General features: G+C 53.7%; 122 protein-coding genes and 2 pseudogenes (2 of these 124 cut by a window edge). 49 read left to right on the top strand and 75 right to left on the bottom strand.

The window, feature by feature from the left end:
* The 4 genes in view from ynfE to dmsD are tightly spaced (at most 44 nt apart) and all read left to right on the top strand, a layout consistent with a single transcriptional unit that may run on beyond the window.
* A protein-coding gene (gene ynfE / locus VPX56_RS10805) for a selenate/tellurate reductase subunit YnfE (RefSeq protein ID WP_326471687.1) crosses the window boundary here: on the top strand, window positions 1-718 show its 3' portion. Its footprint begins 1,721 nt before the window's first position; only the last 718 of its 2,439 coding nucleotides appear in the window; the start codon falls outside the window, past its left edge; it ends in the stop codon at window positions 716-718.
* A gap of 10 nt (window positions 719-728) precedes the next feature.
* Complete coding sequence (locus tag VPX56_RS10800; protein ID WP_326471685.1) at window positions 729-1,346, top strand: DMSO/selenate family reductase complex B subunit; 618 nt, start codon at window positions 729-731, stop codon at window positions 1,344-1,346.
* 1 nt (window position 1,347) lies between these two features.
* The gene (locus VPX56_RS10795; protein ID WP_326471683.1) at window positions 1,348-2,202 is read left to right on the top strand and encodes a dimethyl sulfoxide reductase anchor subunit family protein; all 855 of its coding nucleotides are present in this window, start codon (window positions 1,348-1,350) and stop codon (window positions 2,200-2,202) included.
* Window positions 2,203-2,246: 44 nt separating this feature from the next.
* Window positions 2,247-2,861 (top strand): Tat proofreading chaperone DmsD, encoded by a 615-nt coding sequence (gene dmsD, locus VPX56_RS10790; RefSeq protein ID WP_326471681.1) that lies wholly within the window; start codon window positions 2,247-2,249, stop codon window positions 2,859-2,861.
* A gap of 55 nt (window positions 2,862-2,916) precedes the next feature.
* On the opposite strand, the gene VPX56_RS10785 is transcribed toward dmsD, so the two are convergent.
* Window positions 2,917-3,753, bottom strand: a complete 837-nt coding sequence (locus VPX56_RS10785) for a MipA/OmpV family protein (RefSeq protein ID WP_326471679.1) — start codon at window positions 3,751-3,753, stop codon at window positions 2,917-2,919.
* Between the two features lie 204 nt (window positions 3,754-3,957).
* Here VPX56_RS10785 and VPX56_RS10780 point away from each other — a divergent pair, with 204 nt between their 5' ends.
* The 3 genes from VPX56_RS10780 to VPX56_RS10770 all read left to right on the top strand — a co-directional run bounded on the left by VPX56_RS10780 (window position 3,958) and on the right by VPX56_RS10770 (window position 6,640).
* Entirely contained in the window at window positions 3,958-4,635 is a 678-nt protein-coding gene (locus VPX56_RS10780; protein WP_131635807.1) for a response regulator, read from the top strand.
* Window positions 4,635-6,023, top strand: a complete 1,389-nt coding sequence (locus VPX56_RS10775; protein ID WP_326471675.1) for a sensor histidine kinase — start codon at window positions 4,635-4,637, stop codon at window positions 6,021-6,023. The genes VPX56_RS10780 and VPX56_RS10775 overlap by 1 nt, the downstream gene beginning before the upstream one ends.
* A 137-nt stretch (window positions 6,024-6,160) precedes the next feature.
* Window positions 6,161-6,640, top strand: coding sequence for an efflux pump transcriptional repressor OqxR (locus VPX56_RS10770; RefSeq protein ID WP_131635805.1), 480 nt, complete (start codon window positions 6,161-6,163; stop codon window positions 6,638-6,640).
* A 65-nt stretch (window positions 6,641-6,705) separates the two neighbouring features.
* Here the strand turns inward: VPX56_RS10770 and oqxB are convergent, their stop codons facing one another.
* Window positions 6,706-9,858, bottom strand: coding sequence for a multidrug efflux RND transporter permease subunit OqxB (gene oqxB, locus VPX56_RS10765; protein ID WP_326471673.1), 3,153 nt, complete (start codon window positions 9,856-9,858; stop codon window positions 6,706-6,708).
* Window positions 9,859-9,881: 23 nt separating this feature from the next.
* Window positions 9,882-11,057 (bottom strand): multidrug efflux RND transporter periplasmic adaptor subunit OqxA, encoded by a 1,176-nt coding sequence (locus VPX56_RS10760; RefSeq protein ID WP_326471671.1) that lies wholly within the window; start codon window positions 11,055-11,057, stop codon window positions 9,882-9,884.
* A 333-nt stretch (window positions 11,058-11,390) separates the two neighbouring features.
* Here VPX56_RS10760 and VPX56_RS10755 point away from each other — a divergent pair, with 333 nt between their 5' ends.
* Complete coding sequence (locus tag VPX56_RS10755) at window positions 11,391-11,759, top strand: helix-turn-helix domain-containing protein (protein ID WP_326471669.1); 369 nt, start codon at window positions 11,391-11,393, stop codon at window positions 11,757-11,759.
* A 10-nt stretch (window positions 11,760-11,769) separates the two neighbouring features.
* On the opposite strand, the gene VPX56_RS10750 is transcribed toward VPX56_RS10755, so the two are convergent.
* Entirely contained in the window at window positions 11,770-12,207 is a 438-nt protein-coding gene (locus VPX56_RS10750; protein ID WP_326471667.1) for a VOC family protein, read from the bottom strand.
* A 384-nt stretch (window positions 12,208-12,591) separates the two neighbouring features.
* Between VPX56_RS10750 and cspE the strand changes: the two genes are divergently transcribed.
* Entirely contained in the window at window positions 12,592-12,804 is a 213-nt protein-coding gene (gene cspE / locus VPX56_RS10745) for a transcription antiterminator/RNA stability regulator CspE (RefSeq protein WP_010430585.1), read from the top strand.
* 209 nt (window positions 12,805-13,013) lie between these two features.
* Entirely contained in the window at window positions 13,014-13,172 is a 159-nt protein-coding gene (locus VPX56_RS10740; RefSeq protein WP_242673428.1) for a YnfU family zinc-binding protein, read from the top strand.
* A 43-nt stretch (window positions 13,173-13,215) separates the two neighbouring features.
* Here VPX56_RS10740 and VPX56_RS10735 read toward each other — a convergent pair whose 3' ends face one another.
* Window positions 13,216-14,100, bottom strand: a complete 885-nt coding sequence (locus VPX56_RS10735) for a LysR family transcriptional regulator (protein ID WP_326471664.1) — start codon at window positions 14,098-14,100, stop codon at window positions 13,216-13,218.
* A 111-nt stretch (window positions 14,101-14,211) separates the two neighbouring features.
* Here VPX56_RS10735 and VPX56_RS10730 point away from each other — a divergent pair, with 111 nt between their 5' ends.
* The 9 genes from VPX56_RS10730 to clcB all read left to right on the top strand — a co-directional run bounded on the left by VPX56_RS10730 (window position 14,212) and on the right by clcB (window position 23,324).
* A complete protein-coding gene (locus VPX56_RS10730) occupies window positions 14,212-15,339 on the top strand; it encodes an alpha/beta hydrolase (RefSeq protein ID WP_326471662.1) in 1,128 nt (375 codons plus the stop codon).
* A 49-nt stretch (window positions 15,340-15,388) separates the two neighbouring features.
* A complete protein-coding gene (locus tag VPX56_RS10725) occupies window positions 15,389-16,585 on the top strand; it encodes an MFS transporter (protein ID WP_326471660.1) in 1,197 nt (398 codons plus the stop codon).
* A 72-nt stretch (window positions 16,586-16,657) separates the two neighbouring features.
* Window positions 16,658-17,281 carry a glutathione S-transferase family protein gene (locus VPX56_RS10720; RefSeq protein ID WP_326471658.1) on the top strand — a complete coding sequence of 208 codons (624 nt, stop codon included), beginning with the start codon at window positions 16,658-16,660 and terminating at the stop codon, window positions 17,279-17,281.
* 145 nt (window positions 17,282-17,426) lie between these two features.
* Window positions 17,427-18,164 (top strand): YoaK family protein, encoded by a 738-nt coding sequence (locus VPX56_RS10715; RefSeq protein ID WP_326472025.1) that lies wholly within the window; start codon window positions 17,427-17,429, stop codon window positions 18,162-18,164.
* 313 nt (window positions 18,165-18,477) lie between these two features.
* Window positions 18,478-19,188 carry an osmoprotectant ABC transporter permease OsmY gene (gene osmY / locus VPX56_RS10710; RefSeq protein ID WP_326471656.1) on the top strand — a complete coding sequence of 237 codons (711 nt, stop codon included), beginning with the start codon at window positions 18,478-18,480 and terminating at the stop codon, window positions 19,186-19,188.
* Between the two features lie 18 nt (window positions 19,189-19,206).
* Complete coding sequence (gene osmX / locus VPX56_RS10705; protein WP_326471654.1) at window positions 19,207-20,106, top strand: osmoprotectant ABC transporter substrate-binding protein OsmX; 900 nt, start codon at window positions 19,207-19,209, stop codon at window positions 20,104-20,106.
* An 8-nt stretch (window positions 20,107-20,114) separates the two neighbouring features.
* Complete coding sequence (gene osmW, locus VPX56_RS10700; RefSeq protein ID WP_326471652.1) at window positions 20,115-20,762, top strand: osmoprotectant ABC transporter permease OsmW; 648 nt, start codon at window positions 20,115-20,117, stop codon at window positions 20,760-20,762.
* Window positions 20,762-21,910: an osmoprotectant ABC transporter ATP-binding protein OsmV gene (gene osmV / locus VPX56_RS10695; protein WP_131635792.1), complete on the top strand. Its 1,149-nt coding sequence runs from the start codon at window positions 20,762-20,764 to the stop codon at window positions 21,908-21,910. The genes osmW and osmV overlap by 1 nt, the downstream gene beginning before the upstream one ends.
* 103 nt (window positions 21,911-22,013) lie before the next feature.
* Window positions 22,014-23,324, top strand: coding sequence for a voltage-gated ClC-type chloride channel ClcB (gene clcB, locus VPX56_RS10690; RefSeq protein WP_131635791.1), 1,311 nt, complete (start codon window positions 22,014-22,016; stop codon window positions 23,322-23,324).
* Here clcB and bioD read toward each other — a convergent pair.
* The 3 genes from bioD to VPX56_RS10675 form a co-directional block, all read right to left on the bottom strand.
* Window positions 23,259-23,954, bottom strand: coding sequence for a dethiobiotin synthase (gene bioD, locus VPX56_RS10685; RefSeq protein ID WP_131635790.1), 696 nt, complete (start codon window positions 23,952-23,954; stop codon window positions 23,259-23,261). The two genes, clcB and bioD, sit on opposite strands and share 66 nt — an antisense overlap.
* Window positions 23,955-24,083: 129 nt before the next feature.
* The gene (mlc, locus tag VPX56_RS10680) at window positions 24,084-25,304 is read right to left on the bottom strand and encodes a sugar metabolism global transcriptional regulator Mlc (protein WP_131635789.1); all 1,221 of its coding nucleotides are present in this window, start codon (window positions 25,302-25,304) and stop codon (window positions 24,084-24,086) included.
* Window positions 25,305-25,425: 121 nt separating this feature from the next.
* Window positions 25,426-26,331, bottom strand: coding sequence for a LysR family transcriptional regulator (locus VPX56_RS10675; protein ID WP_326471646.1), 906 nt, complete (start codon window positions 26,329-26,331; stop codon window positions 25,426-25,428).
* Between the two features lie 121 nt (window positions 26,332-26,452).
* Between VPX56_RS10675 and VPX56_RS10670 the strand changes: the two genes are divergently transcribed.
* The 5 genes from VPX56_RS10670 (at window position 26,453) to VPX56_RS10655 (ending at window position 30,886) form a co-directional block, all read left to right on the top strand.
* Window positions 26,453-27,703: an MFS transporter gene (locus VPX56_RS10670; protein ID WP_326471644.1), complete on the top strand. Its 1,251-nt coding sequence runs from the start codon at window positions 26,453-26,455 to the stop codon at window positions 27,701-27,703.
* A 74-nt stretch (window positions 27,704-27,777) separates the two neighbouring features.
* Window positions 27,778-29,262: a carboxypeptidase M32 gene (locus VPX56_RS10665; protein ID WP_326471642.1), complete on the top strand. Its 1,485-nt coding sequence runs from the start codon at window positions 27,778-27,780 to the stop codon at window positions 29,260-29,262.
* 148 nt (window positions 29,263-29,410) lie between these two features.
* The gene (asr, locus tag VPX56_RS10660) at window positions 29,411-29,788 is read left to right on the top strand and encodes an acid resistance repetitive basic protein Asr (RefSeq protein WP_131635785.1); all 378 of its coding nucleotides are present in this window, start codon (window positions 29,411-29,413) and stop codon (window positions 29,786-29,788) included.
* Window positions 29,789-29,878: 90 nt separating this feature from the next.
* On the top strand, window positions 29,879-29,962 hold the full coding sequence (gene ydgU, locus VPX56_RS23020) for a small membrane protein YdgU (RefSeq protein ID WP_131635812.1): 84 nt from the start codon (window positions 29,879-29,881) through the stop codon (window positions 29,960-29,962).
* 102 nt (window positions 29,963-30,064) lie between these two features.
* Window positions 30,065-30,886: a trypsin-like serine peptidase gene (locus VPX56_RS10655; RefSeq protein ID WP_131635784.1), complete on the top strand. Its 822-nt coding sequence runs from the start codon at window positions 30,065-30,067 to the stop codon at window positions 30,884-30,886.
* Window position 30,887: 1 nt separating this feature from the next.
* Here VPX56_RS10655 and VPX56_RS10650 read toward each other — a convergent pair whose 3' ends face one another.
* From VPX56_RS10650 to VPX56_RS23065, 4 genes and pseudogenes are all read right to left on the bottom strand, one after another.
* A complete protein-coding gene (locus VPX56_RS10650) occupies window positions 30,888-33,050 on the bottom strand; it encodes a bifunctional diguanylate cyclase/phosphodiesterase (protein WP_326471640.1) in 2,163 nt (720 codons plus the stop codon).
* 84 nt (window positions 33,051-33,134) lie between these two features.
* Window positions 33,135-33,464 (bottom strand): multidrug/spermidine efflux SMR transporter subunit MdtI, encoded by a 330-nt coding sequence (gene mdtI / locus VPX56_RS10645; RefSeq protein WP_326471638.1) that lies wholly within the window; start codon window positions 33,462-33,464, stop codon window positions 33,135-33,137.
* The gene (mdtJ, locus tag VPX56_RS10640; RefSeq protein WP_131635781.1) at window positions 33,451-33,813 is read right to left on the bottom strand and encodes a multidrug/spermidine efflux SMR transporter subunit MdtJ; all 363 of its coding nucleotides are present in this window, start codon (window positions 33,811-33,813) and stop codon (window positions 33,451-33,453) included. The genes mdtI and mdtJ overlap by 14 nt, the downstream gene beginning before the upstream one ends.
* Window positions 33,814-33,930: 117 nt before the next feature.
* Window positions 33,931-34,101, bottom strand: a pseudogene (locus tag VPX56_RS23065) (protein YdgV).
* A 133-nt stretch (window positions 34,102-34,234) separates the two neighbouring features.
* Between VPX56_RS23065 and VPX56_RS10635 the strand changes: the two are divergent.
* Window positions 34,235-35,269, top strand: coding sequence for an AI-2E family transporter (locus VPX56_RS10635; RefSeq protein ID WP_326471635.1), 1,035 nt, complete (start codon window positions 34,235-34,237; stop codon window positions 35,267-35,269).
* A gap of 6 nt (window positions 35,270-35,275) precedes the next feature.
* Here the strand turns inward: VPX56_RS10635 and VPX56_RS10630 are convergent, their stop codons facing one another.
* From VPX56_RS10630 to VPX56_RS10620, 3 genes are all read right to left on the bottom strand, one after another.
* Entirely contained in the window at window positions 35,276-36,223 is a 948-nt protein-coding gene (locus VPX56_RS10630; RefSeq protein ID WP_326471633.1) for a zinc-dependent alcohol dehydrogenase family protein, read from the bottom strand.
* On the bottom strand, window positions 36,220-37,242 hold the full coding sequence (locus tag VPX56_RS10625; RefSeq protein ID WP_263609450.1) for an LLM class flavin-dependent oxidoreductase: 1,023 nt from the start codon (window positions 37,240-37,242) through the stop codon (window positions 36,220-36,222). Before VPX56_RS10625 ends, VPX56_RS10630 begins: the two co-directional genes overlap by 4 nt.
* A gap of 114 nt (window positions 37,243-37,356) precedes the next feature.
* Window positions 37,357-38,238 carry a LysR substrate-binding domain-containing protein gene (locus tag VPX56_RS10620; protein ID WP_326471630.1) on the bottom strand — a complete coding sequence of 294 codons (882 nt, stop codon included), beginning with the start codon at window positions 38,236-38,238 and terminating at the stop codon, window positions 37,357-37,359.
* Between the two features lie 111 nt (window positions 38,239-38,349).
* On the opposite strand from VPX56_RS10620, the gene VPX56_RS10615 reads away from it, so the two are divergent.
* Together VPX56_RS10615 and yajD are read left to right on the top strand one after the other, a co-directional pair.
* A complete protein-coding gene (locus VPX56_RS10615) occupies window positions 38,350-38,931 on the top strand; it encodes a nuclear transport factor 2 family protein (RefSeq protein ID WP_326471628.1) in 582 nt (193 codons plus the stop codon).
* Window positions 38,932-39,046: 115 nt separating this feature from the next.
* Complete coding sequence (gene yajD / locus VPX56_RS10610) at window positions 39,047-39,394, top strand: HNH nuclease YajD (protein WP_131635775.1); 348 nt, start codon at window positions 39,047-39,049, stop codon at window positions 39,392-39,394.
* A 31-nt stretch (window positions 39,395-39,425) separates the two neighbouring features.
* Here the strand turns inward: yajD and VPX56_RS10605 are convergent, their stop codons facing one another.
* Both VPX56_RS10605 and VPX56_RS10600 read right to left on the bottom strand, forming a co-directional pair.
* On the bottom strand, window positions 39,426-39,830 hold the full coding sequence (locus tag VPX56_RS10605) for a YybH family protein (RefSeq protein WP_263609447.1): 405 nt from the start codon (window positions 39,828-39,830) through the stop codon (window positions 39,426-39,428).
* Between the two features lie 23 nt (window positions 39,831-39,853).
* A complete protein-coding gene (locus tag VPX56_RS10600) occupies window positions 39,854-40,198 on the bottom strand; it encodes a DUF1294 domain-containing protein (protein WP_326471624.1) in 345 nt (114 codons plus the stop codon).
* Window positions 40,199-40,394: 196 nt separating this feature from the next.
* Between VPX56_RS10600 and VPX56_RS10595 the strand changes: the two genes are divergently transcribed.
* On the top strand, window positions 40,395-40,664 hold the full coding sequence (locus VPX56_RS10595) for a hypothetical protein (protein ID WP_131635772.1): 270 nt from the start codon (window positions 40,395-40,397) through the stop codon (window positions 40,662-40,664).
* A 9-nt stretch (window positions 40,665-40,673) separates the two neighbouring features.
* Here the strand turns inward: VPX56_RS10595 and VPX56_RS10590 are convergent, their stop codons facing one another.
* The 3 genes from VPX56_RS10590 to VPX56_RS10580 form a co-directional block, all read right to left on the bottom strand.
* Window positions 40,674-41,948, bottom strand: a complete 1,275-nt coding sequence (locus VPX56_RS10590; RefSeq protein ID WP_326471621.1) for a Y-family DNA polymerase — start codon at window positions 41,946-41,948, stop codon at window positions 40,674-40,676.
* A gap of 2 nt (window positions 41,949-41,950) precedes the next feature.
* Entirely contained in the window at window positions 41,951-42,370 is a 420-nt protein-coding gene (locus VPX56_RS10585; protein WP_131635770.1) for a translesion error-prone DNA polymerase V autoproteolytic subunit, read from the bottom strand.
* Window positions 42,371-42,580: 210 nt separating this feature from the next.
* Window positions 42,581-43,969 (bottom strand): M24 family metallopeptidase, encoded by a 1,389-nt coding sequence (locus tag VPX56_RS10580; protein ID WP_326471618.1) that lies wholly within the window; start codon window positions 43,967-43,969, stop codon window positions 42,581-42,583.
* 257 nt (window positions 43,970-44,226) lie between these two features.
* Between VPX56_RS10580 and VPX56_RS10575 the strand changes: the two genes are divergently transcribed.
* Window positions 44,227-44,478, top strand: coding sequence for a hypothetical protein (locus VPX56_RS10575; protein ID WP_131635768.1), 252 nt, complete (start codon window positions 44,227-44,229; stop codon window positions 44,476-44,478).
* Here VPX56_RS10575 and VPX56_RS10570 read toward each other — a convergent pair.
* On the bottom strand, window positions 44,475-45,341 hold the full coding sequence (locus VPX56_RS10570) for an aldo/keto reductase family oxidoreductase (RefSeq protein ID WP_326471616.1): 867 nt from the start codon (window positions 45,339-45,341) through the stop codon (window positions 44,475-44,477). The two genes, VPX56_RS10575 and VPX56_RS10570, sit on opposite strands and share 4 nt — an antisense overlap.
* Window positions 45,342-45,482: 141 nt before the next feature.
* On the opposite strand from VPX56_RS10570, the gene tcp reads away from it, so the two are divergent.
* A complete protein-coding gene (gene tcp / locus VPX56_RS10565) occupies window positions 45,483-47,147 on the top strand; it encodes a methyl-accepting chemotaxis citrate transducer (RefSeq protein WP_131635766.1) in 1,665 nt (554 codons plus the stop codon).
* 40 nt (window positions 47,148-47,187) lie between these two features.
* Here the strand turns inward: tcp and smrA are convergent, their stop codons facing one another.
* Both smrA and VPX56_RS10555 read right to left on the bottom strand, forming a co-directional pair.
* Window positions 47,188-47,751, bottom strand: a complete 564-nt coding sequence (gene smrA / locus VPX56_RS10560) for a DNA endonuclease SmrA (RefSeq protein WP_131635765.1) — start codon at window positions 47,749-47,751, stop codon at window positions 47,188-47,190.
* A 342-nt stretch (window positions 47,752-48,093) separates the two neighbouring features.
* Window positions 48,094-49,005, bottom strand: a complete 912-nt coding sequence (locus VPX56_RS10555; protein ID WP_131635764.1) for a LysR family transcriptional regulator — start codon at window positions 49,003-49,005, stop codon at window positions 48,094-48,096.
* A 175-nt stretch (window positions 49,006-49,180) separates the two neighbouring features.
* Between VPX56_RS10555 and VPX56_RS10550 the strand changes: the two genes are divergently transcribed.
* The 6 genes from VPX56_RS10550 to uspE all read left to right on the top strand — a co-directional run bounded on the left by VPX56_RS10550 (window position 49,181) and on the right by uspE (window position 56,070).
* Window positions 49,181-50,491: a M20 family metallo-hydrolase gene (locus tag VPX56_RS10550; protein ID WP_326471612.1), complete on the top strand. Its 1,311-nt coding sequence runs from the start codon at window positions 49,181-49,183 to the stop codon at window positions 50,489-50,491.
* The gene (locus tag VPX56_RS10545; RefSeq protein ID WP_326471610.1) at window positions 50,491-51,936 is read left to right on the top strand and encodes a M20 family metallopeptidase; all 1,446 of its coding nucleotides are present in this window, start codon (window positions 50,491-50,493) and stop codon (window positions 51,934-51,936) included. Before VPX56_RS10550 ends, VPX56_RS10545 begins: the two co-directional genes overlap by 1 nt.
* 57 nt (window positions 51,937-51,993) lie before the next feature.
* Entirely contained in the window at window positions 51,994-53,520 is a 1,527-nt protein-coding gene (abgT, locus tag VPX56_RS10540) for a p-aminobenzoyl-glutamate transporter (protein ID WP_207389466.1), read from the top strand.
* 9 nt (window positions 53,521-53,529) lie between these two features.
* Window positions 53,530-54,045 (top strand): methylated-DNA--[protein]-cysteine S-methyltransferase, encoded by a 516-nt coding sequence (ogt, locus tag VPX56_RS10535; RefSeq protein ID WP_207389465.1) that lies wholly within the window; start codon window positions 53,530-53,532, stop codon window positions 54,043-54,045.
* A 183-nt stretch (window positions 54,046-54,228) separates the two neighbouring features.
* Window positions 54,229-54,981, top strand: a complete 753-nt coding sequence (fnr, locus tag VPX56_RS10530) for a fumarate/nitrate reduction transcriptional regulator Fnr (RefSeq protein ID WP_326471607.1) — start codon at window positions 54,229-54,231, stop codon at window positions 54,979-54,981.
* A gap of 138 nt (window positions 54,982-55,119) precedes the next feature.
* Entirely contained in the window at window positions 55,120-56,070 is a 951-nt protein-coding gene (gene uspE, locus VPX56_RS10525) for a universal stress protein UspE (RefSeq protein WP_131635761.1), read from the top strand.
* A gap of 122 nt (window positions 56,071-56,192) precedes the next feature.
* On the opposite strand, the gene pntB is transcribed toward uspE, so the two are convergent.
* Both pntB and pntA read right to left on the bottom strand, forming a co-directional pair.
* Window positions 56,193-57,581 (bottom strand): Re/Si-specific NAD(P)(+) transhydrogenase subunit beta, encoded by a 1,389-nt coding sequence (pntB, locus tag VPX56_RS10520; RefSeq protein ID WP_263609442.1) that lies wholly within the window; start codon window positions 57,579-57,581, stop codon window positions 56,193-56,195.
* A 10-nt stretch (window positions 57,582-57,591) separates the two neighbouring features.
* Window positions 57,592-59,121, bottom strand: coding sequence for a Re/Si-specific NAD(P)(+) transhydrogenase subunit alpha (pntA, locus tag VPX56_RS10515; RefSeq protein WP_326471603.1), 1,530 nt, complete (start codon window positions 59,119-59,121; stop codon window positions 57,592-57,594).
* Between the two features lie 535 nt (window positions 59,122-59,656).
* On the opposite strand from pntA, the gene ydgH reads away from it, so the two are divergent.
* The 3 genes from ydgH (at window position 59,657) to folM (ending at window position 62,930) form a co-directional block, all read left to right on the top strand.
* Window positions 59,657-60,601 carry a DUF1471 family protein YdgH gene (ydgH, locus tag VPX56_RS10510; protein WP_326471601.1) on the top strand — a complete coding sequence of 315 codons (945 nt, stop codon included), beginning with the start codon at window positions 59,657-59,659 and terminating at the stop codon, window positions 60,599-60,601.
* 185 nt (window positions 60,602-60,786) lie between these two features.
* Window positions 60,787-62,169, top strand: a complete 1,383-nt coding sequence (locus VPX56_RS10505) for an amino acid permease (protein ID WP_326471599.1) — start codon at window positions 60,787-60,789, stop codon at window positions 62,167-62,169.
* A gap of 38 nt (window positions 62,170-62,207) precedes the next feature.
* Complete coding sequence (folM, locus tag VPX56_RS10500; protein ID WP_263609439.1) at window positions 62,208-62,930, top strand: dihydromonapterin reductase; 723 nt, start codon at window positions 62,208-62,210, stop codon at window positions 62,928-62,930.
* On the opposite strand, the gene VPX56_RS10495 is transcribed toward folM, so the two are convergent.
* Entirely contained in the window at window positions 62,927-63,262 is a 336-nt protein-coding gene (locus VPX56_RS10495; protein ID WP_326471596.1) for a GlpM family protein, read from the bottom strand. The two genes, folM and VPX56_RS10495, sit on opposite strands and share 4 nt — an antisense overlap.
* A gap of 127 nt (window positions 63,263-63,389) precedes the next feature.
* Between VPX56_RS10495 and rstA the strand changes: the two genes are divergently transcribed.
* From rstA to VPX56_RS10475, 4 genes and pseudogenes are all read left to right on the top strand, one after another.
* Window positions 63,390-64,106, top strand: a complete 717-nt coding sequence (gene rstA, locus VPX56_RS10490) for a two-component system response regulator RstA (protein WP_131635755.1) — start codon at window positions 63,390-63,392, stop codon at window positions 64,104-64,106.
* Window positions 64,107-64,368: 262 nt separating this feature from the next.
* Window positions 64,369-64,629, top strand: a complete 261-nt coding sequence (locus VPX56_RS10485) for a hypothetical protein (RefSeq protein ID WP_131635754.1) — start codon at window positions 64,369-64,371, stop codon at window positions 64,627-64,629.
* A 419-nt stretch (window positions 64,630-65,048) separates the two neighbouring features.
* Window positions 65,049-65,323 (top strand): annotated as a pseudogene (locus VPX56_RS10480) (SOS response-associated peptidase family protein); the annotation flags it as partial.
* Between the two features lie 591 nt (window positions 65,324-65,914).
* A complete protein-coding gene (locus tag VPX56_RS10475) occupies window positions 65,915-66,739 on the top strand; it encodes a hypothetical protein (RefSeq protein ID WP_326471590.1) in 825 nt (274 codons plus the stop codon).
* Between the two features lie 237 nt (window positions 66,740-66,976).
* Here VPX56_RS10475 and VPX56_RS10470 read toward each other — a convergent pair whose 3' ends face one another.
* The 3 genes from VPX56_RS10470 to VPX56_RS10460 all read right to left on the bottom strand — a co-directional run bounded on the left by VPX56_RS10470 (window position 66,977) and on the right by VPX56_RS10460 (window position 69,397).
* Window positions 66,977-68,245, bottom strand: a complete 1,269-nt coding sequence (locus VPX56_RS10470; protein WP_326471588.1) for a Y-family DNA polymerase — start codon at window positions 68,243-68,245, stop codon at window positions 66,977-66,979.
* A gap of 2 nt (window positions 68,246-68,247) precedes the next feature.
* Window positions 68,248-68,667 (bottom strand): translesion error-prone DNA polymerase V autoproteolytic subunit, encoded by a 420-nt coding sequence (locus VPX56_RS10465; RefSeq protein WP_326472023.1) that lies wholly within the window; start codon window positions 68,665-68,667, stop codon window positions 68,248-68,250.
* Between the two features lie 172 nt (window positions 68,668-68,839).
* A complete protein-coding gene (locus VPX56_RS10460; RefSeq protein WP_326471586.1) occupies window positions 68,840-69,397 on the bottom strand; it encodes a recombinase family protein in 558 nt (185 codons plus the stop codon).
* Between the two features lie 307 nt (window positions 69,398-69,704).
* Here VPX56_RS10460 and VPX56_RS10455 point away from each other — a divergent pair, with 307 nt between their 5' ends.
* The gene (locus VPX56_RS10455; RefSeq protein ID WP_326471584.1) at window positions 69,705-70,226 is read left to right on the top strand and encodes a phage tail fiber protein; all 522 of its coding nucleotides are present in this window, start codon (window positions 69,705-69,707) and stop codon (window positions 70,224-70,226) included.
* Here VPX56_RS10455 and VPX56_RS10450 read toward each other — a convergent pair.
* The 39 genes from VPX56_RS10450 to VPX56_RS10255 all read right to left on the bottom strand — a co-directional run bounded on the left by VPX56_RS10450 (window position 70,192) and on the right by VPX56_RS10255 (window position 101,407).
* Complete coding sequence (locus tag VPX56_RS10450; RefSeq protein WP_326471582.1) at window positions 70,192-71,349, bottom strand: pyocin knob domain-containing S74 family peptidase; 1,158 nt, start codon at window positions 71,347-71,349, stop codon at window positions 70,192-70,194. The genes VPX56_RS10455 and VPX56_RS10450 overlap by 35 nt on opposite strands.
* Window positions 71,350-71,408: 59 nt before the next feature.
* Complete coding sequence (gene cor, locus VPX56_RS10445) at window positions 71,409-71,642, bottom strand: phage exclusion lipoprotein Cor (protein ID WP_326471580.1); 234 nt, start codon at window positions 71,640-71,642, stop codon at window positions 71,409-71,411.
* Window positions 71,643-71,753: 111 nt separating this feature from the next.
* Complete coding sequence (locus tag VPX56_RS10440) at window positions 71,754-72,428, bottom strand: hypothetical protein (protein ID WP_326471578.1); 675 nt, start codon at window positions 72,426-72,428, stop codon at window positions 71,754-71,756.
* Window positions 72,428-72,730 carry a hypothetical protein gene (locus VPX56_RS10435; RefSeq protein ID WP_326471576.1) on the bottom strand — a complete coding sequence of 101 codons (303 nt, stop codon included), beginning with the start codon at window positions 72,728-72,730 and terminating at the stop codon, window positions 72,428-72,430. The genes VPX56_RS10440 and VPX56_RS10435 overlap by 1 nt, the downstream gene beginning before the upstream one ends.
* A gap of 1 nt (window position 72,731) precedes the next feature.
* Window positions 72,732-76,184 (bottom strand): TipJ family phage tail tip protein, encoded by a 3,453-nt coding sequence (locus VPX56_RS10430; RefSeq protein ID WP_407655138.1) that lies wholly within the window; start codon window positions 76,182-76,184, stop codon window positions 72,732-72,734.
* Between the two features lie 72 nt (window positions 76,185-76,256).
* Window positions 76,257-76,952, bottom strand: a complete 696-nt coding sequence (locus VPX56_RS10425) for a hypothetical protein (protein ID WP_326471574.1) — start codon at window positions 76,950-76,952, stop codon at window positions 76,257-76,259.
* Between the two features lie 34 nt (window positions 76,953-76,986).
* Window positions 76,987-77,589 (bottom strand): tail assembly protein, encoded by a 603-nt coding sequence (locus VPX56_RS10420; protein WP_326471572.1) that lies wholly within the window; start codon window positions 77,587-77,589, stop codon window positions 76,987-76,989.
* A 32-nt stretch (window positions 77,590-77,621) separates the two neighbouring features.
* Entirely contained in the window at window positions 77,622-78,332 is a 711-nt protein-coding gene (locus VPX56_RS10415) for a C40 family peptidase (protein WP_326471570.1), read from the bottom strand.
* 1 nt (window position 78,333) lies between these two features.
* Window positions 78,334-79,089 (bottom strand): phage minor tail protein L, encoded by a 756-nt coding sequence (locus VPX56_RS10410; protein WP_326471568.1) that lies wholly within the window; start codon window positions 79,087-79,089, stop codon window positions 78,334-78,336.
* Complete coding sequence (locus tag VPX56_RS10405) at window positions 79,086-79,433, bottom strand: phage tail protein (RefSeq protein ID WP_326471566.1); 348 nt, start codon at window positions 79,431-79,433, stop codon at window positions 79,086-79,088. Before VPX56_RS10405 ends, VPX56_RS10410 begins: the two co-directional genes overlap by 4 nt.
* Before the next feature lie 36 nt (window positions 79,434-79,469).
* Window positions 79,470-82,382, bottom strand: coding sequence for a phage tail tape measure protein (locus VPX56_RS10400; RefSeq protein ID WP_326471564.1), 2,913 nt, complete (start codon window positions 82,380-82,382; stop codon window positions 79,470-79,472).
* Entirely contained in the window at window positions 82,379-82,597 is a 219-nt protein-coding gene (locus tag VPX56_RS10395; protein WP_308446515.1) for a DUF1799 domain-containing protein, read from the bottom strand. The genes VPX56_RS10400 and VPX56_RS10395 overlap by 4 nt, the downstream gene beginning before the upstream one ends.
* A 92-nt stretch (window positions 82,598-82,689) precedes the next feature.
* Entirely contained in the window at window positions 82,690-83,001 is a 312-nt protein-coding gene (locus VPX56_RS10390) for a phage tail assembly chaperone (protein WP_326471562.1), read from the bottom strand.
* A 64-nt stretch (window positions 83,002-83,065) separates the two neighbouring features.
* Window positions 83,066-83,737, bottom strand: coding sequence for a phage tail protein (locus tag VPX56_RS10385; protein ID WP_326471560.1), 672 nt, complete (start codon window positions 83,735-83,737; stop codon window positions 83,066-83,068).
* 69 nt (window positions 83,738-83,806) lie between these two features.
* Window positions 83,807-84,217: a DUF4128 domain-containing protein gene (locus VPX56_RS10380; protein WP_326471558.1), complete on the bottom strand. Its 411-nt coding sequence runs from the start codon at window positions 84,215-84,217 to the stop codon at window positions 83,807-83,809.
* Entirely contained in the window at window positions 84,214-84,798 is a 585-nt protein-coding gene (locus tag VPX56_RS10375) for a hypothetical protein (protein ID WP_326471556.1), read from the bottom strand. The genes VPX56_RS10380 and VPX56_RS10375 overlap by 4 nt, the downstream gene beginning before the upstream one ends.
* Before the next feature lies 1 nt (window position 84,799).
* Window positions 84,800-85,150 carry a hypothetical protein gene (locus VPX56_RS10370; RefSeq protein WP_326471554.1) on the bottom strand — a complete coding sequence of 117 codons (351 nt, stop codon included), beginning with the start codon at window positions 85,148-85,150 and terminating at the stop codon, window positions 84,800-84,802.
* Between the two features lie 3 nt (window positions 85,151-85,153).
* Window positions 85,154-85,414, bottom strand: a complete 261-nt coding sequence (locus tag VPX56_RS10365) for a hypothetical protein (RefSeq protein WP_263609415.1) — start codon at window positions 85,412-85,414, stop codon at window positions 85,154-85,156.
* 1 nt (window position 85,415) lies between these two features.
* Window positions 85,416-85,898 carry a DnaT-like ssDNA-binding protein gene (locus VPX56_RS10360; protein ID WP_326471551.1) on the bottom strand — a complete coding sequence of 161 codons (483 nt, stop codon included), beginning with the start codon at window positions 85,896-85,898 and terminating at the stop codon, window positions 85,416-85,418.
* Window positions 85,899-85,934: 36 nt separating this feature from the next.
* Entirely contained in the window at window positions 85,935-86,168 is a 234-nt protein-coding gene (locus VPX56_RS10355) for an Ig-like domain-containing protein (RefSeq protein WP_326471549.1), read from the bottom strand.
* Between the two features lie 47 nt (window positions 86,169-86,215).
* The gene (locus VPX56_RS10350; protein WP_326471547.1) at window positions 86,216-87,169 is read right to left on the bottom strand and encodes a major capsid protein; all 954 of its coding nucleotides are present in this window, start codon (window positions 87,167-87,169) and stop codon (window positions 86,216-86,218) included.
* Between the two features lie 12 nt (window positions 87,170-87,181).
* Window positions 87,182-87,952, bottom strand: a complete 771-nt coding sequence (locus VPX56_RS10345; RefSeq protein WP_326471545.1) for a hypothetical protein — start codon at window positions 87,950-87,952, stop codon at window positions 87,182-87,184.
* Between the two features lie 80 nt (window positions 87,953-88,032).
* Window positions 88,033-89,130, bottom strand: a complete 1,098-nt coding sequence (locus VPX56_RS10340; protein WP_326471543.1) for a structural protein — start codon at window positions 89,128-89,130, stop codon at window positions 88,033-88,035.
* A 1-nt stretch (window position 89,131) separates the two neighbouring features.
* Window positions 89,132-90,520, bottom strand: a complete 1,389-nt coding sequence (locus VPX56_RS10335; protein ID WP_326471541.1) for a DUF4055 domain-containing protein — start codon at window positions 90,518-90,520, stop codon at window positions 89,132-89,134.
* A 1-nt stretch (window position 90,521) separates the two neighbouring features.
* Complete coding sequence (locus VPX56_RS10330) at window positions 90,522-91,829, bottom strand: terminase large subunit domain-containing protein (RefSeq protein WP_326471539.1); 1,308 nt, start codon at window positions 91,827-91,829, stop codon at window positions 90,522-90,524.
* The gene (locus VPX56_RS10325) at window positions 91,807-92,805 is read right to left on the bottom strand and encodes a terminase small subunit (RefSeq protein WP_326471537.1); all 999 of its coding nucleotides are present in this window, start codon (window positions 92,803-92,805) and stop codon (window positions 91,807-91,809) included. The genes VPX56_RS10330 and VPX56_RS10325 overlap by 23 nt, the downstream gene beginning before the upstream one ends.
* Before the next feature lie 451 nt (window positions 92,806-93,256).
* Entirely contained in the window at window positions 93,257-93,670 is a 414-nt protein-coding gene (locus VPX56_RS10320) for an Ivy family c-type lysozyme inhibitor (RefSeq protein ID WP_326471535.1), read from the bottom strand.
* 1,119 nt (window positions 93,671-94,789) lie between these two features.
* Window positions 94,790-95,059, bottom strand: coding sequence for a hypothetical protein (locus VPX56_RS10315; RefSeq protein ID WP_326472018.1), 270 nt, complete (start codon window positions 95,057-95,059; stop codon window positions 94,790-94,792).
* 7 nt (window positions 95,060-95,066) lie between these two features.
* Window positions 95,067-95,696 (bottom strand): glycoside hydrolase family 19 protein, encoded by a 630-nt coding sequence (locus VPX56_RS10310; RefSeq protein ID WP_326471533.1) that lies wholly within the window; start codon window positions 95,694-95,696, stop codon window positions 95,067-95,069.
* Window positions 95,696-95,977, bottom strand: a complete 282-nt coding sequence (locus VPX56_RS10305) for a phage holin family protein (protein WP_326471531.1) — start codon at window positions 95,975-95,977, stop codon at window positions 95,696-95,698. Before VPX56_RS10305 ends, VPX56_RS10310 begins: the two co-directional genes overlap by 1 nt.
* Window positions 95,964-96,350 carry a phage holin family protein gene (locus tag VPX56_RS10300; RefSeq protein ID WP_326471529.1) on the bottom strand — a complete coding sequence of 129 codons (387 nt, stop codon included), beginning with the start codon at window positions 96,348-96,350 and terminating at the stop codon, window positions 95,964-95,966. The genes VPX56_RS10305 and VPX56_RS10300 overlap by 14 nt, the downstream gene beginning before the upstream one ends.
* A 787-nt stretch (window positions 96,351-97,137) precedes the next feature.
* A complete protein-coding gene (locus VPX56_RS10290; RefSeq protein WP_028013331.1) occupies window positions 97,138-97,329 on the bottom strand; it encodes a hypothetical protein in 192 nt (63 codons plus the stop codon).
* Window positions 97,330-97,454: 125 nt separating this feature from the next.
* Entirely contained in the window at window positions 97,455-97,766 is a 312-nt protein-coding gene (locus VPX56_RS10285) for a hypothetical protein (RefSeq protein ID WP_326471525.1), read from the bottom strand.
* Between the two features lie 206 nt (window positions 97,767-97,972).
* Window positions 97,973-98,806: an antitermination protein Q gene (locus VPX56_RS10280; RefSeq protein WP_326471523.1), complete on the bottom strand. Its 834-nt coding sequence runs from the start codon at window positions 98,804-98,806 to the stop codon at window positions 97,973-97,975.
* Window positions 98,803-99,165 carry a crossover junction endodeoxyribonuclease RusA gene (rusA, locus tag VPX56_RS10275; RefSeq protein ID WP_326471521.1) on the bottom strand — a complete coding sequence of 121 codons (363 nt, stop codon included), beginning with the start codon at window positions 99,163-99,165 and terminating at the stop codon, window positions 98,803-98,805. Before rusA ends, VPX56_RS10280 begins: the two co-directional genes overlap by 4 nt.
* A gap of 2 nt (window positions 99,166-99,167) precedes the next feature.
* Window positions 99,168-99,368 (bottom strand): hypothetical protein, encoded by a 201-nt coding sequence (locus VPX56_RS10270; protein ID WP_326471519.1) that lies wholly within the window; start codon window positions 99,366-99,368, stop codon window positions 99,168-99,170.
* Between the two features lie 5 nt (window positions 99,369-99,373).
* Window positions 99,374-99,976: a DUF1367 family protein gene (locus tag VPX56_RS10265; protein WP_326471517.1), complete on the bottom strand. Its 603-nt coding sequence runs from the start codon at window positions 99,974-99,976 to the stop codon at window positions 99,374-99,376.
* A gap of 388 nt (window positions 99,977-100,364) precedes the next feature.
* Window positions 100,365-100,589: a DinI family protein gene (locus tag VPX56_RS10260; protein WP_214605178.1), complete on the bottom strand. Its 225-nt coding sequence runs from the start codon at window positions 100,587-100,589 to the stop codon at window positions 100,365-100,367.
* Window positions 100,590-100,957: 368 nt separating this feature from the next.
* On the bottom strand, window positions 100,958-101,407 hold the full coding sequence (locus VPX56_RS10255; protein WP_014884017.1) for a VOC family protein: 450 nt from the start codon (window positions 101,405-101,407) through the stop codon (window positions 100,958-100,960).
* A 487-nt stretch (window positions 101,408-101,894) separates the two neighbouring features.
* Here VPX56_RS10255 and VPX56_RS10250 point away from each other — a divergent pair, with 487 nt between their 5' ends.
* Together VPX56_RS10250 and acuR are read left to right on the top strand one after the other, a co-directional pair.
* Entirely contained in the window at window positions 101,895-103,070 is a 1,176-nt protein-coding gene (locus tag VPX56_RS10250; RefSeq protein WP_214605179.1) for a diguanylate phosphodiesterase, read from the top strand.
* Between the two features lie 277 nt (window positions 103,071-103,347).
* Window positions 103,348-104,004 (top strand): acrylate utilization transcriptional regulator AcuR, encoded by a 657-nt coding sequence (gene acuR / locus VPX56_RS10245; protein ID WP_214605180.1) that lies wholly within the window; start codon window positions 103,348-103,350, stop codon window positions 104,002-104,004.
* Between the two features lie 51 nt (window positions 104,005-104,055).
* Here acuR and acuI read toward each other — a convergent pair whose 3' ends face one another.
* The 3 genes from acuI to VPX56_RS10230 all read right to left on the bottom strand — a co-directional run bounded on the left by acuI (window position 104,056) and on the right by VPX56_RS10230 (window position 106,419).
* Entirely contained in the window at window positions 104,056-105,039 is a 984-nt protein-coding gene (gene acuI / locus VPX56_RS10240; RefSeq protein ID WP_028013340.1) for an acrylyl-CoA reductase (NADPH), read from the bottom strand.
* 443 nt (window positions 105,040-105,482) lie between these two features.
* A complete protein-coding gene (locus tag VPX56_RS10235) occupies window positions 105,483-105,701 on the bottom strand; it encodes a hypothetical protein (protein WP_326471512.1) in 219 nt (72 codons plus the stop codon).
* Between the two features lie 277 nt (window positions 105,702-105,978).
* Window positions 105,979-106,419, bottom strand: a complete 441-nt coding sequence (locus VPX56_RS10230) for a GNAT family N-acetyltransferase (RefSeq protein WP_370965198.1) — start codon at window positions 106,417-106,419, stop codon at window positions 105,979-105,981.
* 147 nt (window positions 106,420-106,566) lie between these two features.
* Here VPX56_RS10230 and VPX56_RS10225 point away from each other — a divergent pair, with 147 nt between their 5' ends.
* Window positions 106,567-106,938 carry a nuclear transport factor 2 family protein gene (locus tag VPX56_RS10225; protein ID WP_326472016.1) on the top strand — a complete coding sequence of 124 codons (372 nt, stop codon included), beginning with the start codon at window positions 106,567-106,569 and terminating at the stop codon, window positions 106,936-106,938.
* 170 nt (window positions 106,939-107,108) lie between these two features.
* On the opposite strand, the gene VPX56_RS10220 is transcribed toward VPX56_RS10225, so the two are convergent.
* Complete coding sequence (locus VPX56_RS10220; RefSeq protein WP_263609396.1) at window positions 107,109-107,834, bottom strand: hypothetical protein; 726 nt, start codon at window positions 107,832-107,834, stop codon at window positions 107,109-107,111.
* Between the two features lie 357 nt (window positions 107,835-108,191).
* Here VPX56_RS10220 and VPX56_RS10215 point away from each other — a divergent pair, with 357 nt between their 5' ends.
* Together VPX56_RS10215 and VPX56_RS10210 are read left to right on the top strand one after the other, a co-directional pair.
* Window positions 108,192-109,385 (top strand): MFS transporter, encoded by a 1,194-nt coding sequence (locus VPX56_RS10215; protein ID WP_119937819.1) that lies wholly within the window; start codon window positions 108,192-108,194, stop codon window positions 109,383-109,385.
* Window positions 109,386-109,452: 67 nt separating this feature from the next.
* Window positions 109,453-109,806: a DUF1304 domain-containing protein gene (locus tag VPX56_RS10210; RefSeq protein WP_326471507.1), complete on the top strand. Its 354-nt coding sequence runs from the start codon at window positions 109,453-109,455 to the stop codon at window positions 109,804-109,806.
* 187 nt (window positions 109,807-109,993) lie between these two features.
* Here VPX56_RS10210 and VPX56_RS10200 read toward each other — a convergent pair whose 3' ends face one another.
* The 3 genes from VPX56_RS10200 to VPX56_RS10190 form a co-directional block, all read right to left on the bottom strand.
* The gene (locus VPX56_RS10200) at window positions 109,994-110,686 is read right to left on the bottom strand and encodes a replication protein P (protein WP_326471505.1); all 693 of its coding nucleotides are present in this window, start codon (window positions 110,684-110,686) and stop codon (window positions 109,994-109,996) included.
* The gene (locus VPX56_RS10195) at window positions 110,683-111,600 is read right to left on the bottom strand and encodes a replication protein (RefSeq protein WP_326471503.1); all 918 of its coding nucleotides are present in this window, start codon (window positions 111,598-111,600) and stop codon (window positions 110,683-110,685) included. Before VPX56_RS10195 ends, VPX56_RS10200 begins: the two co-directional genes overlap by 4 nt.
* Before the next feature lie 84 nt (window positions 111,601-111,684).
* Window positions 111,685-111,945: the final stretch of a toxin YdaT family protein gene (locus VPX56_RS10190; protein ID WP_326471501.1), read on the bottom strand. Its footprint extends 291 nt past the window's final position; only the last 261 of its 552 coding nucleotides appear in the window; the start codon falls outside the window, past its right edge; it ends in the stop codon at window positions 111,685-111,687.

Raw genomic sequence — 111,945 nt, 5'->3', positions numbered from 1 at the left:
TATCCACCAGCGCTTTACCGAGGGACGCACCCAGGAACAGTGGCTGCAGTATCTGTACGCCAAAATGCTCGAAAAAGATCCGCAGCTGCCGTCCTATGATGAACTGAAAAAAATGGGCATTTATAAGCGCAAAGATCCGAATGGACACTTTGTGGCCTATAAAAAATTCCGCGACAATCCGGACGCTAACCCACTTAAAACGCCATCCGGCAAAATTGAGATCTATTCCAGCAGGCTGGCGGAGATTGCGGCCACCTGGGAGCTGGAAAAAGATGAAACCATCAGTCCGCTGCCGGTCTACGCCTCTACCTTTGACGGCTGGGACGCGCCAGAGCGCAGCACCTTCCCGCTACAGCTCTTTGGCTTCCACTTTAAGGCCCGCACCCACTCAAGCTACGGCAACGTCGACGTGCTGAAGGCCGCCTGCCGCCAGGAGGTCTGGCTCAACCCTGTGGATGCCGAGAAGCGCGTCATCAAAAACGGCGATATGGTTCGCGTCTTCAACGATCGCGGTGAACTACGCATTCCGGCGAAAGTCACGCCGCGCATCATGCCGGGCGTGAGCGCCATGGGCCAGGGTGCCTGGCACGATGCCAACATGAACGGCGACCGTGTCGACCACGGTTCGTGCATCAACACGCTGACCACCCATCGCCCTTCGCCGCTGGCAAAAGGCAATCCGCAGCACACCAATCTGGTGCAGATCGAGAAGGCGTAAGGAGTAACCGATGACAACCCAGTATGGATTTTTTATTGATTCCAGCCGTTGCACCGGGTGCAAAACCTGCGAGCTGGCCTGCAAAGATTATAAAGACTTAACCCCGGACGTCAGCTTCCGTCGTATCTACGAATACGCGGGCGGCGACTGGCAGGAGGATAACGGCGTCTGGCATCAGAACGTCTTTGCCTATTACCTGTCGATCGCCTGTAACCACTGCGAAGATCCGGCCTGTACCAAGGTCTGCCCGAGCGGCGCGATGCACAAGCGCGAGGATGGTTTTGTGGTGGTGGACGAAGACGTCTGCATCGGCTGCCGCTACTGCCATATGGCCTGCCCGTACGGTGCGCCGCAGTACAACGAAGCCAAAGGCCATATGACCAAGTGCGACGGCTGCCACTCCCGCGTGGCCGACGGTAAAAAACCGATCTGCGTGGAGTCCTGCCCGCTGCGCGCGCTGGACTTTGGCCCGATTGAGGAGCTGCGTAAAAAACACGGCCAGCTTGCTGCGGTCGCGCCGCTGCCGTCCGCGCACTTCACCAAGCCGAGCATTGTGGTTAAACCTAACGCCAACAGCCGTCCGACGGGTGACACCACCGGCTATCTGGCAAACCCGAAGGAGGTGTGAGATGGGAAGTGGATGGCATGAATGGCCGCTGGTGATCTTCACCGTCTTCGGACAGTGCGTCGCCGGGGCGTTAATCGTGATGGGCCTGGCCTGGCTTAGTGAAAAAGACGATGCGATAAAAGCGCGGATTGTCCGCAGCATGTTCTTTTTGTGGGTGGTGATGGGGATTGGCTTTATGGCCTCCGTACTCCATCTTGGATCGCCTCTGCGCGCGTTCAACTCCCTTAACCGCGTAGGCGCCTCCGCGCTCAGCAATGAGATCGCCGCAGGTTCCGTCTTCTTTGCCGTGGGCGGCTTCTGGTGGCTGGTGTCGGTTATCGGCAAGATGCCCCCTGCGCTGGGCAAGGTCTGGCTGGTGGTCAGTCAGATCCTGGGCATTGTCTTCGTCTGGGCCATGACGCGGGTTTATCAGATTGATACGGTCCCCACCTGGTACACGGGCTATACCACGCTGGCGTTCTTCCTGACCCTGTTTTTGGGCGGCCCGCTGCTGGCTGCCCTGCTGCTTCGCGTGGCGAAAGCGCCGTTTAAAAGCGCACTCACCGCCTCAGTCAGCGTACTGGCGCTGCTCACCACTGCGGCGGTTATCGTTCTGCAAAGCAACGAGCTGGCAACAATCCACAGCTCGGTCCAGCGGGCCAGCGCCCTGCTGCCGGATTACGGTTCGCTGCAGGTCTGGCGTCTCGTGCTGGTTGCTGCGGGGTTAGGCTGTTGGATCTGCCCATTGGTTCGCCGCCAGGAACCTAAAACCCTTGCCCTTTTTGCTGGTATTATCCTGGTAGTGCTGGGTGAACTGCTTGGCCGTGGACTATTCTATGGTCTGCATATGACCGCAGGTATGGCGATTGCGGGTTAACACAGGTGCGCGGGGCAACCCGCGCATGCGCAAGGAATGTTGTAATGACTGACGTATCACACCGTGAATCTTTTGCTTTTAGCGCCAGAGTATTGGGCGCGCTGTTTTATTACTCCCCGGACAGCGAGCAGGCCGCGCCGCTGGTGAATGCCCTTACGGCGGGTGACTGGATTCAGGACTGGCCGCTGGAGCTGGAAAAGCTACGGCCGATTGCCGATATCTTTAAAACCCCCTCAGATGAGGCCCTGAAGGATGCCTGGCAGCGTCTGTTTATTGGCCCGTATGCTCTGCCCGCGCCGCCGTGGGGTTCCGTCTGGCTGGATCGCGAGTCCGTGCTGTTTGGCGAATCGACGCTCGCGCTGCGCCAGTGGATGCGTGAAAACACGATCGCCTTTGAGACGCAGCAGAACGAACCAGAAGATCACTTCGGTACGTTGCTGCTGCTGGCAGCCTGGCTGGCTGAGAACGGCCGCGACGCCGAGTGCGACCAACTCCTCGCCTGGCACCTGCTGCCGTGGAGCACGCGCTTCCTGTCGGTATTTGTCGAGAACGCTGGCCATCCGTTCTACGCCGCGCTGGTCCAGCTTGCACAGCTGACGCTTGCGGACTGGCGTGGCGCGTTACTCACCCCGGTCGTTGAAAAAACGCTGTATCGCTAACCTCAGCGGCATGCCCCGGCTGGCGGGCGTGCCGTCAGGCTCCCCCCGCAACCCTTTAAAAGCTATACGTCACCTTCAGGCTTCCCGTTGGCGATGTTTTTCGTTTAACAATGGGGCTATCGGCTGCGTCCCCCACCAGCTGCGTAACGCCCGTTGCCGCAAGGATGCTCCAGCGCGGGGTAAGCTTATGGCTCCAGTCAACATTCACCGACCAGGCGTACAGTCCCGCACCGGGCTCATGTCGGGAAAATCCCGACGCGGCTGACTGTTCGGCACTTACGCCGTAGTACGTTTGCATGTGCTTGCTGGTTCCCCAACTGCCGTTCATCGACAGCGTCAGCGCATTTTTCGGTGAGGTATAAAGCGGGCTGGCAATACCGAAGTGCACGGCTTCACCATTGTCTCTTTCAGAAACCGGCACTTCGGCCAGCAGCTGCAGATTAAGCCAGTCGCTGACCTTGTAGCCCAGCCCGGGCACCACGATTGCCGAGCCCTTGATCTCGCCCATCCCTCGCAGCTCGTCGCTGCCGGAGCTGATGGAATCGCTGCTTACGTCTTTATCTTTTCGGCCTGTGCGATAGCTCAGTGCGGCACTGTAATCCAGATTGCCAAAATTGTTGCCGTAGCCAAGCCCCCGCGAGGTGCTGATAAAAAAGCCGTTTGCCATCGCGTAATCAACAACCTGAGCCGCGCTGACGCGGCTTTTATCCGATCCCGAGTAGCGTGGCGCGACGTCTACGCCGCCCCCCAGGGTTAACACATTGCCCTGATTGTATTCTGCCGCCAGCGCTGGGGTGGTCAGTAACGCCAGGACGGCACCCGGCACCATGTTTTTTATGCTGCGACCGATGAGTGCACGGGGAAACGTATGACGCAGTATGATGTTTCTCATTACAGTGTCCTTCTTGATTCAAATGATGACGACACAGGCGGTGTTAAACGCCAGAGCGCCCATTCTGAATACTCACCCTAAGGTTCTTATGAGCCGAATATGAAGAAACGCTGAAGCCCCGGAAGGTGCTGTAAACCTGACAACTTTCCTGCTACCGTTTTTTTCTTAAGTTGTTCTTCATTCACCGTTGATACAGTGATTAATGTGAAAATTTTACTGATCGAAGACGACCTGGATCTCGGCAACGGCGTGCGTATCGCCCTTTCAGATCAAGGATTTGATGTCATATGGGTTCGCCGTAAAGAGGATGCACTGCATCAGCTTGACGCCTGCGTGCCGGAACTTATTTTGCTCGACCTTGGGCTGCCCGACGGCGATGGCATGAGCCTGATGACGCGCTTGCGCCATCAGCTCAAGGGGATACCCGTCATCATCCTGACGGCGCGAGGTACGCTACAGGATCGCCTGAGCGGGCTGGATGCAGGCGCAGACGATTACCTGGTTAAACCCTTTGTTCTTGCCGAGCTGCTGGCCCGAGTGAGGGCCCTTGCGCGCCGCAGCTACGGTTTTGAAAATGAGGCAATCGACATTCGAGGTTTATCGCTCCACGTGCCAACGCGGCGCGTGACGGTGAGCGCGGGTCACGTCGAGCTGACGGCAAGCGAATATGCGCTGCTAGAAACGCTGATGCTGCGCGCTGACCGCGTGCTCACCCGCCGGTATCTGGAAGAAAGGATATTCGGCAACAAAGAGAACCTCAGCAATGCGCTCGACGTGCATATGGGGAATTTGCGGCGAAAGATCGGCGAGGGTTATATCCGAACGGTGCGGGGCGTCGGGTATGTTATTGATACCGTCCCCGTTCAGAAGGCGGCAGGTTGATGCGTAACCTGTGGTGCCACCTCAGACAACCTACGCTTGTAAAGCGAATGCTGGTAGCGCAGATGCTCCTGCTGACCTTGCTGTGGTCTCTTTTCTTGACCTTCATTTTGCTGGAGGACTTGCGTAGCCCCCCAATACTCACGGGCAACGAAACCTACGAGACGCTTTTTTCCCTCGTTGAGAAAATGGACGATCGCCCGCAGGCGCGAAACGCCGTGCTGGCCGCATTCAGCAAGGCGCTGCGGGAAGGGTACGGCGGCGGTGATGATCCGGAGCTGTCAATCAACCTCATCGTTCGCCAGAATAAAGAGGTTATATTTGCATCGGATGGCGCGCCGACGGAGGTGAAAAATACCCGTCTGGGGCAAATGCAGCGCGTTCAGAGTGAGGGGCACGCCTGGACCAGCCGTACGCTAAAATCCACCCATTCAGACGTTGAGGTCACCCTTTTCACCCCTGCCGGCAGCTGGAATTTCTTTATCTACCTGAACTCGCGCGGCTATTACATCATGCCTCTGCTGGTGTGCATCCCTTTTCTTTTGTTCCCCGCGTGGCTCTCCATCCGCATTGCGATGCGCCCCTGGAACAAGGTAGTGAATGAAATTTCATTACGCACGCCAGACGATCTCTCTCCGCTAAAAGCCGTTCCCAGACACAGGGAGCTTCGCCATACGGTAGACGCGATTAATGACTTTCTCGCCAGGGTGCGGGAAAGCGCAGAAAGGGAAAAGATGTTTATTGCCGATGCCGCTCACGAGCTGCGCACCCCTCTCGCCGCCATGCGGATCAACGTGGAGGCGTTGCAGTCCTGGGTAACCAGCGAAAGCCAACAGGAGCTGCTGGCAGGAATTGTTCGCAGCAATAGCCGCGCTGCGCGTCTCGTCAATCAGCTGCTGCTGATGATGCACAGCGAAGCGCACATTGACGCGGCAATGGAGCCTGTGCCGCTGACGACGCTCGTACAGGAGCGGATGGCTGCGCTGGAGCCGCTCGCGTCGGCGCGCAGGATAGAGCTGGAATTCTACTCCGATGGTGAAATCTGCGTCGCCGGCGTTCGGGAACGGCTGGTGTCATTGATTGACAACTTAATTGAAAATGCCGTCAAGTACAGCCCAGAAGGCGGGCGGGTCGAGGTGGATTTACGCACGCGAGAGGCAACGGCTCAGCTGCGCGTCTCCGATGCGGGGCCGGGTATTCCGGTTGAGCTGCGCGAGCGTGTATTCGACCGATTTTTCCGCGATCCCGGTCAGATGCAAAGCGGAAGCGGTTTAGGGCTTGCCATCGTCAAGGCGGTTGCACACCAGCACAACGGTCGTGTGGCCCTGAATAGTTCAGCAGAAGGCGGCCTTCAGGCGACGGTCACCTTCCCTCACCCTGCAATCGCCTGAAAGAGAATGCAATGTGCGATCGCGAATGCCGCAGATTGCTTCAAAAAAATTACCGTATTTGTTATATTGTTGTTTATTGCTTATTCACCTCTGCGGTGCCAAAAAGAACAAGATTCACCGCGACCCAGGACACGAAAATGTTAGATTACCGCTTCCCGACAGCTCTGCAGATGGTTCTCAGCGTAGCGATGGCGGAGCAATCGGGTGAACGTTCGACGAGTGCAATTCTGGCCTACGGTCTGGAAGCGAATCCGAGCTTTATCCGCAAGCTGATGGTGCCTCTCACCCGCGACGGCATTATCGTCTCCACGCTGGGCCGCAACGGTTCTATTCATCTTGGTCGCCCGGCGGAAGAGATCACCCTGCGCGATATCTACCTTTCTGTCATCGAAGATAAAAAGCTGTGGGCGTCGCGCCCTGATGTACCGGCCCGCTGCGTGGTCAGCGCTAACGCCTGCTGGTACTTCAAGTCTATTTCCGAAGAGGCGGAACAGGCATCGCTGGATGTTTTAGCCCGTCATACCGTGGCAAGCGCGCTAGAAGAGGTCAAAAGAGCCGATACCAGCGGGTGCGATCCGGTGCCTGAACTTGATATTCCGTATAAAAAAGCGGATTAATGACCGTCTTATTACAAAAAAAACCGCCTTCATTGTGAAGGCGGTTTTTTATTATCTGCCACATCCTACGCGGGCAAAACGTCTTTTACCGGTTTACCGCGCGTCACGAATTTACGTAGCGTAACGTAAAACACCGGCGTCAGGAACAGACCAAACAAGGTCACGCCCAGCATACCGGCAAACACCGTGATCCCGGTAACGCCGCGAACCTCCGCCCCCGCGCCGTGGCCGAGGATCAGCGGAATGGTCCCGGCGATAAAGGCGATGGAGGTCATCACTATCGGACGTAGACGCAGGCGGCAGGCCTCCAGCGCGGCTTCCATAATCCCTTTCCCCTGCATTTCCAGCTCGCGGGCAAACTCCACGATAAGAATCGCGTTTTTACACGCCAGCCCCATCAGTACAACCAGCCCCACCTGCACGAAAACGTTGTTATCGCCGCCCGTCAGCCAAACGCCAAACAGCGCGGACAGCAGGGTCATCGGCACGATGAGGATCACCGCCAGCGGCAGCGTCCAGCTTTCATACAGCGCCGCCAGAACCAGGAACGCCAGCAGCACCGCGACCGGGAAGACGATCAGCGCCGTATTGCCCTGCGTCGCCTGCTGGAAGCTCAAGTCCGTCCATTCAATGTTCATGCCGTTGGGCAGGATCTGCTTAGACATTCCGTCCAGCTGCGCCATCGCCTGCGCGGAAGAGAGCACGCGCGGGTCGGCATCGCCAATCAGATCCGCCGCCGGGTAACCGTTGTAGCGGATCACCGGGTCCGGGCCGTAGGTGGTCGTGATATTCACCATACTGCCAATCGGCACCATTTCGCCCTGGCTATTACGGGTGCGCAAATTCGCGATGTCCTCCACGCTGTCGCGGAACTGGCCGTCGGCCTGCGCCATAACGCGCCAGGTGCGCCCGAACTGGTTAAAATCATTCACGTACGACGAGCCCAGATAGGTTTGCAGCGTACCGAAAAGATCGGTCAACGACACGCCCTGCGCTTTCGCCTTGTCGCGGTTAACCTTCACGTCCAGCTGCGGAACGTTAGCCTGATAGGTTGAGATCGGGAAGTGCATACCCGGCGTCTGCATAATCGCCCCGGACATGGTGTTTACCGCGTTTTGCAGCGCGCCATAGCCCAGACCGCCGCGATCCTGAATGTACAGGGAATAGCCCGATCCCTGACCCAGCCCTAAAATCGGCGGCGGCAGGATGGAGAAGCCAAAGCCTTCCTGAATTTGCGCGATTTTCGCGTTGATCTCCGCGTTTATTTCCGCCGCAGTATGTTTACGCTGGTCGAACGGCTTCAGGCCGAAGAAGACCGTCCCGGTATTCGGCGTGTTGGTGAACTGCAGTGCGTTCAGCCCCGGGAACGCGACCGCATAGTCCACGCCTTCGGTATTCATCCCGATTTCGCTCATCTTGCGGATCACCGCGTCGGTGCGCGCCAGCGACGAACCTTCCGGCATCTTCACGCCGCCAATCAGGTACAGCTTGTCCTGCGTCGGAATAAACCCGCCCGGAACGGTTTTAAACATCACGCCAGCGGCGCACAGCAGCAGCAGGTATACCGCAAACACCGCGCCGCGTCGGCCCAGCGTTTTGCCCACCAGCCCCTGGTAGCCGTTTGAGCTGCGGTGGAAAAAGCGGTTAAACGGACGGAAAATCCAGCCGAACAGGCGATCGATAAGCCGGGTCGGGAAATCCTTCGGCGCGCCGTGCGGCTTTAACAGCAGCGCCGCCAGCGCCGGAGAGAGCGTCAGCGAGTTGATGGCGGAGATGACCGTGGAAATCGCGATCGTCACCGCAAACTGCTTGTAGAACTGCCCGGTAACGCCGGAGAGAAACGCCATCGGCACAAACACCGCGCACAGCACCAGCGCAATGGCGATAATCGGCCCGGATACTTCGCGCATCGCCTGATGCGCCGCTGCAAGCGGGGCAAGCCCCTCCTCGATATTTCGCTCAACGTTCTCCACCACCACGATGGCATCGTCCACCACGATACCGATGGCTAATACCAGCCCGAACAAACTCAGCGTATTCAGCGAAAAGCCGAGCAGATAGAGAATGCTGAAGGTACCCACCACGGAAACCGGCACCGCGATCAGAGGAATAATCGACGCACGCCAGGTTTGCAGGAACAGGATCACCACCAGCACCACCAGCACCACCGCTTCCAGCAGCGTTTGCACCACCGCGCGGATGGAGTCGCGTACGAATACCGTCGGATCGTAAGGTGCCGCCCACTTCATATCGTCCGGGAATCGCGTGGACAGTTCATCCATTTTGGCGCGCACCGCGTTAGACAGATCAATGGCGTTCGCCCCCGGCGACTGGAAAATACCAATCCCGACCGCGTCTTTATTGTTCAGCTGGGAACGCAGCGCATAGCTGCCGGACCCCATTTCAATCCGCGCCACGTCGCGCAGGCGCACCACCGTACCGTCCTGCGTCGTTTTCAGGACAATATTGCCGAACTCTTCTTCGGTATGCAGACGCCCTTGGGCGTTAATGGAGATCAGGAAATCGCTCTCTTTCGGCAGCGGCTCGGCGCCGAGCTGCCCGGCAGAGACCTGCACGTTCTGCTCCTGCATCGCCGTGACCACGTCCGAGGCCGTCAGCCCGCGCGCCGCCACCTTGTTGGGATCCAGCCAGACGCGCATCGCGTATTCGCCCGAGCCGAAAATCTGGATCTGGCCAACGCCGGGCAGGCGCGCCAGCTCGTCCTTCACCTTCAGCGTGGCGTAGTTGCGCATATACAGCGAATCGTATTTGCCGTTAGGTGAAAACAGATGCACCACCAGCGTCAGCGTCGGGGACTGCTTCTGGGTCGTGATGCCCAAACGCCGCACGTCTTCCGGCAGACGCGCCTCGGCCTGTGCGACGCGGTTTTGCACCTGTACCTGCGCCTGATCCGGATCGGTACCCGGACGGAAGGTGACGGTGGTCACCAGCACGCCGTCAGAACCCGCGACGGACTTCATGTACATCATGTTCTCTACGCCGTTGATCGCCTCTTCCAGCGGCGTCGCCACGGTCTCGGCAATCACTTTCGGGTTGGCGCCCGGATACTCCGCGCGCACCTGCACGCTTGGCGGGACGACGTCAGGATATTCGCTCACCGGCAGCAGCGGGATGGCGATCAATCCGGTGATAAAAATCAGAATCGACAGTACGGCCGCAAAAATCGGCCTGTCGATGAAAAAACGGGAAAAGTCCATGGGTTGGATTCTCAGGTAAGGGATCAGTTGAGGGCGGCGCTGGCGTTCATGGCAACGGCTTTAGCGTTTACCGGCATGCCCGGCATAAACACTTTTTGTAAGCCATCGACGATGACTTTATCGCCAGGCTTCAACCCCTGCTGCACGATGCGTAAACCGTCAGCCAGACGCCCCGGCGTGATATCGCGGCGCTGCGCTTTCCCTTCTTTATCAACGATATAGACATACTTACGATCCTGATCGGTCAGCACCGCTTTGTCGTCAACCAGTGTGGCTTTGAATTCCGCGCTGCCCGGCAGGCGTACGCGGGCATACAGCCCCGGCGTGAACTGACGCTGGGCGTTGTCCAGCAGCGCACGCATGCGGATGGTGCCGGTACTCGGCGTTAGTTGATTGTCCAGAAAATCCACTTTTCCCTGATGGGGATAGCCCTCCTCGCCCGTAAGGCCAATCTCCACCGGCAGCGCCGTATGATGGCTGGACGCCCCCTGCCCACTGCGGGCCAGATTTTGGTAGTGAAGGTAGGTTGACTCATCCACGTCAAAGTAGACGTAAACCGTCTTCTGGGAGACCAGCGTGGTGAGTACGCTCGCGCTGTCGCCCGCGGTGACCAGATTACCGCTGGTGATCAACGCGCGGCTGGCGCGTCCATCAATCGGCGCGGTCACTTTGGTGAAATCCAGGTTAAGCTGGGCGGCGTCAACGGCTGCCTGCGCTGCGCGAATGTCGGCCTGCGCCTGAGTGGCTGCTGAACGGCGCTGCTCCCACTCCTCACGGGACACCACGTTGGTGTTGACCAGCTTATCGGTACGATTAGCTTCACTTCGCGCCAGACTGGCCTGCGTTTTGGCCCTCGCCAGCGTTGCCTGCGCCTGTTCCAGGGCGGCGCGATAGGTTCTGTCGTCGATAGTGAACAGCACTTCGCCCTTTTTCACCTCCTGGCCGTCTGTGTAATTCACTTTATCAATGTAGCCAGAGACGCGGGGACGAAGCTGAACGCTTTCCACCGCTTCGATCCGCCCGTTAAAGCTGTCCCACTGGCTAATGGATTTTACGACCACGTCAGCGGCGCTGACGTCGGGCGCGGGTGGCGCGGCGTTTTGCGCGACGCTGTCATCACACCCGGCGAGCGCCAGGGAGAGTATCACCGCCCCCAGCGCGTTCAGATGAAAGTTACCCCAGGTTTTTTGCAGGCTCATTATTTTTATTCCGGTAATTGTAGCCGCCGGGCAAGACGCAGCGAGAGACGCCGCGCCACTTCCTTTGTCCGGGCAGGCTTAAGGCCATTTGTGCCGTTCATCGCCACAAAACTGTAACAGTTGCGAATACACTATCGCGGCGATTGTAGGAAGGCGCTTAATTAAGTGCAAGAATAATTGTTGCACTTTATGTGCTATTTGAGGCAACCGAAAAAGCCCTGTTTCGGCCAGGGAATTAAATGCAACAATAAAACTTGCAATTAACGTCAAACCAGGCCAACTTTAAATGCAACGGACAAAGATGCTTTTTATTTTCTGCGTGGGGGTAACACCATGAACACTGGCGCATTTATGCACGATTTGCTCGACTGGATTGATAACAACCTGGATAGCCGTCTGGATATTGAAACCGTTTCAAGACGCTCCGGCTACTCGAAATGGCACCTCCAGCGCCTGTTCAAAGAACATACGGGATATCCCCTCGCCGGGTATATTCGCGTACAAAAGCTGCAAAAATCGGTTGAGCGTCTTAGCCGCAGCGATGAACCGATTTTGAACGTAGCGATTGCGCTGGGCTTTGACTCTCAGCAGTCCTTCAACCGTAGCTTCAAGCGTCAGTATGGTCAGGCTCCCGGCGCATGGCGCCGAAGTGTCGGCACCATGGAAGCGGATAAAGCCATTATCCGCACGGGTACGCATTAAAGAATGGGCATTATCCGCGAAGCCACGGGGTTATCGTGAGCCCGGTGAGCAGCCCTTCGGGGCTCAGTAATCGGGTAACGGTTTGACCCCACGGCTCTGTACGGTTGTCCACCAACACGCGATATCCCTTCTCTTTAAGGAGGGTCGTAGCGGAATGAAGCTCCTGTACCTCATATTCGATCCACCCCTGCGGTATCGGGTATTCAACAGGCCACAGGTCGGTCCCGAAACAGGAACCCGATGCCTGCGACAGGGGCCAGACCGCAAAATGCTTAACGCCGTCCAGCTGCCCCTCTTCTGCCGTAAGGTAATCACAATTACCCTCCATTGGCTTAAGCGGCAACCCAAGCGTGTGCACATAAAATTCGGCGCTGGACTCGGTATTTTGCGAAATGGGCCCAAACCCAGCGATAAACAGAACGTCAATTCCCGGTAAATTTTGCAACATCCATCGTCCCTCATTGCCTGAAAATGAATCGTACTTATACTACTAACGCCATCTCCCCGTCTAATGGTGAACGCCAGCAAAACGGTGGGCATATTTAGCGTTTGTAGCGGCCTGAATTAATTGCCTGCCGTTCAGCCATCCGGGTGTTTAAATGGTTAAAATAAAATAATATTTACGTTGCGGAAAAAAATATTCTGTGTCTTAATAGCGTCATCGGTTTGGAAAACAGACCTTATGAAAGCAGTTTTAGTAAAGCAGTCCTCATTTCAAGTGCTATCCTTAGATATCCCTTCTTCATGAGCCTTCTCCTAAGTGCCAAATAAGTCACTCTCACTACAGGCCATCATCGCCGCACTATGTGGCTCATCAATTAAGGAATTATCTATGTCTAATAAAATGACTGGTTTAGTAAAATGGTTCAACGCAGATAAAGGTTTTGGCTTTATCACTCCTGACGACGGCAGCAAAGATGTATTCGTGCATTTCTCTGCAATCCAGGGCGATAACTTCAAAACTCTGGACGAAGGCCAGAAAGTGTCCTTCACCATTGAAAATGGCGCTAAAGGCCCCGCGGCCGGTAACGTCACAGCACTGTAATAGGTGCTCTTTATCAGTGGCGCTTGCGATAGCGATGACGGCCTTGGCCCGAGCAGTTAAATGCTACTGATAATAAAAAGAACCCGCCCCGTGCGGGTTTTTTATTTATACTTTCTGACGTCTTAATCTCGACAAATATTGTTAAAAAAAATAAGTAATTATCATTTTAAACGTGTATTGTTGTTGTCCCCTTTTAGCAGGAGCGCCCTATGTCAGTACGTAAAAAAACACAAACTCATCGTAATTATTTAGTGAAATGCGCATGTCCAAACTGTGCAAAAGATTCAGAACACAGCTTTAGCCGCGTCCAGAAAGGCGCTCAACTTGTCTGTCCGTTTTGCAGCACCCTCTTTAAATCCTCTAAATGAATGAAGGCGTGTTCCTGACATTCTATTTTTCCCTGAATTAAAGCTATATTTTCAGCGTATCGATCACCACCCTCAGGGCGGGCGACACGTTGCGGTGCGGATAATAAAGGAACATCCCGTCCATACGCAGGCTGTAACGCTGCAAAACCCGAATAAGCGTTCCGCGCTCTAAATCGTCCGTCACCAGCTCAACCGGCACATAGGCCAGCCCAAGCCCCAACCGGGCGGCCTCGGCTTCCATATAGCTGTCCGACAGCCCCCACTGGCCTTCTGGTCGATGTGTGACGGTCTTCCCCTCCTGAACCAGCTCCCAATGATAGCGGCTACCGTCGGCGAACTGGTAGGCAATACAGGGATGCGCCGCTAAATCCGCTGGCATCTGGGGGAAACCGTAGCGTCGAAAGTGTTCCGGGGTACCAACTACGGCCATTTCCATATCGGGGGTGATGCGCACGGCAATCATTCCCTGCCCTACCTCCGGCCCCAGCCGAATCCCCGCGTCGAAGCGCTCGGCGATGATGTCCACGAAGCGGCTTTCATTTATCAGCTCCAGTCGAATGTCCGGGTAGCGTTGCTTAAACATCGCGAGCTTCGGCAGCAGGCATTTATCAATGGCATGCTGGCTGGCATTGATGCGCACCGTGCCGCATGGCGTCTGGCGATAGTGTGCCAGCGTCGCGAGACCGCTATCCAGCGCATCAAACGCAGACTCGGCGGTTTGATAGAGCTGCTCTCCTGCGTGGGTCAGCGACAATTTTCGCGTAGTGCGCACCAGAAGCTGCACGCCAAGGCGCTCTTCGAGTTCACGCACCGAACGGCTGATACCGGACTGTGCCAGCCCGAGTCGCTGCGCGGCTGCCGTAAAACTTCCCTCACGCACCACCTGCATAAACAGATAAAGCTCATTGTAGTTTTCCCGCTTCGCCATTTCGCCCCCATTTATACCAATATGGTATGAATTTTAGCATTTACCCGCCTCTAATCAGCACTATTTTTGCTAATTATAATGGTCGCATCACAACAACACGCGGTAACGCTGATGAAAACATTCACCCAAAAACTAACCGTGGCGATGCTGCTATGCGCATCATTAAGTGGAGTAACGACAATGAGTTATGCAGAAACCACCAACCCAAACGCACCTGTTTCGATGGTGAGCACGTGGGATAAAACCTTCGCCGAAAGTGACAAAGTCGATCACCGCAAGGTGTCCTTCCCGAACCGATACGGCATCACCCTGGTGGGAGATCTTTATCTTCCTAAAGATCGTGGCGACAACAAGCTGGCTGCCATTGCCGTTAGCGGTCCGTTTGGAGCAGTTAAGGAGCAGTCGAGCGGTCTGTACGCGCAAACGATGGCTGAACAAGGTTTTGTGACGCTGGCATTTGACCCATCCTATACGGGCGAAAGCGGCGGCCAGCCGCGCAACGTCGCGTCTCCGGATATCAACACCGAAGACTTCAGTGCGGCGGTGGATTTCCTGGGTTTACAGAAAGAGGTTGATCGTAACCGAATTGGTATTCTTGGCATCTGCGGCTGGGGCGGTATGGCGCTGAATGCGGCCTCCATGGATACCCGCGTGAAAGCGGTCGCCACCAGCGTGATGTATGACATGAGCCGGGCGATGGGCCACGGCGTGGGCGACGGGAAAGATCGTTATTCAGCGGCAGATCGCCGGGCCGTTCTGCAGTATCTGAACGCACAGCGCTGGAAAGATGCTGAGAACGGGACCTTCGCGCACGGCGGCCATGATATTTATGTCGATGAGAACGGCAAGGTGACGGCGGCTGAACGTATTCTGCCAGAGACGCTGCCAGCAGACCCGCATCCGGTACTGAAGGAGTTCTACGACTACTACCGCATGCCGCGCGGGTTCCACGCGCGCTCCGTCAACTCCACTGGAGCCTGGACTGCCACCATGCCGCTGTCGTTCATGAATATGCCGCTGCTGAGCTACGCCGGTGAAATTACTATCCCGACGCTTATCGTCACCGGTGAAAAGGCACACTCCCGCTACTTTGCGGAAGATGCGTTTAAAGCGGTCGGTAGTAAGCAGAAGGAACTGGTGATTGTTCCGGGCGCGAACCATGTCGACCTCTATGACAATGCTGCCGGGAAGATCCCGTTCGGCCAGTTTGAGCAGTTCTTCAAAACCAGCCTGAAATAACCCTCTCCGCCGCCCGTATTGAGCGGGCGGCCCTTCGTGAAAGATGACTATGTCCACTCTGAACCCTACCACCTCACAGAATGAGGAACGCGCGCACTGGGGCGGTATTTTTGCCATGACCCTGTGCGTATTCGTCCTGATTGCTTCGGAATTTATGCCCGTCAGCCTGCTTACCCCTCTTGCCAGAGATCTGGGCGTTACGGAGGGGCTCGCTGGCCAGGGGATCGCCATCTCCGGCGCGCTGGCGGTTCTGACCAGCCTCTTCCTTTCCCGGCTTGCCGGGAATATGAACCGCAAACACCTTCTGCTGGGAATGACGCTCCTGATGGCGCTCTCGGGGATGATTATCGCTTTCGCCTCAAACTTTCTGGTTTACATGACTGGCCGCGCGCTGATCGGTATCGCTATAGGCGGGTTCTGGTCCATGTCTGCCGCAACGGCAATTCGCCTTGTTCCTCAGCATCAGGTATCGCGCGCGCTGGCGATATTCAACGGGGGGAATGCGCTGGCGACGGTGGTCGCTGCTCCGCTCGGGAGTTATCTCGGCGCCACCATTGGCTGGCGCGGCGCCTTCCTGTGCCTCGTTCCCGTGGCGATAGTCGCGTTCATCTGGCAGTGTTTTAGCCTGCCGGGTATGAAAGGGAATCAGTACGATGCCTCGCGTGGAAGCATTTTTCGTTTGTTCCGTCAGCGAGCGGTCTCTGTAGGTCTGCTGGCATGCAGCCTGTTCTTTATGGGACAGTTTGCGCTCTTTACCTATGTGCGGCCGTTTCTTGAAACCGTCACGCAGGTCAGTCCCTCTGGCTTATCGCTGATTTTACTCACCATCGGCGTCGCAGGTTTTGTTGGCACACTGCTCGTTGCCATGGTTCTGAACGCGGCGTTTTACCAGACGTTAATCGCCATTCCCCTGCTGATGGCCGTCATTGCAGGCGTGTTGATACTGACCGGTCACAGCGTGTGGATCGTTGCCCTGCTGTTAGGCTTCTGGGGGATGCTGGCGACGGCAGCACCCACGGGATGGTGGACATGGATTGCGCGAACGCTGCCGCAAGATGCCGAAGCCGGTGGCGGGTTAATGGTCGCCGTGATCCAACTTTCTATTGCGCTAGGTTCAACGGCAGGCGGTATGGTGTTCGATCATAGCGGCTGGCAGAGCACGTTTGCATTGAGCGGAATTTTGCTCCTGGGCGCGGTTGTGTTGACGCTTCTGCTTTCGCGTCTTCATAAATCACTCGCCGGATGATTTGTTGACGCGTTTCTTCACCGCTGGTGTATTGTTTTTAAACGATTCATCACTTTGAAGAGAAGCGGCGACATGATTAACATTCTCGGCAAAACCACCTCGATTAACGTTCGAAAAGTGCTCTGGACCTGCGAAGAAGCAGGTCTTGATTATCTTCAGGAAGACTACGGCAGCGGTTTTGCCTCTACGGAAACGGACGCATTCCGCGCGCTGAACCCGAACGCCATGGTGCCCGTGCTGATTGACGGTGATTTTGTGCTGTGGGAGTCCAACGCCATCTGCCGCTATCTGGCGCGCAAGGCTGGACGTCACGATCTGCTTCCGGCCGAGCCGCAGGCCTGCGCCAACGTCGAGCGCTGGATGGACTGGCAGGCTTCAGAATTCAATAACGCCTGGCGCTACGTCTTTCCGGCGCTGGGACGTAAAAACCCGGACTTTAACGATCCGGCGCGCATTGCGGCGGGAATAAAAGAGTGGAACCACTGCATCACCATTCTTGAAAACCAGCTGCAGCGCACCGGTGCCTTTGCAGCGGGCGAAACGTTTACCCTTGCGGATGTCGTGCTTGGGCTGTCGGTGAACCGCTGGAAAATGACGCCGTTTGATAAGCCCGACGTGCCTGCGCTTGAGGCCTGGTTTGAACGTCTTAACCAGCGCCCTGCGTTTTTGCGTCACGGAAATAACGGCATGATGTAAACCCCATTTTCAGCAAGGACAATTTATTTAATTACTTAACCCTGAACGTCGTCTGAGGGAATAATAATTAAGCCATATCCTGGACAGCCCGTTGCACCGCTTTGCTAGCCTGACTATTCAGGCAACGCTCAACCCGGAGGTATTCTTGCTGATTAGACTCAAGAAAGAACGCACGCATAGGGAGGATCGCCGACTTGCTCTCTGGCTGGCGACCTCGGCAGGTTTGCTGAACGCCATCGCCCTCGGGGCATTTGGTTTTTTCCCCTCACACATGACCGGCAACACCTCACAGTTATCCAGCGAAGTTTCCTCCACCGATCTGAGCGATATTATTTTCTTCGGCTCGATTATTCTCTCCTTTGTCGCAGGCGCCATCATTGCGCGCACGATCGTGATATGGGGCATTATCCATAACGTCCGGCTGGTTTTTTGCCAGATCCTGTTTGTCGAAGGGATATTGCTGACCGGCGTCTCCGTCTACGAAATGTTTTTTCATTCCCTCACGAGCAACCGCGAGATTATTCTTTTTCTGTGCGGCCTGATGGGCATCCACAACTCCACCTCTACGCAGCTTTCCGGCGGGCGGGTGAGATCGACGCACATTACCGGCACGCTGACGGACGCGGGGATCTCCCTGGCCTCCGTCCTGGTGGCGATGCTTCGCAGGGATTATTCCAAAGATACGGCGGCACAAAAAAGTCAGCTGAAAACCCACTTAACGACCCTTTTCTCGTTTATTACGGGCGGTATCGCGGGGCTGCTGCTGTTCAGGTGGATCGGGTTTAATTCCATGCTGGCGATCGGGCTGATGCTTGCCGTGGTCGCTATCGTTTCAATTATCACCGTCTCAACGCGGGTTCGACGGGTGCGTGCCGCCGCCTGAATGTTGCCTGTCGTTATCCTAAGCGGAAAACAGGTCGACGCGGTGCCGCACGTCCAGGGGACGGCCTCTTGTTTGTGACAACGTCACTGCGCATTTTCGTTTTTAAGACTATTCTGCCCGTGCCGCGCTCCGCCCTTATGCCATAAGGGCTGGCATAAGGTTCTCACTAATTTCATAGGGTTACTGATTTCCCCCCTTCGCTGGTACCCTTCCCAAACGCTTGCTATAGCTAAGTGACCCCCTGCCAAAACATGGCATAACAACAGGCAACCGGTGGTTGCTATAACGCATGCGCACAGGGAGACACACCGCAATGCACCCATTACTCAAACGCTCGCTGCTTTTTGTCGGCGCGATTATCGTGGTTCTGGCTCTCCTGACCTGGGGAATTGGGCTTGAGACGATCAAAGCGCGTCAGGTTGACCTGATTTACCTCGGGCAGCAGCACTTAATCCTGGTTTTCTCATCCATGTTTTTTGCCCTGCTGGTCGGTATTCCCAGCGGCATTCTGCTCAGCCGCCCGGCTGCGCGGGGTATCGCAGAATACGTGATGCAGATCTTTAACGTTGGCAACACCCTGCCGCCGCTGGCCGTTCTGGCACTGGCGATGGTCGTGATTGGCATCGGTGATACGCCCGCCATCATCGCCCTGTTCCTCGCTTCGCTGCTGCCGATTGTGCGCAATACCTATGCGGGACTGTGCTCGGTGCCAGCCTCGCTGCTGGAAGCGGCTAACGGTATCGGCATGACCAAATGGCAGCGCCTGCGTCAGGTAGAGATTCCCAACGCCTGGCCGGTGATGCTCTCGGGCATTCGCATCGCCACCGCCATCAATGTGGGTACGGCGCCGCTGGCGTTCCTGATCGGCGCCAGCAGCTACGGCGAGCTGATTTTCCCCGGCATTTACCTGAACGACTTCCCGACGCTGATCCTCGGCGCGGCGGCCACCGCCCTGTTCGCCCTGATCCTCGATACCCTGCTGGCTGCGCTGGGTCGCGTGATGAGTCCGCATCTCGCTCGATAACTATAACAAGGAGCTTTTATGAGACTGTTTTCCGGCCTGACGGCCTTCTGTGCCGCGGCGCTTTTCACCAGCCAGACGCTCGCTGCCCCGCTGATTCTGGCAACCAAGAGCTTTACCGAGCAGCACATCCTTTCGGCAATGACCGTGCAGTACCTGCAGAAGAAAGGCTTTCAGGTACAGCCCCAGACCAATATCGCGACGGTGATCTCCCGCAACGCAATGATCAACACACAGATTGATATGACGTGGGAATATACCGGCACCTCGCTGATCATCTTCAACCACATCAACAAACGCATGTCGCCGCAGGAGTCCTACGAGACGGTGAAGCGCCTGGACGCGAAGCACGGACTGGTATGGCTCAAACCCGCCGATATGAATAACACCTACGCTTTCGCCATGCAGCGCAAGCGCGCCGAGGCGGAACACATCAACACCATGTCCGAGATGGTGGCAAAGATTGAACAGGTTCGTAAAACCGATCCGGATAACAACTGGCTGCTGGGCTTAGACCTGGAGTTTGCCGGGCGAAGCGACGGCATGAAGCCGCTTCAGGCGGCGTACAAGATGGAACTGGATCGCCCGCAGATCCGCCAGATGGACCCCGGTCTGGTCTATAACGCCGTGCGCGACGGGTTCGTTGATGCCGGATTGATCTACACCACAGACGGCCGCGTGAAGGGTTTCGACCTCAAGGTGCTGGAAGACGACAAGGGCTTCTTCCCGAGCTACGCGGTGACGCCGGTGGTGCGTAAGGACACGCTGGAGGCAAACCCGGGTCTGGAAGAGGCGCTCAATACCCTTTCTGCCCAGCTTAACAACGACGTTATCACCGAACTGAACAAAAAGGTGGATATCGACCATCAGTCACCGCAGCAGGTCGCCCGTGATTTCCTGCGTAGCAAACAGTTGCTGTAGGAGGCGCTATGGAGACGATTCACTACATTCTGGACAACTGGGATTACCTCTTAACCCTGACGCTGCAGCACCTGTGGCTGGTGGCGCTGGCTGTAGGTTTAGCCATCATCATCGGCGTACCGCTGGGCATTCTGATTGTGCGCCACAAATGGCTGGCGACGCCGGTGCTGGGGGTTGCCACCATCGTGCTCACTATCCCGTCTATCGCCCTGTTTGGCCTGATGATCCCGCTGTTTTCGCTGATCGGTCAGGGTATAGGCGCCCTGCCCGCGATCACGGCGGTATTTCTGTACTCGCTGCTGCCGATTGTACGTAATACCCACACCGCGCTCGACAGCCTGCCGCCTGGCCTGCGCGAGGCCGGACGCGGTATCGGCATGACCTTCTGGCAGCGTCTGCGCTGGGTCGAAATTCCGATGGCGCTGCCGGTGATTTTCGGCGGTATTCGCACCGCCGTGGTGATGAACATCGGCGTGATGGCGATTGCCGCCGTGATCGGCGCGGGCGGCCTGGGCCTGCTGCTGCTTAACGGCATCGGCGGAAGCGATATTCGCATGTTGATTGCGGGCGCGCTGATGATCTGTCTTTTAGCGATTGTGCTCGACTGGTTGCTGCACCGTCTGCAGGTAGTACTGACTCCGAAGGGGATACGATAATGATAAAACTGGAAAACCTCACTAAACAATTTTCGCAGAAGCATGGTCAGACCTTTAAGGCCGTCGACAACGTTAACCTGAACGTGCCCGAAGGTGAAATGTGCGTCCTGCTCGGCCCGTCCGGCTGCGGCAAAACCACCACGCTGAAGATGATTAATCGCCTCATTACGCCAAGCAGCGGGACGATCCTGATTAACGGTGAAGACACCAGCGGCATGGACACCGTGACGTTGCGCCGCAACATCGGCTACGTTATCCAGCAGATTGGCCTGTTCCCGAACATGACCATCGAAGAGAACATTACCGTGGTACCGCGCATGCTGGGCTGGGATAAAGCGCGCTGTAAAACGCGCGCCGAAGAGCTAATGGACATGGTGGCGATGGACCCGCATAAGTTTCTGAATCGCTATCCGCGCGAGATGTCCGGCGGCCAGCAGCAGCGTATTGGCGTGATCCGCGCCCTGGCGGCGGATCCTCCGGTACTGCTGATGGATGAACCCTTTGGTGCGGTCGACCCGATCAACCGCGAGGTGATCCAGAACCAGTTTCTCGAGATGCAGCGCAAGCTGAAAAAGACGGTGATGCTGGTAAGCCACGATATTGATGAAGCGCTCAAGCTCGGCGACCGCATTGCGGTTTTCCGTCAGGGGAAAATCGTGCAGTGCGCCAGCCCGGATGAACTGCTGGCGAAACCGGCGAACGAGTTTGTCGGGTCGTTTGTGGGCCAGGACCGCACGCTGAAGCGCCTGCTGCTCGTCTCTGCTGGCGACGTAACGGACCAGCAGCCTACGATCACGGTGCGCGAATCGACTCCCCTGCCGGAGGCTTTTGCCATCATGGACGACAACGATATTCGCGCCATCACCGTGGTCGACGAGCACGGCAAGCCGCTGGGCTTTGTGAAGCGCCGCGAAGCGCGCCACGCCAGCGGTGCCTGCGCCGACATCCTGCATCCGTTCCGCATGACCGGTAAGGCGGAGGATAACCTGCGCGTGGTGCTCTCCCGCCTGTATGAGAGCAACACCAGCTGGATGCCGATTGTCGATGAGGACGGGCGCTACAACGGCGAAATTTCGCAGGATTACATTGCGGAGTATCTCAGCTCAGGCCGCACGCGCCGTGCGCTGAATATTCATAGCGAGAGCTAATGTCTACAGCCGGGTTATGCCCGGCTTTTTCGCACGCATACCTTTTGCTAACCCCGCGATTTGCCGCCACAATAGTGTATCTTCACCGTTTAATCGCGACCTCATGCAACGTCTTCACCCCTACCCCGACATCCGCGCGATGTTTCGCCGACTCCTGATTGCCACCGTTACCGGCGTGCTGGCCGCGCTGGCCGTTGCGGTATTTCGCCACAGCATGTACCTGCTGGAGTGGCTGTTTCTGAGTAACGACAGCGGCAGCCTGGTCAACGCCGCCGCCGCGTTATCACCCTGGCGACGCGCGCTGACCCCGGCGCTTGGCGGGCTGGCCGCAGGATTGCTGTTATGGGGCTGGCAGCGGCTGACCGCACAGCGCCCTCATGCGCCAACCGATTATATGGAAGCGCTGGAAACCGAAGACGGACGGTTCGATTATGGGGCGAGCCTGGTGAAATCCCTCGCCTCGCTGCTGGTGGTCGCCAGCGGTAGCGCCATCGGTCGTGAAGGGGCAATGATCCTGCTCGCTGCCCTGGCCGCCTCCTTTTTCGCCCGGCGCTTTACGCCGAAAGCTGAATGGAAACTCTGGATCGCCTGCGGAGCCGCCGCCGGGATGGCCAGCGCCTATCACGCGCCACTCGCAGGCAGCCTTTTCATCGCGGAAATATTGTTTGGCACGCTGATGCTGGCCTCCCTCGGCCCGGTGGTGATTGCCGCCGTGGTGGCGCTACTCACAACGCGCCTGCTCAGCCCGGGAGCCAGCACGCTTTATGATGTGCATCTTAGCGAGGTGCTTACAGCAACGGATTATTCGCTGATCGCGGGCGTCGGCCTGCTGGCAGGCGTATGCGGTCCACTGCTGATGTGGCTGATGAGCGCGAGCCACGCGCTTTTTCTGCGGCTCAAGCTCACGCCCCCGCTGCAGCTGGCGCTGGGGGGATTGATTGTCGGACTGCTGTCGCTCCTGACGCCGAAAGTCTGGGGCAATGGCTACAGCGTGGTACAGGCGTTTCTTATCGCGCCGCCGCTGCTGTCGGTGATTGCTGGCGTGTTTATCTGTAAATTACTGGCGGTGCTGGCGAGCAGCGGTTCAGGCGCGCCGGGCGGCGTATTTACCCCAACGCTGTTCGTGGGGATGGCGACAGGGATGCTCTTTGCGCAAATCGTCACGCTGTTTTTGCCGGGTTCGGAGACGGTGATTTTGCTGGGGCTGGCGGGAATGGCAACGCTGTTGGCCGCAACGACGCACGCGCCGATTATGTCGGCACTGATGGTGTGCGAAATGACCGGGCAGTATTTTTTACTGCCCGGCCTGCTGGTTGCCTGCGTAGTGGCCTCCGTTCTGTCGAGAACGTTACGCCACGACTCTATCTACGGGCAACACGCTGCCGAAGGCCGAGAGATCGATGTACTGCGATAATTCACGCTGCTCTGCGCGAGGCAGATAAGGCAGCTCGCCCACTAGCGGCCCTGGCAATTTTTTGCTCAGCACGTCGATAATTTCGGCGTAATGCGCAAGCCCAGGGTTAATGCGGTTAGCCACCCAGCCAATCAGCGGCAGGCCATCATTGGCAATGGCCTGCGCCGTTAACAGCGCATGGTTGATGCATCCTTCCTGAATGCCGACCACCATCACCACCGGCAGCTGCTCCTGTACCACCCACTCCGAGAGCGGACGTAAATCGTTCATCAGGCTACGCCAGCCGCCGGTGCCTTCGACCACAACGTGATCGACTTTCTCACTCAGGTTTAACAGTCCATCGGAGAGCAGGCTGTAGTTGATCAGGCCGCTGTGCGCCACGCTGCTTTCATCTTCGCTCAGCGCAATAGGATTGACGGCGTGGTAAGGCAGCTCCAGTGACGAAACGCTTTGCAGAACCAGGGCGTCTTTATTGCGCAGTCCCTCTGGCGTCTCTTTACTGCCTTTTGCGACCGGTTTGTACCCTGCAACACGTTTACCGTTTGCCGTCAGGGCCTGCAGCAACGCACGGGATACCACTGTCTTCCCGACGGAGGTATCAGTACCAGTAACAAAGAAACGCTTAAGCATGACTCATTCCACCTCTTGGGTATGCTTCGAAATATAAACCAAGTAAATAATTCAGTGGGGGAAGTCTACGGGAAGCGTGCGCTACCCGGCTTGAGATAGCGCAATATTTCTTACATCTAAGGAAAAGAGTTAACCCTGCAGTAAGCGAATCAGTAAGGAACCGTTATACATGGCATCTTTCACCAGCGCAGCACCGGCCATGGTGCCCTGGTTAGAAAATTGGGTACTTTCAACGACGATATTTTTGCTGTAGGCAGGCAGCGCCTGCTGGTTGATACAGGCGGAAATCGCGGGAAAGAGGATCTCTGCCGCCTGGCTCAGCGGTGAGCCGATCAGGATTTTCTGCGGATTGAAGAGATTCACCATGATGGCCAGAATGCGGCCTACGTTATTCCCCACGCCGGTAATAATGTCCTTCGCCAGCAAATCGCCCTGCCGCGCGGCGGTACAGAGCGCATCGACGGTGAGCGGTTGCCCGTGAAGCGAAGAGCTCATTGACTGGCTAAGCCGCACCTGCGCCAGCTCCAGCACGCTTTCAACGCTGGCGATGGTTTCCAGGCAGCCGTGGTTCCCGCAGTAGCAGCGCTTGCCGTAGGGATCGACCTGGGTATGCCCAATCTCGACCAGGCTGCTGCTTCCGGCATGCAGAAGACGCCCGTCGGTGATCACGCCCGCGCCAACGTTATGGTCGATAACGACCTGAATCACATCCCGCGCGCCGCGTGATGCGCCAAACAGCGCCTCCGCCATTGTCCAGGCGCTAATATCGTGCTGAATATAGACCGGCACCCCGGTATGGTTTTTCAGCACCTCGCCAAGCGGCATCTCTTTGACGTCTTCATAAAACGGCATGCGGTGCACAATGCCATTCTCGGTATCAATAATACCCGGCAGGGTGATGGCGATTGCGGTTAAGCGCTCAAGGCGCTGCTGGTGACGAATGAAGAACCGATCGATATGGGCGAGGATGGCATCAATAAGCGATTGTTCGCTTTTAAGCGGGAGCTCCAGCCGATCTTCCACCACCAGCTTGCTGCTGAGATCGCGCAGCGCCAGGAAGATCTCCCCCCGGCTAATCCGCATTGACAGGTAGTGCCAGGCCTCGGTTTCAACGACCAGCCCGACCGCTGGACGGCCACGGCTGCCCGGCTCCTGAATCTCCGTCTCCTGAACCAGATGGGCTTCCAGCATTTCGCGGACGATTTTGGTGATACTGGCGGGTGCCAGCTGTGCCAGGCGCGAAAGATCAATACGCGAAACCGGACCAAGCTGATCAATCAGGCGATAAACCGCGCCCGCGTTGGTCTGCTTAATCTGATCAATATGCCCTGGCTGACTATCAGCAACCACCTCGTACTCCCTTATTTTCGAGCTTCGAAATAAACTTTGGGCTATGGTGAAGCACTTCACTGGCCGTCGTCAAATATTTACTTAGCCATGTGATTTACCGCACATTTTTGCCCACATTTCCCTATAAATTCCGCCCTGTGGCGGCGGTGATAAGCTGCTGCCTGAAACGCCGTGCCGCGTGGCTCAGTTCACGATGTTTGGACCATACCAGCCACATCTCTGAAACGGCATCCGCTTCCGCGATGGCAACCCAGCGCATTTCGCGCAGCTGCACCCGCTTAAAGGAGGCCGGGAGAATTGAAACGCCCAGGCCTGCGGCCACCAGTCCAATAATGGTCATCGCCTCCCCGACCTCCTGAGTAATAACCGGGGCAAGATCGTAGCGGCGCATCAGGCCAAGAATATCATCATACAGGCCCGTTCCAACCTGCGGATCGAAAAAGACAAACGGCTCTTTGGCAAGTTCTGCCAGCGTAACGGCAGGCTTCGACGCCAGCGGGTGGTCTTGCGGGATCATCGCCATCAGCGGTTCGCGAAGAATCACCTGCCACACCAGCGTATCCGGCAGCTGGGTATTGCGCATCAGCCCCAGATCCAGCGCGCCTTCATTGAGCGGCGCAATCTGCTCGCGGGTATTAATTTCGCGCGTCTGAATATGCACGTCCGGAAAATGTCGACGAAACGACGAGAGCGTTGCGGACACGGCGCTGATAAAAGGTGCAGAGGAGGTAAACCCAATGCGCAACTCCCCCGCCTCCCCCAGATAGAGCCGCTCGGCGCGCGCGGCAGCATCATCGACCATGCTCAGAATTTGCCTGCTGTCCGCCAAAAACTGTTTCCCCGCCGCCGTCAGGCTTACGCTGCGGTTGGTGCGTGCCAAAAGACGTGCCCCAACCTGCTGCTCCAGGATCTGAATCTGTTGGCTCAGCGGCGGCTGGGAAATGTTCAGCCGCGCCGCAGCGCGCCCAAAATGCAGCTCCTCGGCGACGGCGACAAAATAGCGAAGGTGACGCAGCTCGATATTCATATTTTATAAGTATCATTTGAGATTATTAATATATTAGACAGAATATTTACATTTTCCTACCCTGATCCTGTGGTCATACCCGTCACCAGAAATCACGGGGATGTTTAAGCAAGGAACATGTGTGAGTCGTACAACTACTATTGATATCGATCCGGCAAGCGATATTGATGATTTATCTGCAGCACAGCCGGTTCAGTTCATTAAGCGCGGTACACCTCAATTTATGCGCGTTACGCTGGCGCTCTTTTCATCGGGGCTGGCAACCTTTGCCCTGCTCTATTGCGTTCAGCCGATCCTGCCCGTCCTGTCCCATGAATTTGGCGTGTCGCCCGCCAGCAGCAGTATTTCACTCTCCATTTCGACCGGGATGCTGGCGGTTGGGCTGCTATTCACCGGGCCGCTTTCCGACGCGATTGGCCGCAAGCAGGTGATGGTCACCGCACTGATGCTGGCGTCGGTGTGTACGTTGCTCTCCACCATGATGACCAGCTGGCACGGCATACTGGTGATGCGCGCGCTGATTGGCCTGTCGCTGAGCGGCGTGGCGGCGGTTGGAATGACCTATCTCAGCGAAGAGATCCACCCGAGCTTTGTCGCCTTCTCGATGGGGCTGTACATCAGCGGAAACTCGATCGGCGGAATGAGCGGACGTCTGCTCAGCGGGGTGTTTACCGATTTCTTTAACTGGCGAATTGCGGTGGCCGTAATTGGCTGTTTTGCGCTCGCTTCGGCGCTGATGTTCTGGAAAATTCTGCCGGATTCACGCCATTTTCGCCCCACGTCCCTGCGCCCGAAAACGCTGTTTATTAACTTCCGCCTGCACTGGCGTGATAAAGGGCTGCCGCGGCTGTTCCTGACCGGTTTTCTGCTGATGGGCTCGTTCGTGACGCTGTTTAACTATATTGGCTATCGCCTGATGCTTTCCCCGTGGCATCTGAGCCAGGCGGTGGTCGGCCTGCTTTCCGTGGCGTACCTCACGGGCACCTGGAGCTCGCCGAAGGCCGGGGCGATGACCGCACGCTATGGACGCGGCCCGGTCATGCTGGTTTCAACAGGCGTAATGCTGGTCGGCCTGCTGATGACGCTCTTCTCCTCCCTGTGGCTGATTTTTGCAGGAATGCTGCTTTTCTCTGCGGGCTTTTTTGCCGCCCACTCGGTCGCCAGCAGCTGGATCGGCCCGCGCGCGCGCCGCGCCAAAGGCCAGGCGTCCTCGCTGTATCTGTTCAGCTATTACCTGGGCTCCAGCATCGCCGGGACCCTCGGCGGCGTGTTCTGGCATAACTACGGCTGGAACGGCGTGGGCGGATTTATCGCCCTGATGCTGTGCGCAGCGCTGCTGGTCGGGGCAAGTTTGCATAAACGTCTGCATTAACATTCTGTGGCCTTCGTGTTTAAATCGAGCCGATGCTATTTTTTGTCATCGGCTGATTCAGACACGAGGACTTCATGAAGAACAATAACTACCAGCAACTCACCCGCACCTTCCAGCGCCTCTCCCGCTTCTCGCACCTCACCTCCATCGCCAGCTGGGACATGTTTACGATGATGCCGCCGGGCGGCAGCGCCGCGCGCGGCGAAGCATTGGCCGAGATGAGCGTGCTGCAGCACCAGATCCTGACCGATAAAAAAGTGGGCGACTGGCTGGCCGCCGCGGCAAGCGAAGATCTGAATGACGTCGAACAGGCCAACCTGCGTGAAATGACGCGTCATTATCAACAAGCAACACTGCTGCCCGAATCGCTGGTGGAAGCCAAATCGCTGGCGGGCAGCAAGTGCGAACACGCCTGGCGCACCCAGCGCCCGGCCAACGACTGGCAGGGTTTTTCCGCCAATCTGAAAGAGGTGGTAAAACTCAGCCGCGAAGAGGCTCGCCTGCGCGCCGAGGCCAAAGGCTGCACGCCCTACGACGCGCTGCTGGATATCTTCGAGCCGGACATGACCAGCGCCCGCCTCGACGTGCTGTTTGGCGACATGAAGTCCTGGCTGCCGGACCTGCTGGCCAAGGTGGTGGATAAGCAGGCCCAGCAGTCCTTCGTTCCGCCGCAGGGCCCCTTCCCGACCGCCACGCAGCGCGAGCTGGGACTGGAAGCCATGAAGATGCTCGGCTTCGATTTTAACGGCGGGCGCCTGGACGTCAGCGCGCATCCGTTCTGCGGCGGCGTGCCGGAAGATGTACGCATCACCACCCGCTATGACGAAGAAGAGCTGCTCAGCGCGCTCTTTGGCGTCGTCCACGAAACCGGGCATGCGCGCTACGAGCAAAACCTGCCGCGCGCCTGGGCCGGTCAGCCCGTCGCGCTGGCGCGCTCAACGGCCATCCACGAATCCCAGAGCCTGTTCTTTGAAATGCAGCTGGGCCGCAGCGACGCGTTCCTGAAGCATCTGCTTCCTGCCGTTCATGCCCGTTTCGGCAGCCAGGCGGCGTTCAGCGAGGAGAACTTTATCGCCTGGAACCAGCGCGTAAAACCGGGCTACATCCGCGTTGATGCCGACGAAGTGAGCTACCCGGCCCACGTTGTCCTGCGCTATGAAATCGAACGTGCGCTGATTAACGGCGAAATTGAAGTCGACGATATTCCGGCGCTGTGGGATGAGAAAATGCAGGCCTGGCTGGGGCTGTCTACCAAAGACAACTACCGCAACGGCTGTATGCAGGACATCCACTGGACCGACGGCGGCTTTGGCTACTTCCCGTCATATACGCTGGGCGCGATGTACGCCGCGCAGCTGTTCCACGCGGCCAAAACCGCGCTGCCGGGGCTGCAGGATGCGATCGCTGGCGGTGATTTCTCCGCGCTCTTTGACTGGCTGCGCCAGAACATCTGGCAGCACGGCAGCCGTTTCAGCACTTCGCAACTGATAGCCCAGGCAACGGGCGAAGATCTGAACATCCGCTATTTCCGCGAGCACCTTACCGCCCGCTATCTGTAACCTGCACCGCCGGGGGAAACCCCGGCGTTGTACATATGGTTACACGCCGATACCAATCACTCACGGAAACCCCGAGTTTACAGGGATATAGTTCTTTCAACGGCCCCGCAGTGGGGTTAAATGAAAAACCAAATTCGAGGGTATGAGAATGAAAAAAGTATTAGCTCTGGTTGTTGCCGCTGCTATGGGTCTGTCTTCTGCTGCGTTTGCTGCTGAAACCACCGCGACCGCAACGCCTGCTGCTGCGCCAGCGGCAACCACCACCGCTGCGCCAGCCAAAGCGGTTCATCACAAGAAACACCATAAAGCGGCAAAACCTGCTGCAGAACAGAAAGCGCAGGCGGCTAAAAAGCACCACAAAAAAGCAGCCAAACCCGCTGTAGAGCAGAAAGCGCAGGCTGCTAAAAAGCACCACAAAAAAGCAACCAAACCTGCAGTAGAGCAGAAAGCGCAGGCTGCTAAAAAGCATCACAAAAAAGCAGTAAAACACGAAGCTGCTAAACCAGCTGCACAGCCAGCTGCGTAAGAGTACACGCTTAACCGTGCCCTTCGGGGCACGTTGGTAAACCGGCGCTGAACCTTCCAGTTCCGCGCCGTTTTTTTATCCGGAGGGCGTATGCTGCGACGCTATCGGTTTGAGTTCATTCTTATCGTGCTTATTTTATGCGCGCTCATCGCAAGCCATTTTTATCTTTCCTGATCGTAGTACGCTGATTTTACTCCCACTTTCACGCGGTCCCGTCTATAGTAATTTCATAGGGTTCACTTTTAATAATCATAATTACCCCCACCAGAGTGTGATATGCGTAAATCTGTTGTGCTGTTACTGGGAACGTTCAGTCTTTTTTGTGGATTTTCACATGCGGATGATGGCGATGATGACGCCATTAGCGCCAAAGACGTTAAGACGCTGTTTTTTGGTCACGATGACCGTACGCGCGTCGCCGATCCGACTCAGGCTCCCTGGGATGCCATCGGACAGCTGGAAACCGCCAGCGGCAACCTCTGCACCGCAACCTTAATTACCCCACAGCTTGCGCTGACGGCAGGCCACTGTCTGTTAACGCCCCCGAACGGAAAGCCGGATAAAGCCGTTGCTTTACGCTTTGTGTCGCAAAAAGGGCTGTGGCGCTATGAAATTCATGGGATTGAAGGCCGGGTTGACCCTTCTCTTGGCAAACGCCTCAAGCCAGACGGTGACGGCTGGATCGTACCGCCATCAGCAGCATCCTGGGATTTTGGCCTCATCATTTTACGCTATCCGCCGTCAGGCATTACGCCTCTGCCATTGTTCGACGGGGATAAGGCCGCCCTGACCGCCGCGCTGAAAGCTGCCGATCGCAAAGTGACGCAGTCGGGCTACCCGGTTGATCACCTGGATGCGCTTTACACCCACTCAGACTGCGTGGTCACGGGATGGGCGCAAAACAGCGTTCTTTCCCATCAGTGCGATACCTTACCGGGCGACAGCGGTTCGCCGCTGATGTTGAACACGCAGAACGGCTGGCAGTTAATCGGCGTTCAAAGCTCGGCCCCGGCGGCCAAAGACCGATGGCGTGCCGATAACAGAGCCTTGTCCGTCACCGGTTTTCGCGACAAGCTGGAGGCGCTGGCGCAGCAATGAGTCAGCACTGCCTGACCTGACGTAACGCTATTATTGCCTCAATCGGCATCGGCTGGCTGAACCAGAATCCCTGCAGCTGATCGCAGCCAGCCAGCCGCAGCAGTTTCATCTGTTTTTCGTTTTCCACGCCTTCCGCGACCACCGCCATACCCAGCGCGGTGGCAATCCGCACCGTACCGCTTACCAGCGCCGCGGCTTGTTCATCGTTATCCACCAGCCCGGCTAACGATTTATCGATCTTAATCGTGTCAAAATTAAACCGCCGTAGATAGCCGATACTCGAGTACCCGGTTCCAAAATCATCCAGCGCCACCGCCGTACCCAGCGCCTTCAGATTGGCTATCGCCGTGCGGGCTCGTTCAGGATTTTCCAGAACATAGGTTTCCGTCACCTCAAGCTGTAGCCTGTTGGCCGGGAAACGCGTTTTCTCCAGCACGTTTGCCACCTTGTCTTCAAATTCAGGATCGCGGAATTGCGCCGGGGAGATGTTAACGGACAGTTTTAATTCCCTGAACGGCTCAAGATCCTGACAGGCGCGATGGAGTACAAACTGGCCGAGCCTGTCGATCAACCCGCTGGTTTCGGCAATGGCGATGAAAGTATCCGGGCCAAGCTCCCCTTCAGGACGGCGCGGCCAGCGTACCAGCGCTTCCACGCTGGTCATTTTCTGGCTGCGCGCATCCACGATCGGCTGATACCAGACGTCAAATTCATCGCGCGCCAGCCCGCTTCGGATCTGATCCTCAATCGCCAGCTGGCGCTCACGGGCGCTGTTGAGCTCCGCATCGTACTGCGTGATACGCCCTTTTCCGGTTATTTTCGCGTGATACATGGCAATGTCGGCGCGCCGGAACAGCTCGGAACTGGTGCATTCGATCAACGTTCCGCTGGCAATCCCAATGCTGGCCCCAATATGAATGGTGCGCTGCCCAACGCGAATGGGTGATTTAAGGTACTCAAGGACCGATTCGGCAAATTCGGCAGCCAGCGCCTCCGCGCGATCGCCGCCAATGGTCATGGCAAATTCGTCGCCCCCCATTCGCGCCAGCATCCCGCCCGGCGGCACGCGCGCGCTCAGGTTTTTCGCAATCGCAACGATCAGATCATCGCCAACGCTGTGGCCATAGATGTCGTTCACATCCTTAAAGCCGTCGAGGTCGATAAACACCACGCTTTTCACGTCGATGTCGCCGCGTAAGCTGACCTGATCCAACGCTTCGATTAACGCACGTCGATTCGGCAGATGGCTGAGCCAGTCGGTTCGGGCGATGAGGCGCGCCTGGCTTTCCCCTCGTGCGAGCTTGTACAGCCCCACGCTGCTCACCAGTATAAACAGCAGGATCAGCGCCGCCGCCAGCACCACAATCTGCGTAATATCCGATGATGCAGCCCGGGCGGCCTGAGCGCCGGGAAGCCGCGGCTGCCAGTTGAGATAGCCCAGCAGCTCCCCTGCCGAGCTGTGCAGCGGCATACTCATGTCATTGATTTTGTCTGCGGTATAGTTGAGGTTATCAATCTGAAACGTTGCGCCCAGATCGGACACTATTTTGGCGTTCAGATGGCGGGTAATCACCAGATAACGGCGCGTATCATTGTTAACCTGCAATCGCCCAACCATTGGCCGAACTAAACCAATGCCCACGAAAGCAACGCCGTGCCGCGTTTGGGTGATCCCGGCATAGATATTTTTGTCGCTGGACAATGCGCGGCGGTGCTGGGCAATAATGGCTTTCAGGCCCTGACCAAAAAATTCGAGATCCGTCTCGGTAAACGGTTTGCTCTGAAACGATCCCCACAGCACGCTGAAATGTTCATCGAGAATAAAGGTGCCGTCGTAGAGATTATTGATTTTAAAACCGGCACCCCAGGTGTTGTACAACCACGTCGTATCGAGCGTAGGGCTATACACCTCCCGCACCGCGTCATCCCAGACGGCATTATCAATCACCAGCGAGGAGACGCGGTTGACCGAGGTCTGGATCGCCCCCTGCACGGAGAGCGCCGAGCGATGCTCATCTATTTCATTGGTTTTGGTGCTGATAAGGTGCAGCGAGAGGTAGAGCAGCGCCACGATGGAAATAATTAAGCCGATCCCCGCCATGAATATCATGGCAAACAGCGTTCTCGCCGTAGGAATATTGCGCCAGCTTAATGTGTAGACCATCCGCCATCCTCTTCAACGCTCTGCTGTTGTAAGCGTAATACAGGCAGCGAATTTCGCTGCCTGTAAATGATGGCAAGGCGTGGATTAGGCGAGTTTTATCATAATCATGCCGGCAAGCAGCAATAGTAGCCCTATCCAGCCTTTGTTATTTAAGCGCTGACCAAAAAGTACCCAGCCCGCCGCAAGGGTCGCGGCAATACCAAAACCGCCCCACAGCGCATAGGCTACGGAAAGATCGATACCTTTTACCGCCTGCGACAGGGCGCTAAACGCGCCCAGTACGGCGGCAATCGACAACAGGCCATACGCTTTACGGCGAAAGCCGTCGGAGAATTTAAGAAAAACGTTTGCCACAATTTCCATTACGATTGCCAAAGCCAGCCAGGCCGCGTGGATCCATTCAAACTGCTGCATGGGTACGCTCCTTCTGCTGTTTTGTCGGTTTACGCGTACCCGATTTAATCAGCACAATACCTGCCACCAGCGTCGTTAATCCGGCGATTTTCATGGTTGATAATGTTTCGTCAAATAACATGACGCTAAACAACGTAATCAACAAAATACCGATACCTTCCCACAGCGCGTAGGCCACACCCAGCGCAATCTTTTTCACGGCGAAAGAGAGGAAAATATAGGAAAGTGAAATCATCACCAGCATTAAAATAAAACCGGCGTTGCCATCACTGACGCTTGCCCATTTCATAGACAGCGTACCCGTAATTTCTGCAACGATAGCCAGAGCTAATAAAATCCAGTAAAACATGTTTTTCTCCTGCTTGAGAATATAATCCATCAGGGCTCGCTGCGGGCAGCAAACCAAAAAATAGGAAATCAGATCAGATAGCTAAGCGCGTAGCGCCAGCTCAGGCAGAAGACGTGACTATAGCGCGGTGCGCCAGTGTTGCTCACAAGACAGAAGGCAGAGGGAGGTTGAAAATACAGCGGTGTTATTTGAAAAGTACGTCCTGAACAAATTGTCCATAAAATTACAATTATCCGCGATCTTGCTTCTCGTCTTTGCGGATGAAAATTGTCCTCAGTAGTTGAACACGCCTGATTTGTACCATAAGCCAGGATTTTACTCAAAGTCTTTTCATTTCTTTACCCATTCTGTTTGATTTTGGTTAGTTTATTGGAACCGCTTTCGCATCTATTATAAATAAAACGATTATGCAGGAACCGCCATGTCAAAACCCATCATCACCCTGAACGGATTAAAAATTGTCATCATGCTCGGCATGCTGGTGATCATACTGACGGGCGTTCGTTTTGCCGCCGATATCATCGTGCCCTTCATCCTGGCGCTGTTTATCGCGGTGATCCTTAATCCGCTGGTGCAGCGGATGGTGCGGCTGCGCATTCCTCGGGTGCTGGCGATAACCGTCCTTATCAGCATCATCATCATCGCGATGGTGCTGCTGGTCGCGTATCTGGGGACCTCGCTGAATGAACTGGCACGCACCTTGCCAAAATACCGCTCGTCGCTGGCGATCCCGCTCCTGCAGCTGGAACCCTGGCTACAGCGGGCGGGGATCGAGGATTCGGTTGATGAGCTGCTAAAGTACATCGATCCGAACGCGGCCATGACCATCGTCACCAGCCTGCTGGCGCAGCTCTCTAATGCCATGACCTCTATCTTCCTGCTGTTTTTAACGGTGGTGTTTATGCTGCTTGAAGTGCCCCAGCTTCCCGCGAAGCTGCAGCAGATTATGGTGCGTCCGGTGGAAGGGATGGGGGCGATTCAGCGCGCGCTGGACAGCGTTTCCCGCTATCTGGTGCTGAAAACGGCCATCAGTCTGGTGACGGGATTAGTCGTCTGGGGCATGCTCGTTGCGCTGGATGTTCGCTTTGCGTTCGTCTGGGGCCTGCTGGCCTTTGCGCTCAACTATATTCCCAATATCGGCTCCGTGCTGGCGGCCATTCCGCCGATTCTGCAGGTGCTGGTGTTCAGTGGACTCTACGACGCCCTGGTGCTGCTGGCCGGCTATCTGGTCATTAACCTGGTGTTCGGCAACATTCTGGAACCCCGAATGATGGGCCGCGGGCTGGGGCTTTCCACGCTGGTGGTCTTTTTATCCCTGATTTTCTGGGGCTGGCTGCTCGGCCCGGTCGGGATGCTGCTCTCCGTTCCGCTGACCATCATCGTGAAGATTGGGCTTGAGCAGACCGCGGGCGGGCAAAGCATCGCGGTGCTGCTGAGCGATATGAGCCATAAATAGCAGGCGCTAAGCGTCCATCGACAGCATGGGCTTGCTCACGCGACCCGCTTCACGGTACGCGCCTAGCGCCCTCTGCCATTCCGTCAGGGGGTAGACCGTGGCGTCGCCGTGCTGGCTGGCGCGTAGCGCAGGCCAGATGTGATGGAACGCACTCTGCCACGCCTCCACGCTGAGGGCATCCAGATAGTTACGAATATGGAACCACGCCACGCGCGGCAGCGCCCGCTGCTGGCGGAACGTCTGCCCGGACAGCAGCCCATAGCAGATGAAAATCCCCGGCTCTGGCATGGTGCTGAGGATCGTCTCCGCCAGCGTGCCGCCCGTGGCGTCATACACCACGTCGGCGCGTGCGGCAGCGGCCCGCACCGCCTGCAGATCGTTTTGCGCAATCGGAGCAATGCCCAAGCGGGCTAACCGCTCCGCGTGGACGGGCGAACGATGAATTCCGTATACCGCTGCGGCCCCCGCCAGCCGCGCCCACTGCCCCAAAAGAATACCGCAGTCAGACCCCGCAGCCGTTAGCAGCACCTGCTTACCCTGCGGCGAATACCGCGTTAGCATCATCTGCGCCGCCAGCGGGTTGATGTACGCCCGCGCGGCCAGCCGGGAGTCAATATCATCCGGTACGGGGATCGCATACTCAGCCGGGCAATCGACCACGCGCTGCCAGGTTCCCTGCCCGCGTAGCGGTAACACGCGCTTGCCCAGCAGATGAGCAAAGGATTCGGGCGCCTGCTCGACGATGCCGACCCCTTCATATCCCGCCACCGCCGGTAGCGGCGTCCGATGACGATACGCGCCGGTGATGGGGATCAGATCGGAGGCGTTCACCGGTGAAAACAGCATGCGTACGCGCAGATCCCCCGGCTTTCGCAGAGCAGGCGCTGAGGCTTCCGCGCTCAGAACGGATTCTGGCTCGCCGAAGCGGCGATACCAGAGGGCCTGATTCATCATCTCCAGCCCATTTCCGGTGCAACATGCTTCAGTATTGACTCGATAACATGCGCGTTGTAGTCCACGCCGAGCTGATTCGGCACGGTCAGCAGCAGCGTATCCGCTTCAGCGATGGCTTCGTCCTGTTTCAATTGCGCAATCAACTTTTCTGGCTCCGCGGCGTAGCTACGGCCGAAAATCGCGCGGGTTTTCTCATCAAGAAAACCGACGCTGTCGCTGTCGTTCCGGCTCGAACCGAAATACATACGATCGCGATCGTCCATCAGGGCAAAAATGCTGCGGCTAACCGACACGCGCGGCTGACGGGCATGCCCCGCTTCCGCCCAGGCCTGTCGATAGGCGCGGATCTGTTTTGCCTGCTGGATGTGGAAAGGCTCACCCGTTTCATCGTCTTTCAGCGTTGAACTCTGCAGATTCATGCCCAGCTTTGCGGCCCATACGGCCGTCGCGTTCGACCCCGCGCCCCACCAGATACGCTCGCGCAGGCCTTCGGAATGCGGCTCAAGGCGCAGCAGGCCCGGCGGATTGGGGAACATTGGCTGCGGGTTAGGTTTTGCAAAACCTTCGCCGCGCAGCACGTCCAGCAGCACTTCGGTATGGCGGCGAGCCATGTCCGACTCGTTTTCGCCTTCCTGAGGGGCATACCCAAAATGCCGCCAGCCATCAATCACCTGTTCAGGGGAACCCCGGCTGATGCCGAGCTGCAAGCGCCCGCCGGAAATCAGATCCGCCGCCCCCGCATCTTCCGCCATATACATCGGGTTTTCATAGCGCATATCGATAACGCCGGTACCGATTTCGATACGTTTGGTTTTGGCGCCTATCGCGGCCAGCAGCGGGAACGGAGAACTCAGCTGCCGGGCGAAGTGGTGAACGCGGAAATAGGCCCCGTCTGCACCGAGTTCTTCAGCGGCCACGGCAAGATCGATGGACTGCAGCAGCGTGTCCGCTGCGGTTCGGGTGCCGGACTGTGGCGACGGCGTCCAGTGGCCGAACGATAAAAAGCCAATTTTTTTCATAGCGATAAATCCTGATGATGCTCTGGGTTTTCTCTACTTTACGCCTTAGCGCACGAGAATAAATGCCGTTTATTTCACTGAATACGTCAAATTAATTGATGGAATCGCGACGTATTATTCCGTGCGAGCCACCAGGTTAAGATAGGCGTTTACCGCGGCGCCCGGCTCCTGCCTGCGGCTAATGAGCAGCAGATTGGCGGTTAAATCCGGTTCATTCAAAGGCCGATATACCAGGCCCGGGATATGAACCTGCCGCAAAGGCGCCGGGATCAGCGCAAGCCCTAACCCGGTCGCCGCCATCGCCAGAATGCTGAGCGTACTGCCGGAGCGGTACGCGACATGGCACTGCTCCCCAAGCTTCCGGGTAAGCGTGATAAACAGATGTTCATGCGCGTCGTGAGCGTCATAAAGCACAAGCGGAAGCCCTGCCAGCATGTCGAGGGTTACGTTTTCATGCTGCGTAAGCGCATGATCGTCCGTCATCGCCACCAAAATGTCCCAGTCTCCGATTCGCCTGGCGACGATCGTCGGATCCGCGATGTGGCCGTTTGCCGGCGTATAGCCGATATCCAGCTGACCGGCCCGAATGGCTTCCACCTGATCCTGCGGGCCGACTTCCTCAATCATCAGTTCGGCATCGGGAAAGCGTTGATGAAAAAGCCGCAGATCTGCGATCAGCTTTCCGCTAAAAATCGCATTCCCGGCAAAACCAACCCGCACGCGCCCCGTTTCCCCGCGCATCGCGCGCTCTGCGGTTAACCGCGCGTGCTCTGCTTGTTCAAGCGTGCGTCGGGCTTCTGTCTGAAAAAGCACGCCCGCGTCGGTTAGCTCAACGCGACGGCTGGTGCGCACAAAAAGCGCCCCGCCCAGTTCGGCCTCCAGCGCCTTGATTTGCATACTCAGCGCGGGTTGAACAATATTCAACCTCTCGGCTGCCCGGCCAAAATGCCCTTCTTCTGCAACGGCTAAAAAGTACCGCAGGTGGCGTAGCTCCATCCTCAAACCTATCAATAATTAAAACTGATTAATCGGTAACATCTATATATTTCATTTTAACGTGATTCCGCTGCAAACTGCATCACATCCCACACAACAGGAGCGACCCCAATGAATACTCACTTGAATGACCGTCAGCAGCTTAACGATCTGATGAATGGCTGGATGCACCGGGATCTGGGTGAATGGCAGCAGCTACGCGATCTCTTTCATCCTGATGGCACCATTGAAATCACCTGGTTTGAAGGGCTGGCGGGCGATTTTGTTGATGGTTCAATGCGCATGGGGGCATCGGACCTGCGCACCAAACATTTGATTGCATCCCCGGCGGTCACCTTCAATGCCAGCGGAAATAAGGCGATCCTTGAGACAAATGCCATCATCCTCGCCGAGAACGTAAAGCTGAATATCGGCTGTGAATGCCACAACCGTTTTTATGATTTGGCCGAAAAGCGGGATGGCGTCTGGAAGCTGTTCCACCGTCAAAGCGTGTACGACATGGGCACATTTACGTTCCCATTGGGCCCCGTCGAGATTGATCGGCGCATCGCGGCAAAATATCCACGCGAGTATGCTGCGCTGGCGTATCTGCTGGAACAGAGCGGTTTCCCTCCAGGACGCGTTTTTGCTACGCGTGGCAGCGACCTCGAAGCCAACATGAAAGCGGAAGGTCAACGCTGGTTATCTACCTAATTTAGCGTTATTACGCTCGAAGGCACATTTACGCTTTGATGCGGGCGCGGGTTTCCCCTTCCATTATCTATGGGATATATTGACGCCATATTTTTTATGACAGGTAATATCGGCCATGGCTCTGATCCCCAAAAACTACGCGCGGCTGGAAAGCGGCTACCGTGAAAAAGCACTAAAAATTTACCCGTGGGTATGCGGACGCTGCTCGCGAGAGTTCGTTTACTCCAACCTTCGCGAGCTGACGGTTCACCATATCGACCACGATCACACTAACAACCCGGAAGATGGCAGCAACTGGGAGCTGTTGTGTCTGTTTTGCCACGACCACGAACACTCGAAGTACACCGAGGCTGACCAGTACGGCACCACGGTCGTGGCGGGAGAAGACGCGCAAAAGGATATGGGCGTCGCCACCTTTAACCCGTTTGCCGACCTGAAGTCGATGATGAATAAGAAGAAATAAACATTATGGCGTTGCTTCTGACGCACAGACGTTAATCAGTCTCTGCGTCCAGAAGCGACGTACCGTATGAGTTATCAATGGTGCACAGCCAGCGGCCGCTCGGCTCTAGCCTGAATACATAGGTTGCCCGACGCGTTGTCTCAACGGTTCCACCCTGCCCGTCCGGAAACCGGAGCCGGGTTTCCATGATCACCAGCGCATTATCGCCGCCTTCAATGACCTGCATCTCCCCCTGCTCTACGAGCAGCTGATCCTGGAAGTAATCAGAGATGGCGATAAAGGCCTTGCGGATATTCTCTTTGCCTTTAACCACCATGCCGGGCTTAACCACCAGGGCGGCATCTTCCGCGTAATAATCCATCAGAGCATCAAAGTCTTTGGCGGAGATCGCTCTGTCACAGGATTCAATTATCTGGCGTAGCGGGTGAGCGTGCATAAACGTGTCCTTTGGCTTTAACATCATAACGTGACGAAGGGATAGAGCTGATAAATCCCCACCATTACTGCAATACTTACGATAACGCTGACGATAAAATATGTTGTAAACGGCTGTTTTTGCGTTTTATGGCGAAAGAGCCGTTGGCCCACCATCGCGCCAGGCCACCCGCCCACAACGCCAAACACCAGCAAGGTGGTTTCTGGCACTCGCCGCCAGGCCTTGCGCGCCGCCAGTTTATCCGCGCCGTAAATCACCAGCGTCAGTATGTTCGCAAACAGAAACCACATGACGAAGGGCTGCGGCGTAAACACGCTTCCGAGCGCAGCCGCGATCAAAAGCAAATAGCAAAAGCGATTAAGATTCATACCATTATTGGGTGGGGGGACAAAAGGCCCGCCACGTGTTAAGAAACTGATTATCCAGATTGCTATTCTGCTTTTGATCGGACCCGATAACAATAGCCATCCCGGGCAAGCAGGGCGACAGCCACGGCAAAGCATGTGCATTTTTCAACCATAACAAATATAGTATTCAAACCGCCCTTCTCTTTTTGGAGCTCTTATGCCGGATTACCGTTTTTTTCAAAAAGGTCAGCAGTATATTGCGCTGGAGAGCACCGACGTCAACAGCGCTTCTCAGCTGATTGCTCAGGGTTTTGAAAAACAATTCGAGGAGGTCTGCGCCCCTGATGAACGCGCGGCACTCGCCCGTTTTGCCGATATTCGTCGAAATAACCAGATCGATCGCAACAACTTCCTCGCGGGAGCCGGTCAAATGCCGTTTATAGGCCTGATGGCCGCAGCGGCAACAGCGCTGTTTCGAAAAAAATAGCCTGCTGATTCACTTTCCCGATACCTTGAGAAGATCGGAGAAGCGCGTCGTGTAGCGGGGCGAAAGCATCTCGCGCTTCATCTGCCACTGCTGCTGGATGCCCTGCCCGGCAAAAAACAGCGTCCCTTTGCCTTTTTTCGCATTCAGGCGATCCAGCACCTCCATGAGCGTGTCGCTATCGGCTCGCGGCGCGTTTTCATCGAAAAGGTTTAGCTGGGCAATCCCCTGGCTGAAGAAATCCCCGAGCATAATTCCCGCTTTTTGATACCGATGCCCGTCCTTCCAGATGATATCCAGACACCGTGTCGCCGCAGTGATAATATCCCGCGTGTCCTGCGTGGGTATCAGCAGGCTGACGGAGGCGCTGTTGCCGTAATAAGGCTCATTTGGTGCGAACGGTGAGGTTTTCACAAAGGCGGAAATATGACGACAGTACTGGTGTTCGCCCCGGAGTTTTTCTGCCCCGCGCGTCGCGTAAGCGCAAATCGCCTGGCGCATCGGTTCGTATTCTGTAACCCGATCGCCAAATGACCGGCTACAGACGATCTCCTGCTTCGCGGGCGCAAACTCCTCCAGTTCCAGACACGGCTCGCCGCGCAGCTCCCGAACCGTTCTTTCCAGCACCACGCTGAAATGCTTGCGGATCATAGAGGTAGGCGTATCCGCCAGGTCGAGCGCCGTCTTAATGCCCATTGCGTCCAGCTTTTTACTGATGCGTCGGCCAATGCCCCACACCTCATCAACCGGCAGCGCGGCCATCAGCTTTCTCTGGCGCGCCAGGCTGGATAAATCCACTACGCCCCCCGTCTGATGCTGCCACTTTTTTGCCGCATGGTTGGCAAGCTTTGCCAGCGTTTTTGTCTGAGCGATCCCCACCCCCACCGTCAGACGCGTCCGTTTTAAAATCGTCGCCCGGATCTCTTTGCCAAATTCGGTGAGGTCCCTGCAGTTGCGAACGCCTGTCAGGTCGCAAAACGCTTCGTCGATACTGTAAATTTCCACCCGGGGAGACATCTCTTCGAGCAGCGTCATCACGCGGTTCGACATATCGGCATACAGCTCATAGTTGCTGCTAAAGCAGACTACCCCGTAGCGCCGGAACAGCTCTTTTTGCTTGAAAAATGGCGCCCCCATGACAATGCCCACGGCTTTCGCTTCCGCCGATCGCGCAATCACGCATCCGTCGTTGTTTGACAGTACGACGACCGGCCGCCCCTTCAAATCCGGCCTGAACGCCGTCTCGCATGAGGCATAGAATGAGTTCACATCACACAGAGCAAACACGATTAGCCCGTCGACTTCACAATGTAAGTAACCACGCCAAAGATATCGAGCGTATCTTCGCAGCCCACCACAATCGGCGAATAGGCGCTGTTCATCGGGTTGAGCTGGATGGTCGGGCGGAGCTGCAGGCGCTTAACGGTAAATTCGCCGTCCACGGCAGCAATGACGATGTCGCCATGCTCGGCCGTGCGGGAACTGTCCACCACCAGCAGATCGCCGTTATGAATGCCCCCTTCGATCATCGAGTCGCCGGCGGCCTTCACAAAGTAAGTGGAGCTGGGATGAGCAACCAATAGCTCATTTAAATCAATGCGCTGTTCAACGTAGTCAGCGGCCGGACTCGGAAACCCACACTGCACGACATCGCTGAAAAGCGGAATGGCAATAATTTCTCGTAGCTCTGCAGGTCTGGAAAAGATCATGATACGCCCTCGATACTGTTTTTATATACAGTAGTTTTAACCGAGGAACCGATCAAGGCACCGCAGGGATACAAGCTGGTTATCGAGTAACCGCCTCGCCTGTAAGCCTATCTTGCAATGAGGATTATTCGCTTTGTAAATTTTTAAGGTGGACAGCGCGATTGCGCATTTTAAATACACAGGCGCACTCCTCCACCCTCACACCTTCTGTTATCCGACAAAAGCGAGCGCCTTCGAAAGGAAGAACGGGCGCAAATAAGCCACCGTGCTGGAGAGCGGGATGACATCGTCGCTCAGGTTAATCTTAAGCACCTCTTTGATATAACGCCTGCGGGTTTCAATACGCGCCCAGAGTGCAGGATAGAGGCGTGCGATCTCTGCCTGAAGCGCCCGGTCAGCCAGCGCAATGCTCTCTTCCGCGCTGGTGCCGGTATATCCCTTCACGGACGGGATAATATCTATCTGCAGGATCATGCCGCTTTTCAGCGTCTGCGGAGAGTGTTCAAAAATGGGCGAGGACATCCACTCTTCATCCGCGCTGAGATGGCCTGGATTCAGATGCCAGCCAAACGTTGCCCGAGGCAGAACGGTCTCCATCAGGGAATACATCTCCCCGCCGGTCATCCCAATGCGAATATCCTCAAGCCAGGTGGCGACCGCGGCAAAATAGGGTTTCGCCACCCGATCGAGATAATCCTTCTGCGCGTCCGGCAGCTCGCTTTCGTCGGCGATGACAAACCCGGTACGGCTCGACAATCCGCCCTTAAAGCCGGTGGTCATGGAAAGCGGCTGGCCTCGCTGCACCGGCTTGTAGGTCGGATACAGGTTGGCTTTTTCAAAGCGCTGTCCGGCAGCAGCGATGGTCACCACCGTATTGTACTGGCCTTCAGCCGTAAGATAGCCACCCAGCTCCACCTCACGGATCCCCGGCACAACAGCATTCATCGCGTTGAGTATGCAGTTTGACGCAAGATTTGCGCCGTACTCATAGTGGGCGATTTCATTGGCGTTATTCATCGTGCGTGCGCCGTTATTCCCCCCGATAAACAGGTGGGCCGCGTTTTCTAACATCGTATCGGCTGAAGCAGCACTGCGGACGGCATCAACAATAAAAGCCGGAAGATCGAAGAGCTGTTTGTTATCGCCCCGGGCAGAGGTGAACATTTTCCAGCCCACCAGTCCGATACGGGCCATGGCCGGTAACCCCATCTCGCTGAACAACGCCTCCAGCGGCTTTTCGTTATCCATCGGCTGATTGGGCAATGAGAAGTAAGGGCTGTGCCTGAGCGTCACGGGAATGCGTGAGTGCGCGGCCATTTTGAGGTTTTCATTACCGAGGATCGCGGTCGCCTCACCGTTCTTCTCCAGCATCAGTAGCCCCTCTTCAAAGCGGGGAATAAAGCCGGTCAGGTATTCAAAGTTACTTCCGTGCTCTTTGTCGGCGTAAATGATAAGCGCGTCGAACCCTTCTGCCGCCATGCGCTGCAGGATCTTCGCTTTCCTCTCCTGCAGCGTGGCGTCCGCGAGCGGAACGGGCGCCACGTCCGGAAATGCCTGCGGTGGTACCGTTTCCTGCAATTTAACTGCCTTAAAGTCCATATTATTCCCTCAGCTTCTGAGCAAGCCCTTTTACGCCATAGTGATACCCTGTTTTATCATGCCCGTGACGGGGAATACATTCTTCCTTTCCCCTTAAGTGTTTAATAAGTCATTACCAATCACTTACTTTAGACTTAATAAAAAACAAACTTGAAAAAAAATACTCACTACTCACTCACTGCATATTGACTTTAAAAGCAAAGAAAAGCATATTTCACGGCACGAATTAACAAGACTTTATTGAGAGGATGTTTGCTATGCCAGCCCGTGATTATCCTGACAAACGTGTTGCACGCGGTTTAGCAAAAGAGGCCGATCTCAAAATGCTGAGCGCGCGCATTGACCCCGCGCTGATGGAGTACATCAGGATCACAGCCTATGAGACCCGCAAAAGTAAGCAAGAGATTGTGGCGGAAGCGTTAGCGCTTCACAGGATGACAAGCCTGGCGGGAGTCAATGAAGAACAAAGCCCGGAAGAACCCTTCGGGCTTTGCGTAAGCAAGCGTTAATCCACCAGCGCGTTCAACGCTGCGATCGCTTCTGGCGGCAGGACAAGATCTGCGGCAGCAAGGTTCTGCTGCAGATGCGCGACCGAGGACGTTCCCGGGATCAGCAGGATATTCGGGGAACGCTGCAGCAGCCATACCAGCGCCACCTGCATTGCCGTCGCCCCAAGCGAATCCGCAACGGCCTGCAGCCCGGAAGACTGCAGCGGCGTAAAGCCTCCCAGCGGGAAGAACGGCACATAGGCAATCCCCTGCCGTGCCAGAGCATCCACCAGCGCATCGTCGCCCCGGTTCACGATGTTGTACATGTTCTGTACGCACACAACGGAAACCATCTTCTGCGCTTCTGCAACCTGAGCTGCGGTAACGTTGCTCAACCCGATATGACGCACCAGCCCCTGCTGCTGCAGCTCTGCCAGCGTGGTCAGGGGCTCGGCAATCGATCCTTCCGCGGGCCCGTGCGCGCTAAACATGATCCGCAGGTTAACCACGTCCAGCACGTCCAGATTAAGGTTTCTGAGGTTGTCATGTACCGCCTGCGTCAGCGCCTGTGCGGAAAACGCCGGTAGCCAGGAAGCATCGTCCCCGCGTCGGGCACCGATTTTGGTGACCAGCGTCAGATCGTCCCGGTAGGGATGCAACGCTTCGCGGATAAGCTGATTGGTCACGTGTGGGCCATAAAAGTCACTGGTATCGATGTGATTCACGCCTGCCGCCACCGCCGCGCGCAGCACCTCCAGCGCGGCGGCTTTGTCTTTCGGCGGGCCAAATACGCCTGGCCCCGCAAGCTGCATCGCGCCATAACCCAGCCGCTTAACCGTGCGCGTGCCGAGCGCGTACGTCCCGCTTTTCTCAATGCTGATCATGCTGACGTCCTCATAAAAATCATCCGGAATTACAACAGGTTCCGCAGTGGAACCATTAGTTAAGCAATAGTTAAATTAAAGTTTAATTTCGCTACGACGATAGTAATTAAGTCACCCCCGCATCTCTAACGGACAACCGCCATGCTGAAAAATCTGCACGTGATTACCGGTATCATCTTTGCTCTTACCATATTCTGTCTGCTGCAAGTTGTCACGGGAGGGTTGTTCTACTCTGCCGTCAACAACGATCGTCATAACTTTCAGAACTCCGGGGTACTCAATGCCCAGCAGGAGAGCCTGAGCGACAGCGTGAACACGCTGGTGAAAACGCGCGTTACCGTCACCCGCGTGGCGATCCGCTACCTGAAAAACCAGCGTGATCCGGCCTCCCTGGCGGCAATCAACACGCTGCTCGGCACGGCAGGCGAGTCGCTGGCGAAAGCTGAAACCTACAACAAGGCTTGGCAGACCATGCCGCAGGTTAACGGCCAGAGCGCGGCGTTAACCGAGGAGATGCAGAAATCCTGGCACCAGATGCATGAAGTCATGCGTCTGTCGATTGAGTATCTGCGCGCCGACAACTATCAGGCGTATGGCGATCTGGATGCTCAACAGGCGCAGGATAATATGGAGACGGTCTACAACCGCTGGCGCGCGGAAAACAACACCCTACTGAAGGCTGCGGCTGAGGAGAATCAGAGCAGCTTTACCCAAATGCAGTGGACTCTGGGCGCTATCCTGCTGGCGGTTATCGCGGTACTGGTCGTGATCTGGCAGGGGTTGCAGCACCTGCTGTTAAAACCGCTGAAAGGCATCATGAACCAGATCCGCACCATCGCAGGCGGCGATCTGACGCAACGCATCGACACCTCAGGCCGCAACGAAATGGGTCAGCTGGCGTCCGGCCTGCATGAGATGCAGCAGTCGCTGGTCAGCACGGTCAGCGCCGTGCGCGGCAGTACCGACGCTATCTACACCGGCGCGGGTGAAATTGCCGCCGGAAGTAACGATCTTTCCGCCCGCACCGAACAGCAGGCCGCCTCGCTGGAAGAAACCGCCGCCAGCATGGAAGAGCTGACCGCGACGGTTAAACAGAACTCCGATAACGCCCGCCAGGCCACGCTGCTGGCGAAAAACGCCTCTGAAACCGCCGCGCGCGGCGGTCAGGTAGTCGATAACGTTGTTCGCACCATGACTGAAATTGCCGACAGTTCGCAGCAAATCGCGCACATTACCGGCGTCATTGACAGTATCGCCTTCCAGACCAATATTCTGGCGCTCAACGCGGCGGTAGAAGCCGCTCGCGCCGGAGAGCAAGGCCGCGGCTTTGCGGTGGTGGCAGGGGAAGTACGCACGCTGGCGAGCCGCAGCGCGCAGGCGGCAAAAGAGATCAAAGGCCTGATTGAGAACTCCGTCAGCCGGGTCAATACCGGTTCCGATCAGGTGAGCGAGGCGGGCGCAACCATGAAAGAGATCGTTGCGGCGGTCACCCGCGTGACCGACATCATGGGCGAGATTTCGTCAGCGTCCGACGAGCAAAGCCGCGGGATTGAGCAGGTTAGCCTGGCCGTGTCGCAGATGGACAGCGTGACGCAGCAAAACGCCGCCCTGGTTCAGGAGTCCGCAACGGCGGCGGCCGCGCTGGAAGATCAATCGGAGCAGCTGCGCCAGGCCGTGGCCGCGTTTCGCCTGAGCGGGAAAGAGAGCGCTGTCGCCCCTCGTCCAGCCCATGTGAAAACACCTCAGCTGCTGCGTCCGGCAGCGGCGGGCGTGACGGCTACCGACGGAAACTGGGAAACCTTCTAATTGAGATGCGGGCGATGGCCTCGCCCGCAGCCATCATCCCCTAGCGGCTGCGCTTGGCGTGACGTTCCCAGTTCTCTTGTTTAGCGTCGTCAGATTTTCGTAACGAGACATAGCAGGCTCCGCTGCCGCCGTGGTGCGGGAGCGCCGCGCAAAACGCCTGAACTTCGTCGAACTCGGCCAGCCAGCGCGCCAGATAGCTGCGCACCACGTTGGGGTGCGAATTCTGCTCGCGCCCTTTTCCGTGCACGATAATCAGATTACGCAGCCCGTCGCGTCCGGCCTGGCGGATAAAGGTGAACAGCATCTGGCGGCATTGTTCTGCGGGCTGGCGTAACAGGTTTAAACTGGCCTGGCGGGAATATTTGCCCGCGCGCAGCTTATCGATAACCCCCTGCTGTACGCCTTCACGCTGAAAGGCCAGCGGCTCATCAAGCGGCAGAAGCTCCAGGAACCCCAGCGTCAAAAAGTTATCAAGCTGCTCGGTATCTATCTCCTGGCGCGCCCGCGTATTGCGGCTCTGCTGCCAGTGAATGTCACTACAGCGTTTCAGGGGCTGGACATCTTCCATGGCGTCAAGAAAAAGTGATTTGTCGTCAGGCTTCATGGAAATTCTCCGGCTACATCTGAGCCTGTACTATACCTGCGTCAGGCGCGGGCCTCAATCTCAGGCAATAGTACAAATAATAATCCGAAATATATAAAATATAAATGAATGGCTGGTTAAACAAACCTTAACTGAAATTTTAGCGGCGGTAAAATACGCGATTTAAGTTAAAAAATCGTGAAATCAATCACTCCTGCACCTTTTCTTTTAGAAGAAAGGTGTTATAACTAAATTAACCTGCCAAATGGATAAAACACGTAGGGTCCGTGAAAGGATGCACTGCTGTGTGTACTATAGGGTCTGTCTGATGTCGGGCAGACTCTGTTTTTTTATTCTGATTATTTATTCCGAAACTATTTTCCGCGCTTCTCTTCTGAACTGCGTTATTAACGACTCCGCCAGCGGCGTCTGTCGGGAATCACGACGCTGAATTAAATAATAAGCGGCCCTGGGAAGCGACTCGATAACCGGCAGCATGACCAGGCGGTGCGCCAGAAGCGGATCGCAGCCCAGCTCCTGCGGCAATATGCTGATGAAATCACTTTGGGCCACCAGGCTAATACAGGAGGAAAAGGTTTCACATACAACGCCAATGTGGGGTATTTGTGAACGATGGCTAAATGTATCCTGCAGCTGCTTATAATAACTTCCACGAGGCGTAGGCATCGTCCAGTTATAATGCAGTAATTCACTAATGGAATTGGCGCCTGTTGCGGGATGCCCTTCCCGACAAAATACGGCAAACGATTTTTCAAACAGTTTTTCAAACGTAAATTCGTGATCGTAAGGCCCCTTATAATAGGTATTAATGGTGAAATCCAGCTCGCCCTGGCGCAATTCATTAATCATCGACACCAGCTGTCCCTCCATAATCCGCACTTTGACCTGCGGATGTTGCGCGTGAAAGCGTGTGATCACGGCGGGCATAAGGCTCCGCGAGATGCTGGCCCCCATTCCTATATTGATCTGCCCGGCAAGTTCACCCTGCCGCTGGCGGATATCATCCTGCGCGGCACGCAGCTCTTCCAGAATCAAGTTCGCGCGATGATAAAACCCTTCCCCACATTCGGTTAACGCCACGCCCTTGCTGCGGCGAATAAAAAGCTGCGCCGCCATGCCCTCTTCCAGCTCTTTGATCGACTTCGTCAGGGCCGGCTGCGAGAGGTTAAGCGTTCGGCTGGCCCCGCGAATGCTGCCCTGACGCGCCACTTCGACAAACGCCCGGATGTGATGAAATTTAATCTGAAATGTCATATCCCGACCGATAACCGTTGTTTATCAGAGTAAAGAAACTGTCATCTACTTTAATGGAAATAGATGTGCGAGGGTAATTCCTGAACGGTTAAAACTGTGAAAAATCGGTTAGTGATAAGTAAAAACTATCACAGCGTGAAGCAGTTCACATATTTTAATAATGACAGGAACAGATATGGAATCACTGGCGCAGTACATCCAGACATTAACCCCGCAGCTGAGCGCTTGGCGTCGCGATTTCCACCATTTCGCTGAATCCGGCTGGGTGGAATTTCGTACCGCCGCAAAGGTGGCGGAGATCCTCGATCGCCTCGGCTATGAGCTGGCGATGGGACGCGACGTGGTCGATGCCGAAAGCCGTATGGGATTACCGGATGACGCCACCCTGGCGCACGAGTTTGCCCGCGCCCGCGCGCAGGGGGCGCCCGAAAAATGGCTCGCCCCGTTCGAAGGCGGGTTTACGGGCATTGTCGCCACGCTCAGTACGGGCCGTCCGGGGCCGACGCTGGCCTTCCGCGTGGACATGGACGCGCTCGATCTGAGTGAAGCGCTCGACGACAGCCACCGCCCGTTCCGTGAGGGTTTTGCCTCCTGCAATCCGGGGATGATGCACGCCTGCGCTCACGACGGACATACCACCATCGGGCTGGGGCTGGCGCATGTGCTGAAACAGAACGAGGCGCAGCTGAACGGCACCATCAGGCTCATCTTCCAGCCTGCTGAAGAGGGTACGCGCGGCGCGCGGGCGATGGTCGCCGCAGGCGCGCTGGACGGCGTGGACTACTTTACGGCCATCCACATCGGTACCGGCGTTCCAAAAGGTACGGTGATCTGCGGCAGCGATAACTTTATGGCGACCACCAAGTTTGACGTGCACTTTACGGGCGTTGCCGCACACGCGGGCGGCAAGCCGGAGGATGGTCGTAACGCCCTGCTCGCTGCCGCACAGGCGGCCCTCGCCCTGCACAGTATTGCGCCACACAGCGCAGGGGCGTCCCGCGTCAACGTCGGCGTCATGCAGGCGGGCAGCGGGCGCAACGTTGTTCCGGCAAATGCCTTGCTTAAGGTTGAAACCCGTGGCGAAAGTGAAGCGATTAATCAGTACGTCTTCGAGCGCGCGCGGGACGTGATTACCGGTGCTGCAGCGCTCTACGGCGTGACGGCAGAGATACACCTGATGGGGGCGGCGACATCAAGTTCACCAACGCCGGCCTGGGTTGATTATCTGCGCGAGCAGGCGAGTCAGGTGTCCGGCGTGATGCACGCCATCGATAAAGTCAAAGCCCCGGCAGGCTCCGAAGACGCCACGCTGATGATGGCTCGCGTGCAGCAGAACGGCGGCATGGCCTCGTATATGGTCTTTGGCACCGATTTGAGCGCCGGACACCACAATGAAAAATTCGACTTTGATGAGCAGATTATGAACGTTGCCATCGAAACGCTGGCGCGTACCGCGCTGAATTTCCCCTGGACGCGAGGTGTGTAATGCAGGAGAGCTATGCTTTTGTATCTGATGCGATCGAGACGCGATGTCGGACGTTCACCGATATTGCCGACGAAATCTGGGATCATCCCGAAACGCGGTTTGAAGAGTTCTGGTCCGCCGAACGGCTCGCCAGCGCGCTGGAAGCGGAAGGCTTTACGCTGACCCGCGAAGCCGGAGGCATTCCAAACGCCTTTATCGCCAGCTTTGGCAGCGGGGAACCGGTTATCGCCCTGCTCGGAGAATACGACGCGCTGGCCGGGCTAAGCCAGCAGGCGCACTGCGCGAGCGCGCAATCCGCCACGCCGGGCGCCAACGGCCACGGCTGCGGGCATAACCTGCTGGGCACTGCGGCGCTTGCGGGCGCGGTAGCGGTGAAAAGCTGGCTGGCGCAGCACGGCGGCAGCGGAACGGTGCGTTTTTACGGCTGTCCCGGCGAGGAAGGTGGCTCCGGGAAAACCTTTATGGTGCGCGAAGGTCTGTTCGACGACGTCGATGCCGCCGTCACCTGGCATCCGGAAGCCTTTGCTGGGATGTTTAACGTCAGCACGCTGGCCAACATTCAGGCCGCCTGGCGTTTTAAGGGCATCGCTGCCCACGCGGCCAACTCGCCCCATCTGGGACGCAGCGCGCTGGATGCCGTCACGCTAATGACCACCGGCACCAACTTCCTCAACGAACACATTATTGAGAAAGCCCGCGTCCATTACGCCATCACCGATACCGGCGGCATTTCGCCCAACGTGGTACAGGCGCAGGCCGAGGTGCTGTACCTCATTCGCGCGCCGGAAATGGCCGACGCGCAGGAAATCTACGCCCGCATCGAGAAAATCGCTCAGGGCGCGGCGATGATGACCGAAACCACCGTCGAGTGCCGCTTTGATAAAGCCTGTTCCAGCTACCTGCCGAACCGCACGCTCGAAGCGGCAATGTATCGCGCGCTGCAGCACTACGGCACCCCGGCCTGGACGGAAGAAGAGCGTGAATTTGCTCGCGAGATCCGCGCCACGCTCACGCCGAATGACCTGCAAAACAGCCTGAAAAACATTGCCGCAACGGGGGGAGACGCGGGTAAAGCCTTTGCCCGGCGTCATCAGGAGACGCTGCTGGTGGACGAAGTCGCCCCTTACGCCATCACCGATAACGTGCTGGCAGGCTCCACCGACGTGGGCGACGTTAGCTGGAAGATGCCCGTCGCCCAGTGCTTCAGCCCCTGCTTTACCGTCGGCACGCCGCTGCATACCTGGCAACTCGTTGCGCAGGGACGTACCTCTATTGCCCACAAAGGCATGCTGCTGGCCGGAAAGGTGATGGGCGCAACCGCGCTCAATCTGCTGCAGGACGCCGCGCTGCTGAAAAAATGCCGTGAAGAGTTCGAACAACAATTACAAGAAAAACCGTACGCGTGTCCGATCCCACGAGGCGTGACACCGTCACCTTTAAAATAAAAAAATACAACACAACAACACAACAACACAACAACACAACAGTCCCGAGGAACGCCCATGAGTATGTCATCCATACCTTCGCATTCCCCATCCGGTAAGCTCTATGGCTGGGTTGAAAGGATCGGCAACAAAGTGCCGCACCCTTTCCTGCTTTTCATCTATTTGATTGTGATTTTGATGGTCGCGACAGCCGTGCTGTCTGCATTTGACGTGAGTGTGCGCAGCCCCGCCGACGGCAGCATGGTGGCGGTGAAAAACCTGCTCAGCGTTGAGGGGCTGCACTGGTTTTTACCGAACGTCATTAAGAACTTCAGCGGCTTCGCGCCGTTAGGTGCCATTCTGGCACTGGTGCTGGGCGCGGGGCTGGCCGAACGCGTTGGCCTGCTGCCCGCGCTGATGGTAAAGATGGCTTCACACGTTAGCGCGCGTTACGCCAGCTATATGGTGCTGTTTATCGCCTTCTTCAGCCATATCTCTTCCGATGCTGCGCTGGTGATCATGCCGCCGATGGGGGCGCTGATTTTCCTCGCCGTCGGACGCCATCCCGTCGCGGGCCTGCTGTCGGCTATCGCGGGCGTGGGCTGCGGCTTTACCGCCAACCTGCTGATTGTCACCACCGACGTGCTGCTCTCCGGCATCAGCACCGAGGCGGCAAAAACCATCGACGCAGCCATGCACGTCAGCGTGATCGACAACTGGTACTTTATGGCCAGCTCGGTGATTGTCCTGACGATTGTCGGCGGGCTGATTACCGATAAGATCGTCGAGCCGCGTCTGGGCAAATGGGAAGGCCGCAGCGATGAAAAGCTCGATACGCTGAGCAAAGAGCAGCAGTTCGGCCTGCGCGTCGCCGGGATTGTCTCGCTGGCGTTTATCGCCGCGGTGGCGCTGATGGTAGTGCCGGAAAACGGCATATTGCGCGATCCGGTTAAACATACCGTCCTGCCCTCGCCGTTTATTCAGGGTATTGTGCCGCTGATTATTCTCTTCTTCTTTGTCGTCTCTCTTGCCTACGGCATCGCCACCGGCAAAATCCGCCGCCAGGGCGATCTGCCGCAGCTGATGATTGAGCCGATGAAGGAGATGGCGGGCTTTATCGTGATGGTGTTCCCGCTGGCGCAGTTCGTGGCGATGTTTAACTGGAGCAACATGGGCAAGTTTATGGCCGTGGGCCTGACCGACGCGCTGGAGGCGGCCGGGTTAAGCGGCGTACCGGCGTTTGTCGGGCTGGCGCTGCTGTCGTCGCTGCTCTGCATGTTTATTGCCAGCGGTTCCGCCATCTGGTCAATCCTGGCCCCCATCTTCGTACCGATGTTTATGATGCTCGGGTTCCATCCGGCGTTTGCCCAAATCCTGTTCCGCGTGGCCGACTCGTCGGTGATCCCGCTGGCGCCCGTTTCCCCGTTCGTTCCGCTGTTTTTAGGCTTCCTGCAGCGCTATAAGCCCGAAGCGAAGCTGGGTACCTACTATTCGCTGGTCTTACCCTATCCGCTTATCTTTTTAGGGGTATGGTTGCTCATGCTGGTGGCATGGTATCTTGTCGGTCTGCCGATTGGGCCGGGGATTTACCCGAGGCTGAATTAAGGACTGAGGATGCTGAGATTACTCGAAGATAAAATTACAACGCCGCTTGGGCCGCTGTGGGTTATCGCGGATGAGCAGTACAACCTGCGCGCCGTTGAATGGGAAGAGCACAGCGACCGCATGGAAGAGCTGCTCAATATTCATTACCGCGCCCAGGGTTTTGAACGCGTGAGCGCCAGTAACCCGGGCGGACTGAGCGATAAACTGGCAGCCTACTTCGAAGGCGATCTCAGCATCATTAATGACCTGCCAACCGCTACGGCCGGCACCCCCTTCCAGCGTGAGGTGTGGCAGGCGTTGCGCACCATTCCCTGTGGTCACGTGATGCATTACGGCCAGCTTGCCGAACTGCTCGGTCGTGCCGGCGCGGCGCGTGCAGTGGGCGCGGCTAACGGCTCAAATCCCGTCAGCATCGTTGTGCCGTGTCATCGCGTTATTGGACGCAACGGCACCATGACCGGGTATGCCGGAGGCGTACAGCGAAAAGAGTGGCTGCTGCGCCACGAAGGCTATCTTTTGCTGTAGATCCCAGGCTTTTAGTGCTTAATTTTCTTCCGGTTAGGCCAAAAATCCTTAATCAAGCTGTGGAATTTCAAGGAGATGGCAACACGTTGCCGTCTCTTGTCCTTATTGGTGGTTTGCCAGGCTTACGTACTTACCAAAAAGATGTTAAAATTGACCAATATCAATTAAGGCTTGAGCAAACCTATGATCCCGGAAAAGCGAATTATACGACGCATTCAGTCTGGCGGTTGTGCTATCCATTGCCAGGATTGCAGCATCAGCCAGCTCTGTATCCCGTTTACTCTGAATGAGCATGAACTCGATCAGCTTGATAATATCATCGAGCGTAAAAAGCCTATTCAGAAAGGGCAGACGCTGTTTAAGGCCGGAGACGAACTGAAATCGCTCTATGCTATCCGTTCTGGCACCATCAAAAGCTATACCATCACCGAACAGGGTGATGAGCAGATCACCGGCTTCCATCTTGCGGGCGATTTGGTTGGCTTTGATGCTATCGGTACGGGTCATCACCCGAGCTTTGCTCAGGCGCTGGAAACCTCAATGGTCTGCGAAATTCCGTTCGAAACGCTGGACGACCTCTCCGGCAAGATGCCTAACCTGCGCCAGCAGATGATGCGTCTGATGAGCGGTGAGATCAAAGGCGATCAGGACATGATCCTGCTGCTTTCCAAGAAGAACGCAGAGGAGCGCCTGGCCGCATTTATCTATAACCTCTCCCGCCGCTTCGCGGAGCGTGGTTTCTCCCCGCGTGAATTCCGCCTGACCATGACCCGTGGCGATATTGGTAACTACCTGGGCCTGACCGTTGAAACCATCAGCCGTCTGCTGGGACGCTTCCAGAAGAGCGGTATGCTGGGGGTGAAAGGTAAATACATCACCATCGAAAACGGCGAAGCGCTGGCGGTTCTCGCCGGTCACGCGCGCAACGTGGCATAAGCCCCTCGCCCGACGCCTGCCAGGTCGATAAATTTTCGTGATTTATTGATCTGGCAAAAACTTCCCCCCTGTTTCATTCAAGATATATAGGTTACTCTTTTACTTACAGACTGTGGTGACAGTAGTAAGGAGACCTGTATGGCAAAGTATCAAAACATGCTGGTGGCTATCGATCCTAATCAGGACGATCAGCCGGCATTACGACGTGCTGTGTATTTACATCAACGGATTGGTGGCAAAATCAAAGCGTTTTTGCCGATCTATGACTTCTCGTATGAGATGACCACCCTTCTGTCGCCTGACGAGCGCACCGCTATGCGTCAGGGAGTGATTAGCCAGCGTACCGCGTGGATCCGCGAACAGGCGAAGTTCTACCTCGAAGCGGGCGTGCCTATCGATATCAAAGTGGTCTGGCACAACCGACCTTTCGAAGCCATTATCCAGGAGGTGATCGCAGGCGGTCACGATCTGTTGCTGAAGATGGCGCACCAGCATGACAAGCTGGAATCCGTGATCTTCACCCCTACCGACTGGCACCTGCTGCGTAAGTGCCCTTGCCCGGTCTGGATGGTGAAAGACCAGCCGTGGCCTGAAGGGGGGAAAGCCGTTGTGGCGGTGAACCTGGCCAGCGAAGAGGATTATCACAATTCACTGAACGAGAAGCTGGTGAAAGAGACGATCCAGCTAGCCGAGCAGGTTAACCACACCGAAGTGCATCTGGTTGGCGCTTACCCGGTGACGCCGATCAATATTGCCATCGAACTGCCTGAATTTGACCCGAGCGTCTATAACGACGCTATACGCGGTCAGCACCTTCTTGCGATGAAATCTCTGCGCCAGAAATTCAGCATTGATGAGAAAATGACGCACGTGGAAAAAGGGCTGCCTGAAGAGGTGATCCCGGACCTGGCCGAGCATCTGCAGGCAGGGATTGTGGTGCTTGGCACCATTGGCCGCACCGGCATTTCCGCCGCGTTCCTCGGCAATACCGCCGAACAGGTGATCGATCATCTGCGCTGCGATTTGCTGGTCATTAAGCCGGATGAATACCAGACGCCGGTTGAGCTGGACGATCCGGAAGACGATTAACCAGCAGGATGAAAAAAAACCGTCGGGGAACCGGCGGTTTTTTTTGCCGGGTGGCGGCTTCGCCTTACCCGGCCTACGGGTTTGGTAGGCCCGGTAAGCTTGCGCCACCGGGCTTTACCCTGTCAGAGTGATTTCAGAATCGCATCCACGCTGGCTTTGGCATCGCCAAACAGCATGTGGGTGTTCTCTTTGAAGAACAGTGGGTTCTGAACCCCGGCATAGCCGGTATTCATCGAGCGTTTGAACACAATCACGTTCTGCGCCTTCCACACTTCCAGCACCGGCATTCCGGCGATTGGGCTGCCCGGATCGTCCTGCGCTGCCGGGTTGACGGTATCGTTAGCGCCAATGACCAGCACGGTGTCGGTGTCGGCGAAATCATCGTTGATCTCATCCATTTCCAGCACGATGTCGTAAGGCACCTTCGCTTCCGCCAGCAGCACGTTCATGTGGCCTGGCAGACGCCCGGCGACCGGGTGAATACCAAAGCGAACCTTGATACCGCGCGCGCGCAGCTTCTCGGTGATCTCCGCGACCGGATACTGAGCCTGCGCCACCGCCATGCCATAGCCCGGGGTGATGATGACCGTATGCGAGTTTTTCAGCATATCCGCCGTATCTTCTGCAGAAATCTCGCGGTGCTCACCCACTTCTTCATCAGCGCTTGAGGAAGAACCATCGGTCCCAAAGCCGCCAGCAATGACGCTAAAGAACGAACGGTTCATCGCTTTACACATGATGTAAGACAGGATTGCACCAGAGGAACCGACCAGCGCACCGGTGACGATCAGCAGATCGTTGCTCAGCATAAAGCCTGCCGCCGCCGCTGCCCATCCGGAGTAGGAGTTCAGCATGGAGACAACCACCGGCATATCCGCGCCGCCGATCGACGCCACCAGGTGCCAGCCGAACGCCAGCGCAATAATGGTCATCACCAGCAACGCCAGCACCTGCATGCCGGTGCTTTCGGTACGTACGAAGATGACCATCAGGACAAACGACACGACCAGCGCCGCCAGGTTCAGCTTGTGACGGTTAGGCAGCATCAGCGGTTTAGACGAGATCTTACCGCGCAATTTGCCGAAGGCCACAATTGAACCGGTGAAGGTTACCGCACCAATAAAGATGCCAAGGAACACTTCCGTCAGGTGAATGTTCACCAGAATCGGTTCCATGCCCGGTTCGTGATACAGGTAGCTGTTGAAGCCCACCAGCACCGCCGCCAGACCGACGAAGCTGTGCAGAATGGCCACCAGCTCCGGCATTTCGGTCATTTCAACGCGTTTTGCCAGACGAATACCAATCGCGCCGCCGATGATCATCGCCACCAGGATCCACGCCACGTTGCCGGTGTCCGGCCCGAAGATGGTGGCAATCAGCGCAATCGCCATCCCGGCGATACCAAAGTTATTCCCCTGCTGAGACGTTTCGTGTTTGGAAAGCCCCGCCAGACTGAAAATAAACAGGATTGCAGCAACAATGTATGCGGCTGTCACTAATCCTCCAGACATATGCTACCCCTTAGCCTTTACGAAACATTTTCAGCATGCGCTGAGTCACGGTGAAACCACCGAAAATATTGATACTGGCGATCAGCACCGCAACGAAGCTCAGGAAGCTAATCCAGCCGCCGTGACCAATTTGCAGTAACGCCCCCACAACAATGATCCCGGAGATGGCGTTAGTGACCGACATCAGCGGCGTATGCAGCGCATGGGAGACGTTCCACACCACGTAGTAACCTACCACGCAGGAGAGCGCGAAGACGGTAAAGTGGCCGAGGAACTCTTTCGGCGCGACGTCAGCAAGCCAGCCAAACAGAATCACCACCAGGGCCATGATCGCGTATTTACGCCATGGAGAGGCAGTTTTAGCGGGCTCTTTCGGCGCTGGGGCTGCTTTTGGTGCCGCCTGAGGCTGCGCGGAAACCTGAATAGGCGGCGCGGGCCAGGTGATTTCACCTTCGCGGACCACGGTGACGCCACGCACCACCACGTCGTCAAAATCAACGGTGATGTTGCCGTCTTTCTCTTTGCAGAGCAGCTTCAGCAGGTTGACGAGGTTAGTACCGTACAGCTGGGAAGACTGGGTTGGCAGACGTCCCGGCAGATCGGTATAACCAATGACCTTCACGCCGTTGGCGGTCGTGGTGACCTGATTCGGCACGGTATATTCGCAGTTGCCGCCGTTCTGCGCCGCCAGATCCACGATCACGCTGCCCGGCTGCATGGAGTCAACCATCTCGCGGGTGATGAGCTTCGGTGCCGGTTTACCCGGGATGAGCGCAGTGGTCACGATGATATCGACCTCTTTCGCCTGCGCGGCGAAGAGTGCCATTTCGGCTTTAATGAAGGCTTCGGACATCACCTTCGCGTAACCGTCGCCGCTGCCCGCTTCTTCCTTGAAATCCAGCTCAAGGAACTCGGCCCCCATGCTTTGTACCTGCTCCTTTACTTCCGGACGGGTATCGAAAGCACGCACGATTGCGCCCAGGCTATTTGCTGCGCCAATGGCCGCAAGGCCTGCCACGCCCGCGCCAATCACCATCACTTTCGCCGGCGGCACTTTGCCCGCGGCAGTGATCTGACCGGTAAAGAAGCGACCAAATTCATGCGCGGCTTCAACAATTGCACGGTAGCCCGCGATGTTGGCCATCGAACTGAGGGCGTCCAGAGACTGGGCACGCGAAATACGCGGCACGGAGTCCATCGCCATCACCGTGACGCCGCGCGCCGCCAGCTTCTCCATCAGCTCCGGGTTTTGTGCAGGCCAGACGAAGCTCACCAGCGTCGTGCCCGCGTTCAGCAGTTCAATCTCGTTCTCTTCCGGCGCGTTCACCTTCAGAATAACGGGTGACTGCCAGACTTCTGCACCGTCCACCACTTCCGCACCGGCCTGAATAAAGGCGTCGTCGTCGAAACTCGCCAGCTTGCCCGCGCCGCTTTCAACCGCGACGGTAAAACCCAGCTTAAGCAGTTGCTCCACCGTTTTCGGTGTTGCCGCTACGCGGGTTTCATTGGCTAACCGTTCTTTTGGTACCCCAATACGCATAGTTTTCCCTTCCATCGGTTTTTGATGATGGTTTGTCAATAAACGCCCGTGGTTTGTATCACTTTTCGCCAGCCCTATAGCTGCGACCTATGATTAACCCCAGAAAATAAAACAGTAACAAACTTTCTATAACCTACTGAAAATAGCGCCCGCGATCTACCGCCAGAAAACACTATTTCTTACTTTATCTGTGAAAAATAAGCGATCGGCGTCACTGACAGCGATATTTACCTTAAATTCGCTGCCGGGACCGATAAATCGCGCAAGCGAAGCGGTAAAAACATGATATAGCGCCATAAGAGATCAACTTATTAACATTAAATTAACTTGTAAAAGTCATAAGCTTAATCAGTTTTTCTTGTCAAATGCGTCTTTTTTCAACATATCACTAAATGTTATAGAATCCGGTCGTTGCGTTCGCACAGGCTGTGAAAAATGGCGCAGACAGCGACGGGTTTTAAATGCCATAATCGGGACCGTCTCAAATTAACAACAATACCAGTACATGGTTTGCGCAAGGCGAAGGATTATTTTTATGAAGCTTAAGAACACACTCCTGGCGTCCGCACTTCTTTCCGCGACCGCCCTGTCCGCGAATGCCGCGACAGAGTTAACGCCGGAGCAAGCGGCAGCGTTAAAACCTTTTGACCGTAAGGTCATTGTGGGTCGTTACAACTCCATTGGCGATGCCGTCGCCGCCGCATCAAAAACCGCCGATAAAAACGGCGCGGCCTCGTTTTACGTTGTCGACCAGTCTGATGCGGGCAACAGCGGCAACCAGCGCGTCACCGTTGCGCTGTATAAAGACGATGCGCCAAAAGCTGACGCGCCGAAAAACCGCGTGATCAACGGCATCGTTGAGCTGCCAAAAGATCAGGCTGTTCTCCTGGAACCGTACGACACCGTCACCGTTCAGGGCTTCTACCGTAGCCAGCCTGAAGTGAACGACGCCATCACCAAAGCGGCAAAAGAGAAAGGGGCCTACTCTTTCTATATCGTGCGTCAGGTGGATGCGAACCAGGGCGGCAACCAGCGTATTACCGCATTCATCTATAAAGAAGATGCGAAAAAACGCGTACTGCAAAGCCCGGACGCCATCCCTGCGGATTCAGAAGCGGGTCGCGCTGCGATAGCGAAAGGCGGCGAAGAAGCGAAGAAAGTTGAGATCCCGGGCGTGGCCACCTCTGCGGCACCAAGCGCCGAAGTGGGCCGTTTCTTTGAAACGCAGTCCACCAAAGGCGGGCGCTACACCGTTACGCTGCCGGATGGCACTAAAATTGAAGAGTTGAACAAAGCCACTGCCGCGCAGATGGTGCCGTTCGACAGCGTCAAGTTCACCGGCAACTATGGCAACATGACGGAAATCTCCTACCAGGTAGCGAAGCGTGCGGCCAAAAAAGGGGCGAAGTACTACCACATCACCCGCCAGTGGCAGGAACGTGGTAACAACATCACCATCAGTGCCGATCTGTACAAGTAACAAAACAGTTTTAAAAAGGCGGCGCAATGCCGCCTTTTTTGTTACTTTTTTTCTGATTTCTGCCACACATCATTGCATGCTTTCCTGACACTCCGTAAAATCCCGCGCCTTAGTGTGATCCACCATTTTTATGCGCCTGTGCGAAATAATTATTCTGGATTTGGACCTTTCATAACAGGAAGCCAATGGAAAAGAAACTTGGCCTGAGTGCTTTAACTGCACTCGTTTTGAGCTCAATGCTGGGTGCAGGTGTATTCAGTTTGCCGCAAAATATGGCGGCGGTCGCAAGCCCTGCCGCGCTGCTGATCGGCTGGGGCATCACCGGAGCCGGCATACTGCTGCTGGCCTTCGCCATGCTTCTGCTGACGCGCATCCGCCCGGATCTGGACGGCGGAATTTTTACCTACGCCCGTGAGGGTTTCGGAGAGTTAATCGGCTTCTGCTCGGCATGGGGCTACTGGCTGTGTGCGGTGATCGCCAACGTCTCTTACCTGGTTATCGTCTTCTCGGCGCTCAGCTTCTTTACCGACACCCCCGAACTGCGCCTGTTTGGCGACGGCAATACCTGGCAATCCATCGTCGGGGCGTCGGTACTGCTGTGGGTGGTTCACTGGCTGGTATTGCGCGGGGTTCAGACCGCCGCCAGCATCAACCTGGTGGCAACGCTGGCGAAGCTGGTTCCTCTTGGCCTGTTTATCGTGCTGGCGTTTATCGCGTTCCGCCTCGACGTGTTCAAGCTCGACTTCACCGGTATCGCGCTGGGCGTGCCGGTCTGGGAGCAGGTAAAAAACACGATGCTTATTACCCTGTGGGTATTCATCGGGGTTGAAGGCGCGGTTGTCGTCTCTGCCCGGGCGCGTAATAAACGCGACGTGGGCCGCGCTACGCTGCTGGCCGTACTCGCGGCGCTGGGCGTGTACCTGCTGGTGACGCTGCTGTCGCTGGGCGTGGTGGCGCGTCCTGAACTGGCGGAAATGCGTAACCCCTCCATGGCCGGGCTGATGGTGAAAATGCTCGGCCCCTGGGGTGACGTGGTGATCGCTGCGGGGCTGATCGTCTCCGTGTGTGGCGCATACCTGAGCTGGACCATCATGGCCGCTGAGGTGCCTTTCCTGGCCGCCACGCACAAAGCGTTCCCGCGCCTTTTTGCGCGTCAAAATAAAAACAATGCACCCTCAGCCTCGCTGTGGCTTACCAACATCAGCGTACAGGTCTGCCTGGTGCTGATCTGGCTCACAGGTTCGGACTATAACACCCTGCTGACCATCGCCTCAGAGATGATTCTGGTACCCTATTTCCTGGTGGGTGCGTATTTATTGAAAATCGCCACGCGCCCGGCGCACTATGCTGTAGGTGTGGGTGCCTGTATTTACGGCCTGTGGTTGTTGTATGCTTCCGGCCCAATGCACCTCCTGCTGTCGGTAGTGCTGTATGCGCCGGGTCTGCTGGTCTTTATCTACGCCCGCCGCACGCATCAGCTGGAGAATGCGCTGAAACGCCGTGAAATGGCCTTGATCGGCCTGTTACTGGTTGCCGCCGTACCGGCAACCTGGATGCTAATGGGATAACGCCGCTTTCCCATTGTTGAACTGAAATGGAGAATACGATGGGAAATGCGCAGCAGCGTCCAATTCTGATTACCGGTGGAGGTCGTCGTATCGGCCTCGCCCTTGCCCATCACTTTCTCAACCTGCGTCATCCCGTCATCGTGAGCTATCGCAATGAATATCCCTCGATTGAGGGGCTGCGGAAAGCGGGTGCAACCTGCATTCAGGCGGATTTTTCTACTGATGAAGGTATTCTTGCCTTTGCCGAAAAGGTGAAATCCACCACCCACGGGCTTCGCGCCGTTATCCATAATGCCAGCGCATGGCAGGCAGAAACGCCAGGCACGGCGCTCAGCGAAACGCTCTCGTGCATGCTGCAAATTCACGTGAATGCTCCCTATCTGCTAAACCATGCGCTGCAGGATCTGCTCCGCGGCCACGGGCATGCCGCTGGCGACATTATTCATTTCACGGATTACGTGGTGGAGCGCGGCAGCGACAAACACATCGCCTATGCAGCCAGCAAAGCCGCCCTGGATAACATGACGCGCTCGTTTGCCCGCAAGCTGGCGCCTGAAGTAAAAGTGAACGCCATCGCCCCGGCGATGATTTTGTTCAACGAAGGCGATGACGCGGAGTACCGCCAGCAGGCGCTGAACAAATCGCTGATGAAAATCGCCCCCGGTGAGAAAGAGGTTATCGATCTTATCGACTATCTGCTCACCAGCTGTTACGTCACCGGCAGAACCTTCGCGGTGGACGGTGGACGTCCGCTACGCTAGTGGAAACGGCTCCAGAAGAAGATCAATACCCAGGCGCTGAGGCTCCAGCAGACCACTGACCCGCCCAGCGCCAGGGGAAGACGCAGAAAACCGGTGAAGTACCAGAGTGACAGCAGATAAAGAAAATAAGGGATGATAGACCACATGCCAAACACGATAGTCGTACGCAGCGCTTCCGTTCCTCGCTCAGAGGCAACGATGTAATGAGCAATCAGCGCGAACGTCGGGAAAAGAGGAATCAACCCGGCAATGTAGTAGTTTTTCGTTTTAGCAAGAATGCCAATCAGTAACACCACCAGCGCACCCAGCGCGGCTTTAATCACCAGCCCCATGATTTTCCCATAACAATCAAGTAACAATGCGAACCAGAATAACGGAACTGGCGCTAATTTTGAAAGATTAATGGAAGGTTAAGGTTGCGCGGTGTATGTTGACATTTTTCGCAATAACAGACGCTGTATGAATAAGATTGTTTATGTAGAAGATGAACCCGAAGTGGGCCAACTGATCGCCGCCTATCTGGGCAAGCATGATATGGACGTCATTGTTGAGCCGCGCGGCGATCGCGCTGAAGAGGTGGTGATACGCGAAAATCCGGATCTGGTCCTGCTGGACATCATGCTCCCCGGTAAAGACGGGATGACGCTTTGTCGTGACCTGCGCGCCCAATGGGATGGCCCTATCGTACTGCTTACCTCTCTCGACAGCGACATGAACCATATTCTCTCGCTGGAGATGGGTGCCAACGACTACATTCTCAAAACGACCCCTCCTGCCGTTCTGCTTGCCCGTCTGCGCCTCCATTTGCGCCAGCGTGCGAGCATCGAGCGTGAAGCGCCCGCCCCCTCACTCACGCCACATAAGGCAATGCGCTTTGGGACCTTATCTATTGACCCGGTCAACCGCCAGGTGCTGCTTTCAGGTGAGCTTATCGCACTTTCTACCGCAGATTTCGACCTGCTGTGGGAGCTGGCAACCCACGCCGGGCAGATTATGGACAGGGATGCGTTGCTGAAAAATCTGCGCGGCGTGAGTTACGACGGAATGGATCGCAGCGTAGACGTCGCGATTTCACGCCTGCGTAAAAAACTGCTGGATAACGCCACGGAACCCTACCGCATTAAAACCGTGCGAAATAAGGGGTATCTGTTTGCTCCGCACGCCTGGGAAACCTAATCACGTCTCTCCGAATGCCTGATTTATACAATTGCGCAACATCTCCCTTGAAAATAGGGTGAATTGCTTCATAATTAAGTCACTCTCCTCGTACCCGTATTCAAGGGGACATATCAGCAGTAGCGCGATCGCAATGCTACTGCAGTTCTCTCATCCCGGCCTGGTCGCCAACCGTTCCTTCAGTGATATCAAAGGCTCTCAAAGAAAGCCTGACCCTATGTTTTCACGAAAATCTTGATATGAGGATTTAAGCCAATGAAATATGTATAGCTACCAAAAAGTAGAAGCCATCAAAACCAATCTTGAATGGATTGTAAATCAAACTTCCGTCAACCATCCGTGTCCCTCAAACGCCGATCAAAAAGCCCTGTTTAATCTTCTGGAACTCATCCAGGCATACGAGATACTGCTTGATTTAATTAACGAATTTGGCACTTCCGTCATTGATAATGACGTTGCGGAAGGCTTATCCAACACTGAAAAGCTCATAACTAAAATTAAAAGCAGTGCGCACGCAATGTAGGTATGATCGACTTTGCGAGGGCGATGAGTTCGCCATCGTAAGGTCGTAGCCACATTCATTTCGGTAAAATTTAATGAAAAAGCTGTTTGTGCAGTTTTAGTGTGCAGAAAAAACCCAACTCATTGAAATGGATATACTTATTATGTTTTCAATAAGTTAGCCCGAAACGTTTAACGGACATCTACGGACATTCACGGTCTTTTTTGTGCCCCTTTTGGTGTCCCTCCTTCAAAATGCCCCCAAATTTGCCCCCAAAATCCCCCTATTTTGCATAGCTCCTTCCAGTTTCGTAACACACCGCTGTACGCACTCCATTCTCTTCAGGAGAATCGCCCCGAATACGTTTGTAAGACTTAACCAGCGCGCTACTTTTTCTCCCTGCCCTATAATACTTTCAGTATGACTAACTGGAGGTTTCTATATGTGGACGCTTTGTACAAGCACAAACCCGTGAAAAGACCTTACTTACCTGGCCGACGAAGCCGATCGCGACGTTCCATACGACCAGGATCCTATTGGGCGGTACAACGTCGCGCCAGGCACTAAGGTTCTGCTGCTGAGCGAACGAGACGAGCAGTTGCATCTCGACCCGGTGCTGTGGTCATACGCGCCTGGGTGGTGGGATAAACCGTTGTTGATTATCGCGCGCGTAGGAATCGTGGCCACAAGCAGAGTGTTCAAACCTCATGGGCAATAAGAATAGCCCTACTACATCGAGCGGACTTTATTCACGGCATCTATCGTCAATCAGCCATTCTAAGGGTACAATTCATATTCAGTATTTTCTGAATGTGACATCAATAAAATGTTTGTGTAAATATCAATCACTTCGAGTTAAAAAACACCTCGTAACAAAAGAACAATGAAATTGATTCACAATGTTATCTTCAAACATTTTCACTTGAAATTGATAGTTCGCGATAGAGACTCCATTTATCACTACTTTCGCTTTCCTTAAATGAAGTTCACATGTTCACCCTCATATCTATCGACCAACATTTATTCAATAGGCTTTATAATCATAGGTGTATTCAGCTCTAAACTGTATAATGTAAGCTACTGTACCAACTAACATTTAGTAAGTTTTTTAGTTATTTAACTTGCCCACGCAATGAATAGTAGCTTCAAATGAAAATATCACAAAACATCTAATTAAAATAGCATCGAATATCCTTACACTAACTGAGGTATAAATTCCTTTAAAGAAATAACAGCATTACTCATTAATTGACAAACCAAAAACCCCAATTAAACTTACATACTAAATTTAATTAATGGTTGTCAAATGCTCACATATATTGAAAAGACTCTTATAAAAAAAGAAATTCTTAAAGGTCACTCAACATTTAAATTTAGAGTTAAAAGATTCAGCCTTGCAAATGAATTGGCTTATAATTCCAACCCGTCTTTTTATAACTATTCCACAAAGCAAAAAAGACTAGATGCAATAACATTACTTTGCCGTGGTTTCTTTATAGGAAAAGATGAAACCTTATCCATCACCAAAAAAACATGCAATGATAATTTTGGCATCAGTGAGAACAGCATCACCTCAATAATCAACACATTAAGCGTAAAAAAAAGCATCACTATTTCAAGAAAACATCATGACAGGAGAGAATTGTTAATTGAACCCACTAATAAAGGGATAACAGAAATGTTTCTGTTCTTTATGAGAGTGTCGTATCCAAGAGTAAAGAGAAGTGATTATGAGGATCTAGTTGCAATTAAAAGTGGGAATATATATAATAAAGCGCTCATTGATGTAATTAGTAATTACTCATCTCATCTGGTTCTTGGCTACTCGATTACTTCTTTTGTGCCCTTAACGAAAGTTTTCCTAGAAAGAGTCGGTGGCCGCATAATCATGTTCCATCTTTATAATCAGATTATTGGTTACCATTCCAGTCTGTATAAAACTAATTGCACACGCTCATCCTTATACTCTAAACTTAAGATCTCCAGACCTCAAATTAACAGGATTTTATCTTCTGCTGAAGAAAATAAACTTTTATCAATTGACAACTCAGGCCATATTTTTTTGAACAACAGCTTCACCAACCTTATTGATGATTATTTTGCGGTACTAATGTCACTTAATCAATATTAGTTGAGATCATAATAACATCAGACCTCATCGTTTACTATGATAGATTACGTTTTATGATGCGAGAATATTTAAATTATAAACATCATCAAATGTAATCTTGTCCGGTTTCGCATCGCGGATCTTTCCAAATATATTTTCCTTGCACGACTTTAATCTCAATCTAAGATTATTCAATTAAGTTACTCGGATAGAAATCATATTGATGATTCGAACTATTGAAATAGGTATAGCTTAAAATCAACGCACTTTCAGAAGGTCGGTGAACCTGGTGGTGTACCGCGGAGAAACCATTTCACGCTTCATCTGCCATTGCTGCTGAATACCCTGGCCGGCAAAATAGAGCGTACCTTTTCCGTCTTTCGCATTCAAGTGATCAAGCACCTCCATCAACTTATCGCTTCCGGCCCGCGGCGCGTTCTCATCGAACAGGTTGAGCTGGGCCACCCCTTGGCTGAAAAAATCACCCAGCATGATTCCAGCCTTTTGATTGCGGTGGCCATCCTTCCAGATTTTGTCCAAACACTTAACTGCAGCGTTAATGATGTCGCGGGAATCCTGAGTGGGGGTGAGAAGCTTCATTGAAGCGCTGTTGCCGTAATATGGCTCATTCAGGGCAAAGGGGGACGTCTTCACGAACGCCGAGATAAAACGACAATACTGGTGCTCGCCACGTAGTTTTTCAGCGCCTCTGGCGGCATAAGCGCAAATGGCCTGCTTCATTTGTTCGTATTCAGTGATGCGTTCACCGAAAGACCGACTGCAGACGATTTCCTGCTTTGCTGGCGCAAACTCCTCCAGATCAAGACAAGGCTCGCCGCGCAACTCCCGGACCGTTCGCTCGAGTACCACGTTAAAGTGTTTACGGATAATCCATGTGCTTTGTTCTGAGAGATCCAGAGCCGTTTTAATGCCCATGGCGTTAAGCTTCTTACTTATGCGGCGGCCAACGCCCCAGACGTCCTCTACTGGCACGATAGCGAGCAATCGGCGCTGGCGGTCGATATTGGATAAATCAACTACCCCTCCCGTTTGCCTCTGCCATTTTTTCGCAGCGTGGTTTGCCAGCTTAGCGAGTGTTTTTGTCTGCGCGATGCCAACCCCAACGGTCAGGTGCGTACGCTTCAGAACGGTAGCGCGGATTTCTTTGCCAAACTCCGTCAGGTCCCGGCAGTTGCGAACACCAGTCAGATCGCAAAAGGCCTCGTCAATGCTGTAAATTTCTACCCGTGGCGACATCTCTTCAAGCGTTGTCATCACGCGGTTGGACATATCAGCATACAGTTCGTAATTGCTACTGAAGCAAATAACACCAGCGCGCCGGAATAGCTCTTTTTGTTTGAAAAATGGCTCACCCATGGTAATTCCAGCCGCCTTGGCCTCGGCGCTGCGAGCGATTACGCAGCCATCATTATTCGAGAGAACGACCACCGGCCGCCCTCTCAGGTCCGGCCTGAATACAGTCTCGCATGATGCGTAGAACGAGTTCACATCACAGAGAGCAAACATATTCAGCTCGCAGATTTAACGATGAAAGTAACAACGCCAAACACGTCCAGTCTGTCTTCACTGCCAACAACAATTGGACTGTAGGCGCTGTTCATAGGATTGAGTTGTACGGTCGGGCGCAGTTGCAGACGCTTAACAGTGAACTCCCCTTCCACAGCGGCGATAACAATGTCACCGTGCTCAGCAGTGCGCGAGCTGTCGACCACCAGCAGATCACCGTCGCTGATCCCGGCTTCGATCATGGAGTCGCCGGCCGCCTTAACGAAATATGTCGAGCTGGGGTGGGAAACCAGTAACTCATTGAGATCGATACGCTGTTCAACGTAATCAGCCGCTGGGCTTGGGAAACCACACTGTACTAAGTCACTGAAAAGCGGGAGAGCAATAATTTCTCGCAGTTCTGCATGCCTGATAAACTCCATAATGCACACCTCAAATGCTGTTTTTATATACAGTAGTTTCATTTGAGTATGCACGCAAGACACAGGGTCTGTCATAGCTGATTAAAGCTTCGCCGTTTCGTTTCTAAGTTTCTACGTCGCTTCGAATTATCAGTTTTGTAAATTTTATGGCCGCAATTCTATATGAGCAAAATTAAGCCGACTTTGAAGCGGGAAATTTTTTATAAAGCGTACATACGGCAACGTCATAAATTATAGCTACCTGCTTCCTGTCCAGACCGTTCGCAATCAATCGGCCCGCCTGGTCCCATTGCTCCGGGGTAAGCTTCGGACGCCTGCCGCCGACTCGCCCTTTCTCACGAGCTGCAGCCAGGCCTGCCCGGGTGCGTTCCACAATCAACTCCCTCTCCATTTCCGCCAGGGCTGACATGATATGAAAGATGAAGCGCCCCATAGGGCTTGATGTATCGATACTGTCCGTTAGGCTCTTAAAATGGATACCGCGCTGCCGGAGTTCGTCCACCAGCAGCACCAGATTTCGCATGCTGCGCCCAAGGCGATCCAGCTTCCAGACCACCAGCGTATCCCCCTCATTCAATGCCTTAAGAAGCTTTTTGAGTGCTGGCCGGTTTGCCACTGTTCCGCTCATTTTTTCTTCGAAAATATGCTCACATCCTGCGCGTTCGAGTGCCTGTCGCTGAAGATCAGTATTTTGGTCATTTGTTGATACCCTTATATAGCCAATTTGCATATTTTTCGCCCAAACATTTCTGCAAGAAAATCAGGTGAAGTTATCGGCCAAGCTGCCTCGGGGCAATCTATAAAACGTCGGTTTAGGAACATCGGCAACAAAGGACGCTGGCACCTCAAACGGCAATGTCATTCAGGTCGGCGGTTTTGGCATTGGGGCAGACTCATCATTAGCTTCACAACTGGCAAGCCTGACAGATGGTTATCGTGCAGGTCTTTACCGTATACGTGGTGATGGGGCTCCGCCCTCTACCATCGGCGCTCCAGTTGGCAGCGGAAACTCTATTGTAGGACTGGTCTCAATCCCAGTGTATTCGACAGCTGGGTTCGGTCTCGCTTTCAATCGGGATAACATCTGGACTGGCGTATACGATCCGGAAAATCCAAGCGCGGCCACTTGGAAAAAGTGGTGGGGGGAAACAAACACAACTGTCGACACGAACGGCTTTATCAAGCGCGCCTCTCCGGTGGTTAAGCTTTTCGGAACGGGGGAGGTTGAATGCAATGAGGAAGCTGAAGGAGTGACTGCATCGAGAGAGGCGGAGGGTGTTTATCGTGTCATAGGGAGCTGCGGCCTTAATCCTGAGGGATGGAAAGTGGAGATTCCTCAGGATATCAACGGCAACTTTCTGTGCTTCGTAAACATCACTACCGCCGAAGATTGCGTGCTGACTGTTTCGGTTTTCCGTCGCCGTTTTGATGTGGAAACCGCGATGATTATTGCAGGCGACCCGATGGATATTCCGGAGGGACGATGGATAGACCTTCGACTCGTAATGCCTGCAGATTCTCTATTCAATCAGCGTATAAGCCAGGAAAAGGAGGTTTAGCCTCTCCCTCTAATGCGCTGACGCGTATTGCCAGCGCTTTGATTGCCGCCAGTCCATCGAGCAACAATGGTGTCTGATCGAGATGCAGCAGGCCGCCAATTTCTTTGACGTATTCTGGATCGATCGTTTGAATTTGCTGTGATATCACCCCGCGCCGTGGTGTCTGCGTTTCATCATCCTTAAAGGTGAAGTTCTTGAACTCCATCCGGCAGATATTCAGCAGCGCTTCTTCTGGAGCAAGGTCATCGCCTATATTTTTCATAGTTCTGTCAGACACTGCTGACGTCATGATCTCCTTCCACGGGCTCCAGGCATTGGTGTTGTAACCCCTGAAAAAAAATCGTCCCGCATCGGTTTGGCTTGGATATGGCAAACAAAACTGCGTTAGCGCTACGTCGGCAATACGAACATAATTTTGAACATACCCATACCAACTTGAGACAGGTCCTGAGGTTGATTTCGACATATCCAAAAGTAAACGATAAGTTCCTGGCTCTGTAAGGCTGTTGAAGTTTGTCCCATCAGGAGCAACGGCCGAGTCTGTTTTAAATACACGGGCATCACCAGTAGGTAATCCAAATGCTCCCACTTGCATGACGTTCCCGGCCGCCGTTCCGACATCCCTGGTCGCGCTACTTCCTAAACCGAGGTTTGTGCGAGCGTCTTCTGCCTTCGTTGCTCCGGTTCCGCCGTCAGCGATTGCAAGCGCACCATTGCTTCCTTTCTGCGCCAGTTTCCCGATGCCTGGGATAGTAACAGTGGTGCCGTTGATGGTAACGGTAATGCTCTGATTGGCCGAGGTTGTAGAGAACGTCTCCCACGCGCCAATGTTCTCGTCGTAATCTTTTATGAGCTGTGACATAGCCTGCGCCAAGCCGTCTACGGAAATGATATCCGACACAAGGATTCCATACTTCTGTCCGCTGAGCGCCGGGGAAGCAGCAGGCGTAACCGTCATTGACGTGGCGCTGTTCACAGACGAGATCTGGAACAACTGCACCGGGTTAGACATCACGATAATCGTCTGGCCAGCACGTACCTGGCTGGCGGGGGCCGTCCAGTTCGTTCCGGTGCCGGTTGCAGTGTTTCCATTAATGGCGATGGTGCCGGTGTTATAAAGCATATTTTCTCCAGGCAATAAAAAACCCCGCCGGAGCGAGGTTTATGTTTAAACTTAGCGGTCTATTTGCAGGTTGATTCGGTAAATGTATTCGCACTTACCCAGCGCCAGTTGAATGGATATCCAGCCCGGTACTGCGTCTGGTTATTTTGTTTGCGCACACCGTAAATCTGAACAGTAGTTTCCTGACCGCCAACGATGGCAGTGCCGCTGCAAACTGGTTCCTGTTTCTCAAGTACGCCAGCGCATCCTGTAAGCATGACAGCGCCTGCTATGCAGATAATTAGTTTTCTCATTTTGATAGTATCCAGAGGAATTCAGTAGCTTAGACGATACCAATACAATTCTGGTGGGTATAATTGATTACATAGATCAATTACTTGTTATTGATCGCTCAAAACGATCAATCAGTCATAGGCCGCTGTATTTATCGCGGTTAATGAAATGCCAGTATTGGTTCCCCCTCCTGGTGAGCCTGTGCCAGTAGAGGTCCCTCCTGCGTTTATCCTCGTATTGGTCCCATCATACCTGCATGCCGAATAAGCATTAATGGTGTAAATGGTCGGAGGCTGGGTGGAGTTATTCACAATGATGGTCTGCCCGAGCTGTGCAGGCGCAACAGCCCATGAGCCGCTAAGCGTCTGGTCGATATTAATCCCGCCGTTTGCACCGGGAGTGCCAACTGTCTGCAGATCAGACAGCACGCGGGACTCATTGGTCAGCACAAGTTTCCCGGTTTCGTCCCATATAGCCAGCCCCCACTTCGGCAGCGTCTGCGGGAATATGGCAAACACGTATACTGTCAGAGTAAAGCTCTGGTTATAAGGATTAACCCCGCCAACATAAATATTACCGCCGTTCCTGTAAGACATTACTGGAGTGGGCTGGGCTGTGTTGGTGGTTTTTATAAACACCATCACAGGGTAGCCGGCGTTGAGTGCAATATTCTGCGACACCTGCTGAGAACTTCCGTTAGCGGAGGAACTGAAGGTATATTTTCCGTAAAGACAAAAAGGCGTTGATTGTGGCGTAACAAAGGGATTGCCGTTATCCATTAATATCATCGCGCCAAATTCGGCCATTATGCTTTCTCCATGAAAACGACTACCTCACACTTTGAGGCCGGGTAATTACCCAGGCCCACGGAAGAGGCGGCGGTTACGGTTATTGTGTTCCCTAATGCGACGATGCGCCGCCCTACGCTGTTACCTCCCTCATCCAGTGAAAGAACAAAGCCGACCTTCATTCCTGAGGGTACCGTAAAAGACCAGCTGCCGGAGGTTTGCCCGGCAGCCAGCCGTATTCGCCCAACGACAGAAACGGGCTTGATACCGTAGTTGTTGGGTTTACCCGCGGCGTCCCAGGTTTGTATTCCATAAGTCATATCAGAATACCCCCGTTAACCGGCCAACCTGCACCCTGAGTACATTACTGCCGTCCTTAACGCTGATTGTCTGGTTGGTCTGCTTCATGGCCCCCTCATTAGCTGTCGAACCGTAGTTCTCAAACGTCCCGGACTTGTCCAGTCTCCAGCCAACGGAGCCTGCAACATAATTGTTAGACTGAATGTAATTACCAATCTTGGCATTGCTGATGGTGCCGTCCTGGATGAAGGTGTCACGGATAAACGTCTGCCCGTTCTGGATCACGAACGGCAAGGACACAGTGCTACCAGCCTGTGTAGTGACGGCGAAACGGTCAGCCAGGAAGATAACCTGCGACTGCATGCCGTTTGGCGTATTTTCAACACCGATCCCCATTCCTGCGGCGTAATACTGCCCGTTGCTGGAAACGCCAACCTTGATGTTGTACATGGCGCTGATTTTACCGTTCACGTCCGCCACAGCCTGAGCTGTCTGGCTGATTGCCGCAGTCTGGCCATTCACCGTTACCGTGAGCGAATTAATCTTCGTAGCCGAGGCCTGGGTGAAGTCGGCCAGCGTTTCGGTGAGGTCGGTAGAGTTGGAAATGTTGCCACCGGCTGACGCATCCAGAGTCACCAGCGCGCGGGATACTGCCTGGCTGGCATCCGCAATAGTGGTGTCGATACGGTCGATGCTGGCGCTGTTCCCGGTGTTCGTTACGGTTTGAGAACGACGGGATGTAACCTGCGCCAGCCCGTTCTGAATAACAGCAATAGATGAATTCTTCACCCCTCCCGTCATTCCATCCATCGATACGGATATCTCGTCGATTCTCACCTCGGCCTGCGCCAGGCCATCAGCGTTTTGCTGAATAGCCAGGGCCTGCTGCTCAAGGTCATCGGCGTTCTGTTTGATGTCGTCGACCATGCCAGCAATTTTTTGATTGCCGTCCACCGCGTTCTCGATCAGGTCTTTGAACGTATCGGAGCCTTTCATGTCCTCCAGGATTGCATCGGTGATATCGGAAACATCGATGCTGGCCTGCCCGCGCACCCATTCTGTGTAACCTGATTCGTTGCCGCTGCGGTCCACCAGCTGCGCTCGGTACCAGAAAATCTGCCCAGCCTTAAGTCCCATCTGCTGATATTTGCGCTGCGGGTAAGGAACATCGGCCAGCAGCATCGCATCATCTTCGGTGCCGGTCAGGCTGTACTGAATTTCCGTCTTCAGCGTGTCGTCGGTATTCGCCGGGAATCCCCAGTTCAGCTCGATGCCGAAAACAACATTTTCAGAAGCGATGAAGCCAACCGGCTTCGGTGGGTTGCCCACTTTACCCGTCAGCATTTTCTCTTCTGAATAGCCCCATCCGGACGAGATTTCTGCGGCATTGATTGCGCGCACGCGCACCAGGTAGCGCCCGGCATAAATCCCCGGTACGTCAAATGATGTGGTGGAGCTGCGCGGCACGTTAACCCAGTTCCCGTCGTTGCGGCGCCATTGCGCTTCATAGGCGATAGCGTTCTGCGCCTGGTCCCAGCTCACGCGCATCGTTTCGACGCTGATATTTTGCTGCACTACCGAAAACGAGCTGATGACGATATTCGCAGGCGGCGACTGGTTGCCCGGCGGGATCACGCTCACCGGCCGCTGGTCAATGATGGCTCCGGTATCAATGCGATCGAATTTATCCGGATCGTGATTTGCACCGACGATTGTGAACGTGCCGTCGTTATTATCAGTTACCGTAATAACGCGATACTGCTGTGCGTAGAGTTCATCAGACTCAATGACCCATACGGCCTCAGCCATAAGCGTTTCACTGTAAGCGGTCGTAACGGTCACTTTATTGCCCGTTATCGACTGAATGGTGCGTGACTGTGAAACACCCGATGGAAGATTGACAATCATCCTGTCGGCTGCCGAAGCATCCGGCGCCCTGTCCAGCGTCAGCACGCGACCATTCACCGCAGAGACACGGCCGCCCAGGTCGCGCCCGGAGAGATTTCGGTCCGCTACAGCGATTACATAGCCTGGCTGTGGAATGTTGCCATCTTCCCCTACATTGAAAGTAACAACGCGATCTTTGTTGTTGGTGAGGATCCCCCATCGCCCTTTGCGATTTGCTTCCGACTGACGGGTACAACCGATCGCAGTTATCTCAAGCTGATTAAACCCATATCGCGCAACCAGCGCCTGCTCAAAAACAGGCTCCATCGCATCAGAATAAGCGTTATCAGGATCAGACCAAGACACCAGCGCATTGGTGTAACGGTTCTTTGTGGTGGTGCTGGAATAGGTAAAGCGCCCATCAATAACGTTCGCATGCGTGTATGTAAAATCTACATCTCTCGGCATGTCCGCCAGCGCCACAATCTGGTCGTCACCCCAGTAGGTCATCCCACGGAAGATTGCAGCGAAATCACGCAGGACCGTATAAGCGTCGTTGCGTTCCTGAATGTAGACGTTGCAGGTATAACGTGGTTCGGTACCACTTCCGCCTTTGCCATCCGGTACCATTTGATCGCAATATTGTGCAACCTGGTAGAGCGTCCATTTATCTATGTTGGCCGTTGTAAGACGATCCCCAAGTCCGAAACGGTCGCTAACCACCAGGTCGTAGAAAATCCATGCAGGGTTATCGGTCCAGGCCCATTTAAATTTCCCAGCCCACGTACCGCTATAAGTGCGGGTTTCGGGGTCGTAAGTATCCGGTACGCGGATAACGCGGCCGCGGGGCTCGCAGGAGATCTGGGGGATAGAGCCGTTAAACTGGCTGGAATCGAATTCGATATAAAGCAGCGCTGTGTTTGGATATCGTAACTTGGCGTCAATCACCTCAGTGAAGCTCTGCAGTGTCATCGTATCGCCGATCTTCGCGCTGTTGGCGTCAGAGGTAATCTTACGTAGGCGTATTGTCCAGGTGCTGCCAGCCTGCGGTAAATCGATACGGTGGCTGCGCTCATAACCAGACGTTGTTTTGCCGGTCACGCTGGTATTGAGTACCGTCTGCCAGGCTCCGCCGTCCGTCTGCAGGTCAATCGCATAATTGACCGAGTAACCCACCAGATCGCCGTCGTCCTCCTGTTTGAAAAGCGAGGGCCATTTCAGACGCAGGCGAACCGCTGAAAGCTGAGTATTGGTAAAGGTGCGCGTCCACGCAGTAGCGCTCGATACCTCAGTTCCCACGCTGATTTCGTTTTCGGTGCCGGGTATACCCTGAATATATTTTTGCGCCTGAGTTCCCGCGCGAAATTCCCACGTGACGCCGCTGAAGTTTTGGGAGCCGTCTGCATTCTCAAGTGCAGTACCATCCAGATAAATATCTCGCGCTGTGAGACCACCAGCAAACTCCCCTTCCCCCAAGACCAGAAGGATTTTTGCCTTGGCTACTGACTGCAGATCGTCTGGCTGTTCTGTAGGAGTTCTTGAGCTTGAACTGCCGCCCTTTCGGCCTTTGATTGTTTGATTTGACATGATCCACCTAATAAAAAAGGCCACTTTTCAGCGACCTTTCCAATATCTTAGTATTACTTATGATTACTATTTTTAAGTATCACTCTGTGACTCATTGATTTTTAAATTAATCGCGTTAATATAATTACTCGCAGCCAATTGTAAAATAGAGCCGCACTCAGCCAAATCATCTCCAGTTATTATCAGCTCAGTACCATCACGCCGCAAACCTGAATTATGCACAAATAGATTTCTTCTTTCTATAATCTGATGTAGTTCGTCCGGAACAAAAACTTTAAGCCCAAAAAGCTTATAAAGAGTGGCCGCCAGTTTGCTTGCATTTGAAAAGCTTGATTTATAAAATGAATCCAAGAGCTCATCTTTATTCTTTCGAGCTTTAAAGCCACTGAGATTCATTAACGATTCATGGTGTTTATAATCAATACTATTGATCATCAGAAGCAATTTATCGCAAACATCCTTATGTTCAACCATTGAACAAAATACACCTCTTACAAATCCTTCATATGCGCTGACCAAACCAGAATAATAGAGGCGTAAAATCACGGGATTTATAACTCGGAGATGATAGTTTTCATATGATTCAAAAATCGCTTCAAATGTAGCATTTAAAATATTCACTTGCTTTATTAACTCATCATAAACGCTCATCCAGTTTTCAAAATGGAGCACCTGAAAGTCATACTGAGTGATTAAATCATCCATTTCTTGGTCATGAATTTTCAAATCATCAAGCAGTTCATTTAAATCATCCATGCTATCAGTCATTAAGTTCACCAAATAAAGGTCGCTAGCGAACTATTTATAATGCATCTTCAATATAGATTCCAGCAGAAACAATCGCGCCACCTATACGGCGCCGACCGTACAAGAGCGGTACCGGGTTCCCCTGGGCTGTCGTGTTTGTTACTCCACCAAAGGCGTAGCTTGCCTTGTTGTCTGCCGATTGCTTACTAGCAAGTCCGGTTGTCTGCGGTGAGAGCATCTGCACAACGCCGCCCAAGGCCATAGCACCACCGATCTGGAACATAATGTTACTCGCAGCGATACCCACGCCTGGCATCCAAATTGCCGCCGCAACTAGCGCAGCGCCGAGAATGGTCTGGAAGAGCCCCCCTCGCTTACTCCCAGCGATAACTGGTGCTATGCGAATATCAGCCGAGCTCTGATCCATGATGATTTCTTCATTGTTCAGGTTACGCTTATCGCAGAACACGGCATAGGTGAGGCCACGCTGCTTGCTAGTATTAAGAAAACGCTCGAAGCCCGGGACTATCACACACAATGCGCGGATGGCTTCTTTTGGTGAGGCTACAGATAAACGATATTCACGACCGAATGTGGCACCTAGCACGCCGTACAATCGAATTGTGCGGACCGGCTCAACATTGAGTAATGCTGCCATTTTTCCCCCATAAAAACTGTCACAGGCGGTTATCAGAAACAGTCTTTAAAGCGCAGTATTTTCATTGTGCGCTCACGCCAGTAACCGCCAAACGGTACGCGCTGGCTCAGATGCCCATAAAGGTGATGCAGTAGCATGTTGCCTTCCAGTAGAATCCCCGCATGATTCCACTTATCGGCCTGGACCTGCATGATCACCATATCGCCTGGTTTCGGCGGCCCGTCGAATTCACGGAATCCGCACTCGTACCAGCAATCCTGATAAAAGTTGTCCGGATAGTCCTTTTCCCACCAGGGATAATCGACCCGGTAGTCGTGGAGCTCGATACCATGCGTTTGCCGGAAGTAGCTCATTACCAGCCCCCAGCAGTCGAAGTGACCAAGTACAAAGGGACGCTCCAGCAGCGGCAGTTCTCCGCGTGGCTGGATGGTGCGTAAATCTCCCTCCGGCCAGCTCACAATGTGCCACGGCAAAAGCGTTGCATCGCATTGCGCTTTATCTAGCTCACTCGGTTGCGTCGTGGCATCCGGGTGACTGTGAGCGATGGCGACCACCCTCCCCCAGTCCTCAGCAACTGCATAGTCTTCGGGGCAAAGTACAAAATTGTCCTGCGGCGCCGCGGCAAGATTCCGACACGGGAAATAACGTTCAACACGGCTTTTCTGCGCCACCACGCCGCAACACTCGCGAGGATACTCAGCTGCAGCATGGGCCATAATCGCATCGATGGTTTTCTGACGCATATCAGCTCCTGATCAAAGACGTGCCAGGGAACCCACCGAACGGCAGTTCGTTGCCGTATCCATGCCGGAGCTTACAGGCCGTAAGCGTGCCGTTGCATTCGTCCAGAGAGGGGTCGCTCACCGGGTTGTTGTTTTTATCGAAATAGTGGGTTCCGGCATAGTCGCAGCCATCGCCGGTGCGATATTTATTCCGGATACACCAGGTACACAGAGAGTGAAGTTGACGTGTAGGGATCATCTTTCCCTGTAACGACATCGGGCTATCGAGCACGAATTCGATACTCTCGCCCGGAATTTCGCTGGCTTTGCTATCAATGTAAAAAACTCGTTTTCTGACCTGTTGCGGATCAGCTGTTGCGTTACCTACAGGGAAGTTCTTCGCATCGAGATAGTGCGAATAGGTGTCATGGATAGTGACTTTCGCCTGCAGCATATCGTCATAGGCAAGGCACAGTGCTGTAATATTGCTTTCGATATCTGCAACCGTCAGCGTTGGCTGGGCGCTATTGCCTTCTGTGGATGCTTCAAGCCCTTCAATTTGATACGGCCAGGCGGCATATTCTTCCCCCTGCCACCAGATGCTTTTCGCCTCCAGCTTTGATTCATCGCCACCAGCGGCGGCGATTTCTTCTTCCGTGTGCGGGAGGTTGTACGCGTGAAATCGCAGTACATCATCCACGCCGAACGTAGAGCCATCAACTTCGATAAGCCGGACTTTATTGCCAGGCTCAAGGCTTTGATAGTCTGCTGTGATCATGGAGCGTACGCCTGTTTGAATGTTGCGGAAATGGTCAGAACGTTGCTGGATAAGGGCTGTGACTTGATTGATTCGGCCTCAATCCGGTAGAGCCCTGTTTCGCCAACTGGCGATGTCCAGATAAATGACTTTGTGACGTGAGAACGAAAGAACTTCAGGGCCTGAAGCATGTCCGCTTTTTTCCCCGTCAGTGTGACAGGCCATGACTGCTTTTCGGGGTTAATGCCTTCCCCGGCAATCTGCTCATAGCCGTCGCCAAAGGTTGCAGACCGGGTTTTAAGGCTGAACGACCCTTCCATTCCCGCCTGTATCTGTGTTCGCCAGGTGAATCTTTCGATTGCCATGCTTTCTCCGGGCATAAAAAAACCCGCCGGAGCGGGTTAACGTGTTTTTGATGCATTCCAGATAAGCCCGCCGGGTCGCAACTGCTTCGCGATACCTTCACGGACAGACTGATCAATGGTCTGTTTGTAGGCTCGGGAAATCGCGTCATCATTCCCGGATGATTGCTGCTGGGAATTTTGGTTTTGCACCACTACAGATGTTTGGACATTTACGCCACCAGCAGCGGATGATTGCAGACCATACATGGGCGCGGTTCCTACATAGCCGCCAGTGGCATAGCCCTGGGCACTATGCATCAGAGAGTAAAGGTTTCCCACTCCAAGCGCGCTGGTAGCCTCTTTGGTGAAAACAAACTCCCCGCCGTGAACCACACCCTTCGGTTGGTATTTACCACCATCACCGGTGTAGCCACCACTATCGAATCCCGGCACCAGACCGCCACCAGAGAAACCAAAGAACGCACCGATACCCGTACCACCAAAGGCTGACTTCATTCCATTAACCAGAGCCAGTTGAGTCAGCATCTGGGCGATGCCCTTCAGGAAGGTATTCAGGAAGTCTGAGAAGTTAGATTTGCCAGTAGTAAAAAAGTCGGTGAGCGTGCTGGCCATCCCGGTGAACGCATTGCTGGCAATCGTCTGCACTTGCGAGTAAACATTGGTCGCGCTGTCCTCAAATTCAGCCCAGCCCTTTTTCGCGCCAGTCAGCCAGTCGCCACGTAATCGGTCCTCTGCATCATAGTAATCATTGGCCGCTTTAAGCTGCTTCTGATATCCATCGTCGTCAAGCGTGCCGCCGGAGTTGATCCAGCCAGCTGCAAGCTGACTTTTCACGAGTTCACGTTGTGCCTGACGGTCACTGATCCCGGCACCGTTCACTAGTGCAGCCTGCTTCTCTGCCATCTGCGTGACGTATTTCTGCGAGGTATCCATTCGCTTGTTCAGCTGTTCCTGTGCGGTAATCTGATCACCTAACAGTGCTTTCTGCCGTGCCAACTGAAGCACCTGGTCTTTACTCGCCAGCAGGGATTGTTCCTGCTTTGTCAGTGAACGTGAACGCGAGGCCTCCTCCAGCACCTGAAATTTCGCTTCAGTTGTCCACAGTACTTTGCGCTGCTGGCTGATAGTGTCGTTCAGCCCTTTATGCTGCTGCAGCGCGCGTAACTGTGCCTGAAGCGCCAGCAGCTCGGCCTGGGCAGCATCCGTGCTGCGATCGCCTGCCGATAAAGTTCCCGGCTTTCCGGTTTTGGTCTTTTTACCAAAAGAAGCGACTCCTTCCCGATCCTTCTGGGTGGTTGCGGTACTTATCTTTCTGGTCGTATCGAGGTATTTACCTGCACTGATATCAGCCGCATCCCAGTCTTTTTTCAGCTGAGAGACGCTGTCACCATATGCGCCGGCCATTTGTTCGTTATAGTCCTGCCATCCCTGCAAAGTATCTGTTTTCGCCCAGTCGGGAACGAGGTTAATCGCGGCAGCGATAGAGGAAGAAATGATCTGGTTCAGCTTCTGGAAAACGATCGCAACGCTGTAATAAATTGCGTTGAATTCCTTCAGTGTGTTTGATGCCAGCTCAGCTACCCACTGACCGATACTCTGCATGGCCTCAGACGCCCAGCCCTTGATATCCAGCCACAGGCGACCAAACGGCGTCAACGAGTCATAAGCCTGTTCACCACGTTTTGCCATCGTATCGCCAAACAGGTCCATAGCCTGCGTAACGGCCGCGGTCTGGTCCTTTTGCTTTATCAGATTGTCAACATGCTTAAGTTGTGAAACGGTCAGGAAATTATATTGTTCGTTGAGACTCTGCAGCGCTTTAACAGGGTCTTTTTCGATATCCTTATAGGCTTTGGTGATGTCCTGCGCCGAGACTATACCGGTCTGAACCGCCAGCGCCGTGGAGCCCGCTGCGTTTTCAAGTTGCTGCTGTGTCAGCGCTCCCATGCCAACCAGCTCAGTCATCAAACTCTGAACGGTTCCTACAGTAGCGCCAGTAGAGGCAGCAATGGACTGGGAGGAAGCCACTACCTGGAGCGCTGACGTGCCTGCAATGTTGCCAGTCCTGATAATGGCCTTGTTAATTTCGTCGTAGGCTGTGAAGTAGTCCGCTCCCGCTTTTGCAGCAATCAGAACAGCACCGGCCAGGCCACCAATGGCCACTCGGGCAGGAGTCACCATCGACAACATCGCTTTGAGAGCATTGCCTACACCGCCAAACGAATCGCGCAGCTGGCCGCCCTGCTGAATGGCTACCATATAAACCGGCATACCGGACGCCAATGAAGTTACGATGTCGGTCATTTGCATTGGTAGATAACGCATCGCGTTGCGGTATTGCCCCGCGCTGATCGCTCCTGACTTCCACGCTTCCTCCTGCTCTTTCAGTCGGACGATCATCGGTGCAGCACGATCGGACACGCCAAGTTGGGCTGCTTTTAGCTCTAACAGTTCTGCGCGCGTTTTCCCGATTGCTTTGACCTGCTCTGCTAGCGAATCGATAAAGGTTTTGCCCGCCGCAGCTGCTCGCTGCGCTGCCTGAACCTGCTCAATGCGAGCCCGCCCCTCTGCGGTCTCAGACTCCATTACCTGTGCCAGTTTTGCCCGCGTCGTCTCAAGCACGCTGTTGTAACGAGTAAAATCCTCATCTCCCACCAGCCCTTTACCACGAAACTTCACCAGGCTCTCTTGGATAGTGTCCAGCTCATCCAGCGCCTTGTTTACCGGGCTAATTTTATTCAGCAGGTTCTGCAGTTCCTGACGCTGCTGCTTCAGACTTTCGCTGTTCTTCTTCTGGTTATCGATGCCGGTGCGGAAAGTACTGTTCAGGTCATCCGCTTTACCTGCAGCGGCGGCGGCGGTCTCCTGAAAGCGATCCAGTGCCTGGTTACCACGCTCCAGCTCAGTGGTATTTACGCGCAGGGAAATCGTGGCTATGTCGTTACTCATTCCGCCCTCTCTTTATGCATAACTTTTAGTGCGGCGCTCTCCATGATTCGGATGTCCGAAAGCGCGGTTGCCTCGTCGTCGACGTGGTGCAGGCGCATCACCCAGGGCAGCACGTTGTAATCAAGCCCTGATGCGCCTCCCATGCCCGTGCGCCACTGCGTGCTGACAGCCTGAAACACCAGGAATGAAGGCCATACATCTGGCCAGACGTCGATGTATTGATCGTCGTAGTCATCCGGCGTAAGCCCATAGGGTGCCAGGTCTGCCGCTGTGGGTTCAGGCGTATAGAATGCAGAGGCAACCGCTATCAGTTTTTTTCGCGCTGCCCCATTAGTTCGCGATAGTAGGTTTCAGGGATAGCCTTCATTGCAGCCGGATAGTTTTCCAGCAGCACCGACAGATTTTCCGCGTTGAATGCATCGGGTAGCGCCCAGCCAGAAATAATTTCCATCAGAAAATCAGTGGCAGTTTTGCCTTCCAGTTTTTCCAGATCAGCCAGCTCTTTAAGTGGCTTATGATTAAACGTGAAGGTCAGTACACCATCCTCATCGCCAGCGCGCGGGATCGTGACGTTGGCCTTGAAAGTTGGTTTGGGCTGAAGGGTGAATTTAGTCGCCATTGATACCTCTTACGAAAAAAAGCCTCCGCAAAGGAAGGCATAGAATATTGAAAGCTCTGACGGGTTAGGCGGCAGCGTCAGCCACCTTGTAGAACGTCATCGCCGGTGACTGCAGGTTCAGCACCACACTCACTGTCTCTACCTCGTTAACCGCAGTAGTCGGCGTATCGTCAAAAGATGCCGTGGCCGCCCAGTAACGGTTTTCTTTCGCCTTCGGCACATACATGTACGCCGCCACAGTCTCTTCGTCTTCGTCCAGCTGGCGCAGCAGCGGATAAACCGGGAGAGTTGAGTCGTGAGCAATCGAGTAAGTCTGAGAGACAGCGGATTTATAGGTATTCAGGTTGCGCTGGCGATCATCGCTGAGGAACTGAATCTGCGTGGTGTTCTGATCACCACCAGATTTCGATACCTCAGTGATTTGTGGCAGCTCGGTCCATTCTTCAATTTTGCGAATAGCGCCGGAACCGCCGCCCGCCGCGTATTTGTTTGTGTTTGTGGTGTTGATGTTGCGAAGAGTGACAGCATTCTCCGCAATCGCGTCGATTTTCGCGATAACATTATCAATACCCGACCAGTTGCAGTTCACGTGAACGATATCACCGACCGCGATATCGTCTGCGGCGCTAACGGTGATCACCGCGTGCTCAGCATTCGTCGCGCCGGTGAACGTAATGGCCGGGCCGTAGCCCGATGCCAGATAGACATGAGCGCCGTTAGGCAATGCAAAGCCCATAGTGGTTACTCCTTTAGAAACGGGAAAACCGGCTCAAGGCCGGTCAGTTGTGGGACATCACAGAGGGAATCAGTTGGTAATGTCTGCCCGATAATTCAGGCTGACAGGAACGGTGTAGGACACAGGTGTAGGGACGCCGCGGAATATGCCAGGCGCGCTGCTAATCCAGCAGGTAAAGTCTTTGCCTGCAATTTCCAGCCCCTCGGAGAACAATTCCGCTACTCTGCCCGCCAGGGCAACGACGGAGGTACGGCCGGAGCCGGCTGGCGCCACGACATTAATCTGGTACACGCCAGAAAAAGTCCGGCAGCGCAAGCCAAGATCGATTGTTCGCGGCGTAACGGGCATATCGTGAACGGCCAGGTACATCTCGTTAGCAGGAGGTGTAAACGGCACGTTCTCCCATGCAACCGAAATGCCCTCAGCATCGGCCCAGGTACCCAGTCTGGCGGCCAGTGCAGATGCAATATCTGGAATCACTTAGTCACCTCCCTGACAGCTTCCTCAAAGAAGCGTTGAAACTCAGCTGCAGTTATGCGGACCATACCGCCCGGCGCCTGTGTGGAATGCCCCATTTCAAGCGGGTAGGCATAGGGCACGTTGTTGCAGAAATAAATGGCCTTCATCCCGACTTTGAAGAGCGACAGCGTGTAGTTACCGGCCGCTTTTGTCAGGTCGCCGGTCTTGTCTATTCGCCCTGTCTCGTCAGTCGTTGGCGCATCAAAGGACACCTGCCAGTTACCGCGAAAGCGTCCGCCGGTATACCCCGGCGGTGCTTTGATGTCCATCCCATCCACCACCCGGGCTTTTTTCTTCAGTCGCCCGGTTTTGGTCAGGTTGTCGGGATTGGCGCGCTGCGCTTCGTTATGGTCGTAAACAGTGCGATTATAGGAAACGGCTGTCTGGTTAACTTCCCACAACTCCGGGTTGCCCACTGGGGACATCACCACCAGCTGGTTAAGAATTTTGATTCCGACGGCGCGCACCACTGCTTCCTGATTCGTTTTTGCCTTGTTAACGAAAGCCGTGATTTCAGCCAGGAAAGCCGCGTTCTCTCCCATGCTAAGCCCTCAGTTGCGCTTTGTAGCAGAGCACCAGCACGGCAGGTTTTGCCGGGTTCGGTTTGACAATACGGTAGGCTGTGCCGTCAATATCAACCACATCACCGATTTTAATTTCCTGCTCAGCGGTGAATACGATCTGCACGTCGCCGTTAACGATGACCGTTCCATCAATTTCGCCTGGCGCGTATTCGGTCTTTACACCCACAGCAGTAAAACGGACCGCTTCAGTTTTATGCTCAACGCCGCCGATAACCGTTACCGAGCCTTTACGGGTGACGTTGTGCGTCGCGCCGTTCTGCCTGAGCATGCGGGTCGTTCTGGCCTGCATACGTTGGTAATCAATGGGCATTCGTCAGCGCCTCTCAATTTGCAGATTGATAAAGTCAGTTTTTAATGATTCGATGGCGCCAACCATAACGTACGGCAAACTACCGCTATGCCATGCATCCATAACCGCACCACTTTCATCAATGAGCAAAATCGCCAAGCTGCGATAATTGCCTTCGCGAGCAGCATGAAGTGCCTCTTCCAGAAGCCTGATAACCTCGGTTCGGTTATGTTCGAGATCGGCATCTTTTCTGCTCGCCAGGTTAATAACTTTAAGGTCCGGCATCTCATGCCCTCTCAGCAAATGCATTGATTGCGTAGCCACGACCACCAGCAAGGTCGCCCAACAGCGCCATAACGGCCGGATAAGACGGTGTAAAGACTTGGCCATCTGCGACCGCATAGGTCATGGTGACAGCACCTTCCACACGTTCAGCTTTCACAGCAGCTTCGCGCACGCTGGAGAGTAAATCGCCGTCGATTGCCTCTACCGCCAGCATGCACTGCGCGGTTATTACCTGCCGTGGAACTTCATCCGGCGGGAAATCATGTTCATCCAGAACGACATTCACGCGTGGCCAGGCCAGAGCCTGGCTCGGGTCAGCTTTTGAGCCAACCCAGTCCAGACCTTCCAGATAATCCACGGCCTTAATCAACAAAGGTGTGAGCTTGTCAGGCAGTTCAATGCCGCGTATTTCGGCAAATGAAGCAAGATCCTCTTCACTGGCGTAGCTGTTGGCATCAGGAGAGGTGATATCGGTATTGACCATCTAATCATCCTGTTTATGGGGCTTTCGCCCCATTCGTTATTCCCCGGAAGGAGCAGTGAAGGTGATCTGTTCAGTGGTTTTCGCCATTCCTTCAACCGTGCCGGTTACCGTGAAGGTGCCAGCAACGTCTGATGTGAGTTTCACCGTTGCACCACCAGCAGAGCCTGTTTGAGAACTGGCCGTGCTAAGCGTGCCACCTGTGGACGTCCACGCGACGGTTTTACCGGATACACCGGAGCCACTCAGCGTGTACTTCAGAGAAACAGTCACCGCGTCTGTGCTGTCAGCAGTTGCGGAGGTTTTATCCGCTGACAGCGTTACTCCCCCACAGCGGATTCCAGTTTAATCAGCACGCCCGCCGTAGATTTGTTGCTGGTGAAGTGTTTCTTCCAGTTGCCCGCAGTACCGATGGCGGTCAGGTCAGGGTTATCACCTTTGGCGGTATCCCAGCTGTAGCCCAGCAGATCAACGTTCACCACGCCTTCAGCACGATAGCCAACCGCAAGGTTTTCCTGATCGTTGATATCGTAGGAACGGAAGCCCGGCGCCTGAGACTCGGTAACAGTAACCGCACCAGCTACCAGCCCAAGGATCGCATCAGCGTCCATGGTGTCGGTCACCAGCACAGGTTTACCCAGCGTGCCTGGCTGCCCGCCGTAAACCACCACGCCCGCTTCTTCGTAGATTTTGTTGGCGATCGCCTCGTCCACGATGTCGAAGTAGGTGGCAGAGTGCATCACGAACAGCACCACGCGGTTAAACTTGTCCCCGTATTTGCGCAGGCCGCGCGTCAGGGTCTTTTTACCGTCGGTCTCAATGTCGGCGGTTACGACCATGTCGGCGTTAGCACCAATCGCCGCAGTCAGCGCCTTCAGGCCGTACTTAACGTAGCCCTCAAGTGTCGCGTCAGCCACATCAGTGCCGATCACTTCGGAGAACTCGTCTACAGAGCGGCCGCGGCGTTTGAAAGCCTCTTCGGTGGTTTCGTACGGTCCGTATTTCCACGGTGCTTTGACAGATACGGCTTCACCGGCACCAATCTTTTTGCCCGTCACTTTATCGGTGGAGTTCACGTCACGCGATTCAATGGAGCCACCAACTTTGTAAAAAGCACGCTTACGAAAATCGCCTTCGATCAGTTCGTTATCCAGCAAAATCGCACCGTTGGAGGAAGCGTTGAACACTTCCAGATTATCCTGGCGGCGCTCAAGAAAAGCGGTCTGGGCCAGGTCATCATAAATAACCAGGTCAGTATTAACAGTCGTTGCCATGGTTTAAATTCCTTATTTCGGAAGTTTGAGGAAGGCCTGCTGGCCATGCTTGCGGATGTAGTCCGCTTTATTGCTGGCGCTCATTTCGGAACGTTTCAGACTGCCACCGCCGTTTGGCTTGTGTCCGCCTGCGCCGGTGCCTTCGGCGCGCGGGAATAGGTGCGGAGCCGTCTCCTTAAGAGACTCCGCCCACTCAAGCGGACTTAGTGGGGTTTTGCCATCTTTCCCGAACAGAACATCGCCATTTGCATCAACCGCTACGGCCTCGCCTTCGTCGTTGAGCTGGAATGTGCCTTTGGCACGTAGGATCAGGTCGTCGGATGCTTCCGGCAGCGCGCCTGCCTTCGCGGCTGCAGCTCGGATTGCATCACCCAGGACGCGGTCCCGGAATTTGTTGGAGAACGCTTCGGCTTTGTCCGCGCGGTCATTTGCTGCTTTAATCTTTTTGTCGACATCAGCACGCAGTCGCTCGGTGCGCTTATCGAGCACCTCATCAATTTTTCCGGCGGCGATAAGCTTCGCCTCTTCGTCGTCAGAAAAACGCTGCAAGATGCCGCGCACCGCGTCTGGATCGATACCTTCAAATCGGGACAGGTTTTCCTTCTGCTGTTTAATGGTGCCCAGCAGTTCGCTATTTTTCGTTTTGAGGCCAGTGACTTCACTGGTCACGCGCTCATCAATCAGCTTCTGGATTGCAGGAGTGATTTCGATACCACCGCCACCGCCGCCCTCACCGCCGCTTTCAGGTGCGTAATATTTCAGAAGCATGTTTCGAATTAACATAATTTCCCCTCGGGATTTTGCCGGGCCTCGCCCATAAAAAAGCCCCGGCGGATGCCAGGGCGTGGAGTAAGATGTGATTGTTAGTTGTCTGTGCCTGAGAGCTGCTTCAAACTTTCAAGGCTGATCCATTCGCCTTTGTCAGTGAACATATCAGCCAGGTCGATTTCACCCGCGCGGAACAAACGACCACGCTCGGCACCCAGAACCTGATCCTGGCGTTGTGCCGGCTGGCGCGCGAGCCATTCCAGATATGATGTTTTCCCCGGTACCTGTCCATCCATGCTGGCACGAGTCCCCTCGTCCATCTCGTCGATATCGATGCCGAGTTCGCGCCACGACTTGAGGATGAGGGTTTCAGTAGAACGACAGCAGAAATGAATCTTCCCGGGTCCCTGCAGGTAAGGCACCTTATGCCCGACCGGTTTGTTATCCAGGGTGTAACGCAACAGGTCACGAATAATGCAGTCGTAACTGGTTTTATTGTCCAACGTAGATAGCCACTGTTTGCCTTTTACGATATCGCTGTTGGCGCTGGTGAAGCTGTTGCGTGCTATGGCAGCCAGATGATTCACGGCTGTTTTAGCGATGCTGGCAGCATTTGCCCTGCTCATCTGCAGCGCGCCGTCGCGATAGTCTTTATTGGCGTGGCCACGAACATTGCGCGCGATTGTTTCTACCGTGTCGCCGGCAAGATACCCCCTGCGGACGGCATTCACTATCCGCGCCAGTCTGTCCGATTCCAGATTCTCCGCCCACTCACTCAGCAGCCGCCCCTGAAAGTGCTGCGCCATCGCCGCGGCATACACCATATCGGCAGTGATGCCCTGCAGCGGATAGTGAGACAGGACCTGTGATGGAAGAAGGGAATCGAACAGGCTCAGCTGATAACTGGCTTCGTTCTTTGCCAGCGCCACCAGCTCACTCTCGAGCCCTGCTTGCATGGTCGCTATGGCCTGGTGGTTAAGCTCGCGTACGCTGCCTAGTAAACTCTGCAGACGATTAACGGTGAAGCTCTCCGGAGGCAACCTGTCCAGCGCATCGAGCAGGCGAGCCGAGAGGTCCGCGTCCGTCTCGTTAAGCATCTTCACCATCCGGTTTGCCACGCCCGTAGCGTAGCGGCTTAACCAGATGGAATGTGCGATCGACTCATCGCGCAGGCGTTCGTTGACGGTTGGCATCTCAACCTCCCGTCAACGTTGGTGCCTGATTGCGAATTGCATCAATCACTTCATCCGGGCTGTCCGCCGGGTCAATGAGATCGAGCTTCTGCAGCGCGCGAATCATATCGCTATCGCGAAGCGCACCGGACTGCCAGGCGTTGACGATCGCCGTCACCATGCCCGACTCTGCAACTTTCGCTATGAATTCCTGGTTGATGGCGTAACTCGTCGTTTCGCCCTTGATGCCCAGGTATTTCGCACACCAGCCAAGCGCCAGCGTGTAGGCCTCAGAAACGTTTGAAACGCAGATACCGAGCACGGATGTGGAAGATGTTTGCTCACCACTCGCCTGGGTTGCTGTCTTCGCCGTGGCGTTCTGTTCAATCAGCCGCGCGCCCAGCTGCACCATGTAATCGCGCTTGCTGTCCATGGCCTCTTTAGCCAGCATGTTCGGCTGCGCCTGGGCATAACCAAAAGAGCCTTCTTTAGGAAGTAAAAGCGGTGATCGGGAACCAATTTTCACGCCTTTCTTCTCGAGGTGATCGCGCCAGTTGGTATCAAGCCCGGTCATGTACGGCTGCACCTGGCCACAGAACCATACGCTGTCTTCATAGTCAGCGCTGTTACGGTAATGCCCGTGGTTTATCTCCACCAGCGCGGCCAGCGGAGAGTCATCGATAGTGGGATCGTTGTTCTGGGCGCCGACAAAGGTAAACGGAATTTCATCCCAGTAGTCCTTTCCTTTCGGCTTAGGGTGGTACTCACTGTCAACGGTGTAGGTTCCACTTGTTGTGCCACCAGCCCGGCGCCATACCCGGCAGATGAACCGCCCTTCTTCCAGCGCCAGCTCGCGGTACTGGATTTCATCCTTGTAAGCGTAACCATCCGGCTCTTCTACGCATTCGCGCAGGACCACCAGCACCAGCTGATCGCGTCCGTTAATACGCTTTGTTCTCCAGTTGATGATGTTCTCTGCCGGATAGCGGAGGATGATCGCCTCATCGGAGGCTTCAGCGTAATCGACGTAAATGCCCTCTCGCGCAACCTCCAGCACGTTCTCGGTCACCAGCTGCGACTGCTGGTAAATACTGGTGCCGGCCCCGTCAGCATTGTCTAACAGATATTTGATCTTCTCCGGGCCGTTAAAAGTGGGATCCTTTCGATATGCCATGCCAAGCATGCCGATTTTAGTGTTGCCGGCAATGGCATAGAACACCGCGCGACTCAGATAGTCTTCGTTGCGTTTGCGGTTACGCGTGGATTTATCGTTTGGGTCGAGATACGGCAGATACGTATTACCCGCCGCCTTTACGGCCTCAGCTCCTTTGCAGAAGTCCCTGTATTTCCGCCAGGCAGCAGAAGCCGCCCGGTGTTCTGGTCGAACCCAGGTGATGTCGTCGTTTGCCATATCAGAAAGTGGTGTCCATGGTGATTGAGTATGCCGGTTTCACGATCGGGTAATCTTTCACGATGAAGTACCCACCAGCATCATTGGGGTGATCGTTATCCGCTTTTTTGTCCGGCTCGCCGTTCGCCGCCCAGACTTGTTGTTCAAGGCTTTCGGTATAGACCGGGCAGTTTTGCACGTTAACCAGATAGCGGCGTTCGCCGTTGGCGTTGCAGAACATGGCGTTCATCGAGTTGATGCGGTCCTTAACCGGCGGGTTGGCATCATCAACGATGACGCTAAATCCAGCATCGTTGAGCTGGGCAATATCGGTCTTGCTGGCGTTCTGCGATTTGCGGGAGTCGCCAGAGGCATCCGGATAGATATAAATCTCCCGGCTCTTCACGTAGCGACCGTCCTCATAGCGCCAGAACTCTTCCTGTATGCGCTTAATCATCGCCGGCGTGTCGTAGACCTTCACCAGTTCACGAACAGCGCGCGGCAGGCCGTTTCGCTTAACGTGTACAATCGCGGCCATTTTCCCCACGTTGAAGTCCATGCCGATAAACAGCGGATCCCCATCCTGAACCTCATCAGAACAGTTATTCAGCTTACGGTTGAACGTGTGGTAAATGGTCCCGCTGTTGAGGTTGGTGAATTTCCCGCGCAGGTATGCCTGAATCAGTTCGTCAGGGTAAGAGCTCAGCAACGATGGGATGTAATCAGGCGGTAGATTCTTCGCATTGTCGAACGTGCTGGCCTGAATCAGTCCATACAGAGCCGCCAGTTGCGGTTTATCCCGCACAGCCTTAACGAACTGCTGGTAGACGAATTTGAACCCTTCCGGCGTGGTCGTGACGTCAATTCCATTTCTCAGACCGGGAATGTTGTAACGCATACGGGCGATGATTTTTTGCCAGGCCTGCTGCGCTTTGGCAGCCGCCATGACGTCCAGCTCATCCACCATCGCGTTACCGATTTTGAAGCCGACGATCGAGCCGGGCTTCTCCATCGAGCGGCAGATTGTGGTCCCGCGGAACCGTCGCCCCTCGTAGAAGTGAACCTCTTTGTTTCCCTCGTTGATTTTGACGTTCAAGCCCCAGTCAAAGGCCACCTCTTCAATCGTCGGGTAGAAGATGTCACGAATCTGCGGGTACGTCGGCGCGAAATAACCCTGGTTGATTTTAGGGTGCTCCCACATCCCCTTGCAGATGCCGCCACAACCCACCCACGTCTTACCGGAACCGAACCCGGCAACATAGGCTTTGAATTTGTGCTGCATCGCGAGGAAGCGCGCCTGAGGAATGTTAAGTGTCGGGCTGATCCCCATCGTCTGCCCTCGCATCCACTACGTTGATATTGATCTGCACTGGGGTTGGTTGATCGTCCTCACTATCACCGGCCAGCTCTTTACGGAGTTTCTCGACCTCAAGCTGCCGTCGTTCGATTTCAATCTGCTGCAGTCGCTGCGCAAACTCGCTATCGGCCAGGCCCAGGCGCTTCATTACCGCTTCGAACATTCGCTCACGGCTGATGGCCGTAATCTCCACACCACTCTTCCCCAGCTTGACGCCGGAGTAAGCCAGCGCAGCATCAGGGGAAAGTTTCCTTGTGTCAGCGAAGTAAGGCTGGCCAATGCCATCACCGTTGCAGCGTGGGCATTCAGGGTTAGGCTCTCGGTTGTGGTCGTAACCGTACCCGCCGGAATCTTCGGGTTCACGTCTGTCACGCTCAACGGCCTCAAGTCTTTTCTCTTCGAACTCCACGGCATCACGCCACTGATACTGGTGAGCGAAACCCCAGCAGTAACGACACGCACCGCGGCGATACTGCGAAAGCTGATTTGCATCGAAGGTAGCGAGCTGCCACATCTGTTCGAGTACCTCATCGGCACTGCCGAGAGTGCGCACAATTGAGGCTTTCTGCTGCTGCGCAATAACCTGCGCAACTGAAGTTTTCTGAAGGAGTTGATAGCCGATTTGTTCAGCAGTCTTCTTGCTGTAACCCGCACGGATAGCTGATTGTGTAGCATTGCCATCCTTCAGATATTCACCAACGAAGCGCCTTTGCTGAGTCGTCAAACCATCAATATCCATTAGTTCGCCTGCGCATTTTTCTTTTTGCGCACGACTCACTATCTTTCGCGGGTAAATTTTTGTATTTTGCGCAGTAGATCTCTTGATATAGCGGCGAGCAGTTACATAATTAAGGTTATGTGCCTCGCACCATTCCTTAGGGGATATGCCAGTAGCAGCGTGATCAGACAGGAACCGCTTCTGCAGCTCGCCCCAGTCCGGCTTAGCCATTGTTACCTCTAAATTGAATGAATTTTAGACGTCACTCACAGCTTCATTATCTGAAGCAACGAAGTATTTTTCTCAAATAAATCTTGAAATGAGGATTTAAGCTCATGAAATATGTATAACTACGATGACGTACAGAAAATCAAGGCGAATCTCGAGTGGATAGTGCATCAAGCCTCTGCACGGACTCTTCTGCACACTGAGCATGACCAAATAGTCATTTCTGATCTAATGGAACTCATCCAGACATATGAAGCTCTTCTTGACCTCGTAAGCAAATTTGGTGCTTCTGTCTTAAATTCGGAAATCATAGCGGGTCTAACAATCACAGAGGAATTCATTGCTAAAGTTAAGCGAAACGAGAGTGCTATGTGAGCGACCAACACACTGAGTGGCGGTTGATTCGTGTATTGAAGCTTCAAACTGGTGGATTACAGTTTGAAGCATGGGTTATTTAATTGCCGTACAGTCGATTGAAAAGCGCATTTTTCATCGCATCAGAATCAATCGGATCCACGTTTAACCAGGTCAGTGTCTCTTGGTTCTTTTCTGCATTGAAATCAGAAAACACACCATGGATATCACCGTTATCAGGTGAGTAAAGAACAGCAATATTCTGTTCAGGACAACTGTGTGGTTTACATCCTGACAGAGCAATATAATTTTTGCCCGCAACTGTAACTTCGGTTGATGGTGTGCTCGTGCCGCCACTCTTTACCCATGTAGGTAGTTTGTTTTTGCTGATTAGCTCGGAGTAGCTCTTAGAGGTGCTTTTTGCACTAGCGAAGTCAGAAAGATACTGCCCCTCGTCGGCAAGAGCACCTAAAGAAACAAAAGCCATAACAGCGACAATCATTTTAACTTTCATTTTAATCCTCATTCCCTAAAGACATCTCAACTCTATACCTTAGCCGTTGTTGTGTCAGCACTAAAGTTAGCCAGAGTATTCGATATTACTTTTTATCCTAAATGATTGTCTAAGGATTATCCTAATCACTGCCGCTTATGCTTGTTAATTACTGACTGTTTGCCAGGCTTTTTAAGACTCTGATGCGGAGAATGCCAACTCCGGGGAACATCAATAAAAAGAGCAACGAAAGAGACTCCTGTAGCCCTCTCTGAGAGGGCTTTTTTTTGCAAAAAAAGCCAGCTCGGACAGAGCTGGCTGGGTCTAGCAGTAAGTAGGTATTACTTCGCACTCATTTCGACGTGTACCCTATTCCTTTAGTCAAGCATTCAGATGCCGGGTGCCTCCCGGTGGACTTGCATCACTCCGCAAACCCGCAACGTTACGTCCAGCAATGACTGGTTGCCCCTCCGCTCAGGGGGATTCATCTGTATGGCAGAGATATTGAATCACTCGTGCCATTAAAATGTAGCTGACAGACAAAATAAAGTTGTGAGCATTGTTAAAATTCTTCGCTAATCATTCATTCCGTATATCCATCAGGCATTAGAAGAAAGTAGATATTCGTTCCTTTGAGTTATTTATTTAATACACCTTTTTACTTTTGAGAAATGGATTACATTTACACTCTCTTGTAATGATGACCTCTTCGGTCTCCCTTCCGAATTGCAGGATTTCATTTCGGAAGGGACTTTTTCCTTTCCCGCCTTGATAAATACACATTGTTTTCTAAACTCTTCCATAGACTTTGCTATGTCAGGTGAAGTCGTCGTTCAGGACTACCCGTGTGCTCAAGGATGAGCCACCCTGATTTGTTTAAGCTTTACCCTACCAATTAATCATCTGTCCCTCAAAGAATTGTCCATTCGTATAACGGAATCCTCATTACTTGCTATGGTTAAAGTCCAGAGGAGAGACTGTGTCAGAGCCTCATGGATGAGGTTCTATCTTGTATGGCAGTTAGCCTGCCACGCTTTGTTGTGCGCCAGGATGTCGCGCTTTGTCTGCTTATCCAGAACATCCCAGTCGTGCGCTGTACCGTAAATTGGTTTAACCCAGTCGCACGCAGTATCGACAACATCAACCCTTACGGGTCCAGTTGTCCCGCAGCTCGCGATCAACATCGTCGCCAGGCATATGGTTAACAGTCTGCTGTACATTGCTGGCCTCTTTCGTTGCATCTATCCGGCGTTCGGCTGCTGCGACCGTTGCCGCTGCGTTATCTTCGGTGCGCTGCTGATCGGATTTCGCTTCCGCTTTGCTTGTGCCGCGAATATGGCCCATGCCAAAAGCGCCGGCAATAGCGGAAATAAACAACGCGGCCAGCCCGATTATCGTTTCGATCCCCACCTTCACCTCACACCAGAACGGATTTCGCCAGGTTAAACAGCGCGCGGCGCTTATCCAACCCGTTTCTGCCGCCATTGATAAGAAGCGTCACGCGTTCCACATCGCCGGAATGAAGCAGGCAACCGCGAGAGGCATAGAACCATGCGGCTGAGCGCGCGGCGTATTCATCCTGTTCAAGCAGTTCTGGATGAGTAACAAGGTCCAGTTTCAACGCGTGGCCACAACTGCGATAGTTACTCAGGCCGGTAACCTGTTTTAGCCCGCGACCGCGGTATTTCCATCCATCACCGGCAACCTGATTGCCCAGGTGTTCTTTTCCCCACTCACCACCGTATACCAAATTAGCGATCTCTTTCTGGTTTGCCGGTTGCGTTGCCGTTCTGCCAAGTGTGGCGGCCTGCTGTTGCGTGATGCGGTGGCTACCGAACGTCGTTACCAGGTTTTCAACCGCGTAATTCAGGTTCTCCACCAGCCGGGTAAATCTAGTACTTTCATGCCCCATTTGGGCAATAAACATCGCCTGATCAAGCGGTGCGGTTATGCCGTATTCCTTCATAGCGGCGGCGATATGCGGAAACCAGCGCGCAGCTAACCCGGCGCTGATACCAGCCGCCTTCTGAAATTGTGTTTGGTTCATTAGAGCCTCAGATGATCAACCAGACGTGCAACGTTGCCTTTGGCAGCCACCAGCACGGAAAGGAATATGATATTGGCCGCAATTGTGGCCCATGATGAATGCGGATAAATCCCACACAGGTACGCCAGAGGCACAGCGCTATACGTGACAGTAATTAGCCAGGCTAGACGCGAAACCCATGGCCGATGCCGCGATTCACCACGACGATAAAACATGAGGGTTAACACCACCCCGGAGCAGAGCAGCGCGTTGATAGTTGCTGTTGGGTCATTTAGGGCCACCTGAACCTCCTCGCCGCGTTATCAGCGCCACCAGCGAGCCGATGTCCTGCTTGTTCAGGAACGTAAGGATTTGAACGGCTAACGCAGAAGCTATTACGGCACCGATAGCATCCAAAGGCTTCTCGGTGTAACCCGTCCAGGATGTGAGTTTTGAACCCAACAGCCCCGAGCAAAGAATGCCTACGATATACGACACGAAGAAGTAGGCCAGGCGACGTAACACGCTCAGGTCAGCCGCTGTGGCTATGTAGAATACGGCGCCCGCAAATGCTCCAAAAACAACACCGTAGTCAGTTCCGGTCAATAGACCGTAGACACTGGCTCCAGTCAAAGCTAAACCGGCCAGCCCCGTGCCGGAAAATGGATCGGACATCTGCCGCCTCATATTGCTGTGAATCCTCTCAGTAAATTTGAGGGGAAATAAAGAAGGCCGCCCTTAGGCAGCCTGTGTTCTTCCAATTATGTTCATAAAGGTGGGGATATGGGTCCTTCCAGAACGACCGCTTCTCCGTTATGGCAAAGATCAAAGCCTTGAGTAAGATGCCAGACCCCACTAATTATCTTACCAGTCAACATATCTTCGGTTTGACCATGCGAATAGTAAGCAATTTGGACACATTCATTGTGTCTTATCCAATAATATCCCTCTTTCATAATTCACCTCTTAAATTATTTCATTAAGAAGTGTATATGGCATTTAGGACATTGTGGTCAGCAAATACTTTTTTAGGAGGATGTGATGCCGGGTGCCTCCCGGTGACTTATCTCTGGTTATCAAAGTCGCGCGCATACCTGCAAATAGCAGTGAACCAGACACCCCACCGCACAGGGGGATTCATCACATGCATAACCTAAACAAGATTTATTCATTTCGTCAATGATTAGTATGTTAGTGCAAAAAAATGCCTGCTCGGACAAGCAGGCATAAATAGCTAAGTTGGCAATAACAGAGGGAGTGGTGCCGGGTGCCTCCCGGTGGAAATGATCACAGCATACATTTCCGCGCGCTGGTTGGACACTCTGGAGAAATGTCCTGCTGAACCGCCCCTCCGCTTAGGGGGATCCACCACAAAAACGCTTTCAGAAACATCCATTCTACAGGATGCTTAAGAAGCATATGTGCAGTATGAAGAATCTGCCACGTAATCAGATGAATATATTCATTTAAATGGTACAGGAAGAGGGCCTTCAATCACCTCAGCTTCTCCGTTGTCGCAGATGTCGTCACCCTGTGTCAGATGCCAAATACCATTAAAAGTAAGTCCCGTCTCAAGGTCTTCAGTAACGCCATTGCTGTAGTAAGCAACCTGAATCCTGCCGTTGTGCTGAATCCAGTAGTAACCTTCTTGCATGATCATCTCCTTAACATGATGAGATGTGTATATTGCTGAGTTGAGATGAATGGCGTTAGATATATTCAGGATTTATTTCTGTCATGAGGATAGGACTTCCTCATCACTGTTGCCGAACTACTCAGTCAGATCTCATTCATCTCAGATACTTCAAACTGAAAGACATAGGGATCGGAAAGAAGCTCAAATTGCTCATCGTCTGGATAGGTTACCGCTACGTGGTAATTTTCACCGGCGAAAGCCTTAATGGATGAGAGATCACGCCAATAAGTTGCCAGAAAGAAATGCTCCCATTCTCCCTGTCGTTCACGCCGTACGTATGCACCTTGGTTGCCATAAACACTTTTAGAGTGCTTAACTCCCGTTAATTCAAGATGCGCAGCAAACCCATCACTGTGTCGTACTGGTACGCAACCATGCCATGTTCTTACAATCATACCCCTCCATTAAATGTCTGAAAGTGAATTTATATTCACATTATCACAATATTTAATCTCTTTGGGGGGTTTAAAATGCATTCTTAAGTGATAAAAAAAGCCCCACGGGGTTAACCGCAGGGCTTTAAACGAAGGCAATAACCCATCGTTAGAGCAAAATTACCACAGATTCGGGAAAAGTAAATAGCTCACGATAAATTCACGCCCTATTTTGTTATCTGCTTCAGCTGCGCATCAGCCCAGGCCTCTTCGATGTCAAACTTGGTGATGAGCTGATCGTAGAATGGCTTAACAGATTTCTTCCATGTATCGAGGCTGATTGCATCCGTTATTTCCCTTAAAGCTGCGTAAGCCTCAGTTGATGGAATTCGCTCAACCCCCCGCCCACTGCAGCGCTTGCAATCAGCCAGTACCGGAACGCCCTGCTGCTCTGTAAGAGCCTGATTAACAGCTTTCCCGCGGCCATGACAATCTTTACAGGCACAACTTATAACCTTCTTGCCCTTACACTGAGGGCAGAGAACGCGCGCTACCTCCCTTACCTGCCTACGCACCTCATACTCAGAAGGTCGAATATTCTCGACCCTCATGTGCAAAGACATCTTCACGAACTTCTTATCTTTTGTCGGCGTGTGAGACTTCATGCTGAAAACCTCAGCGTCAATAAACCCTTCCCCATTGCAGCCATCGCACTGTTTCACGCTGGCTGCGCTGCGGGAGTAGTCCTCGAACGCGAAGGTGGCCAGCTGATGCATCACCAGTGGTTTAGTCTCTGCATCAAGCTTCCGTAATGCCGCAATATGAACGCACTTGGTCAGCGCGTACTGCGCCAACAGCTCGATCGCCCTCTCCCGGTCATTGTTGCTGATGCCCATCTTCCCGAGAAAAGCGCTGTAACCCAATGCTGCCCGTTCCTGCGTCATGCCCATAGCGGCCATGATATCCGTTCCGGTTAATGAGTCTGACGCCGTAGCGCGCGGAGAGTCGCTAATCATTGTCGATTTGGCAAAGTGATATTTGAGGGTATTTTCAAGATTCATGCGGTCTCCAGCTCGTTAATGGTGAGTTCTAATTTCCCGCCCTTAACGACAGGCATTTTCACAACGCGATAGTCGACAACCTGGCAGTCATCCAGCCAGAACCCCGCCTTGGTTAAAGCGTCAAAAGCGGCCTTCTGCAGGTTATCCAGATCGCGGCGCCGGCGGTCGGGCATGTGACATTCAATTCTGATTTTGAGTGGTGCGGCCGTCTGGATATTAAGCTGGGCGCTTCGAATGACACTGACCACCGCATAGCGGTACGCGACGCCATCAGCACTAATATGCGTACGCCCGCGGTTGTGGCGGTAATACCTGTTATTGCTCGGCGGCCAGGGCAAAGTGATTTGATATGTTCTCACACTCACCTCCACATCCGGTTTCGCCAGCGGCTATCCGGGCGCGCTGGTGTATTTGAGGTTGGAAGAAATGCACTGACAGTCCAGGTCACGTAATCTGGGTTAAGGCTACGCTCAACTCGTACCCCGCGCGCTTTGTAACGCTTAACCAGTTCGTCGGCCTGTTCGGTGCTGCAGTCGGTGTAATGAAACCAGGTATATTTCATGTCCGTCACCCCGCGAAGCCAAGCAGCTGCGCGGCGACATTTTCGGCCTCATCGCGACTGCGGAATGAACGGGACAGGACCCAGCGCCAGAGGACATCGAGCGCAGCTTTATAGAGCTGCTGGAACTCAAGTTCGTCCATGTTTGCGAATGAGATGCTACGAGGATGTTTTTTAAGTGTTCCGTCAGGTAGCTGAATGGCATCAAAGTGCCCTGCCTCGACAATCACCCAAGAACGGTACGCGTCAAAGGATTTACACAGGCTAATGCCATTCGTCACGCGCCGGTAAGCAACCTGCTCAAGATACTGCTCGGCTGCATCGATCAGCGCGCCCTCATTCCCGCCATAAGAAGCCAGGAATTTGGCGTAGCCGGTAATCAGCTTCCGCTCGTTGCTAGAAATAGCCCCGCCGGTTGGTTCCCAGTATTCAAAGCCGAGATTGAGAAGCGCGAAAAAGCGCCGGTGAAATGCCGGGTTTCGTACCCGCCTGAACTCTGCAACAAGAACATCGCCGAGCCGGGTTTTTGATTGCAGGATATCGCTGGTCTCGGGCGTAGCCGGGATCAGTATTCCTGAGTGGTGTTTTAAAAGTTGTAATTCGAGCGCCATGGTTATCTCCGTGGCGCATCAGGTATAGGTTGTTCAGGCCTATGAAAGAATAATATCAGACGGTGGTGTAACTCGGTACCCCAGTCGTTTTGCAAATTGCATAAACCCGTTGAGAGTGAAGATTTCTTCCTCTTGGAGTAACGGACGTAATGAAACTATTCCATTTACTCGATAAACCAGATATCTCCCTTCCGCCGGGAAGCTATAGATAACTGCTTTATCGGCCCTTCTGACCACGTCGTACCATTGATCATCTGCATTAAAGGCATCTGCACTACACACTATTTCCCCCAGAGCGACTTATTGACGCGGTAAACAGTAATCGGGAACAGCCAGGGGAACGCAAACAGCGATACTCTTTGAAACTGCTCCAGTGAAAATCACGCGATTAATAAAACCACTCGTCCGCGCTTTCCCAGGTCTCCTGCACGATATGTTCGACCTCTTTCTTGTCGCACCCGAAAACAGTCAAACCGTCATTAGTGGCACGCTTAATCGTAAGCTGGCATTCATCGAACTGTTTGCTGAGTCTTTTGAGCAGTTCTGACTCGAGCGCAGGTATTGCTCCATCAGGAAGTTTCTTCATGCGATCAATGGCTAACTCGATTTTCATACTTTCCCTCCGCAACGAACAACTGTATGCATATACAGTATATTTATAAACGTATCTCACGGATTTTGCAACGATTAAAGAGTGTTAGCACTATGGAGCTCTTGCAGGCTTGCAGGTATCTGTATTAAGGACGCTATGGGAGGGAACTCAGATTTTGTCGTCAACAATCAACAGTTATGTTGAATAGCTTTCACCAGAGTTTTGTGCAGTTTCGCTACTAAATTTTGATTTTGAAATGAAATTAATAAGATGAAAATTTGCAAAGGCGATTATGGAGCTTGCTGTTACTAAGAAAAAATTAGTCAGCAAGCTCTAAAACGACATGAAACATTACCAAAGCGTAATGTAATCCAACCGGTTATCGAAATTTACTGAGATGCAGGCACTCTATCATCTTGACGGAAAGCCTCGATCCCGACTTTCTGACCATAAGAAAGTTCAAGTGTGTTGCCATCAGGATCAGCGAAGAAGACATAATAACCTACCGGTTCGCCTGCCTGAGTCGGTTCTTTTCGCAAGATGCCTTCCATTCTGGCCATCGCTACCTTATTGTCGATTTCTTCAATGCTTGAACAAGCTACTCCCAAGTGACCAAAATTACCTAAAGGGGTGTCAGTCACAGCATCAACCTGGACAAGGACAAGCGCAAAAGGGCGAGTTCGGTCACTTAACCATGCGACTTTACGTGCCTCCGGAAGGTCAGGCTCTCGACTGTGTACGACTTCCATGCCAGCATAACGGCCGTAAAAATCGATACTTTTTTCCAAATCTCTAACAACAAACGCAACGTGCGTAAAACCTACATCAATCTCTTTCATTAGGCTAATCCTTTAACTATCTCCAGAATCGGCATCTTAAAAGCTCAAGTAAACTTGAGGTCAAGAGACTTTCAATCAGTGATTTTGCTGGATTTCTTGCACGTATTGTTCAATGTCGTTCAGGGTTGAAGCCTATGCTAACTAACTCCAGCAAAATGAAGATAAGGCCCGCTACACACAGAAGAAAAGATAAAGTTAAAGCCGCAATAAAAACCATTCGAAACTCCATGTAATCATTTTCACTACCAAAATCTTAGAATCAATTTTTACTTTGTCACGTGCGCATACCAGGCAATTTTTATGTTGCAGAGCCAAACACATCTCGCGGGCTTTAACCACGGTTATTGAATGGTTTTTTGTGAAGCATTTTACTCTTCATGGACAATTTTAATGTTACCGGACTTTTTTTTGTAAATTTTACAGTTAAATAGCCCTAACTGGCCTTTCGCATGCTACTTTAGTAGAAAATCCTTTAAAGTGTGCAACTATGCTTACCACTCTCATCTACCGAAGCCACCTGCGAGCTGATACACCAATTCAATCCATAGTTGACATGGTTAGTGAAGCCAATTCCCGAAATGAACGTGCGGGGGTAACTGGTGTTTTACTTTTTAATGGCGTTCATTTCTTACAGCTTCTGGAAGGAGATGAAACCGCTGTAATGCAAATCTATAAAAAAATTTGTATGGATGCACTTCACTTTAACATTGTAGTACTCTTATCCGATTATGCCCCCTATCGACGATTTGGTCGCTCAGGCATGGAATTAATTGATTTAAGACTATTCAGTAAAGAAGAGTGTCTGGACAGGGTTCTTCAACGTGGAACAACCCAACATAAATTGCTTTACAACGACAGAGCATTACGGTTTTTCCGTACATTTATAGATTCTGCTGAGACAGACAGCTATTATGAACTTCCTGATAGATTCAGTTGGTTTTTTTCATCCGATCAAATAAATGTATCATCGGTTGATCCCGATATTATCGAAGACATGCATGCAGTTATAGACCCTCTGGCTGCTCAAATTCATTCTTTTGTCTTGAGTGCAAAATCAGATAAAGACGATATAAAAGCCAATAATTTATTTTTTGATTTGGAATCGAAGAGAGACTTGTTAAAAATCGCAGGGAGTTTCATTACCTCTTCACAACGAGTATCAATAACACTCCTGCCTTTAACCTTACTGAGGGTACCTAATGCGATTGAGATATTGCTCGATTACATCAGAGAAAGTAACTTATACCCAGAACAAGTTATAGTTGAGTTTTCAGAGAGCGAAATAATCCCTGAAATTGATGAGTTCGCGCATTCAGTGCAGATACTCAAAAGTTGCGGTTTAAGCGTTGCTATTAATGACTTTGGTGTAGGAAATGCAGGTTTATTGTTTCTTTCAAAATTTCAGCCTGAGAAGCTAAAAATACACCCTCAACTAATCCAAAACATACATAAAGACGGTTCCAAGCAGGCGATACTGCAAAGCTTAATACGTTGCGGCGAACTTTTAGAGATAAGGATTTGTGCAACAGGTGTCGAACAACCAGAAGAATGGATGTGGTTAGAATCCGCTGGGGTATTTTGCTTCCAGGGCAATCTTTTTTCAAAATATGATAAAAATGGATCCTTAACGATCTTCTGGCCAGAATCTAATGAGTTTAAATAATGTTAAAATGAAACTTTAGACATTCTTCTGTGATAAGCAAAGTGTAATGTCCGATAAGCACACAAAGCGGGCGCAGCCAATTCGTTGCTGCACTCACTAATAAAATTTGACATGAGGGACAGCAAGGTCGCTCATACGCGCTGCAGTTGAGTTAAGTAAGACGGTATTGAGACTTGTAGTTGGCAATGCTGCCCTTCAAAAATGCCAAGGTGAAACTGGTTGTAGCTCTTAGGCAAAATCACTTATTCTTTGCCGCTAAACATGTAGGAGAAGAGCCATGACCAGTGAAATCCGCAGACGGGGAAGACCACGGAAAACAGAGAGCACCTATGCAGATACTCGTAATGATCTGATCCGCAGCGGTCTTGAGTTGCTGACGCAGAATGGTTTTCTTGCAACTGGAGTCGATGCCATTGTCAAAAATGCCGGTGTGCCTAAAGGCTCATTTTATTATTACTTCAAGAGCAAAGAGGAGTATGCGCAGGCCGTCCTCCATGCCTATGACAGTTTCTTCGAGCATAAACTTAAAAAACACCTTCATGAACCTTTATGCGCACCAATGTTACGGCTGGAAAATTTTATCCACGATGCCTGCAACGGGATTAAAAAATACAATTTTACCCGAGGCTGCCTTGTTGGAAATATGATGCAGGAAAGTCCGGGACTGCCACAATCCTTTATCCAGCAGCTAAAAGATGTTCTTGAGAGCTGGCAAGAACTTGTTGCTTCCTGTCTGTCCGATGCACTAACTTCAGGCGAAATTTGCTCTGAAATGAACGACAAACAACTGGCAGCAGTTTTCTGGAGTGGCTGGGAGGGTGCCGTTATGCGTTCCAAACTTTATAGTTCAACCCAACCTGTGTACGATTTCTGGAACTATTTCAAAACATCAGTCCGTTACCAGTCGTCGCAGGAAGCAACTGAAGTACAGTAAAAGAGGAGCCGTTAGCGGCCCCTCGTTCGATCTGCAACTCCGTATCTATAATTAGCTACATTCAATTACCGCTCGGCCGCGAATTCCGCCATTCAGAAGTTTTTCGGCTACAGTGATGGCCTCACTTAGCGGATATACAGTCGTCAGGCTATCCAGCCTGGACTCTGGTAAATGCTTTAACGCCTGCTGCCAGATCGCCGCTCTTTTCTCTTTCGCGAACATGACACTATCAATCCCTTTCAGCGTAACACCACGAAGAATAAACGGAGCCACATTTCCCATCAACTCCATACCCTGAGCCATGCCACAGGCTGCAACAATACTGCCATAGCGTACCCCTGCACAGGCGTTACAGAGCGTGTGGCTGCCGACTGTATCAATGGCAGCAGCCCAGCGTTCTTTTTGTAAAGGTTTGCCCGGGCTTGAAAGCTCAGCACGGTTAATGATGTCGTTCACCCCGACCGTTTTATATAGCCACGAGGATTCTTCCGGCCGACCGGTAGAAGCGGTCACATGGAAGCCCATAGACGAAAGGATCATGGCCGCAATACTACCGACACCTCCACTGGCACCGGTAACAAGTACGGACCCATCTTCAGGCTTAACACCATGATTGAGCAGCGCGTCGACACACAGCATCGCGGTAAACCCAGCCGTCCCGATAGCCATGACGTGTTTGCTATTTGCGCCTGCCGGAAGCGGCGTCAGCCAGTCGCCTTTCACTCGTGCTTTTTCAGACAGCCCACCCCAGTGTTTTTCCCCTACACCCCAGCCTGTCAGTAGAACCTTATCTCCGGGCTGATATTCAGGATGTGAACTGGCGGACACCGTACCGGCAAAATCAATGCCTGGCACCATTGGAAAGTGTCGGACGATTGGGCCTCGGCCCGTAATGGCAAGCGCATCTTTGTAGTTGATGGAGGAATATTCAATATTTACCTCAACATCCCCCTGCGGCAGCTCACTTTCAGCAATTTCAACAAGTTGCGCACTGTAGCGTTCATCTGCTTTGTTTATTAATAAAGATTTAAACACTTTCACCTCGTCTATTTGGGCGTTTATCGTTCAGTTATTAAGTCATGTACAAATAATATTGACCGATCGTCTAATAATCAATCCTACTATCCCAGTATTTTGTCAGGATTCAAGACTTATTATTTTTTTCATAGGCTTAACGCAGTCATAATTGATCAGTGTCAAGCTGGAGGTGGGTAAACTAATACATAGGGAAATGTAAGCGGATCCGGCGGGTGCAAAGGCAATGCTTCAGTACTCAGTTGATAACGGTAAACCCAGCAGGCTTAGATTGTTGGCCTCATTTTCGCTCACAGGAACCAGTTCATCTCTATCCCCTCCCACCAGCATTGATCCAATTAAATTTGGCTTTAAAAGCTCAGCTGGTATCGAACGGTCAGCGATACTTGCGCAGCAAACGCGCCGCGCAAATACAGTGTTGGCTTACCTTTAATCAAAAGTGCTCACGCCTGCATACCCTTCCCCCTTGCGATGTTAATTCTGTCAACACATTCCCTTAATGCTTTGACTTGCTCTGGAGAAAGTTCAGATTCATCAATTGTAGCCAGAAGCGCGTTGAGGGAGCGCTCAATATCGTTTTTAGTCAACCGTAAACAGATAACCTTAACCCAACGTGGCGAGAACTTGCTGAGGCCGATTGCTCTTGTGATACGTAGTTTCATGAGATGCCTCTTAACCGCCAGTGGTGGCGATTTGAAACTCGGTTATAACACACGTGGAGAAGACTTATGTGACTATTTCGCCATAGAATTTTCTAAGGGTCGTTTAGCCTGGGCAATCAGGCTTTCAGGAAACATCGAAGTAGGTCTTTCAGCATGTCGCAAAAGCGCCTCGTCATTACCCGAAGCGGCTTATCACGTGAAGGTAGCTTTTACGGTCATACGCAGGCTGAGACGTCAGCTTTGTGCCAGGAGCGGACGTTTACGAAAGAGGTCTTCTTCAAGTGCAGCGAAGTTTCTCTAATCTAATATCGGATTCGCTAACATTTCCTTTCTCAATCCAGCCCAGCCGCCTATAAAATCCTGCCGCGCGGCTGTTTTTGTCGGTTTCAAGCCAAGCCACCTCATGATGTTTGAAAATTTCCTGTTCTGCGAGTCCAACAAGTATGCGACCTAAACCTCGGCCTTCATATTTAGGTAGAACAAATGCCGCAAAAAGGCATGCTTCATCTGGCAAAATCATTGAAAAACCAGTCACTTTCCCACCTTCTTCAGCAACCCATGCGCAGCGACTTTTTTCAATCATATTGGTGACAACGCTCTCGGTAATTCCCATCCGCTCCATTTCTTCTCGACTGAGATGATTTTCTTTAACCGAAGTCCTGACGTCAAAAATACCCTTTATATCAGAGGGTAGAGCTAATCTTGTCCTAATATTCATCGTATTATTCCATTCATGATACTGTGTAATTTTGATGATTAACACGCTCATAGCAGATCAACAGCGCCGCATTTCACATTAGATCTGTGCAGAGGACGGAAGTTGCATCCCAACGATTGTCACTTTAAGAGTTAATGTTCGATTGTGATGAGGGCAAATACTATGCTACTGGATACGTTAAAAAGACTCGAATGTTTTCTTCATGGCAGCAGGCGGAAAGATCGGAAATGGCTTGAACAGATACTCCATGACAGATTTAGCGAAATAACGCGCTCAGGAGTATTAGTTGATCGTGTACAGACTATTGAAGCCCTTTCGGGGGAAGACAGCGTTCCAGCTATTCTTAGTAGTGATTTCCGGCTTATCATCGTTAGAGATAATTTCGCAATATTGCATTACAGAACGGTCCATCCAGATGGAAGTCATGCATCCCTTCGTTCTTCATGCTGGGAAATCTCTGAGAACGGGCAATGGAAATTGGTATTCCATCAGGGAACACCTGAGGCACAGAGCATATAGTCGTCATATTCAACGTCCGCTCCTCGCTCAAAGTGGACCTCCAGCTCTCTGAGCTTGTCCTATTTGTGCGAGGTTCAAAGTTGCACGGCCGCAAAGCCTTGGAATGGCTTGTGGAAGGGACATCCCTGAAAAAACCTTAGCGGATGTCATGGGATTACCCAAGGCGGTACTTATGGACGCATGAGCGGCTCAATACCAATCCACTTAAGCGTTGGCTGATAACACAGTTTCAGCGCGGGTACCGCCACTTTCACGCCATTAACGTCAAGGTCGCCTAAATGGACAGCCCATTTCGTATTCGCGTTGCCGTCATAAATTTTAAAGACTACATACGCTGAGCCGTAGTCATCGTTATTGGTAATTCGTGGGACATTGCGATGTACTTCATCACTATTAATGTCGTAAGGCGATGGCCTTGCATATCCCTGTTTATCTTCCGGAAAATCGTACGGGAATGATGTGGTGCCGAGGTAAATTTCTGGCCGCGCGCTAAGCTGTTTACCATCGCCTAGGTCGATATAGGCATTACGAGTGTCGATAAATATCGGTACTGCTGGCAGCCCGGTAGTTCCCGGACGAGAAGGGCGCTGACGACCTTTGTTATAGGCAATCAACTGGACATAAAATTCCGGCCTCGCCTCAGGCCCCTGGACATGCGGAATAGTGAAACTGCTGCGTTTATCAGGCATATAGTTGCCGGGCATACCGTGATCATAGATATAGGTTTCTAGTACAATCTCTTGCTTTCCGTTTGGGCCATCGACAGTAAAGGTATACTCGCTTTGGCAGAGGTCGATATACCCTGGCCTTTCTCGCGGATACGGAATACATCCTGCCAACAGCGCGCCGCCAAGCGCGACAAGCCCGCCCCAGCTAAGATGATTCGATACTGACATAACAAAATCCCTACCTAAAAAATCCCGAGTGCTAGCTTAGGTTAGTATCGCTAAGATCTACAACCTACCAACATTGATTTTGAAAGCGTCGTGAAGCTGAAGGTTCAGCGAGAGAAATGTGCCAGATGCGGAAGTAGTTAACAACCATCAGTGTTGTTCAACGGGGAAAGGGTCACTATAACCTCTCAAATGAAGCGTTGCTCGCTGCGGGTTTATAGACGTCGAGCACAACCGTTTGCCCGTTTCATTTGGTTAGTTTTAACTTCCGAGCCTTTTTTCAATGCTGCCATAATGCATTGATAACAATATGATAACATCATCTTGGGTTACCACCTTTTTGCAGGGAGAAGAATGAAGATGTTGCGATCGCTACAGGCGCTCTGCCTGATGAGCTTTTTTCTGGCGGATGTGCGCGATGGGCTTGGCCCCTTTCTCGGCATTTATCTCACTGAACAGCACTGGCGACCGGATGATATTGGATTTGTGATGACCGCAGGCGGGATCGCGGCGCTGCTGGCGACGGTGCCCGCAGGGATTATGATCGATGCCACGCGCAAAAAGCGCCTGCTGCTGCTCGCCTGCTGCGCGCTGGTCACGCTGGCGACGCTCATGCTCTGGTACAGCACCCGTTATAGCATTGCGATGTTTTCGCAGATTGTTTCCGGGCTGGTCGCCGCGCTGATTGGCCCGTTGGTGGCGGGGATCACGCTGGGCCTGACCGGCCAGCGCGGCTTCACGCGGCAGATGGGCCGCAACGAGGCGTTCAACCACGGCGGCAATATGGTGGCAGCAGTGCTGGCAGGCGGCGCGATGTGGCTGTGGGGCATCGGCGCGGTCTTTGTCCTGATGACGGGCATGGCGGTTTTCACCGCGCTTAGCGTACTGGCGATCCGCGAGCAGGATATCGATCATGACGCGGCGCGCGGCCTTGAAACCGGCGATAAGGCGCAGGTGGTGCCGCAGCTGTCAGTGCTGATGCGCCATCCGGTGCTGCTGACGACCGGCATCACACTGCTGCTGTTTCACCTCGGAAACGCTGCGCTGCTGCCAATGCTCAGCATGCGCGTGGCTGCTATAGGCAGCAGCCTGTGGAGCCCTGGAATCTATGCTGCGGCGACGGTAGTGATTTCGCAATGCGTGATGATCCCGGTCGCCCTTCTGACCTCCGTGCAGGCGCAGCGCTATGGCTACCGGCGGCTTATCCTGATTGCGCTTATTGTACTGCCAGTGCGCGCCGCGCTGGCCGCCAGTTTTGCCGGGCCGTTATCCGTTATTCCGGTGCAAATTCTGGATGGCGTCGCCGCCGGGATCCTGGGTGTGGCGGTGCCGGGCTATATTGTTAACACGCTACGCGGGTCCGGGCACATCAACGCGGGGCAGAGCGTGATTATGCTGATGCAGGGCGCGGGCGCCGCGTTCAGCCCGGCGCTAGCGGGCAGCATCGTCGCGCATTCGTCATGGCGCATGGCGTTTGCGACGCTTGGGGGGGTGGCGCTTGCGGCATTAGTTGTCTGGTGGCGCGCGGCCGGACGGGTATCGGCTACGGCATAATGGCCGCCGCAAACCATCTGCTCAGTATATACTGTTGATATTGCGTTCTTCTTTGTGAGAGTGGCTCATGATCGCTTCCGTCCTTATCGCGCTTGTCGCCGTTATACACATCCATATTCTCGTGCTTGAGATATTTTTGTGGGACACGAAAACAGGCCGCAAGGCCTTTAATCTCAGCGCTGATTTCGCCCGAGACAGCCGGGTGCTAGCCGCCAATCAGGGGCTGTATAACGGTTTTTTAGCGGCGGGATTGTTCTGGGGGCTGTGGCTGGGCGACGGTGGTTTCCATTTTAAACTGTTCTTTCTGGTATGCGTGCTGATTGCGGGTCTGTTTGGCGCAATCACCGCCAGCAGGAAAATTTTTTATGTGCAGGCGCTGCCCGCATTGCTGGCGTTAATTGCGCTGTGGATGGGACTGTAACGGCGCAAGTCGCGCCTGTGCCTCATTCAATAATACCTACCTGCGACTGGCTGTTATACCAGGAGAACAGCACGAAATGCCAGAGCCTTAGCTCTTTGCGGGAAGGGTCGATTAATCTGACGTGTTCCCTGATAATTCACCCAGAAGGCTGTTAGCAATGTCCGTTCCTCGCTCATAGCAGACCAATTCATCGCTCTGGCCTCCCATCGGTCCTCATCCGCTCGTATTTGGCTTTCAGAAGCTCCGCAGGGGTTGGTCCCTTCGGCGATACCGGTGCGGCGAGCGCCCGACGCACTGGCGGAATCGGTTTCCCGGCCAGCACCCGCTTTTCCCACATATCCAGAATGTCGCTGGCCTCACGCTCGAGCTCTTTATGGCTCAACTGGCCATCGGTTCCCCGGCGCCGCAGTTCGAGGCAGATGTGATAATAAATGGGTTTAGGCCACGGATACTGTTCATTGCTCGGATACCGGAACACCAGCTTGCGCCACTTCCAGTATTCGGCCATCACATCAGTGACGGTGATCCCCAGCACGCAGCGCCCTTCCCTGCACCACTTGATGAACTGGCCTGGCGAAGGCAGGAATGGGCGTTCCTGACGGCGCACCATGCGCATGCCGGCTTCAACCTGCTCCAGAGTGGTGATCCCGTTTTCTTTGAAGGCCAGCACCCACTGACGGCGGATCTCGTTCACGTCTTCCTGGCTGCGATTAACCAAGCTTGCTGGGAACGCGGCCGCCAGCTGTACGAACAGCCCGTTGATAATCTGAGCCACCTGCTGCGTTTGTTCGCGTTCGGTGTACTGCTCAGGCATGTTGTGCGCCACGCGGCGAGCCTGTTCCCTGTCAAAATTGCGAATGCTCTCGGCAAGATTTTTCATTCCAGCCCCCCGTCAATCCAGTCGGTGTTATGCAGGTCAACGCCGCCCCGCGATGACTTTGCCGCCCCGGTTGCGCGCAGCCGTTTGGTTGTGAGTTGATCCCACTGCTTGCGCAAACTCGAAGGGCTCAGGATATTGTCTTTCCAGAATTCATCCCTGTTGGCCCACTGGAACAGGTCGCAGATTTCGTAGTGAGTGCGCTTGTCCTGGACGCGCATCAGCCTGATGGTGTTTGCCCATTCAGCCCAGTTTGGTTCGGATAGCGATGCGTTGACGGTGAGAAGCCTGTCGTAAATCCAGCGTGCGGCCTTGAGGTCGTCAGCGGATCCCCATGATTTACCTGCCGGGGTGTATATCCCGGCGGCAGCTTCTGGATGGCGTGAGAGAAACTTTTGAGTTTTCTGGTTTCGGGATTCGTCAGAATTCCGAGACGAGGATATTTTAATATTGTTCTTGTTATAGTCTTGGGTGTCTACCGTTTCCGGGAAGGTTTTTCCCGTTTTCGGTAACACTTTTCCCGATTTCGGGAAGACTTTTCCCGTTTTCGGTTTGTCTAAAATCCAGGCTGAAAGGTCAGTATTTATACCGACCGTTTTCATCACGCCCTGCTTTTGACTGAAGATAATTTTGCGTTCTGCGAGTGACTTGAGCGCATCAGAAACGTGGGAATCACTCAGCCCTGTAAGCTCAGCTATCACCGTGTTCGTAACGCGGTCCTGCTTCTTGTTCCAGCCGTAGGTAAGCCAGATCACCGCCTCAAAACACTGCCACTCCCGGCCTGACATTCTCAGACGGGGCTTAAGCTGTTGGATCTCGTTAGCGACCTTGGTATACCCGTTCGACAGGTCGGCCATACGACCTCCCGGTTGTTCAGTTCTGTGGGGGAAATTGATAATTTCAGCTGTGTTTGACATACTTAGCCCCGCAATTACACTCCGTTTTTGCACCTGAAAGCCGTTGGTGTTCGAGCACCGCGGCTTTCGCCTTTTCTGAAGTCTTCATATCGCCCCCAACATGGTTGTGACCATCGCCAGCAGCGGTGCCGTAAGGTCAGGATCGACACGGAACATCTCAAAAATCCCCTCGCCTAACTCCTTCAGCTTTTCCTTCTTCGGTGCATCGAGCATCAGAGCTTGCTTCGCCTCACTCACCTCTTTTTCCAATCTGGCCATACGGTAGGCAAATGAGTCGTTCTTTACGACACGGTCGCGGTACCGAATCGGTAATACGGACATGATCGCGGGCACCAGGAGTTCGAC

Source organism: Enterobacter wuhouensis (assembly GCF_035835995.1).
Taxonomy (GTDB): Bacteria; Pseudomonadota; Gammaproteobacteria; order Enterobacterales; family Enterobacteriaceae; genus Enterobacter; species Enterobacter wuhouensis.
Note: the sequence above shows the minus strand (reverse complement) of the source record. Positions and strands in the feature narration are given on the sequence as shown.

Excerpts from the sequence above, each read along its gene's own strand:
- VPX56_RS10450 (WP_326471582.1), bottom strand. The coding sequence starts at position 71,349 with ATGCTTTATAACACCGGCACCATCGCCATTAATGGAAACACTGCAACC.
- yajD (WP_131635775.1), top strand. The coding sequence starts at position 39,047 with ATGGCTCTGATCCCCAAAAACTACGCGCGGCTGGAAAGCGGCTACCGT.
- VPX56_RS10370 (WP_326471554.1), bottom strand. The coding sequence starts at position 85,150 with ATGCCCATTGATTACCAACGTATGCAGGCCAGAACGACCCGCATGCTC.
- VPX56_RS10795 (WP_326471683.1), top strand. The coding sequence starts at position 1,348 with ATGGGAAGTGGATGGCATGAATGGCCGCTGGTGATCTTCACCGTCTTC.
- VPX56_RS10570 (WP_326471616.1), bottom strand. The coding sequence starts at position 45,341 with ATGATCAGCATTGAGAAAAGCGGGACGTACGCGCTCGGCACGCGCACG.
- VPX56_RS10475 (WP_326471590.1), top strand. The coding sequence starts at position 65,915 with ATGCTCACATATATTGAAAAGACTCTTATAAAAAAAGAAATTCTTAAA.
- VPX56_RS10575 (WP_131635768.1), top strand. The coding sequence starts at position 44,227 with ATGCCAGCCCGTGATTATCCTGACAAACGTGTTGCACGCGGTTTAGCA.
- VPX56_RS10470 (WP_326471588.1), bottom strand. The coding sequence starts at position 68,245 with ATGTTTGCTCTCTGTGATGTGAACTCGTTCTACGCATCATGCGAGACT.
- VPX56_RS10655 (WP_131635784.1), top strand. The coding sequence starts at position 30,065 with ATGCGTAAATCTGTTGTGCTGTTACTGGGAACGTTCAGTCTTTTTTGT.
- pntA (WP_326471603.1), bottom strand. The coding sequence starts at position 59,121 with ATGCGTATTGGGGTACCAAAAGAACGGTTAGCCAATGAAACCCGCGTA.
- VPX56_RS10420 (WP_326471572.1), bottom strand. The coding sequence starts at position 77,589 with ATGGCAGCATTACTCAATGTTGAGCCGGTCCGCACAATTCGATTGTAC.
- VPX56_RS10550 (WP_326471612.1), top strand. The coding sequence starts at position 49,181 with ATGGAATCACTGGCGCAGTACATCCAGACATTAACCCCGCAGCTGAGC.
- VPX56_RS10235 (WP_326471512.1), bottom strand. The coding sequence starts at position 105,701 with ATGAAACTACGTATCACAAGAGCAATCGGCCTCAGCAAGTTCTCGCCA.
- VPX56_RS10435 (WP_326471576.1), bottom strand. The coding sequence starts at position 72,730 with ATGACTTATGGAATACAAACCTGGGACGCCGCGGGTAAACCCAACAAC.
- cor (WP_326471580.1), bottom strand. The coding sequence starts at position 71,642 with ATGAGAAAACTAATTATCTGCATAGCAGGCGCTGTCATGCTTACAGGA.
- VPX56_RS10225 (WP_326472016.1), top strand. The coding sequence starts at position 106,567 with ATGAGGGCAAATACTATGCTACTGGATACGTTAAAAAGACTCGAATGT.
- VPX56_RS10320 (WP_326471535.1), bottom strand. The coding sequence starts at position 93,670 with ATGAAAGTTAAAATGATTGTCGCTGTTATGGCTTTTGTTTCTTTAGGT.
- VPX56_RS10350 (WP_326471547.1), bottom strand. The coding sequence starts at position 87,169 with ATGGCAACGACTGTTAATACTGACCTGGTTATTTATGATGACCTGGCC.
- VPX56_RS10405 (WP_326471566.1), bottom strand. The coding sequence starts at position 79,433 with ATGGCAATCGAAAGATTCACCTGGCGAACACAGATACAGGCGGGAATG.
- VPX56_RS10615 (WP_326471628.1), top strand. The coding sequence starts at position 38,350 with ATGAATACTCACTTGAATGACCGTCAGCAGCTTAACGATCTGATGAAT.
- VPX56_RS10335 (WP_326471541.1), bottom strand. The coding sequence starts at position 90,520 with ATGGCAAACGACGACATCACCTGGGTTCGACCAGAACACCGGGCGGCT.
- osmW (WP_326471652.1), top strand. The coding sequence starts at position 20,115 with ATGGAGACGATTCACTACATTCTGGACAACTGGGATTACCTCTTAACC.
- VPX56_RS10210 (WP_326471507.1), top strand. The coding sequence starts at position 109,453 with ATGATCGCTTCCGTCCTTATCGCGCTTGTCGCCGTTATACACATCCAT.
- VPX56_RS10385 (WP_326471560.1), bottom strand. The coding sequence starts at position 83,737 with ATGGGCTTTGCATTGCCTAACGGCGCTCATGTCTATCTGGCATCGGGC.
- VPX56_RS10620 (WP_326471630.1), bottom strand. The coding sequence starts at position 38,238 with ATGGAGCTACGCCACCTGCGGTACTTTTTAGCCGTTGCAGAAGAAGGG.
- VPX56_RS10555 (WP_131635764.1), bottom strand. The coding sequence starts at position 49,005 with ATGACATTTCAGATTAAATTTCATCACATCCGGGCGTTTGTCGAAGTG.
- VPX56_RS10340 (WP_326471543.1), bottom strand. The coding sequence starts at position 89,130 with ATGCCAACCGTCAACGAACGCCTGCGCGATGAGTCGATCGCACATTCC.
- VPX56_RS10800 (WP_326471685.1), top strand. The coding sequence starts at position 729 with ATGACAACCCAGTATGGATTTTTTATTGATTCCAGCCGTTGCACCGGG.
- uspE (WP_131635761.1), top strand. The coding sequence starts at position 55,120 with ATGGCAAAGTATCAAAACATGCTGGTGGCTATCGATCCTAATCAGGAC.
- VPX56_RS10430 (WP_407655138.1), bottom strand. The coding sequence starts at position 76,184 with ATGTCAAATCAAACAATCAAAGGCCGAAAGGGCGGCAGTTCAAGCTCA.
- VPX56_RS10545 (WP_326471610.1), top strand. The coding sequence starts at position 50,491 with ATGCAGGAGAGCTATGCTTTTGTATCTGATGCGATCGAGACGCGATGT.
- VPX56_RS10220 (WP_263609396.1), bottom strand. The coding sequence starts at position 107,834 with ATGTCAGTATCGAATCATCTTAGCTGGGGCGGGCTTGTCGCGCTTGGC.
- VPX56_RS10310 (WP_326471533.1), bottom strand. The coding sequence starts at position 95,696 with ATGAACCAAACACAATTTCAGAAGGCGGCTGGTATCAGCGCCGGGTTA.
- VPX56_RS10605 (WP_263609447.1), bottom strand. The coding sequence starts at position 39,830 with ATGCACGCTCACCCGCTACGCCAGATAATTGAATCCTGTGACAGAGCG.
- VPX56_RS10730 (WP_326471662.1), top strand. The coding sequence starts at position 14,212 with ATGAAAACATTCACCCAAAAACTAACCGTGGCGATGCTGCTATGCGCA.
- VPX56_RS10775 (WP_326471675.1), top strand. The coding sequence starts at position 4,635 with ATGCGTAACCTGTGGTGCCACCTCAGACAACCTACGCTTGTAAAGCGA.
- VPX56_RS10440 (WP_326471578.1), bottom strand. The coding sequence starts at position 72,428 with ATGGCCGAATTTGGCGCGATGATATTAATGGATAACGGCAATCCCTTT.
- cspE (WP_010430585.1), top strand. The coding sequence starts at position 12,592 with ATGTCTAATAAAATGACTGGTTTAGTAAAATGGTTCAACGCAGATAAA.
- VPX56_RS10740 (WP_242673428.1), top strand. The coding sequence starts at position 13,014 with ATGTCAGTACGTAAAAAAACACAAACTCATCGTAATTATTTAGTGAAA.
- VPX56_RS10290 (WP_028013331.1), bottom strand. The coding sequence starts at position 97,329 with ATGCAAGAAGGTTACTACTGGATTCAGCACAACGGCAGGATTCAGGTT.
- VPX56_RS10750 (WP_326471667.1), bottom strand. The coding sequence starts at position 12,207 with ATGTTGCAAAATTTACCGGGAATTGACGTTCTGTTTATCGCTGGGTTT.
- VPX56_RS10465 (WP_326472023.1), bottom strand. The coding sequence starts at position 68,667 with ATGGAGTTTATCAGGCATGCAGAACTGCGAGAAATTATTGCTCTCCCG.
- rstA (WP_131635755.1), top strand. The coding sequence starts at position 63,390 with ATGAATAAGATTGTTTATGTAGAAGATGAACCCGAAGTGGGCCAACTG.
- osmX (WP_326471654.1), top strand. The coding sequence starts at position 19,207 with ATGAGACTGTTTTCCGGCCTGACGGCCTTCTGTGCCGCGGCGCTTTTC.
- mdtJ (WP_131635781.1), bottom strand. The coding sequence starts at position 33,813 with ATGTTTTACTGGATTTTATTAGCTCTGGCTATCGTTGCAGAAATTACG.
- VPX56_RS10760 (WP_326471671.1), bottom strand. The coding sequence starts at position 11,057 with ATGAGCCTGCAAAAAACCTGGGGTAACTTTCATCTGAACGCGCTGGGG.
- pntB (WP_263609442.1), bottom strand. The coding sequence starts at position 57,581 with ATGTCTGGAGGATTAGTGACAGCCGCATACATTGTTGCTGCAATCCTG.
- VPX56_RS10755 (WP_326471669.1), top strand. The coding sequence starts at position 11,391 with ATGAACACTGGCGCATTTATGCACGATTTGCTCGACTGGATTGATAAC.
- VPX56_RS10325 (WP_326471537.1), bottom strand. The coding sequence starts at position 92,805 with ATGGCTAAGCCGGACTGGGGCGAGCTGCAGAAGCGGTTCCTGTCTGAT.
- VPX56_RS10635 (WP_326471635.1), top strand. The coding sequence starts at position 34,235 with ATGTCAAAACCCATCATCACCCTGAACGGATTAAAAATTGTCATCATG.
- dmsD (WP_326471681.1), top strand. The coding sequence starts at position 2,247 with ATGACTGACGTATCACACCGTGAATCTTTTGCTTTTAGCGCCAGAGTA.
- osmV (WP_131635792.1), top strand. The coding sequence starts at position 20,762 with ATGATAAAACTGGAAAACCTCACTAAACAATTTTCGCAGAAGCATGGT.
- VPX56_RS10255 (WP_014884017.1), bottom strand. The coding sequence starts at position 101,407 with ATGAAAGAGATTGATGTAGGTTTTACGCACGTTGCGTTTGTTGTTAGA.
- VPX56_RS10725 (WP_326471660.1), top strand. The coding sequence starts at position 15,389 with ATGTCCACTCTGAACCCTACCACCTCACAGAATGAGGAACGCGCGCAC.
- VPX56_RS10250 (WP_214605179.1), top strand. The coding sequence starts at position 101,895 with ATGCTTACCACTCTCATCTACCGAAGCCACCTGCGAGCTGATACACCA.
- bioD (WP_131635790.1), bottom strand. The coding sequence starts at position 23,954 with ATGCTTAAGCGTTTCTTTGTTACTGGTACTGATACCTCCGTCGGGAAG.
- VPX56_RS10375 (WP_326471556.1), bottom strand. The coding sequence starts at position 84,798 with ATGGGAGAGAACGCGGCTTTCCTGGCTGAAATCACGGCTTTCGTTAAC.
- VPX56_RS10270 (WP_326471519.1), bottom strand. The coding sequence starts at position 99,368 with ATGAAATATACCTGGTTTCATTACACCGACTGCAGCACCGAACAGGCC.
- osmY (WP_326471656.1), top strand. The coding sequence starts at position 18,478 with ATGCACCCATTACTCAAACGCTCGCTGCTTTTTGTCGGCGCGATTATC.
- VPX56_RS10785 (WP_326471679.1), bottom strand. The coding sequence starts at position 3,753 with ATGAGAAACATCATACTGCGTCATACGTTTCCCCGTGCACTCATCGGT.
- VPX56_RS10390 (WP_326471562.1), bottom strand. The coding sequence starts at position 83,001 with ATGGCGACTAAATTCACCCTTCAGCCCAAACCAACTTTCAAGGCCAAC.
- VPX56_RS10345 (WP_326471545.1), bottom strand. The coding sequence starts at position 87,952 with ATGTTAATTCGAAACATGCTTCTGAAATATTACGCACCTGAAAGCGGC.
- VPX56_RS10400 (WP_326471564.1), bottom strand. The coding sequence starts at position 82,382 with ATGAGTAACGACATAGCCACGATTTCCCTGCGCGTAAATACCACTGAG.
- VPX56_RS10650 (WP_326471640.1), bottom strand. The coding sequence starts at position 33,050 with ATGGTCTACACATTAAGCTGGCGCAATATTCCTACGGCGAGAACGCTG.
- VPX56_RS10735 (WP_326471664.1), bottom strand. The coding sequence starts at position 14,100 with ATGGCGAAGCGGGAAAACTACAATGAGCTTTATCTGTTTATGCAGGTG.
- asr (WP_131635785.1), top strand. The coding sequence starts at position 29,411 with ATGAAAAAAGTATTAGCTCTGGTTGTTGCCGCTGCTATGGGTCTGTCT.
- VPX56_RS10505 (WP_326471599.1), top strand. The coding sequence starts at position 60,787 with ATGGAAAAGAAACTTGGCCTGAGTGCTTTAACTGCACTCGTTTTGAGC.
- fnr (WP_326471607.1), top strand. The coding sequence starts at position 54,229 with ATGATCCCGGAAAAGCGAATTATACGACGCATTCAGTCTGGCGGTTGT.
- VPX56_RS10360 (WP_326471551.1), bottom strand. The coding sequence starts at position 85,898 with ATGGTCAATACCGATATCACCTCTCCTGATGCCAACAGCTACGCCAGT.
- VPX56_RS10195 (WP_326471503.1), bottom strand. The coding sequence starts at position 111,600 with ATGTCAAACACAGCTGAAATTATCAATTTCCCCCACAGAACTGAACAA.
- VPX56_RS10300 (WP_326471529.1), bottom strand. The coding sequence starts at position 96,350 with ATGTCCGATCCATTTTCCGGCACGGGGCTGGCCGGTTTAGCTTTGACT.
- VPX56_RS10625 (WP_263609450.1), bottom strand. The coding sequence starts at position 37,242 with ATGAAAAAAATTGGCTTTTTATCGTTCGGCCACTGGACGCCGTCGCCA.
- ydgU (WP_131635812.1), top strand. The coding sequence starts at position 29,879 with ATGCTGCGACGCTATCGGTTTGAGTTCATTCTTATCGTGCTTATTTTA.
- VPX56_RS10485 (WP_131635754.1), top strand. The coding sequence starts at position 64,369 with ATGTATAGCTACCAAAAAGTAGAAGCCATCAAAACCAATCTTGAATGG.
- VPX56_RS10665 (WP_326471642.1), top strand. The coding sequence starts at position 27,778 with ATGAAGAACAATAACTACCAGCAACTCACCCGCACCTTCCAGCGCCTC.
- VPX56_RS10260 (WP_214605178.1), bottom strand. The coding sequence starts at position 100,589 with ATGAAAATCGAGTTAGCCATTGATCGCATGAAGAAACTTCCTGATGGA.
- VPX56_RS10230 (WP_370965198.1), bottom strand. The coding sequence starts at position 106,419 with ATGAATATTAGGACAAGATTAGCTCTACCCTCTGATATAAAGGGTATT.
- VPX56_RS10200 (WP_326471505.1), bottom strand. The coding sequence starts at position 110,686 with ATGAAAAATCTTGCCGAGAGCATTCGCAATTTTGACAGGGAACAGGCT.
- folM (WP_263609439.1), top strand. The coding sequence starts at position 62,208 with ATGGGAAATGCGCAGCAGCGTCCAATTCTGATTACCGGTGGAGGTCGT.
- VPX56_RS10410 (WP_326471568.1), bottom strand. The coding sequence starts at position 79,089 with ATGATCACAGCAGACTATCAAAGCCTTGAGCCTGGCAATAAAGTCCGG.
- clcB (WP_131635791.1), top strand. The coding sequence starts at position 22,014 with ATGCAACGTCTTCACCCCTACCCCGACATCCGCGCGATGTTTCGCCGA.
- VPX56_RS10285 (WP_326471525.1), bottom strand. The coding sequence starts at position 97,766 with ATGATTGTAAGAACATGGCATGGTTGCGTACCAGTACGACACAGTGAT.
- VPX56_RS10265 (WP_326471517.1), bottom strand. The coding sequence starts at position 99,976 with ATGGCGCTCGAATTACAACTTTTAAAACACCACTCAGGAATACTGATC.
- VPX56_RS10215 (WP_119937819.1), top strand. The coding sequence starts at position 108,192 with ATGTTGCGATCGCTACAGGCGCTCTGCCTGATGAGCTTTTTTCTGGCG.
- VPX56_RS10600 (WP_326471624.1), bottom strand. The coding sequence starts at position 40,198 with ATGAATCTTAATCGCTTTTGCTATTTGCTTTTGATCGCGGCTGCGCTC.
- VPX56_RS10365 (WP_263609415.1), bottom strand. The coding sequence starts at position 85,414 with ATGCCGGACCTTAAAGTTATTAACCTGGCGAGCAGAAAAGATGCCGAT.
- ydgH (WP_326471601.1), top strand. The coding sequence starts at position 59,657 with ATGAAGCTTAAGAACACACTCCTGGCGTCCGCACTTCTTTCCGCGACC.
- VPX56_RS10425 (WP_326471574.1), bottom strand. The coding sequence starts at position 76,952 with ATGACTGATAGCATGGATGATTTAAATGAACTGCTTGATGATTTGAAA.
- VPX56_RS10595 (WP_131635772.1), top strand. The coding sequence starts at position 40,395 with ATGCCGGATTACCGTTTTTTTCAAAAAGGTCAGCAGTATATTGCGCTG.
- tcp (WP_131635766.1), top strand. The coding sequence starts at position 45,483 with ATGCTGAAAAATCTGCACGTGATTACCGGTATCATCTTTGCTCTTACC.
- VPX56_RS10415 (WP_326471570.1), bottom strand. The coding sequence starts at position 78,332 with ATGCGTCAGAAAACCATCGATGCGATTATGGCCCATGCTGCAGCTGAG.
- acuR (WP_214605180.1), top strand. The coding sequence starts at position 103,348 with ATGACCAGTGAAATCCGCAGACGGGGAAGACCACGGAAAACAGAGAGC.
- oqxB (WP_326471673.1), bottom strand. The coding sequence starts at position 9,858 with ATGGACTTTTCCCGTTTTTTCATCGACAGGCCGATTTTTGCGGCCGTA.
- abgT (WP_207389466.1), top strand. The coding sequence starts at position 51,994 with ATGAGTATGTCATCCATACCTTCGCATTCCCCATCCGGTAAGCTCTAT.
- VPX56_RS10460 (WP_326471586.1), bottom strand. The coding sequence starts at position 69,397 with ATGCAAATTGGCTATATAAGGGTATCAACAAATGACCAAAATACTGAT.
- VPX56_RS10580 (WP_326471618.1), bottom strand. The coding sequence starts at position 43,969 with ATGGACTTTAAGGCAGTTAAATTGCAGGAAACGGTACCACCGCAGGCA.
- mdtI (WP_326471638.1), bottom strand. The coding sequence starts at position 33,464 with ATGCAGCAGTTTGAATGGATCCACGCGGCCTGGCTGGCTTTGGCAATC.
- VPX56_RS10675 (WP_326471646.1), bottom strand. The coding sequence starts at position 26,331 with ATGAATATCGAGCTGCGTCACCTTCGCTATTTTGTCGCCGTCGCCGAG.
- VPX56_RS10330 (WP_326471539.1), bottom strand. The coding sequence starts at position 91,829 with ATGGGGATCAGCCCGACACTTAACATTCCTCAGGCGCGCTTCCTCGCG.
- VPX56_RS10280 (WP_326471523.1), bottom strand. The coding sequence starts at position 98,806 with ATGAATCTTGAAAATACCCTCAAATATCACTTTGCCAAATCGACAATG.
- ogt (WP_207389465.1), top strand. The coding sequence starts at position 53,530 with ATGCTGAGATTACTCGAAGATAAAATTACAACGCCGCTTGGGCCGCTG.
- VPX56_RS10630 (WP_326471633.1), bottom strand. The coding sequence starts at position 36,223 with ATGATGAATCAGGCCCTCTGGTATCGCCGCTTCGGCGAGCCAGAATCC.
- VPX56_RS10770 (WP_131635805.1), top strand. The coding sequence starts at position 6,161 with ATGTTAGATTACCGCTTCCCGACAGCTCTGCAGATGGTTCTCAGCGTA.
- smrA (WP_131635765.1), bottom strand. The coding sequence starts at position 47,751 with ATGAAGCCTGACGACAAATCACTTTTTCTTGACGCCATGGAAGATGTC.
- VPX56_RS10585 (WP_131635770.1), bottom strand. The coding sequence starts at position 42,370 with ATGATCTTTTCCAGACCTGCAGAGCTACGAGAAATTATTGCCATTCCG.
- VPX56_RS10720 (WP_326471658.1), top strand. The coding sequence starts at position 16,658 with ATGATTAACATTCTCGGCAAAACCACCTCGATTAACGTTCGAAAAGTG.
- VPX56_RS10495 (WP_326471596.1), bottom strand. The coding sequence starts at position 63,262 with ATGGGGCTGGTGATTAAAGCCGCGCTGGGTGCGCTGGTGGTGTTACTG.